Genomic DNA, 114825 nt, shown 5'->3' on the forward strand with positions numbered 1-114825 from the left:
CAGGGTAGTCCGGCAGGGCGTAGCCCTGGGCCTGCAGTTCCTTGATCGCGGCTTGCAACTGCGGGGTCGAGGCGCTGATGTTGGGAAGCTTGATGATGTTGGCTTCAGGCGTAACGGCCAGGTCGCCCAGTTCGGCGAGGTGGTCCGGGATGGCCTTGGTGCCCAGTTGCTCGGGGAAGCTTGCGAGGATGCGCCCGGCGAGGGAAATGTCGCGGGTTTCCACGGCAATATCAGCGGAAGCGGTGAAGGCCTCTACGATAGGCAGCAGTGAATAGGTGGCGAGGGCTGGGGCTTCGTCGGTGAAGGTGTAGATGATCTTCGAGCGGGTGGGCATATTCGGATTAACTCTCTTCTTTGCTGAAAGCGTGCGCAGAAACTCGAGATGCGCCGGGTAGAGCGCGTTCGTTCAAAGTCATCCATGAGCGAAATGTCGAGGTTTCTTCGCGGTGATGTTGGTTTGCATCAGTCGAGCGTCAAGCGGGTGGGCTATGGTAATAGTCCGGCTTTCTGGCGAAAGGCTACGTTCTAGAGCGGTCCGCCGTCGTGACTCTTTGGTCAGCGGCGGCATTATACATAGGTCGCTATGCTTACGCTGAGCCTTCATACAAAAGGGGGCTCGTCCATTGGTCTAAAGGTCGCAGGTGCGTGGGGTGGTGGGATGTGCTCAAGATTGGCGCTTTTCCCTTTGCTTTCAGGCTTGTAGGCCACCAAATGTGCTGTTTTCGGTGCAAATGAGCATGGCGTGAGGTTTCAGTCGCCATTTATCTGGAGTAGGCTCGAACGCAGCCAGATGTTCAATCCATAGATGGAGTTCAGCATGGGATACAAGAAGATTCAGGTTCCGGCAGTCGGCGACAAAATCACCGTCAATGCAGACCATTCTCTCAATGTTCCTGACCAACCGATCATCCCCTACATCGAAGGTGACGGTATTGGCGTCGACATCAGCCCGGTGATGATCAAGGTGGTCGATGCCGCTGTTGAAAAGGCTTACGGCGGCAAGCGCAAAATCTCCTGGATGGAGGTGTACGCTGGTGAAAAGGCCACTCAAGTCTACGACCAGGACACCTGGCTGCCCCAGGAAACCCTGGATGCGGTCAAGGATTACGTGGTGTCCATCAAGGGCCCGCTGACAACGCCAGTCGGTGGCGGTATCCGTTCGCTGAACGTGGCCCTGCGCCAGCAGCTCGACCTGTATGTGTGCCTGCGCCCGGTGCGCTGGTTCGAAGGCGTGCCCAGTCCGGTGAAAAAGCCTGGCGACGTGGACATGACTATTTTCCGTGAGAACTCCGAGGATATTTACGCGGGCATCGAGTGGAAGGCTGGTTCGCCGGAAGCGATCAAAGTGATCAAGTTCCTCAAGGAAGAAATGGGTGTTACCAAGATCCGTTTCGACCAGGATTGCGGGATTGGCGTCAAGCCGGTCTCCAAAGAGGGTACCAAGCGCCTGGCGCGCAAGGCCTTGCAGTATGTGGTGGATAACGACCGCGACTCGCTGACCATCGTGCACAAAGGCAACATCATGAAGTTCACCGAAGGGGCCTTCAAGGAGTGGGCCTACGAGGTGGCGGCTGAAGAGTTCGGCGCGACTCTGCTCGACGGCGGGCCGTGGATGCAGTTCAAGAATCCCAAGACCGGTAAGAATGTAGTGGTCAAGGATGCCATTGCCGACGCCATGCTCCAGCAGATCCTGCTGCGTCCGGCCGAATATGACGTGATCGCGACCCTCAACCTCAATGGTGATTACCTGTCCGACGCCCTGGCGGCGGAAGTGGGCGGCATTGGTATTGCGCCGGGGGCCAACCTGTCGGACACCGTGGCAATGTTTGAAGCCACCCACGGTACTGCGCCTAAATATGCGGGCAAGGATCAGGTCAACCCTGGTTCATTGATCCTGTCGGCGGAAATGATGCTGCGGCATATGGGCTGGGTCGAGGCGGCGGATCTGATCATCAAGGGCACCAACGGCGCGATTTCGGCCAAGACCGTGACTTATGACTTCGAGCGTCTGATGGATGGCGCTACGTTGGTGTCGTCGTCGGGGTTTGGTGATGCGTTGATCAAGCATATGTAAACAGGCAGAGAAAACCGGCCGCCCTGATGAGTCGGGGCGGCCGGTTTGCTTTGAGTGCTTGATTTCAGTGGCTGGTCAGGCCCGTTGCTTCTCTGATTTTTCTACCTTTGTTTCTTTCACGCCTGCAGTGGCAGGCGCATCAACAATATTTACGGCATGCATGCCTTTTGGCCCTTGAATGATTTCAAAGTTGACACGCTGACCCGCTTTCAGCGTTTTGTAACCTTCCATCTGGATCGCTGAGAAATGCGCAAAAAGGTCCTCGGTCTTGCCGTCTTCAATGACGAAGCCGTAACCCTTGACATTGTTGAACCACTTGACCTCACCACTAGCCATTCCCTTATCCCTCTGCACCAGACTCCATCACTGGAGTATCATCCTGTCTATCCGTCCTAACCCGAATAAATAAGGTTGACTGCGCGGACCTTTTTTACCCACTGTGGGCTCTATTCGTTGTAACACCGTTTCGCCGATAGTCAAGGTGACCAAAGGGTCAGAGTTGAAATTCTGACAGGCCGCCCCCACCACTGTAATTGAACCACTGACGAACCTTTCTTTCCCATGCATGCAAACAGCCAGATTCGACTAACATTCAATCAGGATCGCCCGGATCAGGAACATGACGACGACGGTTCTGCAGGCATTGCTGTTCAGGAGGCCAAGCCTGCTTTACAGGCGCCGCCGATGTACAAGGTGGTTTTGTTTAATGATGACTACACACCGATGGATTTCGTCGTCGAAGTGCTCGAGGTGTTTTTCAACCTGAACCGCGAGTTGGCGACCAAGGTAATGCTGGCCGTTCACACAGAAGGACGGGCAGTATGTGGAGTGTTTACCCGCGACATCGCCGAGACAAAGGCCATGCAGGTCAACCAGTACGCCAGGGAAAGCCAGCATCCGCTACTCTGTGAAATCGAGAAGGACGGTTAACGCCGACCACTTGGGTATGAGGTGAAGCTATGTTAAACCGCGAGCTCGAAGTCACCCTCAATCTTGCCTTCAAAGAGGCTCGTTCGAAGCGTCATGAATTCATGACCGTCGAACACCTTTTGCTGGCACTTTTGGATAACGAAGCTGCCGCCACCGTTCTACGTGCGTGCGGCGCCAACCTCGACAAGCTCAAGCATGACCTGCAGGAGTTTATCGACTCCACCACGCCACTGATCCCCGTGCATGACGAGGACCGCGAAACCCAGCCAACCCTGGGGTTCCAGCGGGTATTGCAGCGTGCTGTGTTCCACGTACAGAGCTCCGGTAAGCGTGAAGTCACGGGCGCGAATGTGCTGGTGGCAATTTTCAGCGAACAGGAAAGCCAGGCCGTGTTCCTGCTCAAGCAGCAGAGCGTTGCCCGTATTGATGTAGTCAATTACATCGCCCACGGTATCTCCAAGGTGCCTGGGCACGGCGATCATTCCGAGGGCGAGCAGGATATGCAGGACGAGGAGGGCGGTGAGTCTTCTTCTTCCAGCAACCCGCTGGATGCCTATGCCAGCAACCTCAATGAAATGGCGCGCCAGGGGCGGATCGATCCGCTGGTGGGGCGTGAGCACGAGGTAGAGCGTGTAGCGCAGATACTTGCGCGTCGTCGCAAGAACAACCCGTTGCTGGTGGGCGAGGCGGGCGTGGGTAAAACCGCGATTGCCGAAGGCCTGGCCAAGCGCATTGTCGATAACCAGGTGCCAGACCTGCTGGCCAGCAGTGTCGTCTATTCCCTTGACCTGGGCGCGTTGCTCGCCGGGACCAAGTACCGTGGCGATTTCGAGAAACGCTTCAAGGCGTTGCTCGGCGAGCTGAAAAAACGCCCGCAGGCCATCCTGTTCATCGACGAGATCCATACCATCATTGGCGCCGGTGCGGCTTCCGGTGGGGTGATGGACGCTTCCAACCTGCTCAAGCCGCTGCTGTCCTCCGGTGATATCCGCTGCATTGGTTCGACCACGTTCCAGGAATTTCGCGGCATCTTCGAAAAAGACCGTGCCCTGGCGCGTCGCTTCCAGAAAGTCGACGTGTCCGAGCCGTCGGTTGAAGATACCATCGGCATCCTGCGTGGGCTCAAGGGGCGTTTTGAAGCGCACCATGGCATCGAGTACACCGATGAGGCCTTGCGTGCGGCGGCTGAGCTGGCGTCGCGCTACATCAATGACCGGCATATGCCTGACAAGGCCATCGATGTGATCGACGAAGCGGGTGCCTACCAGCGCCTGCAGCCGGTCGAGAAGCGCGTGAAGCGCATCGACGTGCCTCAGGTCGAGGACATCGTGGCCAAGATCGCGCGGATTCCGCCAAAACACGTCACCAGTTCCGACAAGGAGCTGCTGCGTAACCTGGAGCGCGACCTCAAGCTCACCGTGTTTGGCCAGGATGCGGCCATCGACTCGCTGTCCACGGCGATCAAGTTGTCCCGTGCGGGCCTCAAGTCGCCGGACAAGCCAGTCGGTTCGTTCCTGTTCGCAGGCCCGACCGGTGTCGGCAAGACCGAGGCGGCTCGCCAGTTGGCCAAGGCCATGGGCATCGAGCTGGTCCGTTTCGACATGTCCGAGTACATGGAGCGCCACACTGTGTCGCGCTTGATCGGTGCGCCTCCGGGCTATGTCGGCTTCGACCAGGGCGGCCTGTTGACCGAGGCGATCACCAAGCAGCCACATTGCGTATTGCTGCTCGATGAAATCGAAAAGGCTCACCCGGAAGTCTTCAACCTGTTGTTGCAGGTCATGGACCACGGGACCCTGACCGATAACAACGGGCGCAAGGCGGACTTCCGCAATGTGATCGTGATCATGACCACCAACGCCGGTGCCGAAACCGCGGCGCGGGCTTCGATCGGCTTTACGCATCAGGATCACTCCTCCGATGCCATGGAAGTGATCAAGAAGAGCTTCACGCCGGAGTTCCGCAACCGCCTGGACACCATTATCCAGTTTGGTCGCCTCAGCCATGAGGTCATCAAAAGCGTGGTGGACAAGTTCCTCACCGAGCTTCAAGCGCAGTTGGAAGACAAGCGCGTGCAGCTGGATGTGACGGAAGCGGCCCGCAGTTGGATCGCAGAGGGCGGCTACGATGCGGCAATGGGCGCACGCCCGATGGCGCGTCTGATCCAGGACAAGATCAAGCGGCCACTGGCCGAAGAGATCCTGTTCGGCGAACTCTCCGACCATGGTGGCGTGGTGCACATCGACCTGAAGGACGGCGAGCTGACCTTCGAGTTCGAGACCACGGCGGAAATGGCCTGATCGTTAGCTGCAACATTGCAAAAGGCGCCGAAAGGCGCCTTTTTGCTGCCTGAAATACGATTTACGAGACTGTGACCATCAACTGTGGGAGCTGGGTTGCCTGCGATGGCGGTCCTTCGGTCGCACATCGTTAACTGGCCCACCGCTATCGCAGGCAAGCCAGCTCCCACAGGGTCGAGTGGCGACTGTTAAATCCTGCGCACACAAAAACGCCCGGCATAACCGGGCGTTTTGTATTGACTTGCTTAGCGAGCGCGGTAAGTGATGCGCCCTTTGCTCAAGTCATAGGGCGTCAGCTCGACGCGCACTTTGTCACCGGTAAGAATACGAATGTAGTTCTTGCGCATCTTGCCGGAGATATGCGCGGTTACGACGTGCCCATTTTCCAACTCCACACGAAACATGGTGTTGGGCAGGGTGTCGACGACAGTGCCTTCCATTTCGAAGCTGTCTTCTTTCGACATGCAGTAAAGCCCTCGGTATCCAGTGAATGGCCCGGTGCAACTGCGCCAGGCAAAAGCGGCGTGCATTGTGCCCGAAAAAGGGTGTTCAAGCCAAGGGGTTCTAGTTAAGCGTGACCCATCTTTGATTAATCAGCAGCTCAATGGGCCGATATTGGGTCTTGTAGTTCATCTTTTTGCAGTTCTTGATCCAGTATCCGAGGTACACCGCCTCCAGTTCCAGGCGCAGCGCTTCGCCTATCTGCCACAGGATGGCGAAGCGCCCGAGGCTGCGGCGTTCTTCGGTCGGTTCATAGAAGGTGTACACCGCCGAGAGGCCGTTGGGCAGTAGGTCGGTGACCGCCACGGCCAACAGGCGGCCGTCGAGGCGGAATTCGTAGAACCGCGAAAAGGGCAGGTCACGCACCAGGAATGTGGAAAACTGGTCGCGGCTGGGCGGATACATATCGCCGTCGGCATGACGCTGCTCGATATAGCGTTGGTAGAGATCGAAATATTCTTCGCTGTATTGGGGTTTGGTGGCGTGTACGGTCAGGTCGGCGTTGCGCTTGAGAATGCGTTTCTGGTTACGGTCGGGCGAAAACTGCGCAACCGGGATGCGTGCGGGCACGCAGGCATTACAGTTCTGGCAATGGGGGCGATACAGGTGATCGCCGCTGCGCCGGAAGCCCATCTCGGACAGGTCGGCATACACATGCACGTCCATGGGCTGGCTGGGATCGAGGAACAGCGTGGTGGCCTGCTCGTCGGGCAGATAGCTGCATGAGTGGGCTTGAGTGGCATAGAACTTCAAGCGCGCCAGCTCGGTCATGATCAACCCTCGGGATAAGCTTTGAAATAAGTGTAAGCCACGTGCGCGAAAGTCGCCTAGGAAACCCACGGCCCGGCGTTGGGTTGGTCCAGATGTTTGTCCAGGAAGTCAGCGAAGACGCTGCGCGGTATGCCGCGGGCACCCAGGCTGTGCAGGTGATCATTGGGCATCTGGCAATCGATCAGCACAAATCCCCAGGCTTGCAGTTGCCGGGTCAATGTGGCGAAACCGAATTTGGAGGCGTTGTCGGCGCGGCTGAACATGGACTCGCCAAAAAACAACTGGCCCATCGCCAGACCGTACAGGCCGCCCACCAGTTCGCCCTGGTCCCAGACCTCGACGGAATGCGCGTAGCCACGCTGGTGCAGCTCCAGATAGGCCTGCTGGATGCTTTCGGTGATCCAAGTGCCATCGGCATAGGCACGGGGCGCGGCGCAGGCGTGTATGACGGCGGCGAAATCCTGGTCGAAGGTCACGGTATAGCGCTGCTGGCGCAATAATTTGCCCAGGCTGCGGGAAACATGCAGCTCGTCGGGGAATATCACTGTGCGAGGGTCGGGTGACCACCAGAGGATAGGCTGGCCTTCGGAGAACCAGGGAAAACAGCCATGACGGTAGGCCTGGATCAGTCGTTCGGCCGACAGGTCGCCACCGGCGGCGAGCAGGCCGTTGGGTTCGCGCATGGCCTTGGCCAAAGGTGGGAACGTCAGGGTGTCGCGTTGTAACCAGGTCAGCATGGCATCCAGGCTTACGGAAGGGGAGGGGAGTGGCAGGTCATGCACCTGCACCGCAAGTGTTGATTATTGACGACCCGGCGCCACGGGGCCAGCCCGAATAGGCTATTAACGAGGATTAGCATGAGCGGGTGTTTCTGCAACTCTGCACACAGGGTGTGGTCGTAATCGGGTCTGGCGCATGCCGGCCATTTGCCAAGCTTGCCTGGATTGCTAAATACAGCTCATAAGCCTTTGTCAGCAAAGGCAATGCATGCTCAAATTGTCCGTGCAGTCAGGTGAAGGGCAAGTGCGTGGCATCGCGCACGCAAACCCGTACAATGCGGCCATTGTGGCGTTATCGCCATTTCACCTATCCGTCACCGGATGTTAAAAGTAGATTCAGCAACATTCGTTCATTTTTCAGCTGCTCCGGATAGAGCAGTCGTGTAGTCATTTAACAGATGGACGCGCTAAAGGCGCAGGAATAGACCCGTTTTGAAGAAATCCGCCGCAGCACCTAAAGCAGCAGTCGTACCGGCCTGGCGCCAGCACCTGCATTACCGACTCAAGGAAGGCGCACTGATTGCCATCGGTGCGCTGTGTCTGTTCCTGATGATGGCCTTGCTCACCTATGGCAAGGACGATCCGGGCTGGAGTCATAACAGCAAGATCGATGACGTGCAGAATTTCGGCGGCCCTGTAGGTTCTTACAGCGCCGATATCCTCTTCATGATCCTGGGTTACTTCGCCTACATTTTCCCGCTGTTGCTGGCGATCAAGACCTGGCAGATCTTCCGCCAGCGTCACGAACCGTGGCAGTGGAGCGGCTGGCTGTTCTCCTGGCGCCTGATCGGCCTGGTGTTCCTGGTGCTGTCGGGCGCTGCGCTGGCGCATATCCACTTCCATGCACCGACCGGCTTGCCGGCGGGCGCGGGCGGGGCTCTGGGCGAAAGCCTCGGCGACCTGGCACGCCGTACCCTGAATATCCAGGGCAGCACCCTGATGTTCATCGCGCTGTTCCTGTTCGGCCTCACGGTATTCACCGACCTGTCATGGTTCAAGGTGATGGACGTGACCGGCAAAATTACCCTCGACCTGTTCGAATTGTTCCAGGGCGCCGCCAACCGCTGGTGGGCCGCCCGTGTCGAGCGCAAGCAAATGGTGGCGCAGTTGCGTGAGGTTGACACCCGTGTCAACGAGGTGGTGGCTCCAAGCACGCCGGATCGACGCGAGCAAGCCAAGGTCAAGGAGCGCTTGATCGAGCGCGAGCAGGCCCTGAGCAAGCACATGTCGGACCGTGAAAAGCAGGTGCCGCCCGTGATCGCCCCGGCACCGCCCAAGGCGCCGGAGCCCAGCCATCGCGTGCAAAAAGAGAAGCAGGCACCGTTGTTTATCGACAGCGCTGTCGAAGGCACCTTGCCGCCGATCTCGATTCTGGACCCGGCCGAAAAGAAACAACTCAACTATTCCCCCGAATCCCTGGCGGCTGTCGGTCACCTGCTGGAAATCAAGCTCAAGGAGTTCGGCGTCGAAGTGTCGGTGGACTCGATCCATCCGGGCCCGGTGATCACCCGTTACGAAATCCAACCGGCCGCCGGGGTAAAAGTCAGCCGTATTTCCAACCTGGCCAAAGATTTGGCACGTTCCCTGGCCGTCACCAGCGTGCGCGTGGTGGAAGTGATCCCGGGCAAGACCACCGTGGGTATCGAGATCCCCAACGAAGACCGGCAGATCGTGCGCTTCTCCGAAGTGCTGTCGACCCCGGAATATGACAACTTCAAATCGCCGGTCACCCTGGCGCTCGGCCATGACATCGGCGGTAAGCCGGTGATTACCGACCTGGCGAAAATGCCGCACCTGCTGGTAGCCGGTACCACCGGTTCCGGTAAGTCGGTGGGTGTGAACGCCATGATCCTGTCGATCCTGTTCAAGTCCGGGCCGGATGACGCCAAGCTGATCATGATCGACCCGAAGATGCTGGAACTGTCGATCTACGAAGGCATCCCGCACCTGCTGTGCCCGGTGGTTACCGACATGAAGGACGCCGCCAACGCCCTGCGTTGGAGCGTTGCCGAGATGGAGCGCCGCTACAAGCTGATGGCGAAGATGGGCGTGCGTAACCTGTCGGGCTTCAATGCCAAGGTCAAGGAAGCCCAGGACGCCGGCACACCGCTGACCGACCCGCTGTACAAGCGCGAAAGCATTCACGATGAAGCACCACTGCTGACCAAGCTGCCGACCATCGTGGTGGTGGTCGATGAATTTGCCGACATGATGATGATCGTCGGCAAGAAGGTTGAAGAGCTGATCGCCCGTATCGCCCAGAAGGCGCGGGCGGCGGGCATCCACTTGATTCTCGCGACCCAGCGGCCGTCGGTGGACGTGATCACCGGCCTGATCAAGGCCAACATTCCGACGCGCATGGCGTTCCAGGTCTCCAGCAAGATCGACTCGCGTACCATCATCGACCAGGGTGGCGCCGAGCAACTGCTGGGCCACGGTGACATGCTGTACATGCCGCCCGGGACCAGCCTGCCGATTCGCGTTCACGGCGCCTTTGTTTCCGATGACGAAGTCCACCGTGTGGTCGAAGCCTGGAAACTGCGCGGCGCGCCGGAATATAACGACGACATTCTCGCTGGCGTGGAAGAGGCCGGCAGCGGCTTCGACGGTGGCAGCAGCGGTGGCGACGATGATGCTGAAACCGACGCGCTCTACGACGAGGCCGTGGCCTTCGTACTGGAAAGCCGCCGTGCCTCGATTTCGGCGGTGCAGCGCAAGCTTAAAATCGGCTACAACCGCGCCGCCCGCATGATCGAAGCCATGGAAATGGCCGGCGTCGTGACCGCAATGAACACCAATGGCTCGCGTGAAGTCATCGCCCCTGGGCAGATGCGCGACTGATTCCGCGCCGCGTGGCAACACGCGGCGTGCCCTGACTACTCAATGAGGACTCCCATGCGCTTTATCCGCATGCTGTTGTTGCCGGCCCTGGCCTTGACCGCTGTTTCGGCTCACGCTGACCCGGCTTCCGTCGCCAGCCTGAAGAACCTGTTGGACAAATCCCAGACCCTCACCGCGCGCTTCTCCCAGCTCACCCTGGATGCCGGCGGCACCCAGTTGCAGGAAACAGCCGGTGAAATGGCCGTGCAGCGCCCAGGGCTGTTCTACTGGCATACCGAAGGCAAGGCGGAGCAGACCATCGTTTCCGACGGCCAGAAAGTCACGCTGTGGGACCCGGACCTGGAACAAGCCACCATCAAGAAGCTCGATCCACGCCTGAACCAGACCCCGGCACTGCTGCTGTCGGGTGATGTGTCGAAAATCAACGACAGCTTCGACATCACCTCCAAGCAGACCAGCAACGTCATCGAATTCACCCTCAAGCCAAAATCCAAGGACACGCTGTTTGACACGCTGTCCTTGTCGTTCGGCAACGGCGTGATCAACAACATGCGCCTGGTCGACAGCGTCGGCCAGCGCACCGATATCCTGTTCTCCGGAGTCAAGGCCAACCAGCCGGTGCCCGCGTCCAAGTTCAAGTTCGACATCCCCAAGGGTGCCGACGTGATCCAGGAATAATCTAGAGGTTTCAAACGCTGCCCATGGATCTGTTTCGAAGTGACCCGATTGCCCAGCCACTGGCCGCGCGCTTGCGTTCGACCAACCTGGATGAGTACGTCGGTCAGGAACACCTGCTCGCTCGCGGCAAACCCTTGCGCGAAGCCTTGGAGCAGGGTGCGCTGCATTCGATGATTTTCTGGGGGCCGCCGGGCGTGGGCAAGACCACCCTGGCGCGGCTGCTGGCGAAAGTCTCGGACGCGCACTTTGAAACGGTCTCGGCGGTGCTCGCCGGGGTGAAGGAGATCCGCCAGGCGGTGGAAGTGGCCAAGCAGCAGGCCGGGCAATACGGCAAGCGCACTATCCTGTTCGTCGACGAAGTGCATCGCTTCAACAAGTCGCAGCAGGATGCGTTCCTGCCTTATGTCGAGGACGGTACGCTGATCTTTATCGGCGCCACCACCGAAAACCCTTCCTTTGAATTGAACAACGCCTTGTTGTCACGGGCGCGGGTCTATGTGCTCAAGAGCCTGGATGAAGCGGCGATGCAAAAGCTGCTGCACCGTGCCTTGAGCGAAGACAAGGGCCTGGGCAAGCGTCAGCTGAGCCTCAGCGATGAAGGCTTCAAGATTTTGCTGACCGCCGCCGATGGTGACGGGCGTCGCTTTCTCAACCTGCTGGAGAATGCTTCCGACCTGGCCGAAGACGGCGGCGAGATTGGCGTTGATCTGTTGCAAAGCCTGCTGGGTGACACGCGCCGACGTTTCGACAAGGGCGGCGAAGCCTTCTACGACCAGATTTCCGCGCTGCACAAATCCGTACGCGGCTCCAACCCTGATGGCGCGCTGTATTGGTTTGCGCGCATGATCGATGGCGGTTGCGACCCGCTGTACCTGGCGCGCCGCGTAGTGCGCATGGCCAGCGAAGACATCGGCAACGCCGACCCGCGGGCCCTGAGCCTGTGCCTGGCCGCCTGGGAGGTGCAGGAGCGCCTCGGCAGCCCGGAAGGCGAGCTGGCGGTGGCCCAGGCCATCACCTACCTGGCCTGCGCGCCGAAAAGCAACGCGGTGTATATGGGCTTCAAGTCGGCCCTGCGTGCGGCCGCCGAGCACGGCTCCCTCGAAGTGCCGCTGCACCTGCGCAACGCACCGACCAAGCTGATGAAGCAACTGGGGTATGGCGACGAATACCGTTATGCCCACGATGAGCCGGACGCCTATGCGGCCGGCGAAGACTACTTCCCCGATGAGCTGGAGCCGCAGCCGTTCTACCAGCCCGTGCCCCGTGGCCTGGAGCTGAAGATCGGTGAGAAGCTCAATCACCTGGCCACCCTCGACCGTCTGAGCCCCCGGCAGCGGAGAAAATCATGATTCCTTTGGTGGTCGCCGTCTCGGTGGGGGGGATTGCCGGGACGCTGTTGCGCTTCGCCACCGGCAATTGGATCAACGCCAATTGGCCGAAACACTTCTATACGGCGACGCTCGCCGTTAATATCGTGGGCTGCCTGTTGATCGGCGTGTTATACGGCCTGTTTTTGTTACGCCCGGAAGTGCCTGTCGAGGTACGTGCCGGCCTGATGGTTGGCTTTCTTGGCGGCCTGACGACTTTTTCATCCTTTTCACTGGATACCGTGCGCCTGCTGGAAAGCGGGCAAGTGCCGCTGGCGATTGGCTATGCGGCCATCAGCGTATTCGGCGGGCTGCTCGCCACCTGGGCTGGCCTGTCCTTGACCAAACTTTGATAACGAGAGACCGACATGCTCGATTCCAAACTGTTACGTAGCAACCTTCAGGACGTAGCGGACCGCCTGGCATCCCGTGGCTTTGCCTTGGATGTTGCGCGCATCGAAGCGCTGGAAGAACAGCGCAAGACCGTCCAGACCCGCACCGAAGCACTGCAGGCTGAACGTAATGCGCGCTCCAAGTCCATCGGCCAGGCCAAGCAGCGCGGCGAAGATATCGCGCCGTTGATGGCGGATGTCGAGCGCATGGGCACTGAGCTGTCCGACGGCAAAATCGAGCTGGAAGGCATTCAGACCCAGTTGGATTCGATCCTGCTGGGCATTCCGAACCTGCCCCACGAATCCGTACCGGTCGGCGAAGATGAAGACGGCAACGTCGAAGTGCGCCGCTGGGGCACGCCGAAAGCCTTCGATTTCGAGATCAAGGACCACGTCGCCCTGGGCGAATTGACCGGTGGCCTGGATTTTGAAACCGCGGCAAAAATGTCCGGCGCACGCTTTGCCTTGCTGCGCGGCCCGATTGCGCGCATGCACCGTGCACTGGCGCAGTTCATGATCAACCTGCACACCGGCGAACACGGTTACGAAGAGGCCTACACCCCGTACCTGGTTCAGGCGCCGGCGTTGATGGGCACCAGCCAACTGCCGAAATTCGAAGAAGACCTGTTCAAGATCAGCCGCGACGGCGAAGCCGACCTGTACCTGATCCCGACGGCCGAAGTGTCGCTGACCAATATCGTCGCCGGCGAAATCCTCGACGCCAAGCAACTGCCGTTGAAGCTGGTTGCCCACAGCCCGTGCTTCCGTAGCGAAGCCGGCGCATCGGGTCGCGATACCCGCGGCATGATCCGCCAGCATCAGTTCGACAAGGTTGAAATGGTCCAGGTAGTAGAACCGTCGACCTCCATGCAAGCCCTGGAAGGCCTGACTGCCAACGCCGAGCGCGTGTTGCAGCTGCTGGAGCTGCCGTACCGCGTACTGGCCCTGTGCACGGGCGACATGGGCTTCAGCGCCGTGAAAACCTACGACCTGGAAGTGTGGGTGCCGAGCCAGGACAAATACCGCGAGATTTCGTCGTGCTCCAACTGCGGTGACTTCCAGGCCCGTCGCATGCAGGCGCGTTTCCGCAACCCGGAAACCGGCAAGCCGGAACTGGTGCATACCCTCAACGGTTCGGGCCTGGCCGTAGGCCGTACCCTGGTGGCCGTGCTGGAAAACTACCAGCAGGCGGACGGTTCGATCCGTGTACCTGAGGTGCTCAAGCCTTACATGGCGGGCGTTGAGGTCATCCGCTAAATGGAATTTCTGCCGCTGTTTCATAACCTGCGCGGCAGTCGTGTGTTGGTCGTCGGTGGTGGGGAGATTGCCTTGCGCAAATCCCGGCTGCTGGCCGATGCCGGCGCGGTGTTGCGGGTGGTTGCTCCCCAGATCGAAAGCCAGCTGCGTGAGCTGGTGCTGGGCAGTGGCGGGGAACTGATGTTGCGCGGTTATCAGGAGGCCGACCTGGACGGTTGCACCCTGATTATCGCGGCTACCGACGATGAGCCACTGAATGCGCAAGTGTCCAGTGATGCCAAGCGTCGCTGCGTGCCGGTCAATGTGGTGGACGCGCCAGCGTTGTGCAGCGTGATCTTCCCGGCGATTGTCGACCGTTCACCCTTGGTGATTGCCGTCTCCAGCGGCGGTGACGCTCCGGTACTGGCACGGCTGATTCGCGCCAAGCTGGAAACCTGGATTCCCTCCACCTACGGGCAACTGGCTGGGCTGGCCGCGCGTTTTCGGGCTCAGGTCAAAGGTTTGTACCCGGATGTGCAGCAGCGCCGGGCGTTCTGGGAAGAAGTGTTCCAGGGCCCGATTGCCGACCGACAGTTGGCCGGGCAGGGCGAGGAGGCCGAGCGCCTGTTGATCGAAAAGGTCAATGGCGCGCCGCCTTACGCGCCCGGTGAGGTGTACCTGGTGGGTGCAGGCCCAGGTGACCCGGATTTGCTGACCTTCCGCGCATTGCGCCTGATGCAGCAAGCCGACGTGGTGCTGTACGACCGTTTGGTTGCGCCGGCGATTTTGGAACTGTGCCGTCGTGATGCCGAGCGCGTGTACGTCGGCAAGCGTCGTGCCGATCACGCGGTGCCTCAGGACCAGATCAACCAGCAACTGGTCGACCTGGCCAAGCAAGGCAAGCGCGTGCTGCGCCTTAAAGGGGGTGACCCGTTCATCTTTGGTCGTGGTGGCGAAGAGATCGAGGAATTGGCGGCCCATGGCATCCCCTTCCAGGTGGTGCCGGGTATCACGGCAGCCAGTGGTTGTGCGGCTTATGCCGGGATTCCGCTGACTCACCGCGATTATGCCCAGTCGGTACGGTTTATTACCGGGCACTTGAAGAACGGTACCTCGGACTTGCCTTGGCAAGACCTGGTCGGCCCCTCACAGACCCTGGTGTTCTACATGGGCTTGATTGGCTTGCCGATCATTTGCGAGCAGTTGATCAAGCACGGGCGCTCCGCAGATACCCCAGCGGCGCTGATCCAGCAGGGCACCACGTCCAACCAGCGCGTGTTCACCGGCACCCTGGCCGACCTGCCGCGCATGGTGGCGGAGCATGAAGTGCATGCGCCGACACTGGTGATCGTGGGTGAGGTGGTGGTACTGCGTGAAAAGCTCAAGTGGTTCGAGGGCGCCCAGTCCCAAGTCTGACCTCAAAAGCATCGGGGGCAAGCCCCCTCCCACATTGGAATGCATTCCAAGTGTGGGAGGGGGCTTGCCCCCGATGAGGCCATCTCATTACAACCGATGATCCGGATCAGCCAAAGACACCTTTACCCGGCAGCCGCACCCGATCATGCTCCGTATCAAACCCCTGCAACGGCCCCTTCGGCACAATCCCCGTCGGGTTGATCGTGCGATGGCTGGCATAGTAATGCCCCTTGATATGCTCGAAATCCACCGTCTCGGCCACCCCCGGCCACTGATACATCTCCCGCAGCCAGTTCGACAAATTCCCATAGTCGGCAATTCGCCGCAGGTTGCATTTGAAGTGGCTGTAGTACACCGCATCAAAACGAATCAGCGTAGTGAACAGCCGTACATCGGCTTCGGTCAGGTACTCGCCGGCCAGATAACGATGGCTGCCCAGGTGCTGTTCCAAATGATCCAGCTCGGCAAACACATCATCAAACGCACTTTCATACGCCTGTTGTGAGGTGGCGAAACCTGCGCGGTACACGCCGTTGTTCACGGCGGGGTAGATGCGTTCGTTGAGGCTGTCGATGGTCGAATGCAGGGCTTGGGGGTAGAAATCCCGGGTATTGCCGGTCAGCGCATTGAACGCACTGTTGAACATGCGGATGATCTCCGCCGATTCATTGCTGACGATGCGCTTGAGCTTTTTGTCCCACAGCACCGGCACGGTCACGCGCCCGGTATAGTCGGCGGTATCGGCGGTGTAGCGTTGGTGCATGAAGTTGAAACCGTCGAGGTTGTCGCCGCTGGAGCCGTGGGCCTTGTCGAAGGTCCAGCCGTTTTCCAGCATCAGCCAACTGACCACCGAGACGTCGATCAGGCTTTCCAGGCCCTTGAGCTTGCGCAGAATCAAGGTGCGGTGCGCCCATGGGCAGGCGAGGGATACATAGAGGTGATAGCGACCGGCCTCGGCCTTGAAGCCGCCTTCACCACTCGGGCCTGGCGCGCCATCGGCGGTCACCCAGTTGCGGCGTTGTGCCTGCTCCCGTTGGAAAGCGCCATCGGCGCTACTTTCGTACCACTGGTCTTTCCACTGTCCGTCGATCAATAAACCCATGACTGGCTCCTTGGCTGATAAGCGTTGGAGCCCAGTCTAAAGGGATGAGTTCGAACTAAAAGCGCAAAGAACCGGCGTGAATGATCGATTAAATCGATTTATCCCGTGCGTCCCAGTACTGCTGGGCCAACTCGAACGCCTGTTGCCGTGGGTGGCCAAGGCCGCGCAGGGCCAACGCCATGGTGGCGATCAACGCCAGTTGCGGGTAGCTGTCTTCAACATCGCCGCGCCACAGCGCTTTGAGGTGCTCGGGCTCAAGCGTTGCTGGCTTGACGTGGCGCTGGTCTGAGAGGGCGGGCCACTCTTCGTCCCAGCTCTGGCCGCCGGTGGTGCCGTACAGGTGGCTGAGGGTGTCGGGGTTGATCTCGATCTCGCCGCCGTCGCCCTTGACCACAATCACGTTGTCACCCAGCAAGCCACTGGCATCGCGATGCACGCCCTGGTAACCGGGGTGGAAAATGCTTTGCAGGCCACAACGCGCATTCAGCGGGTTGAGCAGGCGCGCCAGAGAGTGGATAGGCGAGCGCAGGCCCAGGGTGTTGCGCAGGTCGATCATGCGTTGCAGCTGTGGGGCCCAATCACCCAGCGGGATAAATGCCAGGTTGCCGTGGGCGAAGGTGCTCTGGACCTGTTGCCAGTCGCGGCACAGCGGGATCTGCAAGCCGTCCAGCAATTGCTCGGTGTACAAGCGCCCCGCAGTGTGGGCGCCGCCGCCGTGCATCAGGATGCGCACGCCGTTCTGCGCCAGGCATTTGGCTGCCAGCAGGAACCACGGCAGGTGGCGCTTTTTACCGGCGTAGGTCGGCCAGTCGATATCGACGTTCAGCGCTGGCGCGTGCAGGCGCTCACGTACGGCTTCGGTGAAACCGGCGAGTTCTTCCGGGCTTTCTTCCTTGTGGCGCAGCAGCATCAGGAAGGCGCCGAGCTGGGTGTCCTCGACCTTTTCGTCGAGCAGCATGCCCATGGCTTCCCGCGCTTCCTCGCGGGTGAGGTTGCGCGCGCCACGCTTGCCTTTGCCGAGGATGCGCACGAACTGCGCAAAGGGATGCTCTTGGGGCGTTACGAGAGTCAGGGGGGCAAAGTCGGTCATAAGCAATTCGTCGGCCTGGGCAGGCCCGCCAGCTTGGCGGCGAGTTTGGCGGGAGTGCCGTTGAACAGTTTGTTGAGGTGCAGGCTGTTGCCCTTTTCCGGGCCCAGCTTCAAGGCGGTGTACTTGATCAGCGGGCGCGTGGCGGGGGATAGCTGGAATTCGGTGTAGAACTGGCGCAGCAGGGTGAGGATTTCCCAGTGTGCCGGCGTCAGCTCCAAGGCTTCGGCAGCGGCCAGGGCATTCGCCACTTCATCGGACCAGTCGTTGAGGTCGAGGAGGTAGCCGTCCTTATCCAGTTCCAGGGTGCGTGCGCCGACGGTCAGGGTGTTCATAGCCAGGTGTTGACCTTGTCGTAGTCGATCGACAGTTGCACGAAGCCTGGGTAATCGACGCTGTCAGCCCAGTCGGGCAGCGGCAGGTTGCGCGCCTGCATGTCTTCGGCCAGCACAAACACCTTTACGCCTTTGGTATGCAGGGCGGGCGTGTGCAGGCCGTAGGCTCCGTCACCACATAGGAGGATAGCGTCCTCGGTGCCACAGATGCGCAGGCAGCTGTCGAGGCGGCTGTCGGTAAACGGGGAATGAGACACCACATGTAGAGTCGACATCAGAGGGTAATCACCTGGTCGTAACGGTCAATCAGCTGGAAAATGGCTTGGCTGTCGAGCGCCTGCGCGTGGGCAGGCGGCGCCAACCCGCGTGCGGTCAGGCTATGGCTGCACGCGAACACGTCATCAATGCCGAACAGGCCCAGGGCCTGCAGGTTGGCACTCAGGTCTTTCTGTTGCACGGCCTTGGCCGCTTGGTTCGGCGCCAGTTGGAACACACCGTCATCCAGGAACAGCAGGCCAATGGGCAGATCGAACGCGCCGCCGGCCAGCACGATATCCAGTGCTTCCCGCGCACTCGGCCCGGACCATGGGGCCTGGCGGCTGATCACCAATAAGGATCTGGACATGTCACGGCCCTCCAAAACAGATCAGGCGGTCGGCGTCCTGGATCGCGTCATGCAATTGCCCCAGGCCCGACAACGCCCAGGGTGCTTCCAGGTTGACCGCGCTGCGTTGGTAACGCGCAGCTTCCTCGGCATTAAGCACACCCCGGCGCAGGGCTGCGGCGATGCACACCACGCCGTCGAGTTGGTGCTGGCTGACAAACTCGCGCCATTGGCGCGCAATGTCTTGCTCATCCTGGGGCGCGACGATGTTATTGGACGCGCTGTACACGCCGTCCTGGTAGAAAAACAGCCGCACGATCTCATGCCCGCCGGCCAGCGCCGCCTGGGCGAACAACAGGGCGCGGCGCGAGGAGGGCGCGTGGGCGGCGCTATACAGTGCAATCGCGAACTTCATGGAAGACTCTGCCAACAAACGTCGGCCAATGATAAAGCCGCCGCCGCGAAAAAGCCCGCCGTGATCAAAACGGTCACTGTGGTTGATCGTTCTGACGATTGCCGGCAGCTGCCCGGCTGCCTAGTCTGTGAGTATTCGCAACCCAACTGGAGTCCCCATGTCAGGTCCCTTGGCGTCCCTTAAAGTGTTGGATTTTTCCACCTTGCTGCCCGGCCCGTTTGCCTCCCTGATGCTGGCGGACATGGGCGCCGAGGTGCTGCGTATCGAATCGCCCACACGGATGGACCTGTTGCGTGTATTGCCGCCCCATGATCGTGGTACCTCGGCCAGCCACGCCTACCTCAATCGCAACAAGCGCAGCCTGGCCCTGGACCTCAAGCAGGCCGAGGCGCTGGAGATTGTGCATGAGTTGGTCAAGGGCCATGACATCCTGCTCGAGCAGTTCCGCCCCGGTGTCATGGAGCGCCTGGGCCTGGGCTATGAGGCGCTGAAGGCGATCAACCCGCGGCTGATCTATGTGTCGATCACCGGTTACGGCCAGACCGGCCCCTATAAGGACCGCGCCGGGCACGATATCAACTACCTGGCGTTGGCCGGCGTGGCCAGCCATACCGGGCGCCAGGACACCGGCCCGTTGCCCCTGGGCGTACAGTTGGCGGATGTGGCGGGCGGCTCGCTGCATGCCGTGGTGGGCTTGCTGGCGGCGGTGATTGCCAGGCAGCAAAGCGGGGTGGGGCAATACCTGGATGTGAGCATGACCGATTGCTCGTTCAGTCTGAATGCCATGGCGGGGGCCGGCTACCTGGCTTGTGGGGTCGAGCCTGGGTGGGAGAACCATGTGCTCAATGGCGGGAGTTTCTATGACTACTACCGTACACGCGATGGGCGCTGGATGTCGGTGGGCAGTTTGGAACCGGGGTTTATGCAGCAGCTGTGCGCGGCCTTGGGGCGCCCGGAACTGGCGGCACACAGCGTGACGCCCGAACGCCAGGCCGTGCTCAAACAGGCGTTGCAGGTGGAGTTCGAGAAGCGCAGTTTTGACCAGTTGTGTGAGTTGTTTGCCGGGGTGGATGCCTGTGTTGAGCCAGTGTTGAGTTTGAGCGAAGCGGCGGAGCATCCCCAGTTGAAGGCGCGGGAGCTAGTCAGCCAGGTGCCCCGGGGTGACGGCTCGACACAAGCGCAATTGGCCTGCCCGCTGAAATTCTCCGAGGGGTTGCCGGCGCCTAGGCATATTGGGGTGGCGGTGGGGGCGCACAGTGATGAGGTGCTGGCGGAGTTGGGGTTCGGTATTGAGCGGATAGAGCAATTGCGGCAGGCCAAGGTTGTAGGTTGACTGAGCGGGCGCTTTCGCAGGCAAGCCAGCTCCCACATCTGGATCTGTGAACGCAATCAAAATGTGGGAGCTGGCTTGCCTGCGAAGAGGCCCTCATTCCACCCGAGTTTCTCCAGTGAACACCAGAGTCTGCCGACACCGCCGACACAAATACCGCCGCCCCTGGTTCACCAGCCCATGGCGCTGCGGTGAAAACGGAAAATCACTGTCCGCACACGGGCAGCGGTAAATATAGCGAGTCACTTGCCGACGCTTGACCTCGTAGGTGTGGCAACGGTCGGGCGGCAGCTCATAAACCCCGCGCATGATCAACTGCCATTCCTCGCCATGGGGCTGGATACGCTCGCCAAACAATTGGTGGGCAATCAGGTGCGCCACTTCATGGGCCACGGTTTGCTTGAGAAAGTGTTGGCTGTTTTCACGGTACAACTGAGGGTTGAAGCGCAGCAGGTTCTCGTGCAAATGCGCGACACCGGCCTTCTGGCCCCGCAGCTTGAGGCTGACCTGGGGGCGTTTGAAGCTTCGTTTGAAAAAGGATTCGGCTTGCAGGAAACAATCTTCGACGCGGGTATTGAGTTGCTCGGGCATGCTGTACATATCTCCAGAGACGCCCAGTATGCCGCAAAGCTGGGTGTTTCCGAATCTGTCAGGCGCCGAATGGTCATGCAGAACGCACAAAGCCACCTTGCGGTGGCCGTGCCTGCGAGTTTTTTCGTTCAACTGGTGTAGATCGGCCCGACGCCCAGGCCCCAGACGATCACGGTAAAGGCCATGATCGCCACCAGCACCACCAGGCCGACGGCCAATACCGAGCTGGAAAACAGGAAGCCTTCATCCGGGTCGATACTCATGAAGGTCGGCAGCCCCACATACAGCAGGTACACCGTGTAGCAGATCGCCGCCGTGCCCACGACCATTCCCAGCCACATATGCGGGTAGAGCGCCGCCAGCCCGCCGATAAACAAGGGTGTGGCGGTATAAGTGGCAAACGCCACGCAGCGGGCCATGCTTGGGCTGGCGTCGTAGGTGCGGGCCATCCAGTGAATGAATGCACCCATCACCGCCACGCCGCACAGCATGGCCGCGTAGGACATGAGGGTCATCCACAGCGCGCTTTCCTGGGTCAGCATCACCGGGGCGCGGTTGCCGATGACCCAGCCGACCTGAGTGGTGCCAATAAAGGCGGAAATGGCGGGGATCGCCGCGAGAATCAGGGTATGAGTGAGGTACATGTGGCTGATGCTTTCTTCTTTATCGCCACGGATTTCCCGCCATTCCTGGTCGGGATGGGTAAACAGCCCCACGACGTGATGGATCATGCCAGTCACTCCTGTCGTTATTACCATCGCCCCCCATCGGAGCGCCCACGGGCCAAATGGCCTGAAAGGTCTGGATAGATGTGCGACCTCAAGTCGCAGTATAGAAAGGGATGACTGGAATAACTGTAGGGCCTTTAGAGCAAATTGCGCTGTAAACACTCACGCTAATCGCGGTGCGGTCTGTCAGGATTCATGGGATCCAGTGTGGGAGCTGGCTTGCCTGCGATGGCGGCCTGTCCGGACCAGAGATGTTGACTGGCACACCGCTATCGCAGGCAAGCCAGCTCCCACATTGGAACTCGGCGAGTCTTACCGGTAAAATGCTGCGCTTTTCGTCACACACCTTTGCGGATCCAAGCGCCATGGGCACTCTTACAGTCAACCAGAACAAACTGCAAAAACGCCTGCGTCGCCTGGCCGGTGAAGCGGTCGCCGATTTCAACATGATCGAGGACGGCGACAAGGTCATGGTCTGCCTCTCCGGCGGCAAAGACAGCTACACCATGCTCGACGTGTTGCTGCACCTGCAAAAGGTCGCGCCGATCAAGTTCGAGATCGTGGCGGTCAACATGGACCAGAAACAACCCGGTTTCCCTGAGCATGTGCTGCCGGCCTATTTGAAAGAACTGGGCGTGGAGTACCACATTGTCGAGAAAGACACCTACTCGGTGGTCAAGGAATTGATCCCGGAAGGCAAGACCACCTGCTCGCTGTGCTCGCGCCTGCGCCGTGGCACGCTCTATACCTTTGCCGATGAGATCGGCGCGACCAAGATGGCCTTGGGTCATCACCGCGATGACATCGTCGAAACCTTCTTCCTCAATATGTTCTTCAACGGCTCGCTCAAGGCCATGCCGCCCAAGCTGCGTGCCGATGATGGGCGCAACGTGGTGATCCGCCCGCTGGCGTATTGCAACGAGAAGGACATCCAGGCTTATTCCGACTTCAAGCAATTCCCGATCATCCCGTGCAACCTGTGCGGCTCCCAGGAAAACCTGCAGCGCCAGGTGGTCAAGGAGATGCTGGTGGACTGGGAGCGCAAGACCCCGGGGCGTACCGAAAGTATCTTCCGCAGCCTGCAAAACGTGATCCCGTCGCAATTGGCCGACCGCAACCTGTTTGACTTCACCAGCTTGAAAATCGATGAGACCGCCGCATCGCGTTTCGTCAATGTAGTGAACCTCTGAGTCTTCCCGAGGCTCTAGTACACGGCGCTTGCGGGCGCCGTTTTCAATTCGACTGACAGGAGAGGGCATGCGCGATTACAAGTGGCTGCACGAATATTGTCTGAACCGCTTCGGTTCGGCGGCCAAGTTGGAAGCCCATCTGCCGGTGCCCAAGACCCCGGCGCAATTGCGCAAGATCACCGATGACCGTTACCTGTCGACCTTGGCGTTGCGGGTGTTCCGCGCCGGTTTGAAGCACAGCGTGGTTGATGCCAAATGGCCGGCGTTCGAGCAGGTGTTCTTCGGCTTCGACCCGGAAAAAGTCGTGTTGATGGGCGCCGAGCACCTGGAACGGTTGATGCAGGACGCCCGCATCATCCGCCACCTGGGCAAGCTCAAGAGTGTGCCGCGCAATGCGCAGATGATCCTGGATATCGAGCAGGAAAAAGGCAGCTTCGGTGCGTTTATCGCCGATTGGCCGGTGACTGACATCGTTGGGCTCTGGAAGTACCTGAGCAAGCATGGCCATCAACTGGGCGGGCTGTCGGCGCCGCGCTTTTTGCGCATGGTCGGCAAGGACACCTTTGTGCCAAGCGATGACGTGGTGGCGGCGCTGAATGCGCAGAAGATTGTCGACAAGGCCCCGACCAGCCTGCGCGACCTGGCGACGGTGCAGGGCGCCTTCAACCAGTGGCATGCCGAGAGTGGGCGGCCGATGTGTCAGTTGTCGATGATGTTGGCTTACACGGTGAATCATTGATCACCTGATCGTCCCCACGCTCCGCGTGGGAATGCATCCTGTGACGCTCCGCGTCACCCTTGCACTAGGCCCGGGACGCAGAGCGTCCTGGGCAGCATTCCCACGCGGAGCGTGGGAACGATCAGTCAATCGGCCAGTCGACGGTTCAGCTGATGCCGCCAACGCACATACAGCAACGCCGTGCAAAACACCGCCAGGCTCGCCAGCATTTCCAGCACACCGAACCACTGGCGGTTCGGGTCATACGCCGCCAGCGCGCCCTTGATGAAATACAGGTTCACCACAAAGCACATCCACGAATGCCCGCGTGCGCTGCCCATCAGCATGCCTGGCGCAAGTATCAGCAGCGGCACCAACTCGATCAGCAGGATGACCCACGGGCGCGCCCCATGCAGGTCGGCGACCAACAGGTAGTACGCGCACAACAAGCCCACCAGGCCTAAAAACGCCAGCAGGCTCAGCGCGCGTGCCACCTTGACCCGCGGCGCCAGCCATTCCCGCGTTGGCAGGACCTTAGGCTTCCTGGCCACGGCCGTTCTCCAACAGCGTGGCGGTCTTGGCCAGGCGCAGGCCCAAGGCCCGGCACAGGGTGATTTCATGTTGATCGAGCATGCGCTTACCGTCTGGCCCGGAATGGTGGCTGGCGCCATACGGCGTGCCGCCGCCCTGGGTGTCGAGCAGTGCCTGCTCGCTGTAGGGCAGGCCGGTGATCAACATGCCATGGTGCAGCAGCGGTAGCAGCATCGACATCAGCGTGGTCTCCTGGCCGCCATGCAGGCTGGCGGTGGAGGTGAACACGCCGGCCGGCTTGCCGACCAAAGCGCCGGTAAGCCACAGGTTGCTGGTGCCATCGAGGAAGTACTTGAGCGGCGCGGCCATGTTGCCGAACCGGGTCGGGCTGCCCAGGGCCAGGCCCGAGCAGTGCTTCAGGTCGTCCAGGCTGGCATACAGCGCGCCTTCGTCGGGAATGCTCGGCGCCACCGCTTCGCACTCGGTGGAAATCGCCGGCACGGTGCGCAACCGCGCTTCCATGCCGCCTTGCTCGATACCGCGGGCAATCTGCCGGGCCATCTCGCTCACCGAGCCGTTACGGCTGTAATACAACACCAGCACATAGGGCGTAGTCACGGCAGGATCTCCAGCACGTTCTCGGGTGGGCGGCCAATGATGGCTTTGTCGGCGGTTGCCAGGATCGGGCGTTCCATCAGCTTGGGATGGGCTGCGATGGCGGCGATCAGTTGGGTGTCGCTGAGGCTGGCGTCTGCCAGGTTCAGGGTTTTGTATTCGTCTTCGCCGGTGCGCAGCAGTTGGCGTGCGCTGATCCCCAGTTTTTTCAGCAGGGCCTCGATTTGCGCGGCATCCAGCGGGGTGTCCAGGTAGCGCACGACGGTCGGGGTGAGGCCGCGGGCTTCCAGCAGTTCCAGCGCACCGCGGGATTTCGAGCAGCGCGGGTTGTGATAAAGCGTCAGATCGGTCATGTGCGGGTCGCATCTTGCGTAAGGTGGCGGGTATTCTACCTGCGCTGGCGCCTGTCCTTAAACCGTAAGAGGCGATAGGCCGCAGCCAACGTTCATTTTTGCGAAGGAATACCCCATGACAAGGCGACTGATCGGTGCATTGGCGATCATCACAACCCTGCTGCTCAGCGGTTGCGGTAACGATTACGGCGTTGACCAATATGGCCAGAAAGTGGCGGCCGAACGCCTGGACAAACAGTGGCTGGTGGTCAACTACTGGGCCGAATGGTGTGGCCCGTGCCGCACGGAAATCCCCGAGCTCAATGCCCTGGCAGAACAGTTGAAAGGCCAGAATGTCGGGGTGTTCGGCGTCAACTTCGACAATGTGCAGGGTGAGGAACTGAAGGCCGCCAGCGACAAGCTGGGGATCAAGTTCACGGTACTGGCCCAGAACCCGGAGGGGATCTTCGAGATTCCGCGCAGCGAGGCATTGCCGGTGACCTACATCATCGACGACAAGGGCAAGGTGCGTGAGCAGTTGATGGGTGAGCAGACAGCGGAAGGGGTGTTGGCCAAGCTCAAGGCCCTGAAGGGTTAAAGCTGTGGGGGCTGGCTTGCCTGCGATGGCATCGCTGCGGTGTACCTGATACACCGCGTCGTCCGCATCGCAGGCAAGCCAGCTCCCACAGAACCAGAGGACACCGCGTTAATACAGGAGAGTGCGCCTAGATCAGCCTTCTTCGAGCCACAAGCGGATCGGCTTGCCTTCGGCCGGCCAGAACCGCGTCTGCTCGATCGGCGAGATGTCCCAACGCTGCACGCCTTGCAGGGCCTGGAAGAAGCGATGTTCTTGCTCCATCAGGGCCTCGGCGCACATTTTTCGGGTGCTGCCGACTGGGCCGAAGCTGAGCTTGTCGCCTTCGACCGTGTACGGCGCAAACCAGTGGTTACAGCCGCCATTGCCATAGGCGCGGCCATCGGCGCCCAGGGTGACGGTGAGGTGCGCGTAGTCCATCAACGGCCGCTCACCGATCCATTCCACTACGTAGCTGTGGTCGCGCTCGAGCTTGGCGCCATCGGCAGCGCAGCCTGCCAGGCCCATGCCGATGGCGGCGAGCAGCAGCGGGCCTTTCATTGCGCGGCCTGCTGGCATTTCGGGCAGCGGTGCTTATCGCCTTCGCTGGCCCAGCCCAGTTCTTTGATACGCGCGTTGGCGGCCGGTTGCAGCGGTGCCTTGGTCAGCTTGGTTTCTACCGCGAATTCAAACTCCAGCACGGCGTCGCAGCTGTCGCAATTGACCTTCCAGGTGTGAATCTCCAGTTCGCCGAACTTCGGCCCTTGGGCCATGGCGACCCACTGGCCCGCCGGGCGGATGGAGTAGCGTGCGTCACCTTCGACGGTCAGTCGCATCGACAGGGTTTTACTGCCGCGCAGGCTGACGATCAGGACGTCGCCATGTTTGATCGAACCACCGTTGCCGGTGACTTGGTAACGGCCCGGCACCAGGGCACGGCATTCGATCAGGGTATGTTGCGGGCTCAGCAAGCTGAAGCGGAAATCGTGTTCGGCCATGGATCCTCCAAATAGGCGCGGCATCCTATCACGGGTGCCGGCCTATCATGAGCCTGGTATGTGACCGCTGATCATCCCTTGACCAGGTTCTGCGCCCGGCCATCGGCCCACGCGGCAATGTTGGCCAATGTGGTACCGGCAATCGCCGCCAGGGCCTCACGGGTGAGGAAGGCCTGGTGCGCGGTGATGATGACGTTGGGGAAGGTCAGCAGGCGGGCAAGCACGTCATCCTGCAGGGGCAGGTCCGAGCGGTCCTCGAAAAACAATTGGGCTTCTTCTTCGTAGACGTCCAGCCCCAGGTAGCCCAACCGGCCAAGCTTGAGCGCTTCGATCAGTGCTGGCGTGTCGACCAGGCCACCGCGCCCGGTGTTGATCAGCATCGCACCGGTTTGCATCTGCGCGAGTGAACGGGCATTGATCAGGTGTTTGCTGTCGGCGGTCAGCGGGCAGTGCAGGCTGATGATTTGCGCCTTCGCCAACAGTTCAGGCAGGCTCACGTAGCGGGCCCCGAGGTCCTGCACCTGTGGGTTGGGGAAGGGATCGTAGGCCAGCAACTGGCAGCCGAAGCCGGCCATGATCTTGGCGAAGGTCGCGCCGATCTGACCGGTGCCGACCACGCCGACCGTTTTGCCGACCAGATCAAAACCGGTCAGCCCGTGCAGGCTGAAATCACCGTCGCGGGTACGGTTGTAGGCACGGTGCAGGCGACGGTTGAGGGCCAGGATCAGGGCGACGGCATGCTCGGCCACTGCGTGGGGCGAATAGGCGGGCACGCGCACGATGGTCAAGCCCAGGCGCTGGGCGGCGGGTAGGTCGACGTGGTTGTAGCCCGCCGAGCGCAGGGCAATCAGGCGTGTGCCGCCCTTGGCCAAGTGCTCCAGCACCGGGGCGCTGAGGTCGTCGTTGATAAAGGCACAGACCACCTCGTGGTGTTCGGCCAGGGCCACGGTATCGAGGTTGAGCCGGGCGGGTTGGAATTGCAGTTCCAGGCCAGCCGGCAGCGGTTCGCCGAGGAAACTCTCGCGGTCGTAGGTTTGGCTGCTGAAGAGAATGACGCGCATTGAGAAGGCTCCCTGCAATTTACACATTGTTGATTCGTTGCCCATGAAAACAGGGTCAGGCGCTGACTCTGGCTTCACTGGCCAGCCGCGCAATCGCCATGTCCAGTTCGTCCAGCGCGGCCATGGCCTTGGCGTCATCCTGCTTGAGCAGGGTTTCGGCGCGTTGGCAGGCTGCTCGTAATTGCGGCACGCCACAGTAGCGGGTGGCGCCGTGCAAACGGTGCACGCGCTCGATCAAGGCATGGTTGTCATTGGCTTCGCGGGCGTGGGTAATTGCCAGGCGATCAGCCTCCAGGGAGGCCAGCAGCATGGCGAGCATATCGGCGGCCAGGTCGGCCTTGTTGGCGGCCAGGCGCAGGCCTTCTTCGTGGTCGAGTACCAAGAGCTGCACGCCCTGGGCCGCACCTTCATGGGTGCGCTCCGGGCCTTGGTTACGCAGCGCCAGGCCGGTCCATTTCAATACCACCTGGGCCAATTGCCGCTCGCTGATGGGTTTGGTCAGGTAGTCGTCCATACCGCTTTGCAGCAGGGCGCGTTTTTCGTTGGCCATGGCGTGGGCCGTGAGGGCCACCACCGGCAGCGGCGTGCCGTGGCGCTCGCTTTCCCACTGGCGGATCGCCTCGGTGCTCTGGCGGCCATCCATGCCGGGCATTTGCACGTCCATCAGCACCAAATCGAACGTTTCCTGCTTCACGGCGTCGACCGCCGCGTAACCGCTTTCCACCGCCTGCACCTTGGCGCCCATGTCTTCCAACAGGGTTTGCACCAGCAACAGGTTGGCCGGGTTGTCGTCCACGCACAGCACCCGTGGCGCACGGCTGGACAACGGCTCACCGGGTTCGCTGCGCGAAGGGCGCGGGCTGATCAGGTCGGCCAGGGAACGGCGCAACTTGCGCGTACAGGCGGGCTTGGCCTGCAATTGGCTGTTGGGGTTGGGCACCGATTGGTTGAACAGCATCTGCTCGGTGGTCGGGCACAGCACCAGCACCTTGCAGCCCAGGTGTTCAAGGTCCCACAGGTGTTGGTTGAGGCGCTCGGGCGGAATGTCGTTGGCCGTGACGCCGAGCACCGCCAGGCTGATGGCCTGTTCGGTCTGGTGCGCACTGGTGATGCCGTTGGTCAGGCTTTCCAGGGTATTGAACGGCGTGACTTCCAGGCCGCAGTCTTCCAACTGATGTTGCAGGGCCTGGCGCGCCAGTTCGTGGTTTTCCAGCACGGCCACACGACGCCCTAATAGCGGCGCGGCGGGCAGGTCTTCGACGTCGTCACGGGTCTTGGGCAGGTTCAGGCTGATCCAGAATTCCGAACCTTCACCCGGCGTGCTGTCGACGCCGATTTCGCCGCCCATCTGCTCGATCAACCGCTTGGAAATCACCAGGCCCAAACCGGTGCCGCCGGGCTGGCGCGACAGCGAGTTGTCGGCCTGGCTGAATGCCTGGAACAGGGCGCGCACATCCTGGTTCGACAGGCCAATGCCGGTGTCTTGCACACTGATGCGCAATTGCACGCTGTCTTCCTGCTCGTCCTCGATCATGGCCCGGGCCACAATGGTGCCTTCGCGGGTGAACTTGATCGCATTACTGATCAGGTTGGTCAGGATCTGCTTGAGCCGCAGCGGGTCGCCCACCAACGCCAGGGGCGTGTCGCGGTAAACCAGGCTCACCAATTCGAGCTGCTTGGCATGGGCGGCGGGAGCGAGGATGGTCAAGGTGTCTTGCAGCAAGTCGCGCAGGTTGAAAGGCACGCTGTCGAGCACCAGCTTGCCGGCTTCAATCTTCGAGAAATCGAGGATCTCGTTAATGATGCCCAGCAAGTTATCCGCAGACTTTTCGATAGTGCCCAGGTAGTCCAACTGGCGCGGCGACAGCTCGCTTTTTTGCAACAGGTGAGTAAAGCCGAGGATGCCGTTGAGCGGCGTGCGGATTTCATGGCTCATGTTGGCCAGGAACTCCGACTTGATACGGCTGGCCTCCAGGGCTTCCTTGCGCGCCAGGTCCAGCTCGATGTTCTGGATCTCGATGGTTTCCAGGTTCTGGCGCACGTCTTCGGTGGCCTGGTCGATGCTGTGTTGCAGCTCTTCCTGGGCATTTTGCAGGGTTTCGGCCATGCGGTTGATGCCCGACGCGAGTTGGTCCAGTTCCTGGCTGCCCAAGGGTGGCAGGCGTGTCTCCAGGTTGCCGTCCTTGAGCTGGGTCACGGCTTGCTTGATCTGGCCAATCGGCGAATTGATGGTGCGGCTGATACGCAGGGCGAGGGCGGCGGTGCACATCAGGCCGATGGCGATCAGCAGCAGGCTGGCGAACAGGCTGCGATAGCCGCGCAGCAACATGCCATTGTGGGACAGCTCCACTTCGACCCAACCCAGTAGACGGTCGGCCTCATCGGGAATCAACTCGCCCGCCAGGTTGCGATGGCGGCCAAACACCGGCAGTAGATAGCGAGTGGCGTCATTGCCGGTGCGCTGCAACAGGTGCGAACTGTTGCCGGTGGGCGGCTGGTTGAGCATGGTCGGACCGGCATGGGCCAGGGACGAACGGTCGGGCGCCAGGAACGACACGGCGCGCACATCCGGCTGCTCCAGGGACTGGGTCGCGATGCGCTCCAGCAGGTCGGTGTTCTTATGGCCCAGCGCGGGTGCCACCAAGGGTGCCAATTGCTCGGCGATCATTTCGCCGCGTTGCAGCAGTTGGGTCTGCAACTCCGAGAGTTGCATCCAGGTGAAATAGCCGCCCAACAACAGCGCCATCAGGCTGGTCGGTAATAAGGTCAGCAACAGTACGCGGCCTTTTATCCCCATTCTTCTAAGCACGCCACTCTCCTGCTACCACGTTGTTATCAATGATCCACGCCGGCATCCGGCCCGCGCCACCTGCGCAGTGTAGCCATTTGCACGGTCTGGAATCTTGCAAATTAATGACATGCGGCAATCTTCGGGCCATTCGGCGCCGGGTGGCGATTGCCTGTGAACGTTTAATCTTGAATAATCAGTGATTGAGAATGACTTGCAGACGCTAATGACTCCCGCAGCAGTTGGCCTACCCAGTATCCTGACCATCGAAGACGACCCGGTGTTGGGCGCCTACGTGCACGAGCAGCTTGGCCGCAGCGGCTTCCAGGTGACCTGGTGCCAGAACGGCCAGCAGGGCCTGCAACTGGCCCGCGCCCAGGCCTTCGACCTGGTGCTGATGGACATTCTGCTGCCGGGGCTGGACGGTTTGTCGATCCTCACCCATTTGCGCCAGAGCCACGCCATGCCCGTGATCCTGATGTCGGCCCTGGGCGCTGAAGCCGACCGTATCAGCGGTTTTCGCCTGGGCGCGGACGACTATTTGCCCAAGCCGTTCAGCATGGTTGAACTGTGCGTGCGAATTGAAGCGATCCTGCGCCGCGTTGCCCTGGATCGCCGGCCCGAGCCGCCGCGCGCCTCGGTACCTGAACATGCCCGGGTGCTGCACTTTGATGATGAACGCTGCGATGTGTCCTGCCAGGACCAGTGGGCCGGGCTCACGCGCAGCGAATACCGCCTGCTGGAAACCCTGCACCGCAATGCCGAAGAAGTCCTCAGCAAAGCCTTCCTGTATCAGCAGGTGTTGCAGCGCGGTTATGCGCCCCATGACCGCAGTCTCGACATGCACGTCAGCCAGATCCGCCGCAAGCTCAAGGCCATCGGTTACATCGAGCGTGAAGTGCGCACCGTGTGGGGCAAGGGCTACGTGCTGAGCGGTCACGATGAAGGGCTTTGAGCGACTGCCCGGCAAACACTCGTTGTTCTGGAAGCTGGCCTGCCTGTTGATCGCCTTCTGTTTGCTGATGATTTGGCTCAGTTGGTCGTGGGGCCGCTACATGGAGCAGCAGAGCGCGTACCTGTCCGAGAAGTCGCGGGAGATTCTCACTGGCTATGCCGCCGGTGCCGAACTGGCGTGGAGCACACAGGGCAGTGCTGGCGTGGATGCCTGGCTGCAGCGAATGGCCGAGCGTGAAAGCACCTGGGTTGGCGTGATCGGTAACGACTTGCAGTCCCTTAGCAGCACGCCCTTGAGTGACAAGGAAAGCCAGCGCCTGACGTTCTTGCGTGGATTGGATTGGCCGGTCAGCCGGCATGTCATCGGTTTGCCCTGGATGAAGGTGCCGTTTCCGGTCGACCCTGGCGCGGGGTCGCTGGTGATCGAGCTGCCGCAGCGCTTTATGCCAGGGCGCTATCAACTGTTTTGGCGAGTGGTCACCAATGGTGTGATTCCCGGTCTATTTACCCTGTTGCTGTGCATCGGCCTCTATCGGCTGCTGATCATGCCCCTCAATCAATTGCGCGAGCAGGCCAATGCCTGGCGTGCCGACCAACTCAATACGCGAATGTCCCGTGATGCCACCAGCCGCCAGGATGAACTGGGCGAGCTGGGCCGCGCCTTTGACCATATGTCCGAACGCTTGCAGGGCACCGTGCGTTTGCAGCAGCAGTTGCTGCGCGATATGTCCCATGAACTGCGCACACCCTTGAGCCGCCTGCGGGTAGCCTGCGACAGCGAGCAAGACCCGGCCAAGCTGCGCGAGCGCCTGGGCCGGGAAATCGACGCCATGCAGCGCCTGGTGGAAGACAGCCTGCAACTGGCGTGGCTCGACAGCGAAACAACGCCGCTGCCACAGGAAGACATTCAGCTCCAGGCGTTATGGGACATATTGCGCGAGAACGCGTGTTTTGAAAGCGGTTGGCCCGCATCGCGCTTGCCGTGCCTGTTACCCGCGGACAGTTGGGTGCGTGGCAACCTCAATGCACTGGCCCAGGCCTTGGAAAATATCCTGCGCAACGCCGTACGCCACTCGCCCCAGGGCGGCTGGGTGCAACTCGACGGCTGTCGGGAGGGGGACTATTGGCATATCTGGCTGCAGGATCAGGGCGCTGGGATTGCTGAGGATGATCTGGAGCGCATCTTCGCGCCCTTTACCCGCCTGGACGGCTCGCGGCCCGGCGATGGTGGTTTCGGCCTGGGCCTGAGCATTGCCCGCAACGCCGTGCAGCGCCAGGGCGGTCGCTTATGGGCGGAAAATACCGGGCAGGGCCTGCGGGTGCATTTGCACTTGCTGGCCCGTTAGCGCTCAGCGCCTACGCAGTTTGCGTTTTTTCCACTGGTGCGCCACCCACCAGCGCCAGTACGCCATGGTCAGGCAATAGGCCAGGGCGCCCAATACTACCCCCAATACCACCGAACCCAGCAGGAACGGCTGCCAGAGTGTGCTCAACTGGCCGCTGATCCATTCCCACGTCAGGTTGTCGGGCAAGCTGCGTGGCGGCACATTCATCAGCCAGGCGCCGGTCATATAGGTGCAGATGAACACCACCGGCATGGTGATGGGGTTGGTCAACCACACCAGGCTGATGGCGATGGGCATATTGCCGCGCACCGAGATCGCGAGCACTGCGGCGAGCAACATCTGCAACGGAATCGGGATAAACGCCGCAAATAAACCCACCGCCATGGCGCGCGCCACGGAGTGCCGGTTCAGGTGCCATAGGTTGGGGTCATGCAGCAGCGTGCCAAGAAACTGTAATGACTTGTGTTCCCTGATACTGCTGGGGTCTGGCATGTACCGTTTGAATAAGCGCCGGGGCATAAGGGGTCCAGGTCAATTCGAGGGGCAAGTATGCCCGGATTCTATAAACAGAAAATTCAGACTTTGTGACAAAACATCATAGGCGCTGTCGTTCAGCCGACTAAGACTGAGTGGATCACTGGAAAAGGATGATCCATGAAGACAGGGATGTTGGCGTTGGCGCTGGGGTTGCTGATGTTGCGTTGGTTGCCGGCCCTGCCGCCCGGCGGCGCGTTATTGGGCATGCTGGTGTTGGCCTTGATGCTGTTGCCTTTTCGGTCCTATCCCTTGGCCTTTTTTCTGGTGGGGTTGAGCTGGGCTTGCTTTAGCGCGCAGCGGGCGTTGGATGATCGACTGCAGCCGGCCCTGGATGGGCAGACTCGTTGGGTGGAGGGGCGTGTGGTCGGCTTGCCCCAGCAGACGGTTACGGGCGTGCGCTTTGAACTGGCCGACGGCCGGTTGCGCAAGGGGCGGCTGCCCAAACGTATCCGCGTGTCCTGGCACGGCGGGCCAGTGGTGAACAGCGGCGAACGCTGGCGCCTGGCGCTGACACTCAAGCGGCCTGCGGGCCTGCTCAATTTTCATGGAGTTGACCACGAAGCCTGGCTGCTGGCCCAGCGTATCGGTGCCACTGCAACGGTAAAAGATGGTGAACGCCTCGCACCGGCCCGCAATGCCTGGCGCGATGCTGTTCGCCAGCGCGTGATGGCGGTGGATGCCCAAGGCCGCGAGGCGGGCTTGGCGGCGTTGGTATTGGGCGACGGTTCCGGCTTGGCGCCTGAGGATTGGCAGGTGTTGCAGGACACGGGCACGGTGCATCTGCTGGTGATTTCCGGGCAGCATATCGGCTTGTTGGCGGGCTTGATCTACGGCTTTGTCGCGGTATTGGCGCGCTATGGTTGCTGGCCACAAACCTGGCCGTGGCTGCCGTGGGCGTGCGGCCTGGCTTTTGGCGCAGCGTTGGGTTATGGCCTGCTGGCGGGGTTTGGCGTGCCGGTGCAGCGGGCTTGTATGATGGTCGGCCTGGTGTTGCTGTGGCGTCTGCGTTTCCGCCATTTGGGGCTGTGGTGGCCGTTGCTGCTGGCGCTGAACGGCGTGCTGGTGCTGGAGCCCTTGGCCAGCCTGCAGGTAGGGTTCTGGTTATCGTTTGCGGCGGTCGCGGTATTGTTGCTGGCGTTCGGCGGGCGCTTGGGGCCGTGGAGCGTCTGGCAGGCGTGGACCCGGCCTCAGTGGTTGATTGCCATTGGCTTGTTTCCGGTGTTGCTGGTGTTGGGTTTGCCCATCAGCCTCAGCGCACCGGTGGCCAATCTGTTTGCCGTGCCGTGGATCAGCCTGGTGGTGCTGCCCCTGGCGCTGCTGGGCACGGCGTTGTTGTGGGTGCCGCTGGCGGGGGAAGCTGTGCTGTGGCTGGCCGGCGGCGCGCTGGACGGATTGTTCAAGGGCCTGGCGCTGCTTGCCGGGCAATTGCCGGCCTGGGTGCCGCCCGAGGTGCCGCTGGCGTATTGGCTGGTCAGCCTGATGGGCGCAGTGGTGTTACTGCTGCCCAAAGGGGTGCCGTTCCGGGTGTTGGGCTGGCCCATGTTGTTGATGGCCGTTTTCCCGCCCCGGCAGTGGGTGCCCCACGGACAGGTCGATGTGTTGCAACTGGATGTCGGCCAGGGGCAGGCACTGATCCTGCGCACCCGCCATCACACCTTGCTCTACGATGCCGGGCCGCGCTCGGGGCCTGTCGACCTCGGCGCGCGCGTCGTGTTGCCGTCGTTGAAAAAACTCGGGGTAGGGCAGTTGGACATGATGCTGCTCAGCCATGCCGACGCCGATCACGCCGGTGGTGCGGCAGCAGTGGCTCGGGGGCTGCCCGTCAAACGCGTGGTGGGCGGCGAAATCGAGGGCTTGCCAGCCTTTCTCGCCACCCAGCCCTGTACCAGCGGCGAACGATGGGAATGGGATGGTGTGTCGTTTGAACTGTGGCAGTGGGCGGGTGGGCTTGAGGGCAATCCGAGGTCGTGCGTGCTGCACGTCCAGGCCAATGGCGAACGCCTGCTGCTCACCGGCGACATTGATCGCGCTGCCGAACAGGCGTTTCTGGCATCCCCGCTGGCGGTTCCGACCGACTGGCTGCAGGCCCCGCACCATGGCAGCCGAAGTTCTTCGTCCTGGCCTTTCGTACAACGGTTGGCGCCCACCTCTGTGCTGATTTCCCGCGGTCGCAGCAATACGTTTGGCCATCCTCATCCGCAGGTCCTCGACCGCTACCAAGCACTGGGCAGCCGGGTGTATGACAGCGCCGAACAGGGCGCTGTGCGCCTGCGCCTGGGGGCGTTTGTGCCTGCGACGGTTGCGCGCAGCGAACGTCGTTTCTGGCGCGAACCGTTACCGTAATCAGGCGTTGCCAAGGTCTCGAACCGCGACAGACGGACCTGTAGCCGGTGAACCCTTCTGTTGACCCTATATGGTAAAGTGGCGCACTTTTTCGAGGGGACATTCACTGTGTGGGAATTGGTCAAATCCGGCGGCTGGATGATGTTGCCGATCATTCTGAGCTCCATCGTCGCACTCGGCATCGTCGCCGAACGCCTGTGGACCCTGCGCGCCAGTCGCGTCACCCCCGAGCACTTGCTGGGGCAGGTCTGGGGCTGGATCAAGAACAAGCAGCTCGACAAGCAAAAGCTCAAAGAGCTGCGTGCCAATTCGCCACTGGGTGAAATCCTCGCCGCCGGCCTGGCCAATTCCAAGCATGGTCGCGAGATCATGAAGGAGTGCATCGAAGAGGCGGCCGCCCGGGTTATTCATGAACTGGAGCGCTACATCAACGCCCTCGGCACTATCGCCGCCATGGCGCCGTTGCTCGGTTTGCTCGGCACGGTCCTGGGCATGATCGATATCTTCAGCGCGTTCACGGGCTCGGGCATGACCACCAACGCGTCGGTATTGGCCGGGGGCATTTCCAAGGCCCTGATCACCACTGCTGCGGGCTTGATGGTGGGTATCCCTTCGGTGTTTTTCCACCGTTTCCTGCAGCGGCGCATTGATGAGCTGGTGGTCGGTATGGAACAGGAAGCCATCAAGCTGGTAGAAGTGGTGCAGGGCGACCGTGATGTAGACCTGGTCGAGGGCAAAGCGTGAAATTTCGCCGTAAGCAACGGGAAAATGTTGATATCAATCTCGCGTCGTTGATCGACGTGGTGTTTATCCTGCTGCTGTTCTTTGTCGTGACCACCACCTTCACCCGGGAAACCCAGTTGCGTGTCGACCTGCCTGAAGCGGTGAGTGGCTCGCCTGCCGAAGACCAGCAAGTCAAGCAGCTGGACATCGCTATCAGCGCCGAAGGGGTGTTTTCGGTGAATAACCAGTTGCTGGAGAAAAATGACCTTGCCAGCCTGATGGAGGCGTTGCAGAAGGAGTCTGGTGGCGACACCCAGTTGCCGCTGTCCATCAGCGCCGATGGCAAAACCCCACACCAGGCCGTGATCACCGCCATGGACGCTGCCGGCAAGCTCGGTTTCAGCCATTTGCGCATGACCACTGTCGAGGCGGCGAGCCCGCCCTGATGGCCATCTCCGACCGTTTACTCAAGGCATGGTACGAAGGTCATCCAGCACTAATGTTGCTGCGACCGCTGGAATCGTTGTATCGCCGTGTGGTTCAACGTAAGCGTGCGCGCTTCGTGGCGGGCGAGGGCGAGATTTATCAGTCGTCTGTGCCAGTGATCGTGGTGGGCAATATTACGGTGGGGGGCACCGGCAAGACGCCGTTGATCTTGTGGTTGATCGAGCACTGCCGCCGCAGCGGTTTGCGCGTAGGAGTGGTCAGTCGAGGCTACGGTGCCAAGCCGCCGCAGCTGCCGTGGCGTGTGGAGGCCGGCCACAGTGCCGAGGTGGCCGGTGATGAACCCTTGCTGATCGTGCAGCGCAGCGGTGTACCGCTGATGATCGATCCTGATCGCAGTCGTGCGGTAAAGGCACTGCTGGCCAGTGAGCCCCTGGACCTGATCCTCTCCGATGACGGCCTGCAGCATTACCGCCTGGCTCGCGATCTTGAACTGGTGCTGATCGATGCCGCTCGCGGCCTCGGCAACCGCCGGTGCCTACCAGCCGGGCCGTTGCGTGAACCGGTGGATCGCCTGAAGAGTGTGGACGGGGTACTTTATAACGGTGCCGTTTCGGACCGTGAAGATGGCTTTGCCTTTCGCCTGCTGCCCACAGCGCTGGTCAACCTGCACAGCGGCGAGCGCCAGCCGGTCACCTACTTTGCGCAGGGCCAGCAGGTGCATGCGGTGGCCGGCATAGGTAACCCGCAACGTTTCTTCAATACCCTTGAAACGCTACACTGGCAGCCGCTACCCCATGCTTTTGCCGACCACGCGCCCTACAGCGCCGAGGTCTTGAATTTTACCCCGTCATTGCCGCTGGTCATGACCGAAAAGGACGCGGTGAAGTGCCGCGCCTTTGCCCAGCCCGACTGGTGGTACCTTGCGGTGGATGCGGTACCGTCGCCGGCGTTCGTCGCCTGGTTCGACATGCAGTTGATGCGTCTGCTGCCCAACCGTCTCTTGCCTTAAAACGCTTCTTTCCAGGAAACACTCATGGACACCAAACTGCTCGATATCCTCGCTTGCCCGATCTGCAAAGGCCCGCTCAAGCTCAGCGCCGACAAAACCGAGCTGATCAGCAAAGGTGCCGGCCTGGCTTACCCTATCCGTGACGGCATCCCGGTCATGCTCGAAAGCGAAGCCCGTACTCTGACTACCGATGAGCGCCTGGATAAATGACCACCGCCTTTACCGTTGTCATTCCCTCGCGCTATGCCTCGACGCGCCTGCCGGGCAAGCCGCTGCAAATGATCGGCACCAAGCCGATGATCCAGCTGGTGTGGGAACAAGCGTGCAAGAGCAGCGCCGAACGGGTGGTGGTGGCCACCGACGACCCGCGCATCATCGAGGCGTGCAAAGGTTTTGGTGCCGAAGCGGTCCTGACCCGCGAAGACCATAACTCCGGTACTGATCGCCTGGCCGAAGTCGCCACTCAGCTGGGTCTGGCACCCGATGCGATCGTAGTGAATGTGCAGGGTGACGAGCCATTGATACCGCCGAGTGTCATCGATCAGGTCGCTGCCAACCTCGCGGCCCATGGCGAGGCGCGTATGGCGACCCTGGCCGAACCGATCGAAGACATCGAGACGCTGTTCAACCCGAATGTGGTGAAAGTGGTCAGCGACATCAACGGCCTGGCACTGACGTTCAGTCGCGCCACCTTGCCGTGGGCGCGGGATGCCTTTGCCAAGAATCGCGACGTGTTGCCGGAGGGCGTGCCATATCGCCGCCATATCGGCATCTATGCCTACCGCGCCGGTTTTTTGCACGACTTCGTCAGCTGGGGCCCGTGCTGGCTGGAAAATACCGAGTCCCTGGAGCAACTGCGTGCCCTCTGGCACGGCGTGCGTATCCACGTGGGCGATGCGTTGGAAGCACCGCCAGCCGGTGTCGACACCCAGGAAGACCTCGAACGCGTCCGTCGCCTGCTGGGCGCCTGATGGAAGTTCTGTTTGTATGCCTGGGCAATATCTGCCGCTCGCCAACCGCTGAGGGCATCTTGCGCCATAAGTTGCGTGAAGCAGGCTTGGCTGGCCAGATTGAGGTGGCGTCTGCTGGCACCGGGGAATGGCATGTCGGCAACCCGCCGGACCAGCGCAGCCAACGGGCGGCGCTGGCGCGCGGCTATGACCTGTCGAGCCAGCGTGCCCAGCAGGTTTCCCGCGCTGACTTTGCCCGCTATGACCTGATCCTGGCCATGGACAGCAGCAACCTGCGCAACCTCAAGGCCATGCAGCCGGGGCAGGGCAAGGCGGAGCTGGATTTGTTCCTGCGTCGCTTTGATGGCGAAGTGGACGAGGTGCCAGACCCTTACTATGAAGGTGAGCAAGGTTTCGAACGGGTCCTGGACCTGATCGAACGCGCCTGTGACTTATTGGTGATCGAATTGAAGGGGCGGTTATGACCTTGCAAGTGCGTGCGCAGGTATCGCTCAAGCCATTCAACAGCTTTGGCATCGATGTGAGCGCGCAATTATTTGCCGAGGCCCACAGTGATGCTGACGTGCGCGCGGCCATCGCCTATGCCGCCGCACAGGCTGTGCCGTTGCTGGTGATTGGAGGCGGCAGCAATTTGCTGTTGACCCAGGATGTTCCGGCGCTGGTGTTGCGTATGGCGACACAAGGCATTCGCGTGCTGAGCGACGATGGCACGCACGTGGTGGTCGAAGCCGAAGCGGGCGAAGCCTGGCATCCGTTTGTGCTGTGGACGCTTGAGCACGGCTTCTGCGGCCTGGAAAACCTCAGCCTGATCCCGGGCACTGTCGGCGCCGCGCCGATGCAGAACATCGGTGCCTATGGCGTAGAGATCAAGGATGTGTTTGCCGGCCTCACCGCCCTGGATCGCCAGACGGGCGAACTGCGGGACTTCAGCCTGGACGAATGCAACTTTGCCTACCGTGACAGCCTGTTCAAGCACGAAGTCGGGCGCTGGCTGATCCTGCGGGTACGCTTTGCCCTTAGCCGCGCCAGTCACCTGACACTCGACTACGGCCCGGTGCAACAGCGCCTGACCGCGCAGGGCATCATCCACGCCACGCCAAGCGATGTGAGCCGCGCGATCTGCAGCATTCGCCGCGAGAAACTGCCAGACCCGGCAGAGCTGGGCAATGCGGGCAGCTTCTTCAAGAATCCGCTGGTACCCCAAGCCTTGGCTGTTGAGCTGCAACGCCAGTATCCGGACCTGGTGGCCTACCCTCAGGCCGACGGCCAAATGAAACTCGCCGCCGGCTGGCTGATCGACAAGGCCGGTTGGAAGGGGTTCCGGGAGGGCGATGCGGGCGTGCACAAGCTGCAAGCGTTGGTACTGGTCAACTACGGCACCGCCACCGGGCAGGAGATTGCCCAGCTGGCGCTACGCATCCAGCAAGATATCTTCAAGCGCTTCAAGGTCGAGCTGGAAATGGAACCCAATCAGTACTGAGCTATCGGGCCTGAAAATGAAAATGCCCCGTATCTCGCGATACGGGGCATTTTTTATTGCGTTGGCTGATCAGTCGTCGCGGCTCATGATGCCGAAGATCTGCAACAGGCTGATGAACAGGTTGTAGATCGACACATACAGGCTGATGGTCGCCATGATGTAGTTACGCTCACCGCCGTGGATGATGGCGCTGGTCTGGAACAGGATGCACACCGAGGAAAACAGCACAAAACCTGCGCTGATCGCCAATTGCAGGCCGCTGATCTGGAAGAACATGCTGGCCACCACCGCCGCCAGCAGCACGAAGAAACCTGCGGTGATGAAACCACCCAGGAAGCTCATGTCCTTACGGCTGATCAGCACGTAGGCCGACAGACCACCAAACACCAGGGCCGTCATGGCAAACGCCGAACTGACCACTTCCGCACCGCCGGCCATGCCCAGGTAGCGGTTGAGGATCGGGCCGAGGATAAAGCCCATGAAACCGGTCAAGGCAAACGCCGACACCAGGCCCCAGGCCGAGTCACGCAGCTTGTTGGTCAGGAAGAAGAGACCGTAGAAGCCGATCAACACGACAAAGATATTCGGGTAGCCGACGCGCATCTGCTGGGCCACGTAAGCCATCACGCCGCTGAATGCGAGGGTAAGGGCGAGCAAGCCGTAGGTGTTGCGCAACACGCGGCTGACTTCAAGCTGCTCAGCCTGCGCGTTGCCATTCACTGCGTAATTCTGTTCGCGCATGGCGACACTCCTTCAGTTTTGAAACGTTCAGTCGCAAAGATCATAACAGACGCCTTGTAACAAGCGATGCAGAGAGTTTGACAGTGTGTTTCATTCGGGTATTATGGCGCCCGCTGACACAGGATGGGCTACTATAATCCTGTGATGCACAAGGGAAATTGGCAGAGTGGTTGAATGCACCGGTCTTGAAAACCGGCGGACGTTAATAGCGTCTCCAGGGTTCGAATCCCTGGTTTCCCGCCAAGATTTACACGAAAGCCTCGCGAAAGCGGGGCTTTTGCGTTTCTGGGGTTTGGTTATACCGGGCTATTTAGGCAGTTGGTCTAACTCGAAAGGCCAGGAACACCGGCCCGAATGGGAAGGTACTGACTTCCAGCTCATCCAGTGGATTGAGCGTGTGCGTGCGGCTTCCAGCGTTGCTGTAGATCACGTGGCTGCTGGATACGGCAATGTTGATCTTGCCGGCGGCCGCCTGGATTAGATTCACCTTGAACCCTTCAATCACATCATCACCGATTGTCAGCGTGACATCTGTATCGCTGATGACCAGTATCGACTTGCCTGAATCCGACATGGTCAAGGGCCTGCTGCCGGTGATAGAAACATTGGTGTGCACATGTCCGCCAGCGTGGTAACTGACCATTCTCGGATCCGCGAAGACCCGGGCGAAGGAGCCGACATAATTCACACTGGCGCGCATGTCGTCGAATTGCTCAACCACGTATGTACCAATGCTGCCGGAAACTTCCCCATTGGGGTCCAGAACCCATTTGCGTCCTACCATCAACCCGATCTGGGTATTGGCACGTACACCGGCACGCATTTCTTCCAGAAAGAGCTGGCTGATCTGGCCACCGCCTTTGCCCTGGACATAGGTAAATCGTGCAATGGAATGGCTGTCGCCAGTGGGGCTGCCCTGGGCAGTATCGACCTTGTAGTCGACAAAGTCTGCCGAGACGATGGTGGTCGTGGTGTTGGCGTTTGGCGCCCAGGTAAAATCCAGGACCCTGCCGGTTTTGACCTGCTCTAGAGAGATGGTGGCTTGTGATGTAGTCGTAGAGCCTGACTGCTTCAAATCGTCATTCATGATACTCATCCGTAAGTGAAGTCGAGGGTCGAAAGTACACGAAGCAAATGACCGCCGTCATCACAGCACGTTTTCTACAAGACTATGCTGTCTTACTGGATCCGTATGGAGCTGTCATCGTGCACGTGCCCTCGCACTGCGTATTCATTACTAAGCACAGTACGGAGCTTTTAGCTTGACTGATTTACTTCTCTCCACGGCAGCCATGGCCTGCCTCATGATTTCAAGCTTGTTTGTTAGGTGAACGTCGAAACTTCTAAAACAGTGCCCTGTCCCAGCTTTCATACCGATGTTTAAGTGCAACCTGCGAAAGCGGCTGAAAAGTCAGCGAGATGGAGTCATTCGAATGAAAATACTGAGCCTTTCGATGCTGGCGGGTGCCTCCATGATGCTAGTCTCTGAAGGCGTTTGGGCTGAGCAATATCTGCCCGAGATTGCCAGCAAAGCGCCTTACAAAAAAGCCTACGCAGAGATGCTCAGTTATCCGGACTGGGTCAGTAAAGCTCAGGGCACAGCGTCGCCAGTCGAGACGGTTTCGGCGGATGGTAAGCGCTTTACGGTAGGCCACATGTGCAAGCCACATGATTGTGCAGACAATCAGCTAATCGTGGTCTTTAACGCAGATGGAACAAAGTCCTGGGGGCTACTCGCGACGCGTCCAGCCGAGGGAGAGGCATTCAGTAAGCAATTGCTGGGTGATCCCGACAGTGTCGTTCAGGGCCTACTGAATAAGTCGTTTGCTGACAACAATCCCGAAGATTGATGACCGGTGTCGCTCTGCTGCGGCAAACGGTGGGTGGGGAGAACGACCATCAGATAAGACATAGCGAACAGACCGCTTGTTATGGTTATCGTGGATGTTAAAGTCGCACAAATTTTTTGAGGGAACGATATGCGAGGCTTAATCGGAGCATTACTGCTTGCTGCTCTTGGTGGGTGCTCCACATCGCCTATATCTGCCGACATCGCAGACCCTGTGCCATCCACAAGAATGTATGCCTTTACGGAAAAGAACGCGGCTCAGTTGGTGGTGACTAGAGACTCGGGCATCTACGGAGCTGAAGTCCGTTTTATTTTGCATATTGATGGAAAACCGGCTGCCGAGTTTCACCCTGGGGAGGTTGCCAGGTTTGGGCTGGCCTCTGGCAAGCATATTCTTGGTGTCTCGAAATACATGCTTTTCGGCACCTCAAGAATCATCGAATCAGAAATTGATATGAAGCCGGGAGACCTTGTTCGCCGCAGAATTTCTCAGCACGGCAGCAGTTTTTCTTTCACCCCGACTGCCTACTAAACGCCATTCGTCTAACGCCCGGCACTCTCAATCCCGATGCAGCCTCTCAATCCTAAGCGCGGATATCCCGAGCCTATAAACGGAGTGCCAGCATGGAAATCAACGAGAAAGCCCCAGGCAACATTTCCCAGCAAGCGGTTACCCGGGGCACCGATAACGAGACCGGCCATGACCCGCGGCGTGACGAGGACAATATCCCGCTGCCGCCGGATGACGAGGCGCCTCTTGAAGAAGATATGTCGGATGTAGATGCGGCCGATTCAGTAGCTACTGAGCATCCCAAGACCTGAAGGCGTTCAGGCCAAAGAGCCCGGCCCTGTGCCGGGCATTGTCTGCTGGCCCCCTTGGTCTCGTTCACCTCCTTGTGGCTGTAAGCCGATGCTGATCCGACCCGCACCGCTGCACTTTTTTCCATTTTGCTGATCTACCTCTGTCCCGGCCACCCGACTCCCGCGTGCGGCCCACAGAATCAGACCCGGTGCCGATGGATCGAACGTTTACGATTTTTACCACCCGATGGCCGCTGTTGCTGGCTGCGATGTTCGCGCTGTGTGCAGTGGGTTGCAGCCAACAACAGGGCCGCGATATCGCCAGGCAGTTCAGCGACGGCAAGCCCGATGAGTTCTTCCAGACCAGCGTCGACCGCATGGCCACCCTGGGCATGCGTGACAACCTGCAAAGCCTCTACCTGCTGATGAGCAAGCTCTACCTGCGCAACCCCAACCAGTGGCGTCAATCGGGGTATCCGGATGCGGTGACCGCCGCCCGGAAAATCCGCCAGGCCATCGAAAATCGCCAACCCTTGCCCGCACTGGGTGACCGGCGTGACCTGGCTGCCCTGAGCTATTCCTTGAGCCCCGACTTTCGCGGCGACCGCGTCGGCGCGTTCATCTATGCGATTGGCAGCATGCTCGTGACCGCTCACGGTGGGCGCACGCAGTTTTATGTGACCGACTCGATCAACCCGCAGTTTGTCAGCAATGCCGCGCGCAATATCGAAAAGGCCACCTGGCTGCTCAGCCAGCGTCAGGATGCCAATGGCGTGTTGCTGTTGTTTTCCAATGAAATATCGGAGGAGGGCAGTAACCTCAGTTTTGCCGTTGAGTTCGGCAAGATCGTCGCGCGTTTGGACCTGCTTACCCAAATCCTCGATGAGCGTTACCGACGCATTGGCCTCAATTACGCACAAAGCTTGTTGCTGATGAATTTCCTGCCGGTGCAGTGAGGCCCGTCGCATCGACCAATCGGTGCGGTGTTTCCCTTTCCGCTGTAGGAAGCGGCCTATCTTGCCTCCCGCGGGTTGAAACGCTTGTCTGCGGGCAATAGCCTCGGATTTTTCTTAAACACGAGGCCCTCCCTTGGGTAAACGAAAAACGGTTTGGCCCACGGATCGCGAAATACGCTTGCGGTTTATCCTCTATGCGGTAATTGACGCCGCGACTGCCCAGGGCGTGTCTGCCGAGTTATTGCTGCCGGCGCATAAGTTATTGCGTGACTCGCCCACGGAAGACCAGTTGCGCGACACCTTGGGGGCGATTCTCGCCACTGACGAAATGTATGGCTTTCGCTTTCCGCCGGGGTCGGATGCAGATGATCTGATGCGGACATTGGCAACTGCCGATGGTTAAACTGATTCACCCCTGTTTTTGATACGCCCCTGTCCGTCATTAAGGAGTGACTCGAGGGGCGTACCTGCCTTCCCATCACTGTTCGCGTGGTGGGCTCGGCCCGGCACGTTCCCGGATTCCAAGGACCTGCTCCCAATGCTGCTGCGCCACCCCCCGTTTATTTTTGCCGCCTTGACCCTCAGTTCGCTGGTACAGGCCGAAGGCCTGCAATTGGAGCCGGTTGAAGTCACCACGGCTGAGGCCAGCGCCGCAGAAATCGCTCAGGCACAACTCAAAAGCGTACCCGGCGGCACCAATTACATCGATATGGACAGCGTGCAACAGGGACGGGTCAGCACCAACGAGGATGTCTTCAAGTACCAGGCTGGTGTTTACGCCAAGGCGGCCAATAACGAAGGGGTGAAGGTGTCCATTCGTGGCTCGGGCCTGAACCGCGCCCCCGGTGCCCATGCCTCCGGCCTGTATGAAATGTTCGACGGCCTGCCGCTTACCGGCCCAGGCGGCACGCCTTATGAGCTCAAGGACCCGCTGTGGCAAAGCCGGGTAGAGGTGCTGCGTGGCGCCAACGGGTTCGATCAGGGTGCATTGGCCTTGGGCGGTGCGGTCAACTACGTTACCCGCACCGGCTTGGACGCGCCCAAGCTGCAAGTGCGCTATGAGGTCGGCAGTCGCGGCTATGCCCAACGCGAAGTCAGTTCCGGGCAGGTGCTGGGGGACGCCGACTATTACATCAGCCTCACCGATTCGGAGTCCGACGGTTATCAGCACCAGAGCGCTGGTACCGGCAAGGGCATCGCCGCCAACTTTGGCTATCGCTTTAACCCGGACCTGGAAACGCGCTTCTACTTGCGTTATCGCGAAACCACCAACGATTCCCCTGGCAGACTCACGCGTGACCAGATCAGCCATGATCCGCGTGCCGCCAACAGCCTCAATGCCGCCCGCGATTCGAAGCGCTTGCAACCGGGCTCCACCTGGATCGCCAACAAGACCACCTTGCGGTTGGACGATAACGCGCGGGTCGAGGTCGGGCTGGCCTATCACGATTACCCCATGGACCTGCGCGAAGGCACTAACCGCCTCAAAGTTGCCTACACCGATATCAGCGGCACCCTGAATTACATCCGCCAGGACAGCCTGTTCGGCCACGCCAGCACTACCACTCTCGGCCTGCGTACCACCCAGGCGATGCCGAACAATGGCGCGTCGGAATACGTCCGCATCCCTACGGGCAATACCGCCATTTATGCCCCCGGCACCAAGACCCGCGACTACAGCTACCTGGGCTCCGACACCGTGCTGCATGTCGGCAACGAGCTGGAACTGGTGGAGGATCTGTGGCTGACCACCGGCCTTGCCGCGATCTACACGCGCCGTGAAACCCAGGTGACTTACCCCGACGGCCAGGCGCCGATCAGTCAGCATGATTGGGATTATGCGCCGCGCATTGGCCTGCGTTACGACTTCACCCCGCAGTTGCAGGTCTACGGCAACCTGAGCCGCTCGGTAGAGCCCCCGCATGCGTGGTCGATGATCTGGGGCTCGAACAAATACTTTGGCCCGGGCAGTGGGGCGGCCACGGGGTTGCAGCGCGAAGGCGTGAAGCTGCGTAATCAGACCGCCACCACCCTGGAAATCGGCGGGCGCGGTGAAGCCTGGCTCGGCCAATGGGACCTGGCGCTCTATCGCTCGGAAGTTCGCCACGAGCTGCTTTCTGTAGAGACCCAGGCCCAGACTGCCACCAGCAACGCGATCATCGCCGAATCCAACGCCAGCCCCACCGTGCACCAGGGTGTGGAGTTGAGCCTGCTCAGCCCGCTGTGGGACGGCGGCCGCAGCGGTAAGCTCGACCTGCGCCAGGCCTACACCTTCAGCGATTTCCACTACCGCGACGACGAGCGTTTCGGCGACAACACCTTGCCCGGCATACCCAAACACTATTACCAGGCGCAACTGCGCTACAGCCACCCGACGGGTTTCTACACCAGCCTCAACACCGAGCACGCCTCACGGGTAGCGGTGGACTACGCCAACTCCTACTACGCGGCGGCCTACACCACCCTCGGCGCCACCTTCGGCTACGACGCGCCCAAGCAGGATTGGCAAGCCTGGGTCGACCTGCGCAACCTCACCAACCGCCGCTACGCCAACACCGTCACGCCGGGCTACGACGACAAAGGCATGGACGCGGCGCGCTCCACCCCTGCGGATGGGCGGGGTATCTACACCGGCGTTTCCTGGAGTTGGCGTTAACTCAGCCGTCGTGCTGGCGCAGGCGCTTGTACAGTGTGTTGCGGCTCACTCCTAACTCCCGCGCCAGGTGGGAGATGTTCCCGCCCACGGCTTCCAGGCGCTGGTTCAGGTCAAGGCGTTCATCCAGGTGTTCGGATTTGGACTGCGGCAGCGTCGCCTGCAAATCCACGAAAAAATCATCGGGCAGGTGCTCTGCGCGGATCGGCTGCTCTTCGGCCATTGCCAACGCCACCTGCAACACGCTGCTCACCTGGCGTAAATTCCCCGGCCACGGGTGTTGCTCAAATAGCCTCAGCACCTCGGCACTCAGCCCGGCCCATTGCGTCGGCTCGCGGTGTTGCTGCCACAGTTGCTGGAACAGCGCCTGTTTGTCGGTACGTTCGCGCAGTGGCGGCAGTTCCAGGGTCAGGCCGCCGATGCGGTAGTACAAGTCTTCGCGAAAGCGTCCGGCCTGCACCAGCTCGCGCAGTGCGTGGTTGGTCGCCGAGATGATGCGCAAATCCACCGGGAACACCTCGCTGCTGCCCACCGGCTGCACGCAGCGTTCTTGCAGCACCCGTAACAGGCGGGCCTGGGTCGGCAGCGGCATATCGCCGATCTCGTCGAGAAACAGCGTGCCCTTGTCCGCCTTGCGGATCAGGCCGATGCTGCCTTTCTGGTTGGCGCCGGTGAAGGCGCCTTTTTCGTAGCCGAACAGTTCCGATTCCACCAGCTCTGCGGGGATCGCTGCACAGTTCACCGCGATCAACGCCTGTCGGCTGCGGGAACTGGCCTGGTGCAGGGCTTTGACGAACACCTCTTTGCCTACGCCGGTCTCGCCATGGATCAACAGCGGAATGTCCTTCTCCAACAGGCGCTCGGCCTGGCGCACGGCTTTTTCCACGCGCACATCGCCAAAATGTAGGGTCTGAAGGTTGATCGACGTCGGTGCTGGCGGCGGTTGGCTGAACAGCCGGGCCTGCACCGGCATCTGTTTGGGCCGCTTCAACAGGCACTGGAACCGATTGCGTCCCGCCGCTTGCAAGGCAAAGGGCAGCCCTTCCGGTTGGTTGAGCAACTCCAGCAGCGAGACCTTGAACAGGCTGTCGATCATCACCCGCGAGAGGCTGATGCCCAGCAGGTTATCCGCACGCCGGTTGGCCGACAGCACCTGGCCGCTTTCATCAAAGATCAGCAGGCCGGCCCATTGGCTGTCGAGGTTGCTCAGGCCGGTGTTAAAGGTCAGCTGGAAGTGTTCTCCGCGAAACAGGTTGAGGATCAGCCGGTTTTCCACGGTCTGGCTCATCATCTTGACCATGCCCAGGGTGTGGGAGGGTGGCAGGTAGCTGTCGCTGGACACGTCCAGCACGGCGATGATTTCGCGCTGGGCGTCAAAAATCGGCGCCGCGGAACCGGTCATGAAGCGGTTGGCCTTGAGGAAGTGTTCATCGTGCTCAATATGCACGGCCTGGGCACAGGCCAGCGCGGTGCCGATGGCGTTGGTGCCGCTGGCGCGTTCCATCCAACTGGCGCCGGGGCTGAAGCCACGGGCCAGCGTGGGTTCGATAAACCGCTGGGTCCCCCACGAGGTCAGCACCTGGCCCTGATTGTCGGCCAGCATGATCAGGCAATTGGAATTGCTGAGGATGTTCTCGTAGTAGGGCAACACTTCCTGGTGGGTGGTCTGTACCAGGGAATGCTGGCTTTCCAGCAGTTGGCGAATGCCCTCGGCGGGCAGTTGGTCAAAGCTGGGGGCGCTCTGGTGATCCAGGCCATAGGCGCGGCAACGGCGCCAGGATTCCTGGATAAGGGTGTCGTGGGTCAAGGGTTCGGCCATCGTGCGACCTTCTTTATTATTGTTGTCGGGTCTTACGCCATCTAACGTCAGACATCGAACAATGTGGGAGCGGGCTTGCCCGCGATGGCAATGGGTCAGGCACAGCATCTACAAACTGATGCACCGCCATCGCGGGCAAGCCCGCTCCCACATTTGATCTTCGTCGCGCATAAAGTGTTGTTCACAACTGTTCATTGTCAACCCCGGCAGTGTTCAGTTGTTCAGCCGGATTGTTCACTCCTGAACATCAGGGTTCACCCATTTGCTTACACATCAAGCGCTTGCAGTTTTGGCACGAAACTCGCTCTGACAACGGACCAGATTCATTCCAATAATAAAAAAGGTCGTGTCATGTCATTGACCCTGGAACATGTCTCCCGCGTTGTCGACGGCCAAACCTGGATCGACGACGCCAACCTGCGGTTCGAAGCCGGTTCTTTCAACGTCCTGCTCGGTCGCACCCTGTCCGGCAAGACCAGCCTGATGCGCCTGATGGCCGGCCTGGACAAGCCCGACAGCGGCCGCATCCTGATGAACGGCGTGGATGTCACGCAAAAGCCGGTGCGCCTGCGCAATGTGTCGATGGTCTACCAGCAGTTCATCAACTACCCGACCATGACCGTGTTCGAGAACATCGCCTCGCCGTTGCGCCAGGCCGGTGTGTCCCAGGAGGTGATCCAGAGCAAGGTGCTGGAAACCGCCAAGATGCTGCGCATCGAGAAATTCCTGCAGCGTCACCCCCTGGAATTGTCCGGTGGCCAGCAGCAACGTACCGCCATGGCCCGCGCCCTGGTGAAAGACGCTGAACTGATTCTGTTCGATGAGCCGCTGGTCAACCTGGACTACAAACTGCGCGAAGAGCTGCGTCAGGAAATGCGCGAACTGTTCAAGGCGCGCCACACCATCGCGATATATGCCACCACCGAGCCCAACGAGGCCCTGGCCTTGGGTGGCACCACCACCATTCTTCATGAGGGGCGGGTGATCCAAAGCGGCAAGGCCGCCGAGGTCTACCACCAGCCGCAAACTGTCCTCGCCGCTGAGCTGTTCTCCGAGCCGCCGATCAACCTGATGCCAGGGCGCATCAGCGGCAACGAAGTGAGTTTCGCCAACTTCGTGCATTTCCCACTCAATGTTGACCTGCGTCCTATCGGCGAAGGCGAATTCCGCTTTGGCGTGCGCCCCAGCCATATCAGCCTGGTACCCAGTAATGATGATGACCTGGAGCTGGCGGTGACCGTGGAAGTCGCCGAGATCAGCGGCTCGGAAACCTTCCTGCATGTGCGCAGTGAGCACTTCCTGCTGGTGCTGCACCTGCCGGGGGTGCATGAATACGATGTCGACGCGCCGATCCGTGTGTATATCCCCACCCATAAACTGTTTGTGTTCGATGGTCAGGGCCGCTTGGTCCAGGCCCCCGGACGCCGTGTCGCGAGGGTTGCCTGATGGCCGAAATCCATTTGCGTAACCTGGCCCATAGCTACAGCCCCACGCCAAAAGTGCCTGAGGACTACGCCATACGGGAAATGAACCATGTGTGGGAGCAGGGCGGTGCCTACGCCTTGCTCGGGCCGTCAGGCTGCGGCAAGTCCACGCTGCTCAATATCATTTCCGGCCTGCTCAGCCCGTCCGAAGGCCAGGTGCTGTTCGATACCCAAGTGGTCAACGATCTCACCCCAGAGAAACGCAATATCGCCCAGGTGTTCCAGTTCCCGGTGGTGTACGACACCATGACGGTGTTCGACAACCTGGCGTTCCCGCTGCGCAACCAGGGCATGGCCGAAGCGAAAATTCACAGCAAGGTGCAGGAAATCGCCGAAGTCCTCGACCTGCAAAACCTGCTGAGCAAAAAAGCCCGCAACCTCACCGCCGACGAAAAACAGAAAGTCTCCATGGGCCGTGGCCTGGTGCGCGATGACGTGTCGGCGATCCTGTTCGACGAGCCGCTGACGGTGATCGACCCGCACCTGAAGTGGAAACTGCGGCGCAAGCTCAAGCAGATTCACGAGCAGTTCAATATCACCATGGTCTACGTCACCCACGATCAACTGGAAGCCTCCACCTTCGCCGACAAGATCGCGGTGATGTATGGCGGGCAGATCGTACAGTTCGGTACGCCGCGTGAATTGTTCGAGCGGCCCAGCCACACCTTTGTCGGTTATTTCATCGGTAGCCCTGGGATGAATCTGATCGAGGTGCAGGCCAAGGCTGGCGGTGTAGGGTTCGCCACTACCCTGTTGCCACTGTCCGAAGCGTTGCAGCAACGTCTCAACGCCACCGACTACAAAAAGCTCCAGGTTGGTATCCGCCCGGAATTTATCCACGTGTGGGACGAGTACAACCCTGACGCCCTGCAAGCCGACGTCGTCCATGTGGAAGACCTCGGCACCTACAAGATCATGACCCTCAACCTCGACGGCGCCACCCTCAAGGTGCGGCTGGCCGAGGACAAGCCGGTGCCGGAAGGCAAGGCTTCCATCAGCTTCCCCGCGCAATGGCTGATGCTCTACGCCGACGATTACCTGCTGGAGGTGGCGCCATGAACAAGGTGCAGAACAACAAGGCCTGGTGGCTGGTGTTGCCGGTGTTCCTGCTGGTGGCGTTCAGTGCGGTGATCCCGATGATGACCGTGGTCAACTATTCGGTGCAGGACATTTTCGACCAGTCCAGCCGCTATTTTGTCGGGGCCGACTGGTACAAGCAGGTGCTGCTCGACCCGCGCCTGCACGACTCGCTGCTGCGCCAGTTCATCTACTCGGCCTGCGTGCTATTGATTGAGATCCCATTGGGCATCGCCATCGCCCTGACCATGCCCACCAAGGGCCGCTGGTCCTCGCTGGTGCTGATCATTCTCGCCATTCCGTTGCTGATTCCGTGGAACGTGGTCGGCACCATCTGGCAGATTTTTGGCCGTGCCGACATCGGCCTGCTGGGCTCGACCCTCAACGCCATGGGCATCAGCTACAACTACGCTGCCAACACCATGGACGCCTGGGTCACCGTGTTGGTGATGGATGTGTGGCACTGGACCTCATTGGTGGCGCTGCTGTGCTACTCCGGCTTGCGCGCGATTCCGGACGTGTACTACCAAGCTGCGCGAATTGATCGTGCATCGGCCTGGGCGGTGTTCCGACATATCCAGTTGCCGAAGATGAAAAGCGTGCTGCTGATCGCGGTGATGCTGCGCTTCATGGACAGCTTCATGATCTACACCGAACCCTTCGTGCTCACCGGCGGCGGGCCGGGTAACGCCACCACCTTCCTGAGTCAGACGCTTACCCAGATGGCCGTCGGCCAATTCGACCTGGGCCCGGCGGCGGCGTTTTCCCTGGTGTACTTCCTGATCATCCTGTTGGTGTCCTGGCTGTTCTACACCGCCATGACCCATTCCGACGCCAACCGCTGAGGCCGCCAACATGAGCAAGCGCAAGCTGATTCCACTACTCGTTTACATCCTGTTTCTGCTGGTGCCGATCTACTGGCTGCTGAACATGTCCTTCAAGAGCAACACCGAAATCCTCGGCGGCCTGACCCTGTTTCCGCAGGATTTCACCCTGGCCAACTACAAGGTGATCTTCACCGACCCGAGCTGGTACACCGGCTACCTCAACTCGCTGTACTACGTGAGCCTGAACACCGTGATCTCCCTGAGCGTGGCGTTACCAGCGGCGTATGCGTTCTCGCGCTATCGCTTCCTGGGTGACAAGCACCTGTTCTTCTGGCTGCTGACCAACCGCATGGCGCCGCCGGCAGTGTTCCTGCTGCCGTTCTTCCAGCTGTATTCATCCATTGGCCTGTTCGACACGCACATCGCCGTGGCCCTGGCCCATTGCCTGTTCAACGTGCCGTTGGCGGTATGGATCCTGGAAGGCTTCATGTCCGGCGTACCCAAGGAAATCGACGAAACCGCCTACATCGATGGCTATAGTTTTCCCAAGTTCTTCGTGAAGATTTTTATCCCGCTGATTGGCTCCGGTATCGGCGTCACGGCGTTTTTCTGTTTCATGTTTTCCTGGGTCGAACTGCTGCTGGCGCGCACGCTCACCTCGGTCAACGCCAAGCCCATCGCAGCGGTGATGACCCGCACGGTGTCGGCGTCCGGCATTGATTGGGGCGTGCTGGCAGCGGCGGGGGTGTTGACCATCCTGCCGGGCATGCTGGTGATCTGGTTTGTACGCAACCACGTGGCCAAGGGCTTTGCCCTGGGCCGGGTCTAGAGGAGTCGATGATGGAATGGATGGCCTGGACCACCCCCACTGCGCTGTTCTTTGGCGGCATTGCCCTGATTCTGGCGGGCATGACCACTTGGGAATTACGTTCGCCGAGTATCCCGCGGCGCGGTTTGCTGCCGATCAGCACCACCCGTGGGGATCGCTTGTTTATCGGTCTTCTCGGTAGCGCCTACCTGCATTTGCTGGTCATTGGCGTTACCGACTGGAGTATCTGGGTGGCGTCCGCGCTCTCCCTTGTTTGGCTGTTGAGTGTGATGCGTTGGGGCTAGCAAGCTCGCTCCTGCAAGCCCCGTTTGAAACTAACCTGGAGGTCTCTATGTTGAATAAAAACAATAAGCTGCGACATAGCATTTCATTGGCCGCCGTACTGGCCCTCAGTGGTTTGAGCGCTTCGGCCTGGGCTGATGCGTATGAAGATGCCGCGAAAAAATGGATCGGCAGCGAGTTCAAACCCTCGACCCTTACCGAAGCCCAGCAGTTGGAGGAGTTGAAGTGGTTTATCAAGGCGTCGGAGCCGTTCCGTGGGATGAAGATCAACGTGGTGTCGGAAACCCTCACCACCCACGAGTACGAATCCAAGGTGCTGGCCAAGGCCTTCAGTGAAATCACCGGCATCAAGCTGACCCACGACCTGCTGCAGGAAGGCGACGTGGTGGAGAAGCTGCAAACCCAGATGCAATCCGACAAGAATATCTATGACGGCTGGGTCAACGATTCCGACTTGATCGGTACGCACTTTCGCTACGGCAAGACCGAGTCCATCACCGACCTGATGGCCAACGAAGGTAAGGATTTCACCTCGCCCACCCTGGACCTCAAGGACTTTATCGGCCTGTCTTTCACCACCGCGCCGGACGGCAAGATCTACCAGTTGCCCGACCAGCAGTTCGCCAACCTCTACTGGTTCCGCGCCGACTGGTTCGAGCGGCCGGAGCTGAAGGCCAAGTTCAAGGAGAAATACGGCTACGACCTGGGCGTGCCGGTGAACTGGTCGGCTTATGAAGACATCGCCAAGTTCTTCAGCGAAGACGTCAAGGAAATCGACGGCAAGCGCATTTATGGGCACATGGACTACGGCAAGAAAGACCCGTCCCTGGGATGGCGTTTCACCGATGCCTGGTTCTCCATGGCCGGCGGCGGCGACAAAGGCTTGCCCAACGGCTTGCCGGTGGACGAGTGGGGCATCCGTGTAGAGGATTGCCACCCGGTGGGCTCCAGCGTCACCCGCGGCGGCGACACCAACGGCCCGGCGGCGGTATTCGCCACGCAGAAATACGTGGACTGGATGAAAGCCTACGCGCCACCGGAAGCGGCGGGCATGACCTTCTCCGAATCCGGCCCGGTGCCGTCCCAGGGCAACATCGCCCAGCAGATCTTCTGGTACACCGCGTTTACCGCCGACATGGTCAAGCCGGGCCTGCCGGTGGTGAATGCCGATGGTACGCCGAAATGGCGCATGGCACCGTCCCCAGTCGGGCCGTATTGGGAAAAGGGCATGAAGAAGGGCTATCAGGACGTAGGTTCCTGGACCTTCCTCAAGTCCACGCCCGAAAAGCAGAAACTCGCGGCCTGGCTCTACGCGCAATTCGTGACCTCAAAAACCGTGTCGCTGAAGAAAACCATCGTTGGCCTGACGCCGATTCGTGAGTCCGATATCAACTCCCAGGCCATGACCGACATGGCGCCCAAACTCGGTGGCCTGGTGGAGTTCTACCGCAGCCCGGCCCGTACCGAGTGGTCCCCGACGGGCACCAACGTGCCGGACTACCCGCGCCTGGCGCAACTGTGGTGGAGCAACATCGCCGCAGCGGCCAGCGGCGAGAAAACCCCGCAACAGGCGCTGGACAACCTGGCCAAGGAGCAGGATGCGATCATGACGCGCCTGGAACGCTCCAAGGTGCAACCGGTGTGCGGCCCGAAAATGAACCCCGAGCGTGACGCGCAATACTGGTTTGACCAGCCGGGCGCGCCGAAGCCGAAACTGGCCAACGAGAAGCCCAAGGGCGAAACCGTGAACTACAACGACCTGCTCAAGCAGTGGGAGGCGGCACGTAAGTAATTTCGCTGAATGAGCTGAACACAACGGCACGCTTGCGTGCCGTTGTTTTTTTTTGTGGGTGAGCCACCTGCATTTCATCTGGTGCTCCGAGACAGCTTGCTAGCTTGGGACTAAACTGCTGAGCATTCATACAGGAGGTCACCTTATGGGTGTTCCACTTTCCCCAATTGTTTCCGAATTTGAAACCGAGGAGCAGGCGAATAGTCATGATCTTTGGTTTCGCGCCAAAGTCGAAAAAAGCTTGGCCAACCCCGGACCCGGTGTACCCCATGACGAAGTCATGGCGAGGGTCGAGGCGATTATCCTTGAAGCAGAACGCAAGCAGTGGGCCAAAGCCTGATGTTAAGCGTTGTTTGGCTTGATGAGGCTATCAGCGACCGCGACCGCTTGTCCCCACGTTAACAATCCAATCTGAATTTTCCGCACATCTCAAGGTTCTGCATCGTAGAAGCGCATGTTTTCAAGCGCTATTGCAGGGCCACCTTGTGGGAGGCCCGTTGTAACGGACTTTGCGGAAACTGCCATCATGACACTCCTCACAGCGCTGTCAGGCCAGCCGGCCTCTCTCACCGACTCGGCCCAGGGCCGCCATCAACGGGTCTACCAACAGCTGCATGGCGAAACCCGAGACGCCACCGAACTGGCGCGTGAATACCTGCACGATCAATTGGCCCTGGTAGAGGCCACCGACTGCGACTTGCCAGAGGCGCCCGAACAGCTGATGGCCTGGGTCGAGCAACGCTGCGCCGAGGTGGCCCAGGCCTATGCCGACTATCTTGAGCAGCGCCGGCAAGGTGGGCCACGGCGGTATTTCCAGAACAAGGCCCATGCGTTGTACTTTCTGCAGCGCGTGGCACCCACTAAACAGGTCGACGGCGCCTGGCTCTATGGCTTGCTGCGCTATTGGCAAGACCAGCGCTTTGACGGCCTGCTCACCACTTACCTGGAAGAGTTGGGCGACGGTGAAGCTGCGCAGAACCATGTGGTGATCTACCGCAAGTTGCTCAGCGAGCACGATGCCGACAGCGACGCCGGCCTTGAGGATGACCATTACCTGCAAGGCGCGCTGCAACTGGCGCTTGGCGTGTGCGCCGACGAGTTCCTGCCGGAGGTCATTGGCTTCAACCTGGGTTACGAGCAACTGCCGCTGCACCTGTTGATCACCGCCTATGAACTCAGTGAGCTGGGCATCGACCCTTATTACTTCACGCTGCATGTCACCATCGACAACGCCAGCAGTGGCCACGCGTGCAAAGCTGCACAATCGGTGCTGAACCTGTTGCCGCTGGGCGAGGGCAGGGCAGACTTCTATCGCCGTGTGGCGGCAGGCTACCGTCTGAATGATTTGGGCCTGGGAACCACGTCTATCATCAAACACTTCAACTTGCAGGACGAGGTGGTGGCGATGCTTGAGCGCAAGCGCGCCTTCGGCCAGCACATGCATTCGGACTATTGCCGCTTTGAAGGGCAGACCGTCAACCAATGGCTGGCCCGGCCTGGGCAGATCGGCGCTTTCCTCAAGGCCCTCGAAGACAAAGGCTGGATCAAGCACAACCAGGACCCCACCAACAGTCGCTTCTGGCAATTGATCGAGGGCGCTGGCGCCGCGATGTTCGGAGTGTTCAGCGGTTATGAAAAACAACTGATCCATGACTGGATTGCGGGTGAATGGGTTGCCAGCGAACGCGTGCCGCCCGTGCGGCCGGGACGCGGCAGCCGGTTTTCCCGCGAGCAGCATCGTCCAGCGGACCCGGATACCCAGGCCCTGGCGGAGTCATTGTGCAACTTGCCCGATGAGCAACAGCTCAATGCGCTGATCCCGTGGCTGTCGGCCCGCCGTCACTGCACGCCTGCCGGGCTGTATGCCACTCGCCGCTTTATCCAACTGCGTGCGCGCCTGCGCTAAGGAATGTGCCTATGTCTGCGCAACAACTGGCTGATCGTGCCTTGTTGAATCTGGGCCGGGGGTTGAAGGAGGGTGGTTATCGCTTTATCACGCCAACGCCCTTGACCCATGAGCGTGTCTATCGGCGGCTGGCGACGCCCCTGGCAATGACGCTGCGCGATGTGTTCGGTTGGTCGATGCCGTTCGATCAAGGCCTGCTGCCCGAGGCCCTGCGTGAAGAATTGCAGCAAGCGGATGTGATCGAGAAGCACGGCGCGCTATGGCGCAGCACAGTGCGATGGTCGAGCCTCGACGAGCTGCTGTTCGCCCATTCGCCTTATCCCACCGACCAGGCGGACGCGGTGTTTTTCGGCCCCGACAGCTATCGCTTTGCCCAGGCAATCGAAGCTTACCTGCAACAACGTTTCGAGCCGCTCAAGCGCGCTGTGGACATCGGCTGTGGCGCCGGTGTCGGCGCGCTGGTGATTGCCCAAGCCCGGCATGACGCCCAGGTGCTGGCAGTGGACATCAACCCCCGCGCCCTGCGCATGACCGCGGTGAATGCCGAGCTGGCCGCGCTGAATAACGTCAGCGTGTACCACAGTGACGTGCTGGCCAGTGTGGAGGGCGAATTCGACCTGATCGTCGCCAACCCGCCGTACATGAAAGATGACCGCCAGCGCGCCTATCGCCATGGCGGCGGCGCCTTGGGGGAGCAGTTGTCGCTGCGCATCGTCAGTGAGTCCATCGGGCGCCTGGCCCTGGGCGGTAGCCTGCTGCTGTATACCGGGGTGGCGATGGTGGCCGGCAGCGACCCTTTCCTGGAGGCGGTCAAGCCACTGCTAGGCAGCGACGCCTACGGCTGGACCTACCGCGAACTGGACCCGGACGTTTTCGGTGAAGAACTGGAAAAGCCCGGCTATGAGCAGGTGGAGCGCATCGCCGTGGTCGCACTGACTGTCACCCGATTGCGCTGAATACCCGATGCTCACCTTTGGCATTGAAGAGGAATACTTCATCACCGACCTGCACAGCCGCCAGATGGTCGGCGAGCCCTCGGCGGCGGTGCTGGCAGCCTGCCGCGAAGCGATTGGCGCAGGCTTCTCGTTTGAGATGTTCCAGGGCCAGATCGAGGCGGCCTCTCCGGTGTTCACCTCCAGCGCCGAAGCGGCGGACTACTTCCGAGCAGTACGCCGCAACCTGGCGCAATCCCTGGCTGAGTTCGGCCTCGGTGTGGTGTGCGCCGGCAGCCACCCCCTGGCCGATTGGCGTGGTCAACAGCCGACCGATCAGGCGCATTTCCGGCAACTGTTCGACGATATTCAATATGTAGCGCGGCGCAGTGTGTTGTGCGGGCTGCATGTGCATGTGCAGGTGCCTCAAACGCTGGACCGTATCGCGGTGATGAACCAGGTGTCGCCTTGGCTGCCGTTGTTGTTGCTGCTCAGTTGCTCATCGCCTTTCTGGGACGGCGCGCCCAGCGGCTTTATGAGCTACCGCCAGGCCGCGTGCGACGAGTGGCCCCGCATGGGCGTGCCGGAGCACTTTAGCGACTGGGCCGAGTACCTGCGCTACCTGGCCCTTTTGCAGCGCATCGGCGCGATCAAGGCCGATGGCAATGGCTGGTGGGGCATTCGCCCGGCGGCGCGTTACCCCACCCTGGAACTGCGCATGACCGACGCGTGCCCACGGCTGGCGGACGCCTTGGCCCTCGCCACGCTGTTTCGGGTGATGGTCACCCACGCCTGCGCGATGCAGCATCCTGGCGCTGGTTTCAGTGCCGAGGCGCGCTGGCTGCTCAAGGAGAATCGCTGGCAGGCCAAGCGTTATGGGGCCGCTGGTACCTTTGCGTTGGACGACACCGGCACCCTGGGCAGCGCTGAGCAATGGCTGCAATACGCCCGACAGACCTTTGCCGCCACCGCAGAGGCCATGGGCGAGCCGCTGTTGTTCAATACCTTGGATGCCTTGCTGCAACGCGGCAACAGCGCGACTGAGCAGTTGCGCTGGCACGCCCAGGCCCAGGCCAGCGGCGCCGATGCAATTGCCAGCGTGCGCCAGGTAGTCGACCTGCTGTTGGCCCAGACGCGCGGCGACCATTGATCGGGTGTCGCTCTACGTCGAAGGAACACTGAGGGGCTGCTCTGTCCTTAATTAGTAACCCCTCAACGGCAGGAGCGCAGAGCATGCGAGCGATGACTTACCAGGGCGCACACAAGGTGCAGGTGGATACCGTGCCCGATCCGATCATTGAACAACCCGACGACATTATTTTGCGGGTCACCGCCACCGCAATCTGTGGCTCGGACCTGCACCTGTACCGGGGCAAGATCCCGACCGTGGACCACGGCGATATCTTCGGCCATGAGTTCATGGGCATCGTCGAAGAAACCGGCCCGGCCGTTACTGCCGTGCAACCCGGCGACCGTGTGGTGATTCCGTTTGTGATTGCCTGTGGCGATTGTTTCTTCTGCCAGCTCCAGCAATTCGCCGCTTGCGAAACCACCAACGATGGGCGCGGTGCGATCCTGAATAAAAAAGCCATCCCGCCGGGTGCCGCGCTGTTCGGCTACAGCCGTTTGTATGGCGGCATTCCCGGCGGCCAGGCGGAGTGGGTGCGGGTGCCCAAGGCCAACACCGGGCCGTTCAAGGTGCCCGGCACCCTGGCGGATGAGAAGGTGCTGTTCCTCTCCGATATCCTGCCCACCGCCTGGCAGGCAGTGACCAATGCCGGCATTGGCAAAGGCTCTAGTGTGGCGATTTATGGCGCCGGGCCGGTGGGCCTGCTCAGTGCGGCTTGCGCACAAATGTTGGGCGCCGAGCAGATCTTCATGGTCGACGACCATCCGTATCGTTTGGCCTACGCGCAGAAAATGTACGGCGTGATCCCGATCAACTTCGAAGAAGACGAAGACCCGGCGGACACCATTATCCGCCAGACCGCCGGTATGCGCGGCGTCGATGGTGTGGTGGACGCGGTGGGTTTCGAGGCCAAGGGCAGCACCACGGAAACCCTGCTCACCGCGCTCAAGATCGAGGGCAGCAGCGGCAAGGCGCTGCGCCAGTGCATCGCCGCCGTGCGTCGCGGTGGCGTGGTCAGTGTCGCCGGGGTGTATGCCGGGTTTATCCATGGCTTCATGTTCGGCGATGCCTTCGACAAGGGGCTGACCTTCAAGATGGGCCAGACCCATGTGCAGCGGTTCTTACCGGAGTTGTTGGAGCACATCGAGCTGGGGCATCTGCACCCGGAGGCGATCATCACTCACCGGCTGCCCCTGGAGCAGGCGGCGCGGGGGTATGAGCTGTTTGATAAAGCCGAAGAGGAATGCCGCAAGGTGATCCTGCTACCGGGTGGGAGCGACCGGCCGCTGACCGAACCAGTGGACGAACTGACCCCTGAGTTGCGCGTACAAGGTGTTCCCGGGTTCTAGGCCAATAACCGGAAAAATGTGGGAGCTGGTTTGCCTGCTATAGCGGTGGTTCAGTTGAATATTCAGTGACTGACGCGCCGCCTTCGCGGGCAAGCCCGCTCCCGCCGGGGATCTGTGCCGGACGCTGATTTTGTGGGCGATGCATGACCAATGTGGGAGCTGGCTTGCCTGCGAAGGCGGTGTGACAGTCACTGCATCTGTGACTGCACTACCGCTTTCGCAGGCAAGCCAGCTCTCACATGGATTTTCTTTGCTTTGACAGTGGTGTTTCCCACATTAACCGGTGTCAGGCTGCGGCTTGCGGCTGGATGCGCAATTGGCCTTCGACATCCTTGACCAACCCACTGGCGACAAACAGCGGCGCCAGGCGTTTGTGCAACTGTGGCTCGACAAACTCCTTGACCGTATCCAGCGCCAACGTACCACTGAGCGGCAGCTCGGCCTTGGTGTACGACAACCATGCCTTCTTCAACGCCATCAACACATCACTGCCTGCCGTCGAAGCGAAGCGGCGGTGCACGGGCTTACCTTCGAAGGCGAAGGTATGTTGGAACTCATAACTACTTTCATCACCACCGCTGGCAGCGCAGCGCACGCAGGTGCAAGGGCCGTCGCCGAAGGCGCTGCGCAGGTAGGCGTTGAAGTCCACCACGGGCTTGAGTGACAGGCGCTTATCAACCTCGAACAGGTCCCCGGTCATTTTTTCGTCAGTGTTCAACGTCCATTTCCTCGCAGTCGGTTGCTGTGTTTCAAAGCGCGGCACAATACCAGCCGAGCGTCGGTTTGGGGATTATTTGCGTCGTGAGGGAGGGTCAGCGGAAGAATTCACCGGGGGTGGAATCGAACTGCTGACGAAATGCATTGATAAAGGCTGAGGTCGATTCATAGCCACACCCCAATGCCACATCCGTCACCCGCTCGCCTTGTTCCAGGGCGGGCAGAGCGCTCAACAGGCGCAGGCGCTGGCGCCATGCGCGAAACGTCAGCCCGGTGTCACTCAGGAACACCCGACTCAGGGTCTTTTCACTCACCTCCAGCTTGCGGCTCCACTCGCCCAACGTCGTCTGCTGCTCGGGATGCAGGTTGAGGCTGCGGTAGATCTGTCGCAGCCGTGGGTCGTGAGGCAGTGGCAACATCAAATCCACCTGGGGTGCGGCGGCGAGTTGATCGAGCAGTACCTGAGCCAGGCGCCCGTCCGGCCCGTCCTCGGTATATTCCACCGGCAATTGGCTGAAGTTGCGGATCAGCTCGCGTAGCAAACTGCTCACCTCCAGCACCTGGCAACGCTCGGCGGCCCAGGCGGTGACGCTGCAATCGAGGTATAAGCTGCGCATTTCCGTATGGGGTGAACTGAACACCCGATGGGGCATGCCGGCCGGAATCCACACCGCGCGCTGCGGTGGTGCGACGAAACGGCCAACGCTGGTCTGGATCTCCAGCACTCCGGAAATCGCGTAGGACAGCTGCACCCACGGGTGGCTGTGGCGTCGCGTCAGCGCACGGTTGGGCAAGGATTCAGTACGCCCGTACACCGGCCTCGGCAGGCTGGAAAGCCCTGGGACACTGCGGCGAACGGCTTTTTCATGTCCTTTAGGCGGCATTTACTGGCTCATTGGCGTTAGTCGGTAACAGGTGGTTACGTTAGAGTCGTCGCGACGCTCTTGGCAACCCCTGGAAGAATTGCTTATGACCCGGCCCCGGTTTCTCCCCGACAACTTCACCCTCACTCTGATCGCCACGGTGATCCTCGCTTCACTGCTGCCCGCCAGCGGCCAGACCGCCGTGGCGTTCGGCTGGGTCACCAACCTGGCCATCGCGCTGCTGTTTTTCCTCCACGGCGCCAAGCTGTCGCGCAAGGCTATCGTCGCCGGTGCCGGCCACTGGCGTTTGCATTTGCTGGTGTTCAGCCTGACCTTCGTACTATTTCCGTTGTTGGGCCTGGCGCTCAAGCCAGTGCTGTCGCCGTTGATCGGCAACGAGCTGTACATGGGCATGCTCTACCTCTGCGCCTTGCCGGCCACTGTGCAATCGGCGATTGCCTTTACCTCCCTGGCCCGCGGCAACATCCCGGCGGCCATCTGCAGCGCGGCGGCGTCCAGCCTGTTCGGCATCTTCCTGACGCCGCTGCTGGTAGCGCTGCTGCTCAACGTGCATGGGGATGGCGGCTCCACAGTCGATGCGATTGTCAAAATCAGCGTGCAGTTGTTGCTGCCGTTCATTGCCGGGCAAGTCGCCAGCCGCTGGATTGGGGGCTGGGTCGGGCGTAACAAAGCCTGGCTCAAGTTCGTCGACCAGGGCTCGATTCTGTTGGTGGTCTACGGGGCTTTCAGCGAGGCGGTCAACGAAGGCATCTGGCACCAGATCCCGCTGTGGGAATTGGGCGGGTTAGTGGTGGCCTGCTGCGTGTTGCTGGCCCTGGTGTTGGCGGCGTCTACGCTGCTGGGCAAGGCGTTTGGTTTTAACCAGGAAGACCGCATCACCATCCTGTTCTGCGGCTCGAAGAAAAGCCTGGCGACCGGCGTGCCGATGGCGCAGGTGCTGTTTGCCGGGGCGAGCATGGGCGTGTTGATTTTGCCGTTGATGCTGTTTCACCAGATCCAGTTGATGGTCTGCGCGGCGTTGGCCCAACGCTATGCCCAGCGGCCGGAGAGCATCCCCGAGTTAATGGGGCAGGTGGATCCGTGATGCACCTCTCATTCGCGGGTAAATAAGCTCAAGTTAACCGGCGTGACGACGACTTACTTCTTAACTAACCCAAGAAGGAGTGTCGGCATGAACGTTCGTCGTGTAGCGGTAATGACTGGCCTTCTGGGGCTGTGGGCAAGTACCTGCGGCGCCGCACAAACCGTGGGGCAGGGCACCATCAGGTTCAGCGGCGCCATTGTCGAGTCAGGGTGTGCGACAAATGCGCGCAGCGGTTCGGTGATGGAACTGCGCGGCTGTGCCCAATCCAGTCGTGGCAGCCGAATCGAGGTGCGCAGTGTGGCGCCGGTTGTCAGTGTCGATGCACCCCATGTGCGGCTGGTGGCGGACAGCGGCAAGGGGCGCTATTACGATCAGCGTTATGTGTTGGTAGACAGCGCCGGCAAGCTCATCCAGTCAGGCAACTACATCATTACCATGACTTCGCCGTAGGCCGCCGGGCGACGATCCGCAGCAACAGCGGTGCGAGAAACCTATAGAATGCTCGGCGGCGGCGCTTGTCCTGGGTGGCCGCTTGATCACCGTCAGAGTACCGCGCCCGTCAATGAGCCTTTCAGCCGCAACCCCACAAGCCAATTGGCAACCGGTCATCGCCCTTGCGCTGGCCGCGTTTGTGTTCAATACCACCGAATTCGTCCCCGTCGGGCTGCTCAGCGCCATCGGCGCCAGCTTTGACATGCCCGTGGCCAGCGTCGGCCTGATGCTCACCATTTATGCGTGGATCGTGTCGCTGACCTCGCTGCCGGTGATGCTACTGACCCGCAACGTCGAACGGCGCAAATTGTTGATTGTGCTGTTCGGTCTGTTTATCGCCAGCCATATCCTCTCCAGCGTCGCCACCAGCTTCGGCTTGCTGATGGTCAGTCGGGTCGGCATCGCCCTGGCCCATGCGTTGTTCTGGTCGATCACGGCTTCGCTGGCTGTACGCCTGGCGCCAGAGGGCAAGCAGGTGCAGGCCCTTGGCTTGCTGGCCACCGGCACATCCCTGGCGATGGTGTTGGGCATTCCCTTGGGCCGCCTGTTGGGCGAGGCCATGGGCTGGCGCACTACCTTCCTGGTGATCGCCGCGTTCGCCGCCGCCCTGGTGTTCTGGCTGGGGCGCACCTTGCCGCTGCTGCCCAGCCAGAACTCCGGCTCCCTGCGCAGTCTGCCGCTGCTGTTCAAGCGTCCTGCGCTGGTGGCGCTCTATGTGCTGACCGCAATGACCGTTACCGCGCAATTCACCGCCTACAGCTACATCGAACCCTTCGTCGAAGGCGTCGCCGGCCTGGGCGGCAGTGCCGTGACCCTGATCCTGCTGGTGTTCGGTGGTGCTGGCATCATCGGCTCGTTGTTGTTCAGCCTGGTGCATCGCTTCAACCCCCACCTGTTCGTGATCGGCGCAGTGTCTATCCTCGCCGCGTGCCTGGCGCTGATGCTGCCGTTGAGCGGCGCCGAGTCTTACCTGGTGGGGCTGAGTATTTTCTGGGGCATGGCGATCATGGGCTTTGGCCTGGCCATGCAGTCCAAGGTGCTGGTGCTGGCACCGGACGCCACGGATGTGGCCATGGCGATGTTTTCCGGGATCTACAACATCGGCATCGGCGGTGGTGCGTTGATGGGCAGTTGGGTCGGCAGCCACTTCGGCTTCGCCTGGATCGGCGCGGCGGGCGGTTTGCTGGCGGGGATGGCGTTGGTGGGGTATTGCCTGGCGATTCGGCGGTTTGGGCAGGGTGGTGCCCCGATGCCAAGCTGATCGCCCCGTATCCACCGGATAACTGCAGACTTAATGTGGGAGCTGGCTTGCCTGCGATGGCGGTGTGTCAGCCACTGCATCTGTTGCTGCGCGACCGCTTTCGCAGGCAAGCCAGCTCCCACATTTGATCTTCACTGCCTTGAGCAATGCGTTCGCTTAACTGACTGTCCTACGCCACCGGAATCAACGGATCCGCCGCCGCCAGTGCCACTGCTCTATCCGCCGCCGGTGGGTAGATCCACACGCTATTGATCTGCTGTTTGAGTTCCTTGGCTTCCTGGCCCACCAGCTTGAGCTGACGGTCCCAGCCTTCGGTGTACACCGCGCCCCAAGCGCCGAGGTCGAGGCAGGTCACGTATTTGGGTTGGCTGTAGGCCATGGGGGCCACGCCGATCAGATCGGCGGCGACGTTGTTGCCGGCGTAGCGGCCCAGGGCGATGGCGTGCTGGCAGGACATGGCAGCGAAGTTGCCCAGCGCGTCTGTGGCGGCGTAGGCCACGTCGCCAGCGGCGAAGATGGCAGCCTGGCCCTTGACCTTGAGGTGGGCGTCCACGTGCAGGCGGCCCTGTGGATCGCGGGTGCCCTCAACCTGTTCGGTCAGCGGGTTGGCGCGAAAGCCGATGGTCCAGATCACGGTGCTTGATTCAATCCGCTGCCCATCCGCCAGGGTCACGCCACCGGCATCCACCAAGGCGACCGAGGTGTTCAGTACCCATTCAATCCCCAGCTCGCGGCTGGCTTCGATGATCGAGGGGCGTATGCCGTCGCCCATCGACGCGGCAATCTGCGGCCCGCGGTCGACCACGATCACACGGATGTTGGCCGTCTCACCCAGTGCCGCACGCAGGCGCGCCGGCATTTCGGTGGCGGTCTCGATACCGGTAAAGCCGCCGCCGGCCACCACTACGGTATTGCGGGCCGGACTGTCGGGCAGATTTTTGAGGGCCTTGATATGGGCCTCAAGGCGCGCGGCGTCTTCGATCTGATCCACATCGAACACATGCGCAATGCCGTCCATGTCTGGGCGGTTCAAGCGGCTGCCGGCAGCCACTACCAGGCGGTCGTAGCTGAGGGTGGCCGGGATGCCGGCCGCGTTGCGGTAGGTCACTTGCTTATTAGTGGCGTCGATGCTGTCGGCGGCGCCTGGCACAAAGGTCACGCCCACAGCGTCGAACAGCGCATCAAGCGGGGCCAGCATGGTATGCACATCGGGCTCGTAGAACCGCGGGCGGATACGCAGTTCTGCTTGGGGGGCGAGCAGGCTGATACGCACATCGTTGCGGTCGTGTTTATCCAATAGCCGAGCGGCGCTCAAGGCGCTCCACACGCCACCAAACCCAGCGCCGATGATCAGAATATGTTGTTTCATGGGGTTGCTCCAGAGACCAGATAAGCCGCAAGGCATTGCCGGATCACTGTATAAGCAGCAGGGTATGGCCGAAAGGACAGATAACCCTGGATGACTGCCAGGTCACTCGGCCTAGCGGGAAAAACGCTCGCGGTAGTCGCGCGGTGAGATGGCCAGCTGGCGGTGGAAGGTGCAGCGCATGCGTTCTTCGTCGCCAAACCCGCACAGCCCGGCGATCTGCTCGATGCTGCGCTGTGAGTCTTCAAGCATGCGGCGCGCCGCTTCCATGCGAAACAGTTCAATGGCCTTGGCCGGGGTGCGACCGGTTTTTTGCTTATACACCCGGGCAAAATTGCGTGGGCTCATATGGCTCTGCGCGGCCAAGCGTTCGACGCTGAGGTCACTGTCGCGCAGGTTGTCGCTGATCCAGGCATGCAGCGCATCAAAGCCGGCGCTGTCGGCGGTTTGCGCTTGCAGCACCTGGCTGAACTGCGCCTGGCCACCGGGGCGCTTGAGGAACACCACCAGTTCGCGTGCCACTTGCAGCGCCACTTCGCGCCCGCAGTCGGCCTCCACCAGCGCGAGCGCCAGGTCGATCCCGGCACTGACGCCCGCCGAGGTCCACACCTGGCCCTGCTGCACGAAGATCGCGTCCACGTCCACCTCGATGCTCGGGAAGCGTTGCTTGAGCAGCTCGCACATGGCCCAATGCGTCGCCGCGCGGCGACCCTCCAGCAAGCCCGCCAACGCCAGCAAAAACGTGCCGCTGCACACCGAAGCGGTACGTCGCGCCTGACCGGAGGCGTTGCGCAGCCAGTCCACCAGCGCAGTATTGTCCAGCATGGCTTGCTCAATGGCGGGCGCGCCGGGTACCACCAGGGTGTCGATGGTGGCTGGGTCCAACTGCGCTAAAGCCACAGTGTCGACGCTCAAGCCTTCGGCGGTTGGCATCAGCCCGCCCGCCAGGCTGGCATTGTGCAGCACATAACCTTGCAAACCGCGTTCGGCCATGGCCTTGGTGGCGGCCCAGAACACCGTTTGCGCGCCGGTCAGGTCGAGCAAACCCATCTGCGGATACGTCAGGAACACCAAGGTGCGCGGTTGGGCCAATGGGGAGAGTAGGGTCATACGCTGGCCAGTTGCTCGATCTGGCTCAAGGTGCGCAAGTGTGCACCCATGCCCCTGGTAAATGGCTTGAGTTGTTCAACTTTGGACGTCATGACAGTGGTCTCCGGTAAAGGGGCAGGGCGCTGTTTTACCATGCCCCCCAGACAGTTTAAGCAGTCGCGCAGCGTTTGGTCTTGGTTGAATACTGTTTTGGCCAGGCCCTTCTGCAAACGTCGGTCAGGATTCACCGTTCTGATCGCCTCTGTTTGTTACTATCGCCATCCCGTCAACCGGAGTCGCCGCCCTATGCAACAACAGTGGGATGAAATGCACCGCACCCGCAAGCCCACGTTCGTCCTGTGTGGCGAGCCCCAGGGGGATGTGCTCAATCTCTATGTTCACGGTTACTCGGCGTTCTTCAACCGCCAGCAACTGGGCAACTTCAAGCAGCAGTTGGCGGGTATCGAAGGTTCGACCAACTTGATGCTGTTCTGGCCGGCGGGGCATTTTCTGGAAAACCTGTTTGCACCGTTCAAGGACGTGCTCGCCTCGCTGCTCGGCGGTGGCGGCCTGGGCGCGGCGACGGTGGGCGTGGGCAAGGCTATTGCCTATTTTCTCGACCATTACAAAAGTGTCGAGGCACGGGTGGATGAAGTGGCCAAGACCTTGTTGCCCGAACTGGCCGGCTACCTGCACAACCAGGCGCTGCCGGTGCGGCGCATCAACCTGATCGGCCATTCCCTGGGCGCACGCATTCTGGTCAAGAGCCTGCTGGCCAGCCCCGAGATCGCTCGCGAACTGCCGTTGAATAACCTGTTGTTGATGGGTGGGGCGATCTGTACCTCGAGCCCCTGGGACGAGGTGTCGGCGCCGCTGAAGGGGCGGTTGATCAACTGCCATTCCAGCAAGGACTGGGCGCTGGCCATGAAGCCCGATACCGAGCGTTGCATCGGCCGCTATGCGATTGACGTGACGCCCGCGCTCAAGGCCAAGGTCACCAATGTGCACCTGGCCAGCTTCGATCATGCCGCCTATTGGCCGCAGTTGAAGACGGTGGTGCAGTACACCGATTTGCTGCAGGAACGGCGCGGCATGATCCGTGTGGACTCGCGCAGCAGTGACGTGCGGTTTGCCGAAGCAGACGTGGACCTGTACCCGGCGTTGGTGCAAGCGCGGCCGGAGGAGCTGAAGTTTCTTGCCGAACTGATGGCGCAAAAGCGCAGTGCCGCGATTGATGCCAGTGTGCGTGAGCCGTTGAAACTGGCCATTGAATTGCAGCGCATGGGCGGTGATAGCTTTATGAACCTGGCCCGTGGCCATGGCGTGGGCTATCGCCAGATTGCCGAAGATGTGGCGCAACGCCTGGGCATCAAGTTCGACCAACCACTTGAGCATGTGGCGCTTGCCGAGATCGAAGGGCAGGTCGCAGAAACACTGATCGAGCAGTACAAGGACAAACTCAGCCGCGCTGATCGTCAGGCGTTCGAGGCCGAGCTCAAGGCGGCGGCACAAAAAGAGCAGGGGTTGTTCAACCGCTTGGATGTGGGCCGTTCGGCTACCGCAGCCTTGAGCGGCACGGCGTTGGCCGGGCTGACCGGGTTTATCCTGCGGCGCGGTGCGGCCACGGCGATTCCGGTAGTGGGCCAGGCGCTGGCTGCGGCGATGTTGCTGGTCAGCGGCGTTCGGGCGTTTTCCGGCCCGGCGTATTCGATCACCACCTTGGCGGTACTGGTGATCGGCGTGATTCGTCAACGCATGGAGCGCGAGGCGCTCAACCAGGAACTGGAGCTGGTGGTGCAAGTGGTGGAAGCGTTTGACCTGCCGCGAGACACGGTGATGCGCACGGTCGCGTCCGACTGATAAGCTGCTGCCCAAGTCTTGTGTATTTGCCTGGAATACCGCGTGAAATTCAGCCTGCCGAAAATCGCCACCGCCCCGTTCTGCCCGCCGGAAGTGGCCGGCTCTGTCGCTGTTGATCCCAAGGCCTCGTTTTTTAAACGGGTGCTGATGTTCGCTGGCCCCGGCCTGTTGATCTCCATCGGCTACATGGACCCCGGCAACTGGGCAACGGCCATTGAGGCCGGTTCACGCTACGGCTATAGCCTGTTGTTTGTGGTGCTGCTGGCCAGCCTGGCGGGGATGGCGGTGCAATGCCTGTGTTCGCGGCTGGGCATCGCCACTGGCAAGGACCTGGCGCAACTGTGCCGTGAGCGCTACAGCCAGCGCTCTGCTCGTACCCAGTGGGTGTTGGCGGAAATCTCCATCATCGCCACAGACCTTGCCGAAGTGCTCGGCTGCGCCCTGGCGTTTCACCTGTTGCTGGGGGTGTCGCTGACCACCGGCATTGTCATCACTGCATTCGACACGCTGTTGATCCTGGCCCTGCAAAATCGCGGTTTTCGGCGCCTGGAAGCGATCATGCTAGCGCTGGTCGCCACCATCGGCGTGTGCTTTTTCATCGAACTGGTGCTGATCAAACCCTACTGGCCCGACGTGCTCAGCGGGTTCACTCCGTCACTGTCGGCCATCAGCGATGCGGCGCCGTTGTACCTGGCCATCGGCATCCTCGGTGCCACGGTCATGCCCCATAACCTCTACCTGCACACCTCTATCGTGCAGACCCGCCTGATCGGCAAGGACCTGGCGAGCAAGCAGGATGCAGTCAAGCTGGCGCGTATCGATACCATCGGCTCCCTGGCCTTGGCGCTGTTGGTCAACGCCGCGATCCTGGTGCTAGCCGCAGCGGCCTTCTACAAGACCGGCCATACCGATGTGGTGGAAATCCAGGACGCCTATCACCTGCTCGACCCCTTGGTCGGCGGTGCTTTCGCCAGCATCCTGTTCGGTATCGCCTTGCTGGCTTCGGGCCAGAGTTCGACCTTTACCGGCACCATCGCCGGGCAAGTGATTATGGAGGGTTACCTCAACCTGCGCATACCCTGCTGGCAGCGCCGCCTGATTACCCGTGGGCTGGCGCTGATCCCGGCGTTTCTCGGGGTATGGCTGATGGGTGACGATGCTATCGGCAAGCTGCTGATTCTCAGCCAGGTGGTACTGAGCCTGCAATTGCCCTTTGCGTTGTACCCGTTGATCCGCATGACCGGCGACAAGCAATTGATGGGGCCGTTCGTCAACCGGTTGCCCACGCGGCTGCTGGCGTGGTTTCTGTTCGCGGTGATCAGTGGGGCGAATGCGTGGTTGATCGGGCAGTGGTTGTTCTGAGCCAGGGTTGAGTCATGTGCTCTTTTTCTCAACCCGGCCTTCGAACAGTTTGCGCTCCGTCAGGGGGCGGTCACACTCACCGATCCCAATACGGCACCGTCCCAAAACACTCCACGAAATAGTCGATCACCGTGCGCACCTTCAGCGACAGCCTGCGGCTGCCCGGCCACAACGCAGCGATCTGTTGGGGCTCCAGGGTTGTCGCGACCTCGTACTCACTCAGCACCGCCTGCAAGGTACCGGCGCGCAGGCTTTCGCCAATCAGCCAGGACGGAAACACCACCAGGCCCAGGCCTTGTTCGGCGGCGTGGGTGAGGGTGTCGGCGTGGTTGCCGGTGATGGGGCCGCTGACGCTGTAGGCAGTCCAGTCGCCTTGGCCGCGGCGGAAGAACCAGCGCTGCTGACCGGTGATGCCTTTGTAGGCCAGGCAATGGTGGTGGGCCAGTTCGTCAGGGTGGCGCGGCGTGCCATGTTGGGCCAGGTAAGCAGGGCTGGCCGCGATGCGAAAGCGTTGCGGCGCGAAGATGCGCGCCTGCATGCCCGAGTCATTGAGCACGCCAATACGAAACAGCAGGTCGGTGCCATCTTGCAGTGGGTCGACGAAGGTGTCGGTTTGCTGGATATCCAACTGCAACTTCGGGTAGCGCCGGCACAGCGCTCCCAGCCAGGGTGCAAGGTGGCGCTGGCCGAACACCATGGGCGCGTTGATGCGCACCAGGCCGCTGGGCTCGCTGTCTTGCTCCTGCAGGGCCTGGTTCGCCGTCTCCAATTGCTCCAGTAGCAAGCGTGCGTGGCGGCCCAGCAGGCGGCCGGCTTCGGTGGGGCTGACGGCACGCGTATGGCGGTAGAGCAATTGCTGGCCGACGGCCTGTTCCATCAGTTGAATCTGCCGCGAAATGGAGGAGGGCGCCAGGCTTTCGCGGCGGGCCACTTCGGAAAAGCTGCCTTGGTCCAGCACGGCCACAAACAGGCGTAGCGCCTTGAAACTCAGTTCATTCAAGCCCTGCATCATCTCTCCAGGCTGTGCGTTTTACGCAAAGGTGTTGTCCACATACTCCCATTTATCGCACAGCACGGCCACCGGATAATGCGCGCCATGTTTTTCCTTTTTTGATACACGGGTGATGTATGCAGGCACGTTCCACCGAAGGCTTGGCGCAGGCCAGGCCGAGCAATAACCTTCTACGGCTGCTGCTGTTGCCGTTGGTAATTCTGGCGGGCATGGGCCTGTCGGTGGAGGCCGGATTGCTCGGGCCATTGGGCGCGCAGGTCGGGCATTTGTGGGCGACGTTGAGCATCTTTGGCGTTGGCACGGCGATTCTGTTTTTACTGCTGCTGTTCAGCGGCCCGCAAAAGGGCCCGGCATTCACGCAGCTGCCGCGCTGGCAGTTGATCGGCGGGTTTCTGGGGCCGATGTATGTAGTGGTGTTGACCCTGGCTACACCGCACATCGGCATCGCGATGACCATGATCGCGATTCTCTCGGGCCAGGTGGGCAAGAGTGTGTTGATCGACCACTTCGGCTGGTTCGGCACCGCGCGCAAACGGGTCAATGGCGAGCGCTGGATCGCGTTGGCGTTGATTGTGGCGGCACTGGTTCTGATTGCACGAGGCTAAGGCGATGAATCTGTTTATGTTGTTGGTGATGGTGATTGCGGCGGGGGCGGTGCTGAGTGTGCAGGCCGCTATCAATGGGCGTCTGGGCCAGACTGTGGGGGTATTGCGCAGCAGTCTGTTGACCTTTGCGGTGGGCGCGCTGACCACGGCGTTGTTGATATTTTTCTTCGAGCCGGCCCAGGCCGTCAGCCTGCTGGAGGTGCCAAAGTGGCAATTGACCGGTGCCCTGTTTGGCGTGGTGTACATGATGGTGATGGTCGGCGCGGTGCCGGTGGTCGGTACGGCCGTCGCCACGGTGGCCGTGATTGTCGGGCAACTGGGCATGGGCATGTTGATCGACAACTTTGGCTGGCTGGGCAACCCGGCGATCGAGCTGTCGGGCAGTCGTATCCTCGCGATGCTGTTGCTCGCCCTGGCGTTGGTGTTCATGTACCGCAGTAATAGCCGCCGGGCCGACTGACGGCGCTGAACCATGCTTGCTTGCCCAGGGTCACTGCTTAAGGTGCGGCGCTCGCCGCATCGGACGACCATGAACAAGGAGTCTGACCATGCCAGATCAAACCTGTGCTTGCCCTCACTGCAAATGTGTACTGGGCGCTGACGCAATAATGAAAGACGGCAAGGGCTATTGCTGCCAGGGCTGTGCCGAGCACCATGCTCACGGTGAACCCTGCGCGGCGGCGACGGGATGCGAATGCGCCAAGTCGGCCCACGGTTGACAGGATTGACCTGCAGGCCCGGGCACCCGGTGCCTGCAGGATGAGTAAAAACAGTTCGCTTGCCGGCGACCAGTCTTTACCATGGTCGCCCGTCCTTGTTTGATGTGTACCGCCATGGCCCTGGCCGCGCCCCCCGACCTTAGTGATCACGCCGTTCCCGTGCAGCCGTTGGCGCGTACCTACCCGCGTGGGTTGTACGTAGAACCGCACAGCCACGATTGGGGCCAGTTGCTCTACGCCATGAGCGGTGTGATGTGGGTCGAGACGCCCCGCGAAGCCCTGGTAGTGCCGCCCCAGCGTGCAGTGTGGTTGCCGCCGGGGGTGGAGCACGGGATCCGTGTGGTCTCCGATTTGCAGATGCGCAATATCTACCTGCGCCCGGCGTTGGCGGCGACGCTGGACAGCCAGGTGCAGGTCATCGAAGTGGGCCGCTTGTTGCGGGAGTTGATCGTGACCTTGGTCGAGCAGGGTGATCACGGTGATGCGGTTTACTATGACGCTGTGGTGGGCCTGGCTCTGTTGGAGTTGCAACGCGCACGGCGCTCGCCTATTCGCATCGCCATGCCGGTGGCGGCGGATCGTCGGCTGATCAATGCGTGCCAGGCGGTCATGGCTGCGCCTTCCCTGGACATCCCGTTCGAACAGCACGCCGAGGCAGCGGGCGCCAGCGTGCGCACCCTGGCGCGGCTGTTCCAGCAGCACCTGGGCATGGGGTTTGCCCAGTGGCGCCGTCAGGTGCAGTTGGCCACGGCGGCTGCGGAGTTGATCCAAGGCCAGTCGGTGAGCGGCATAGCGCGCACCCTGGGTTACTCGCCCAGCAGCTTCAGCGACATGTTCCGACGCGAATTGGGCGTGTCGCCGTCGCAGTACCGGAGTTGGCCGAAATCCTGAAGCACTTGGCCGATACCCACGGTAGGTGCGCCCTAGACTGAGCCCATCAATCCACCGGGCGCAGCCTTCATGAGCTATTTGATTTCCTTGGCCATCGGCCTGTTTGTCGGCGTGATCTACGGCGCGCTGGACTTCCGCTCGCCTGCACCGCCCGCTATCGCACTGGTCGGCCTGATGGGCATGCTGCTCGGCGAAAAGCTCTGGCCCATGGCGCGGCAGTTGGTCAGTGGTTGGTTGTCCTGATCCCTTTTCCCTTCCACGGATGCCCTCTATGAACGCACTGCAATTTACCGACACCGTCGACCTCGCCCACCTGCGCCTGGTGGAGGTGCCCATGCCGGTACCGTCTGCCGACGAAGTGTTGGTCAAGGTCAACGCGGCGGGCCTGAACCCCAGCGACGTCAAAAACGTGCTTGGCCGTTTCCCCTACACCACGCTGCCACGCATCCCTGGGCGTGACTTCGCAGGCGTGGTGGTGGAAGGCCCGCAGGCATTGCTCGGCCAGGAGGTTTGGGGCACCGGTCGTGACCTGGGGTTTTTCGCTGACGGTTCCCATGCCCAATACCTGCGCGTGTCAGCCAAGGGCGTAGCGCACAAACCCACGCACTTGAGCTTTGCCCAGGCGGCCAGCCTCGGTGTGCCCTTTACCACCGCCTGGGATGCCCTGGAGCGCAGCGGCGTTGGCAAGGGCACGCGCTTGCTGGTGATCGGCGCCAACGGCGCGGTCGGCAGTGCGGCGTTGGCGCTGGCGAAGATACGCGGTGCGCAGGTATTGGCGGCCGTGCGCAAGGCCGATCAGCTCGAGTTGTTGCAGGCCCAAGGGCTGGAGGCGATTGCCTTGGGCAAGCCGGAGGAACTGGGCGCGCAAGTGCAGGCCGTGTTCAATGGCGGCGCCGACGTGATCTTTGACACTACCGGTTTCTGGCTGCCTGCCGCGGTGGCGGGGCTGGCACCGTTCGGCCGCATCGCCATCATCGCCGCCCCGGTTGACGGCCACGTGCAGTTACCGGCCCTGGCGCTGTACCGTAAGGGCGGGTCGGTGGTGGGGATCAACTCTTTGCTCTATAGCTGCGAACAATGCGCGGTGATGCTGGAGGCGTTTGGGCGCTTCTTTGATGAAGGCCTGTTGCCGCTGCCTACGGGGTTGCGTGAAGTGGCGTTGGTGGAGGGTGTTCAGTGCTATGCAGAAGTGAACAACGGCAGCCCAGACAAAATCATTTTCCTGCCCTGATGGGATAGAAATGTGGGAGCGGGCTTGCTGTGGCGAGGGAGCTTGCTCCCGCTCGACAGCGCAGCTGGAGCCGGCTTTTTTGGGGGCGCTACGCACCCCAGCGCAAGCAAGCTTGCTCGCCACAGCAAGCCCGCTCCCACAATGTTGACCTTTATTCGGTTTCGGGAACGCCTTTTTCCCACGCCGACCAGTTCTTCACAATCGCTTGGACCAACGGGTTGCCCGTGCGGTACAGGTTTTCCAGCGCCGGTACAAACCCACCCTGATCGGCATACTTGAGCAGGTTGTCCACTTCGCTGTAGCCAGGGTAAGGCCGGTCAAAGTCAGAGCCTGCGCGCACCACGGCCAGACGCTGGATATCCACCAAGCCTTCGCGGCTGGCGCGCAGCAGCGCTTCGTAGGTGGAGTTGTCCTCCTGTTGGGTGGTGCAGTATTCGCCTTTGTTGTCGGTGAGCAACTGGGTCCAGACTTCGGCACGTTCGCTCAACCGCGTGCCGGAAAACCAAGTGTTGCCCGCCAGGGTGTCGCAGCGGGTGACTTGCGGCGGCTGGTTGGCCGGGGCGGCGGGGTAGTGTTTGCGCCAGGCGGCGGACTCTGTGCTTTCTGTCAGCTCCACCTTGTGCGACAAGGCAAACGCCTTGGCTTGCAGCTTTTGGTTGAGCTCAAACACTTCGGTCTTGTAGTCCAGCGGAGGTTTTTCGTTGGGCCCCTTGGTGTTGATCCCGATATAGCCCGTCGGCCAGTCCTTGGGCGCATCCCGTGAATCCAGCTCCCACTGCGTGCCGAACTCCACCAGGTAATGGGCCCAGGCGGCGGTACCGATGGTGCCGTGCTTGGGGTTGATGCCGGCGATCCCGGCGATCAGGAAGTAGCTCTGGCGCAGGTCGAACTTGCGCGACAAGGCCAGGGCCAGGGTAGATGCGGCAGCGTTGGTCTGGCCCATGCCGGTCACCAGCAGGCACACGTCCTGGTTGTTGCAGCGAATCACTGGATATTCGGCGGACAAGCCTGGAACGCGTACTTCTTGTTTAAGTTCGAGGCGGTCGATCCAGGTTTGCGCCTCGGGGGCAAACATGGTGATCAGCATCACCTTGGGTTTGATCGGTGCTGGGCTATCCGCCAGCACCATGTGGGGCAATAGGGCCAGGCCGACGGCCAGCGAGACACGGGTCAATGCGTTCATCTACAGCTCCTTGATCAGAATTGATAGCCCACGCCGGCGTAGTAACCCCAGCCGTCTGAGCGTGCGCGGAAGTTGCCTTCGCCGAAATTCAACTCGCTGCCGTCCTCCCAGTTGCCGCCGTTGTGAAAGTAACGGCCGACCAGGGTAAAGCGCAGATGGGTAAACGAGTACAGCAACACGTTGGTGGCCACCAGGGAATTGGCGGTGCGCGCCGGGTTGTCCTTGTGCAGGTCCGAGCCGAAATCGTAGTTGGTGAAACCGATGTAGGTCAGCGAGGCGCCGTTGTCGAACTTGCCGATGGGCACGATGTACTTCATCTGCGCTCGGTAGCCGTCCCAGGAATACTCATTGCTGGCGCCGTAGTTTTCCCACTGGTAGCGCCCGTAGAAATTGGCCGACAGGTTGACCCTCGAATGGGTGTCGATATCGGTACCCAGGCCGCTGTACAGGGTGTTGGCGCGGTTTTCCTTGCGGCTGCCGTGGTCGTAGATCCAGTCAAAGGCCACATACCATTCCTTGAATGGGCCAATTGCCAGGCTGCGTCCTGCGAGGTAGTCGATGGAGATCCGCGGTTCATGCTCCATGAACACCGGCGAGCCATGGTCCCACACACCTTTGTCATTACTGTTACCGATGGTGAGGATCTTCGGTACATCGATATAGCCGTACAACTCAAAGGGGCCCTTGCGCCCGAAGTACTCGTATTCCAGGTAGACGTCATCTTGAGGCTTGGGGCCGAAACTGATGTCTTTGCTGCCGATCAGCGTGAGGTCCTGGTTGAACCACTCGGACAGATACACGCCTTTTTTCGCCGGGGGGTTGGCTTCAGGGCTGAGGGTTTCGCCCTGTGCTGAGTCATCCACGGGCTTTTCCTGCGCCAAAATGGGTGCACTGAGTACTCCCGTAACGGCGGCCAGTAGCAACGAAACGCCAAGACCAGCACGAGGCTTTGAGGTGGGGTGCATTGAAAGTCCTTATTCTTACGCGGTTTAAACCCGATTCGACGGGGAGGAGTGAACTTGGCGGTCAAGTTCGTTCCGCAAACGTTTGCACAGGTTGTACCAACTTGGGTCAATGGCTTGAACTGTTTAGAAAAAAGAACAATTAGCCGACGCTTTGGTCAGGAAAACACTGGGATTTCTGTCATCCTGATGCGTCACCCTGTGGAGGAACCTTGATGTTCGAACACTACCTGCGTGCCTGGGAGCTGTGTGCTGATGGACAGCCTATCGTCACACCCGGCAGCGACCTGTTGCCGGTCCGCTGGAAAGGCGTGCCGGCGATGTTGAAAATTGCTCATACCCCTGAGGAAAAACTCGGCGGCCGCCTGCTGAGCTGGTGGGCAGGTGACGGCGCGGCACGGGTGTTCGCCCATGACCACACTGCAGTGTTAATGGAACGCGCAACGGGCTCAGGTTCCTTGATGCGCATGGCCCTCAATGGTCAGGACGACGAAGCCAGCCAGATCGCCTGCGCAACTCTGGCCCGGCTGCATGCGCCTCGTGTGTCGCCGCCCGAAGGGTTGGTCGGGCTGGATGAGTGGTTCCGATCCTTGTGGCACGCCGCCGAACAGGAGGGCGGTGTCTTACGCGACTGCGCGGCGACGGCCCGGACATTGCTGGCTGCGCAACAGGAGGTTGTGGTACTGCACGGTGATTGCCATCACGACAATATCCTCGACTTTGGCCCTCGTGGCTGGCTGGCGATTGATCCAAAGCGGGTGATGGGCGAGCGCGGTTACGATTACGCCAATTTGATCTGCAATCCGGACTTGCCGACCAGTAGCGATCCACTGCGTTTCAGCCGCCAGGTTGGGGTTATCGCCCTGGCGGCCGGCCTCTCACGTCCGCGTTTGTTGCAATGGGTGGTGGCTCATGCCGGGTTGTCTGCCGCCTGGTTTCTGGAAGACCAGGAGCGCGAGCGTGCCATGATTGAGTTGCAGGTTGCCCGTCTGGCACAGCAGGCACTGGCTCAAGGGGCGGACGAGTAGGGCGGCGGGTGATGGGCAACCGGGGTGAATAATTGAAGTGCGGCCTGTCGCCGGTACTCACTCGGCGTCTGGTGCATTTCGATACGAAAGTGGCGATTGAAATTCGACAGGTTGGCGTAACCCACCTCAAAACAGATGTCCGCCACTGACATCTGGCTGTGCAACAGCAAGCGGCAGGCACGCTGCACGCGGAACTTGCGCATCAGGTCGATAAAGCCGTGGCCGGTGTTGCGTTTGAAAAACCGCGAAAAGCCAGGTTCGCTCATGTCCAACTGCCGGGCGATGTCCGACAGGCGTACATCGCCGGTCAGTTCCCGCATCAGGTAGTCAAGCGCCTTGTTGATACGTTCGGCACTGCGCGCATCCAGGGTCGGTGCGTAGCACGGGCTGGCCAGGGTCTTGGCCTGTGAGGGCGGGGCGTTCTTCAGCGTATCGAGCAGTTGCAGAAATAGGGTCAGGCGTTGCAGACCATGAGCATTGCCGATGGCCTCCATCAGCCTGGCGGCGTGTGTGGCGGTTGCTCCGGTGAATTCGAGGCCGCGTCGCGCCTGTTCAAACAACGCCTGTAACTCGCCCAGTTCCGGCAGGGTGGTGCGCAGAGCGAGCAGGGCGGCGCCGTCGAATTGGAGCACCACATCACGCCCGTGCAGGTATTCGCCGGGGGCCAGGTCGCCGATCCAGTCGTGAGGCAGGTCAGGGCCGATCAGTGCGACATGCCCGGCGCTGAACGCACCGATATAGTCGCCCGCCACCAGCTTGCCGCTGCCTTGGCGGATCAGGTGGATTTCGAATTCAGGGTGGTGGTTCCAGCGTGCCAGTTCATAGGGATAGTCATGTTCGAACCAGCGAAAACCATGTTCCGGTTCGGTCAGGATCACCTCAAGCTCCGCAGGGCGATGCTCGAACAGGGTGGCGGGGCTGACGGGCATGATGCTGCCTCTTGTGGTGGTGCAATTTTCCCAAAATACCCGCACTGGCAATCGGTGCGCTAGCCCCGGTTTCGCCTGAGGCTGATACTTTTTTGATCCTGTGCCTCAGGTTAAAAAAGTATCAGCCGCGCATTCGCCAGCCGTTTGTGAGGCGGCAGGCCAAGCTGCTGTAATCGAGGCTCAACAACAAAGGTCGGCAAGCTGTTCTCGGCGGTGTTCACCGGCTACCGGCAATAACCTTCACAGGAGCCCCCATGAAACGACTCGAAAGTAAAAGCGCGCTGATCACCGGATCGGCGCGAGGCATTGGCCGTGCGTTCGCCCAAGCCTACGTCGCTGAAGGCGCCACCGTGGCCATCGCCGACATCAACCTGCAACAGGCCCAGGCCACCGCCGCCGAACTGGGGCCCCAGGCTTACGCCGTGGCGATGGACGTCACCGACCAGGCCTCCATCGACGCGGCGATCGCCACAGTGGTGAGCCACGCTGGCAAGCTCGATATCCTGATCAACAACGCCGCCCTGTTCGACCTGGCCCCCATCGTCGACATCACCCGCGACAGCTTTGAACGGCTGTTCTCGATCAACGTCGCCGGCACCCTGTTCACCCTGCAGGCCGCAGCCCGACAGATGATCAGCCAAGGGCATGGCGGCAAGATCATCAACATGGCCAGCCAGGCCGGGCGGCGAGGCGAGCCGTTGGTGGCGGTTTATTGTGCTAGCAAGGCGGCGGTGATCAGCCTGACGCAATCGGCGGGGTTGAACCTGATCAAGCAGGGCATCAATGTCAATGCCATCGCCCCCGGTGTGGTGGACGGCGAGCATTGGGACGCAGTGGATGCGTTGTTCGCCAGGCATGAAGGGCTGGCGCCTGGCGAGAAGAAAAAGCGCGTAGGGGATGAGGTGCCGTTTGGGCGGATGGGCACGGCTGAAGACCTGACCGGCATGGCGATCTTCCTGGCGTCGACGGACGCCGATTATGTGGTGGCCCAGACCTATAACGTCGATGGCGGCAATTGGATGAACTAGCGGTTGACGCTGATCCAACTGTGGGAGCTGGCTTGCCTGCGATAGCATTGGTGGATTCACTCGCCTCATCGCAGGCAAGCCAGCTCCCACCTTTGAACTTCAGCGTTCTGGAGAATAGGGTAAGTCAGCAACGCATCGATCCCCGCAGTAAACTGTTCCATACTTCAAGATTTCTACGCTCGCCCGGAGGCGGTCGTACGTGCAGACCACCCGAGAACGACCATGAGCCTTTCGAAAGCTGCCATCGCTTCATTCGACGTCGACGCCCAGAAGAGCTTCACGCCTTTGTGTCCCAACGAGTTGCCAGTGGCCGGTGGCGACGGCATTGGTGCCGAACTCAATTACATGGCCAGTCTCGCCGGCCACCGCATCGGCAGCAAGGACGCCCACACCCCCCACGCACCCTGGGTGGTCGGGCAGCACAGCGAGATGCTGCAACCCACCGGCCTGGCCCATGCCGATGTGACCTGGGTCAGCCACTGCGTGCCCGGCACCGAAGGGTTCACCCTGCTCGATGAGTTGCCCACCCCCTATGACTACGACTACTTCATCTGGAAAGGGGTCGAGCCCGACCTGCACCCCTACGGCGCCTGTTACCACGACCTGCACGACAAACTGTCCACCGGCGTCATCGAGTACCTCAAGGCCCACGGCGTGGCCCGCGTGATCGTCGGCGGCCTGGCGCTGGACTATTGCGTCAAGACTACCGCGTTGCAATTGCTCAAGGCCGGCTTGCAAGTGATCCTGCATTTGCCGGCGTGCCGAGGCATCAGCGAGGAGGGCGGTGTACAGGCTGTCGACGAATTGCTCAAGGCCGGTGCATACATCAGTCGCACCCGCGAAGAACTGGCCCTGATTGCGCAGGGCTGAGCCTCAACGCTCAATCGACCGACTCCACCGCGCATTCCACTGCGGCCGTGCCTGGTTGACCTGGTCCCAATCAATCGAAATGGCGGTCTGCAGATATCCCTGCATGGCCTCCACCCGCGCGCGGGTTTTGTCGGTGGTGGGGGTGGTCGGGTTCGACGGGATCTGGTCACCTTCTTCCAACGCCGGCGCCTGGGCCTCGGCAGTCAGCAAGAACGCTGCGAGCTTCTGCGCCAGTTCCGGCTGGTCATTGCGGGCGATCACGCATTCGGCCACGTTGAGCACCACCGCACCTTCTTTGGGCTGCGCGTACTCCATCGGTATGCCGAGCAGTTTTTGCGTGGCGACCTGGGTCGGGGTCAGGGGGAAGATCGCGGCTTCGTCGGTCTGCACCATCTCGGAGATCTTTGCGGAGCTGGCGATGTATTCCAGCACGTTGGGGCCCACGGTCGTAGACCAGGCCTTGAAACCCGGTTCCACATTGCTTTCATCGCCACCCTGGATGCGGTTGAACATCAGGAAACCATGCAGGCCGAAGGTGGAGGAGGCCAGGGATTGGAACACCACTTTGTCCTTGAAGCGCGGGTCGGCCAGGTCCATCCATGAGGTGGGCGCGGCCCAGCCTTTGTCTTTGAACATCTTGGCGTTGTAGCCAAGGCCGGTGACGCCCAGGGTCACGGCCACGGCTTCGTCCTTGATTCGGGCCTTGGCCGGGATCTGTTCCAGTGGCGGGCTCGGCGCGAGCTTGTCGCACAGGCCCATGGAGATGGCGCGGTACATGATGCCGTCGTCGAGGAACATCACATGCATCTGCGGGTTGGCCTGGTTGGCCTGGACCTTGGCAAGAATGTCCGATGAGGTGCCGGGTACGATCACGACCTTGGCGTTATTGGCCTTTTCGAAGGCGGGCAGCACCTTGTCGGCGTACACCCGTTCCATGGTGCCGCCGTTCATGCCCAGGTACAGCGTGGGGGCGGCATGGGCCGTGCTGGTGAGCAAGGCGAGGGACAAGCAGGACAACGCGAGACGTGATTGCATGGGGTTTTTCCTCTCAGGCTTGGAAACGACGGATGGAAAACGCTTCGATGGGTTGGCGGCTGGCGCCGTCGCAGACGATCTCTGCCAGGGCTTCACCGACCGCGGGGCCGAGCTGGAACCCGGCGCCGGCAAAGCCGAAGCCGTGGAGCAGGCCGGGTTGGGTACTGCTGGGGCCGATCACCGGTTCGTTGTCCGGCAGGTAACCTTCGGTGCCGCTCCAGGTGCGAATGGCCTGGGCTCCCTGGAGAAACGGGTAGAGTTCGCCGGCATTGCGCAGGATCTCCAGCACCGCCGCCTGGCCCGGCCGGGCTTGCTGTGGGCCGAGGGCAAAGCCGCGCCCGCCGCCGAGGATGCAATTGCCACGGGCGACTTGCCGGGCATAGATGCCGCCGCCCTCGACGCCGGTGCTGACGGTCATCACTCCCCGCAGCGGCTCGGTGACCAGCATTGCCGGGTGCGCCGAGATAATCGGCACCGGCTCGCCCAATTGCGCGGCGACCTTGCCAGCCCAGGCGCCGGCGCAGTTGAGCAGCCAGGGCGCTTGCAAGTGCAGGCCGTTGGCGCAGTGCACCTGGAACAGTCGGCTGTCGTGCGCGATGCGGATCACCTCGGCTTGCTCGTACACCGCAGCGCCATGGCGTTGGGCGGCACGGGCAAAGGCTGGAGACACCAGCCGCGGGTTGGCATGCCCATCATCCGGGCACAACGAGGCGCCCACTGCCACGTCGCCCACCCAGGGAAAACGCTTGCGCAACTCGCTGCGGTCCAACAGCTGCAAGCCCAGGCCAAAGCCACGGGTCTGATCGGCGTAGGCTTGCAGTGCGGCAAAATCCCCGGGGCTGCGTGCCAGCTTCAAATGCCCGCAGCGCACGTATTCACCCTCAATACCAATCAACCCAGGCAGGTCGGCCCACAGTTGGTGAGCGCGCTGGGACAGCGGTAACTGATGCAAGGGCCGCCCCTGGCGCCGCACGCCGCCGTAATTGACGCCGCTTGAGTGCGAGCCACAAAAATCCCGTTCTACCAGTGCCACCCGCTGGCCTTTTCGCGCGAGCACCAAGGCCGCCGAAGCCCCGACGATGCCACCCCCCAAGACGATGACGTCGATCATGGCTGCACCTGCACGCCAAACGGCAGCGGCTTGATCGGCGCCTGGCCACGCAGACGCCCGATCTGTGGGAGGTCGCGGCCGCTGCGCTCTGCTACGATTTCCGCCGCCGCCAACCCGCACATCCGCCCTTGGCAGCGGCCCATGCCGACGCGGCAATGGGCTTTGACCCGGTTGATTTCCCAGTGGCCTTCATCCACCACGGCGCGCACCTCGCCGACGCTGACCTCTTCGCAGCGGCACAGGACCAGTTCGTCCGGCGCCTGCGCGGCCCAGTGCTCGGGGAAGGGGAACGCGGTTTCCAGGCCCTGGCGAAAGCGCTGGATACGCGCCAACTGCCGCTCCAGTGTGGCCCGGCGGTGCGGGTCGACCGCGACGCCGGTATCTTCCAGCAACGCCAGCGCGGCACATTCGCCGGCCATTTGCGCGGCATCGGCGCCCATGATCCCGGCGCCGTCGCCCGCCAGATACACCCCTTCGACACTGCTGCGCCCGGCGCTGTCACGTTGCGGCAGCCAGGCGCGATTGAGCGGGTTCCAGGCAAACTCACAGCCGAGCAGATCGGCCAATTGCGTTTCGCTGCGCAGGGCGTGGGCGAAGGCCACGGCATCGCATGGCAGGGTCTGTTCGCCGAAGCGAATGCCACGCACCCGTTGGTCACCGTCGATCTGCTTGAGCATTGCGCCCTGATGCACGGCAATCCCGTGGGCGGTCAGCCAGGCGCGGTAATACATGCCTTTGGCCAGGGTCGCCGGTTGCCTGAGCAGCGCTGGCAAGGCCCGGCATTGGGCACTCAGCGGCGCACTGTCGAGTACAGCGAGCACCTTGGCGCCGGCCTTTGCGTATTGGTAAGCGACCAAATAGAGCAACGGCCCGGAACCACAAAACACCACGCGTTCGCCAATCGCGCAGCCTTGGTACTTCAAGGCAATTTGCGCCGCGCCCAGGCTGTAGACACCGGGCAATGTCCAGCCCGGCACCGGCAGGATACGGTCGGTGGCGCCGGTGGCGACTATCACCTGCGCGTATTCGAGGCTGTCGGCGCGCCCGTTATTGAGCATGTCCAGGCGACCGTCCTCGGCATTCCACACCAAGGTGTCCGGCCGGTAGTCGATCAGCGCTGCCAGTTCATCCATGGTTTGGTGCACGGCTTGGGCCTTGCGCGCTTCAAACCCGTAGATCTGCCGGGCAGAGCGTTGGAACCCTAGGGGTTGGCGCCGATAAATCTGCCCGCCACCGCGCGGGCTCTCATCCACCAGGCACGGTGTGATGCCATGGTCGAGCAACGTGCGCGCCGCGCTGATCCCCGCCGGGCCTGCACCCACAATCACCACCGGCTTCATGGCTGGCGCCCCGGGTCACGGCTGATCGCCTGGCCGTCTTCAAGCAGGGTCGAACAGGCGCGCACCCGCCGCCCATCGGCCAGCCGCACCCAACAATCCTGGCACGCACCCATCAGGCAAAACCCGGCGCGGCGCTCGGCACTGAAATCGCTGCCGCGCAGGTGCTCGGCACAGGTCAGCATGGCGGTCAGCAGGGTGTCGCCGAGCAACCCCGTGGCGGGTTGGCCGTCGAGGGTAAAGGCCAGGGCAGGGCGTTGGGTTTCGCTCAGTCGCTTGAACAAGGCCATCAGTGTTTCCCCACCAGTACGCGGTCCAGGCCGTAGACCCGGTCGAGCACAATCATGGTCGCTGCCGTCAGTGCGATGACCAGCGCCGAAACGGCGGCCATCATCGGGTCGATAGACTCGGTGGCGTACACATACATGCGCACCGGCAGGGTTTGCGTGGCCGGCGAGCTGACGAAAATCGACAGGGTCACTTCATCGAAACTGTTGATGAACGCCAGCAACCACCCACCGGCCACGCCAGGCAAAATCATTGGCAAGGTGATCTGCCGGAACAGCGTAAAGCGCCCGGCGCCGAGGGATTCGGCGGCCTGCTCGGCACTGCGATCAATGCCGATGGCCGCCGCCAATACCAGGCGCAGCACGTAGGGGGTGATGATCACCACGTGCGCGAGCATCAGCCAGGTAAAGCTGCCGTTTACGCCCATCAGCGCAAACAGGCGCAGCATGGCCACCCCCAGCACCAGGTGCGGAATGATGATGGGCGACAGGAACAGCGCGCTGAAAAAATTGCGCCCCGGGAACGCATAGCGACTGATCGCCAGGGCCGCCGGCACCGCAATCAGGGTCGCCAGCGTGGCGGCGGTGAAGGCCAGGATAAGGCTGTTGTAGAACGCCTGGATAAAGTCAGCGCGTTCGAACACTGCGCGAAACCAGCGCAGGGAGAAGCCCGACGTGGGCAGGCTCAAGGTGTTCTCTGGCGTGAATGCCACCAGGCACACCACCACCAGCGGCGCCATCATGAACAGCACCACCACCGCATGAAAGCCGAGGGCCAAAGGACCGTTTCTGGACATGCGCTTAAACCCCCAGGGACTTTTTGTAGCGGCCTTCGACCATGCGATTCCAGCTCAGCATGATCAGCAGATTGACCAACAGCAGCGCCACCGCGAGGGTCGCGCCCATGGGCCAGTTGAGTTCCGAGAGGTACTGGTCGTACACCACGGTGGCGACCATCTTCAGGCGTCGCCCGCCCAGCAGACCGGGGATCGCAAAGGAGCTGGCGGCCAGGCCGAACACGATCAATGTGCCGGACAGCACACCGGGCATCACTTGGGGCAATACGATCTTGCGCATCACCGTGGCCTGGCTGGCGCCCAGGGACAACGCCGCCTGTTCGGCTGACGGATCGAGCTTTTGCAGGGAGGTCCACACCGGGATGATCATGAACGGCAGCATCACGTGCACCAACGCGATGATCACGGCGAAGGGCGTATACAGCAGCTTCATCGGACTGCCGCCGAGAGCCTGGATCATTTGGTTAATCAGCCCGTCGGCACCCAGCAGCAGGCTCCAGCCAAACGCGCGTACCACCACCGAAATCAGCAGCGGTGTGAGGATCACTATCAGGAAAATCGAGCGCCACGGCGTGCCCATGCGGCTGAGGATGTAAGCCTCCGGCACGCCGATCACCACGCACAGCAGCGTTACCAGGGCACTGATCCAGAACGTGCGCCAGAAAATCTCGTAGAAGTAGGCGTCGCTCAACAGCGCCCAGTAATGGGCCAAGGTCCACTCATCGACCTTCACGCCCACTTGGTAGTCAAACACATTGAACGACAGCACCAGGGTCAAGCCCAGCGGCACGATCAGCAGCCCGGCAAACAGCACCAGCGCTGGCAGCGAGAGCAGGTAACCGCGACTCATGGGTGCACCTCATCGGCGGCCAGTACCCGCAGCAAATCGGCCTGCCATTGCAGGCCCACCACCGCGCCGTTAGCCAAGGGCACGCTGCCGTCGTTACTGCGCACCACAGTGATTTCGCCCAGGGCGGTGTGGACGCGGTACAGCCATTGGCTGCCGAAAAAGTAGCGGTCTAGCACTTTGCCTTGCATGCGCCCGGTGCCCGGCTCCACCAGTTGGATTTTTTCCGGGCGCAGGCTCAGGGTCAGTTCGCCTGCGCCTCCGTCGTGACGCACTTGGGGTGCGCCGAGCGCATCGTAGTCGCCGGCCAGCAGGTTGGCCTTGCCGACGAAGTCCGAGATAAACCGCGTGCGCGGGTGCTCATAGAGCTTGTACGGCGCGTCGATCTGGGTCACACGCCCGGCCTGCATCACCACCACACGGTCGCTGATGGACAGGGCTTCGGCCTGGTCATGGGTGACCATCAGGGTGGTGATGCCCACCGCGCACTGGATACGACGGATTTCAAATTGCATCTCTTCGCGCAGGTTGGCGTCGAGGTTGGACAGCGGCTCATCGAGCAACAACACCGGCGGTTCGATCACTAGCGCACGGGCCAGGGCCACGCGCTGGCGCTGGCCGCCGGACAGCTCACGAGGGTAGCGCTGCGCATGCTGGGCCAGGCGCACCAGCTCCAGCACGGTATTGACGCGGGTGGCGATGTCGGCCGCAGGCACCTTGCGCATCTTCAGGCCGAAGGCGACGTTGTCGCGCACGCTCATATGCGGGAACAGCGCGTAGCTCTGGAACACCACGCCCAGGCCACGGCTTGCGGGCTTGGCGTGGGTAATGTCGCGACCGTCGAGCAGGATCTGGCCGCCGCTGACGTCGACGAAACCGGCGATCATTTGCAGGGTGGTGGTCTTGCCACAGCCTGAAGGGCCGAGCAGGGAAACGAACTCGCCTTGTTCCACCGCCAGGTCAGTGGCGACCACCGCATCGACGGCGCCATAGCGTTTGCTCAAGGCCTTGAGTTGGAGAAATGCCATGTTTGCGTTCCACCTTTATTCAGTCGCGTCTAAACGCGCTTTCTTGTTTTGGGCAGATGCGAAAAGTGCGGTGCCGGTGCGTTGGCGCTCGATCTCAAGTCGGCTGCCGGTTGTTGTTCAATTCGCCCCTGTGGACGCAGATTAGGACGAAGACTAGGATGGGTGGAAGGTAGAATTTCACTCAACGGACTACTATTTTGCGATTTATTCATTGAGCAGAATTACTAACGAGATTAGGTGTTATGGATTCCACTGAGCGAATTGATGGCGGCAAAGAAGTCGGTGCGGGCAGCGTCTCCCGGTTGTTTGCTGTGCTGCGAGCCCTGGGGGAGGTACCCGAGGGCGGCGAGCGGGTCACCCAGCTCGCCCAACAGGTGGGCTTGTCCCAACCCACCACCCATCGTCTGCTGCGCAGCCTGATGGACGAAGGCATGGTTGAGCAGGATGCACGCAGCAAACGCTATCGCTTGAGTCTGGAGTTCTTCGCGTTGGCGGCCAACGCGGGCAAGACCGGCAACCTGCGCGACCTTGTGCGCCCCAGCCTGTTGCGCCTGAGCGCGTCGCTGGGGGACTCGCTGTTCCTGCTGGCGCGCAGCGGCTTCGACGCCATTTGCCTGGACCGCAGCGAGGGTCCGTACCCGATTCGTACCTTCACCGGCGATATCGGTGGGCGCGTGGCCTTGGGTGTGGGGCAGGGCAGCCTGGCGATCCTGGCGTTTCTGCCGGAAGAAGAGCGCGAGACGGTGATCCGCTACAACCTGCCACGGCTCAAGGACTTCCACCTGTACGACGAAGTGCTGCTGCGCTCCGAAGTGGAGAACGTGCGCAAGCTGGGTTATGCAGCACGCAACACCGGTGTGCTGGAAGGTATGGCAGGGCTGGCGGTGCCCATCCTCAACCGCGACGGGTACGCGGTCGCGGCGTTGAGCGTGGCGACCATCAGCGACCGCCTGGGGCCGAGCCGCTTGCCGATGGTGGTGGAGTTGTTGAAGCGCGAGGCGGCGGCCATCGGGCCGCGGCTCAATCCGTTTGACCCGACGTTGCGCAGGCCGTCGCAGACCTTTGGGGGTTAACCCGGGCCTTCACAACAGCATATTGGATCCAGTTACGGTATAACTCTGAGACGCTTTCGTGATTCGAGGCCCCATTTTTCATGCAAAACCCTTTGCAACGTCCGCTGTGGCAAATCTATCTGTTGTTCCTGGCACCGATGGTGCTGTCCAATTTCCTGCAGAGCTTTTCCGGCACCCTCAACGGCATTTACGTCGGCCAGATGCTGGGCACCCAGGCCTTGGCCGCGGTGTCGGGGATGTTTCCCATCGTGTTTTTCTTTATCGCCCTGGTGATCGGCCTGGGGGCGGGCGCCTCGGTGTTGATCGGCCAGGCATGGGGCGCCCAGGAGACCGGAATGGTCAAGGTGATTACCGGTGCCACCCTGACCCTGGGCGCGTTGGTGGGCCTGGTGGCCGCCGTGCTGGGCAGCCTGTTTGCGCGCCCGGCATTGCAGGCGTTGGGCACGCCGGTGGATGTGCTCGACGATGCGGTGGGCTACGCCCAGATGATGATGTTGATCATGCCGTTGCTGCTGGTGTTTATCCTCTATACCCAACTGCTGCGTGGCGTCAGCGACACGATTTCGCCGTTGCTGGCATTGATGGTCTCCACCCTGGTGGGCTTGCTGCTCACGCCTGCGCTGATTCGCGGCTGGATCGGCCTGCCACCCATGGGCATCCAGAGTGCGGTGTATGCCGGGCTGGTGGGTAACGCCTTGGCGATGCTGTTTCTGATCCTGCGCCTGCGCCACAAAAAACACGTGATGGCGCCAGACCGCGAGCTGCTTGCCGCCTTGCGCCTGGACCGCGTTATCCTCGGCAAAGTCCTGCGCATCGGCCTGCCGACGGGCTTGCAGATGGTGGTGCTATCGCTGTCAGAGCTGGTCATCCTGGCTTTGGTCAACGGCCACGGTTCCCAGGCCACGGCGGCCTATGGCGCGGTGACGCAGATCGTCAACTATGTGCAGTTCCCGGCGCTGTCGATCGCCATTACCGCCTCGATCCTCGGCGCCCAGGCGATTGGCGCCGGGCGCCTGGAGCGCATCGGGCCGATCCTGCGCACGGGGCTTGTAATCAACCTGTGCCTCACCGGTGGCTTGATCGTGCTCGGCTATGGGCTATCCCACTGGTTGCTGGGCCTGTTCATCACCGACGACAGCGCACGGGTACGGGCCGAACACCTGCTGCACATCATGCTCTGGAGCATTCTGGTATTTGGCTTCCAGGCGGTGATTGGCGGCATCATGCGCGCCAGCGGGGTGGTGCTGATGCCGGTGGCGATCTCGATCTTCTGCGTGCTCTGCGTGGAACTGCCAATGGCCTATCTGTTCAACGCCCACTTCGGATTGGAAGGAGTGTGGATGGCATTTCCGGTGACCTACCTGGCGATGCTGGTGTTGCAGATCGCCTATTACCGCTTGGTGTGGCGGCATAAGCAGATCAAGCGGTTGGTGTGAGGCTCAGCCCGCGCAAAAGCAGCTCCAGGCCTTGCAAGCCTTCCTCCAGCCGTGTACTCGGGTGCTCATCGCGGGCAATCCACAATGCGGTATTGACCAGGCTGCCGTTGATCAACTGCGCCAGTGCGTGGCTGGGGGCCGTAGGCATCAGGCCCGCTTGCATCAGGGTCTCCAGCAATTGGCGCAAGGACTCCACGCAGTGTTGCTGGGAGCCGGTGTCGCCCAGTACCGCCGGGGCATCCTGCAATACAATGCGCTGGATTTCCGGGTCCTGGGCCATGCGCAGATAGGCGCGACAGCGCTCGCAAAAACCACTCCAAGGCTCTACGGCCTGCTCCGAGATGCGTTGCAAGCGCGCGTCCATCTCGCTGTCGAGTTGAGCGACCACCGCCGCCAGCAGCCCTTTCTTGTCACCAAAGTGGTGATACAGCGCACCGCGCGTCAGGCCGGCACGGGCAGTAAAGTCATCCATCGAGGTATTGGCATAGCCTTGGGTGGCGAAGGCCCGGCGCGCGCTCGCTATGAGGCGGGCGCGGGTGTCTTCGATCATTTCAGCTCGGGCTCGGCTCATGGGCGTCTCTTGGCTAAGTGATTGACATACGCTGCGTATGCGAAGCATGATCTGCCACATACGCGTCGTATGTATTTTGCCCTGATGGATTCAGATAGCAAGCCCAGGGCGTCGAGCAAGAGGTCAAGCAGGATGGCAAACCCCTACGCTGAATTATTCCAGGTCCCCGGTGCCCGGGCCTTTGTGCTCGCGGGCATGCTGGCGCGCATGCCGATATCCATGACCGGCATCGGCCTGATCACCATGCTGTCCCAGGTACATGGCGGCTATGGCCTGGCCGGTTCGGTGGCGGCGGTGTTTGCCCTGGCCACGGCGATTTGCGCGCCGCAAGTGTCACGTTGGGTGGACCGCTACGGCCAGGGCAGGGTGCTGCCGATTGCCGCGCTGATCGGCGGCGGGGCGCTATTGATGTTGCTGCTGTGTACGCGGTTGCAGGCGCCGAATTGGACGCTGTTTCTGTTCGCCGCGCTGGCGGGCTGCATGCCCAATATGTCGGCCATGGTGCGGGCGCGCTGGACCGAGTTGTACCGTGGCCAGCCCAGGCTGCAAACCGCGTTTGCCCTGGAGTCGGTACTCGATGAGGTGTGCTTCATCATCGGCCCGCCCATTTCGGTGGGGTTGAGCGTGGCGGTGTTCCCAGAAGCCGGGCCCCTGGTGGCGGCGCTGTTGCTGGGGGTGGGCGTCACCACCTTTGTGCTGCAACGGCAAACCGAGCCACCGGTACACGCGCATCAGGGCGCGCCCGGTCGTTGGCTGATTGCTTCGCCGTCGGTATTGATCCTGATGATTTTGCTGTTGGCCATGGGCGTGATCGTCGGCGTGGTGGATGTGGTCAGCGTGGCCTTCGCCCAGCATCAGGGCCAACCGGCGGCGGCGAGTATCGTGCTGTCGGTGTATGCCATTGGTTCGTGCCTGGCCGGGTTGGCCTTCGGTGCCCTCAAACTCAAGGCGCCGTTGCCACGCCAGTTCCTGTACTGCGGCGTAGCCACGGCGTTGACCACCTTGCCCTTGCTGCTGGTGAGCAATATTCCCGGCTTGGCCGCTGCCATCTTTATCTCCGGGCTGTTCTTTGCGCCCACCTTGATTGTGTCGATGGCCATGGTGGAGCAGATCGTCCCGGCCAGCCGCCTGACCGAAGGCATGACCTGGCTGATCACCGGCCTGAGCATCGGCGTGGCCATTGGCGCCGCGAGTTCGGGGTGGATGATCGACCACTTTGGCGCCACCAGCGGATTCTGGGTGGCGCTGGCGGCGGGGGCGGTGGTTGCGGGTTCGGCGGTAGTGGGTTACCGGCGGTTGGGATAGTCAGCCAATCGTCGGGCATGGCTCTGGGTAGTGATGCTGCAGAAATTCGTTCAGCGCCTGACGCGTGAGATCATTCAATGTCACTTTCTTACGGTTTGCCGCCAGGGCAGCGGCCAAATGCAAGTCATGCCCGACACGTACGTTGAATGAACCTTTGCACGGTTTCTCCGGCGTGTGCCCCAGGCTTTGGCAGGTAGCGAGATAATCATCCACCGCGCCACGGAAGGCTGCGTCCAGTTCAGCCACAGTTTTGCCTTCATAGCTCACCAATGCCTTGATGAACAGGATTTTACCAAACAGGCAGTTGTCCTCGAGGCTGGCTTCGATGGAGCCGATGTAGCCTTTGTGTTTCAGTTGGTTGTTCACTGAATCAGTTCTCCTGATTTCAATTGTTCGATGATCTGGCGCCGAATGTAGTGTTTCAGTTCGTTGCCGGGGTGAGGCTTGTGCAGGGTGATCATTGCACTGGGGTCGCCCATGTCGAACTTGACCCGGCTTCCGGCCCCTTCAATCTGTGTGTATCCCAATCGGCGTAATAACGTGACGAGCTCAGACCAGGTAAATGCCATGTGCTCATTGAGCAGTTTGGCGAGCAGCTTTTCATTCTTGGACACGGCGTTCCCTGCGTGTAACTAAATGTAGTTGCAAAAAGTGGTGTTCGTCAATGCTAGCTCAGCTTCGTGCGGCTTCGCGGGGATTGATGTAACCCCCGATGACAGCCTGTGCGGCGCCCCCCATTCCCCCGCTAATTTTTCCCCGCCCGGTTCGTTTTATAGGGACGACGTGCCTTTGTGCTTCCCGCCTATTGCCCCGGATTCCAAGAAATGAATGCTGAAGACTCCTTGAAACTTGCTCGCCGGTTTATCGGGCTGCCTCTGGAAAAACGCCAACTGTTCCTGCAAGCCTTGCAGAAAGAAGGCGTGGATTTTTCAAGGTTTCCGATTCCGGCAGGGGTGGAGGTGGAGGACCGCCAGGCGCTGTCCTACGCGCAGCAGCGCATGTGGTTTCTATGGCAGTTGGACCCGGCCAGCGGCGCCTACAATTTGCCTGGCGCAGTGCGCTTGAGGGGGGCGCTGAGCCTGCCAGCGCTGGAGCAAGCGTTCGCCAGCCTGGTGGCGCGTCACGAAACCCTGCGCACGGTGTTCCAGCGTCAGGCTGATGAGCGGCTGGCGCAGGTGGCGGTGGAGCCGTCGGTGACCGTCGAGCACCTGGACTTCACCGCCTTGGCCTTTGATGCGCGTGAGCAGGCCGTCAACGCCGCCGCCACCCGTCAATCGCTGTTGCCGTTCGACCTGGAACACGGCCCATTGCTGCGCGTGCAACTGCTCAAGCTTGCCGAGCAGGAACACGTGCTGCTGCTGACCCTGCACCACATCGTCTCCGACGGTTGGTCGATGAACGTGCTGATCGACGAATTCATCCGTTGCTATGACGCCCATGAGCGCAACGAAGCGCCCCAACTGCCAGCGCTGCCCATCCAGTACAGTGATTACGCCCTGTGGCAGCGCCGCTGGCTGGAAGCGGGCGAGCAGGCGCGCCAATTGGAATATTGGCAGGCTCGCCTGGGCGATGAACATCCGGTCCTGGAGCTGCCCACCGACCACCCGCGCCCGGCCATGCCCAGCTACCAGGGCACACGGCATAACTTCGCGATTGCGCCGGCACTGGCCGCGCAACTGCGCAGTTGCGCGCAAAAACACAACGTTACCCTGTTCATGCTGCTGCTCGGTGCCTTCAATGTGCTGTTGCACCGCTATACCGGCCAGGGCGACATCCGTGTCGGTGTGCCGATTGCCAATCGCAATCGCACCGAAGTCGAGGGGCTGATCGGGTTCTTCGTCAACACCCAGGTGTTGCGCACCGAACTGACCGGGCAAACCCGGGTTGCCGAGTTGCTGCAAGGTATCAAGGAGCATGCTCTGGGCGCCCAGGCCCATCAGGAGTTGCCCTTCGAACGGCTGGTGGAAGCGCTGAAAATCGAGCGCAGCCTGAGCCACACGCCGCTGTTCCAGGTGATGTATAACCATCAGCCGGTCGTCGCCGACATCGCCTCGGTCAGCACCGCATCGGGGCTGGAATTGGCCCTGGTGGAATGGCAAGGCCGCACCACCCAGTTCGACCTGACCCTGGACACCTATGAAAAGTCCGGCACCCTGCATGCCGCGCTGACCTACGCCAATGACTTGTTCGATACGCCCACCATCGAGCGCATGGCCCGGCATTGGATCAGCCTGTTGCAAGCCATGGTGCTCGATGGCGAACAGCGCATTGGCGAATTGCCCATGCTTGACGCGGCTGAACAGCAACGGCTGGTCCACAGCTGGAACCAGACCACCGAGGCGTACCCGACCGAGCGCGGGATTCATCACCTGATCGAAGACCAGGCGCGGCGCAGCCCCGATGCACCGGCACTGGTGTTCGGTACCACCACCTTGACCTACGCCCAACTGGATGCGCGCGCCAACCAGTTGGCCCATGCCCTGGGCGAGCAGGGCGTGGGGCCCGACGTGCTGGTGGGTATCTGCATCGAGCGCTCCATCGAAATGGTGGTTGGCCTGCTGGCGATTCTCAAGGCCGGTGGCGCCTACGTGCCTCTCGACCCTGAGTATCCCCAGGAACGCCTGGCCTACATGATCGAAGACAGCGGCATACAACTGCTGCTCAGCCAGCAGAGCCTGCTGGCGTCGCTGCCCGTCGCCGGTATCCAGTTGATTGCCCTGGACCAGCCGGCGCTATGGCTCGACGGCTACAGCAGCGAATCGCCGAACGTGGCCTTGCATGCCCTTAACCTGGCCTACGTGATCTACACCTCGGGCTCCACCGGCAAGCCCAAAGGCGCCGGCAATAGCCATCGCGCCTTGGTCAACCGCTTGAGCTGGATGCAACAGGCGTATGGCCTGGGTGCCAACGACGCGGTGTTGCAGAAAACCCCGTTCAGCTTCGACGTGTCGGTGTGGGAGTTCTTCTGGCCACTGATGACCGGCGCCCGCATGGTGGTCGCGGCGCCTGGGGAGCACCGTGAACCGGCGCGCCTGATCGACACCATTGGTCGGCACGCCATCACCACCTTGCACTTCGTGCCGTCGATGCTGCAGGCGTTCATCCATGAGCCGGGCGTACAGGCGTGCGCGAGCCTCGCGCGCATTGTGTGCAGCGGCGAAGCCTTGCCCCTGGATGCGCAACAGCAAGTGTTCGCCAAGTTGCCCGCTGCGGCGCTGTACAACCTCTATGGCCCGACCGAGGCGGCCATCGACGTCACGCACTGGACCTGCATCGACGAAGGCGCCGACAGCGTGCCCATCGGCCGCCCGATCGCCAACCTCGGCACCTACGTGCTGGACGCACAACTCAACCCGGTGCCGGCCGGTGTCAGTGGCGAACTCTACCTGGGCGGCGTTGGCCTGGCGCGCAGTTACCATCGGCGCCCGGCGCTGACCGCCGAACGTTTCGTGCCCAGCCCGTTCGTGACGGGCGAGCGCCTGTATCGCACCGGTGACCGCGTGCGCCAACGCGCCGATGGGGTGATCGAATACCTCGGCCGCCTCGATCATCAGGTCAAATTGCGCGGCTTGCGTATCGAGCTGGGCGAAATCGAAGCACGCCTGATGCAGCATCCACACGTGCGCGAAGCCGTGGTACTGGTACAGGGCGGCAAGCAGTTGATCGCCTATCTGGTGCACGCAGGCGAGGCGCCAACGGACCTCAAGGCCTGGTTGCTCGGCAGCTTGCCGGAATACATGGTGCCGACGCATTTCATTGCGCTGCCCAAGCTGCCGGTGACCGCCAACGGCAAGCTCGACCGCAAGGCGTTGCCAGCGCCGGATGCGGCTCAGCCGCAGGCATTTGTCGCCCCCCAAGGCGACCTGCAAACAGCCCTGGCTGCCATCTGGAGCGACGTGCTGGGCGTTGAGCAGGTCGGCCAGGACGATAACTTTTTCGAGCTGGGCGGCGATTCGATCATCTCCATCCAGGTGGTCAGCCGCGCCCGTCAGGCCGGCATTCGCCTGAGCCCGCGTGACCTGTTCCAGTACCAGAGCATCCGCAGCCTGGCCCTGGTGGCGCGCTTCGAGCAGGTCAGCCTGATCGACCAGGGCCCGGTCAGTGGCGAGGTGATGCTGACGCCCGTGCAACACAGTTTTTTCGCCCAACCGATCCCGGCGCGGCATCACTGGAATCAATCTTTGTTGCTGGTGCCCGGTGAGGTGCTTGAGCCTGCACGGTTGGAGGCCGCGCTGGCGCGGTTGATCCAGCATCACGACGCTCTGCGCCTGCGCTTTGTGCAGCAGGCTGACGGCTGGCAGCAGAGCCATGCCGCCGATGTCAGCGAATCGCTGTTGTGGCAATGCCAGGCCAGCACCGACGCTGAACTGGCGGTGTTGTGTGATGAAGCCCAGCGCAGCCTTGACCTTGCCCAAGGCCCGCTGCTGCGCGCCGCGTTGGTGAATTGGGCCGATGGCAGCCAACGTCTGCTGCTGGTGATCCATCACTTGGTGGTGGATGGCGTGTCTTGGCGCATCCTGCTTGAAGACTTGCAACAGGCTTACCGAGAACAGGTGCTGCCGGCAAAAACCAGTGCCTACCAGCGCTGGGCGCAACAGCTGCACCGCCACGCGCAGACCGTCGAGGAGCAACTGTCGTACTGGCAAGCCCAATCCATCGACGCCGAACTGCCGTGTGATCACCCCGAAGGCGGCCTGCAAAACCGCCTGGGTGCCAAGCTGGAAACACGCCTCGACGTCGAGCACACCCGCCGACTGCTGCAAGACGCGCCAGCGGCCTATCGCACCCAGGTCAACGACCTGCTGTTGACCGCCCTGGCGCGGGTGATCAGCCGTTGGAGCGAGCAACCTGCTGCGCTCATTCAATTGGAAGGCCATGGTCGCGAAGACCTCTTCGACGACATCGACCTGAGTCGCACCGTCGGCTGGTTCACCAGCCTGTACCCGGTGCGCCTGCATGCCAAAGGCGAGTTGCCCGAGGCGATCAAAGCGGTCAAGGAACAACTGCGCGCCGTGCCCGACAAAGGCCTGGGTTACGGCCTGTTGCGCTACCTGGGCGCGCCACACGCGCAGGAAAGCCTGGCGAACCTTACCGCGCCGCGCATCACCTTCAACTACCTGGGCCAGTTCGACCGTCAGTTCAACGAGTCGGCACTGTTCGTGCCGGCCAGTCAGGGCAGTGGCCAGGCCCAGGATCCAGAGGCGCCGCTGGCCAACTGGTTGACGCTGGAGGGTCAGGTGTATGGCGGCGAGTTGTCGTTGCAATGGGGGTTCAGTCGGGAGATGTTCGAGGCGGCGACTGTGCAGCGGTTGGCGGATGAGTACGCAGCCGAACTCAAGGCGTTGATCGAGCATTGCTGTGCCACGCCGGCAGGCCAGGTGAGCCCGTCGGATTTCCCGCTGGCACGCGTCACCCAGCAGCAGCTGGATGCCTTGCCCGTAGCCGGGCCGGCGATTGCCGACCTTTGTCCGCTGTCGCCGATGCAGCAAGGCATGCTGTTCCACACCCTGTTGGAACCCGAGGCCCAGGCCTACATCAACCAGTTACGCCTCGACATCGAGGGCCTTGATTTGCTCGCCTTCGGGCGTGCCTGGCAGGCTGCGCTGGATCGTCACGACATCCTGCGCAGCAGCTTCCATTGGCTGGGCCTGGACAGTGCTCATCAGCTGATCCAGCGCCAGGTCGACCTGCAACTGCAAGTGATCGAAGACCCCGACGCCGATTTCGACACCCTGGCCCAGGCCGAACGCGAACGCGGTTTTGCCCTGAATGCCGCGCCGCTGTTTCGCCTGACGCTGGTGCGCGGTGCCGGTGCGGCCTGGCACTTTATCTTCACCAGCCACCACATCCTCATGGACGGCTGGAGTAACGCGCAGTTGCTCGGTGAAGTCATCGCTCACTATGCGGGGCAGGCAGTGCCGGCGCCGCTCGGGCAGTTCCGCGATTACCTCGCCTGGCTGCAACAACAGTCCTCGGGCGAAGCGTTCTGGAAAACAGCCCTGGCGGCATTGCCGGCGCCGACTCTGCTGGCGCAAGCGCTGCGCACGCCGGTAGTCGGGGTGGGCATGGCTGACCATCACGTAGCACTGGAGAGCGACTTTACCCGCCGCCTCGGCGAGTTCGCACGCCAGCACAAAGTCACCCTCAATACCCTGCTGCAAGGGGCTTGGAGCCTGTTGCTGCAACGCTACACCGGCCAGGACTGCGTCGCCTTCGGTGCCACCGTGGCCGGGCGTTCCGCACCGCTGCCGGGGATCGAGCAGCAACTAGGCCTGTTCATCAACACCTTGCCGATCATCAGCGCAGCCTCGCCAGCCCAGTCGGCCGCGACGTGGCTCAGCGAACTGCAAGCGCTCAACCTCAGCCTGCGCGACCATGAACATGTGCCGCTCTACGACATCCAGGGCTGGGCCGGCCAGCAAGGCGCGCTGTTCGACACCTTGCTGGTGTTCGAGAACTTCCCGGTCGCCGAGGCGCTCAAGCAAGGCGCGCCGGCCGGCCTGACTTTCGGTCGCCTGCACAACCATGAGCGCACGCACTACCCATTAACCCTGGGCATCGAACTGGGCGCCAGCCTGCGCCTGGAATTCAGTTATGACCGTGCCCAGTTCAGCGAGGCGCACGTGGCGCAGTTGAGCGCCAACCTGCAACACCTGCTGGCGCAATTGCTCGCAGACGCTCACATGCCGCTGGGCAACCTGCGTCTTCTCGACGCCCCTGCGCAACGGCAGATGCTCGCTCTGAGCCGCTCAGCCGCAGCGCCCCAGACCAACGAACGCGTGCACCAGCGTATTGCAGCCCAGGCCGAGGCGACGCCAGACGCCCTGGCTGTACAGGCCGGTGATGCCAGCTTGAGCTACGCCCAGTTGAACCAGCGTGCCAACCGCCTGGCCCATCGCTTGTTGGCGCTTGGCGTCGGCCCCGGCCAACGGGTGGGCCTGGCTTCGCGGCGTGGCCCGCAGTTGATCGTCAGCCTGCTGGCAGTGCTCAAAAGCGGGGCGGCCTACGTACCGCTGGACCCTGAATACCCAGCGGAACGTTTGGCCTATATGCTCGCCGACAGCCGCCTGGACGTGTTGCTCAGCGAAACCGGCTTGCTCGCCGACTTGCCTTTGCCCCGCGGCCTGACCCGCGTGGATTTCAGCACCAGTGGCGACGAACTGACCGGCTACCCGACGACCAATCCGCCCAATCACGCGGCGGCGGCTGACCTGGCCTATGTGATCTACACCTCTGGCTCCACCGGCCAGCCCAAGGGCGTGGCCATCGACCATGCCGCCCTCGGCCAGTTTTGTGACAGCGCCACGCTGTACAGCCGACTGAGCGCCGAAGACCGCGTGTTGCAGTTTGCGACCTTCAGTTTCGATGGTTTTGTCGAACAGTGCTTCCCGCCCCTGTGTGCGGGCGCGGCGTTGATCATGCGTGGCGATGAACTCTGGGATGCCGGGCAACTGGCGCAAGAGATTGTCGAGCAGGGCGTGACCCTGGCCGATTTGCCCGCCGCCTACTGGTACCTGTTGGCGCAAGAGTGCGCCGAGCACCGTCGCTCCCTGGGCAAGCTGCGCCAGGTGCATGTGGGCGGTGAAGCCATGTCAGTGGAGGGCGTGCGTGCGTGGTACGCCGCGGGCTTGGGCAATGTGCGCCTGGTCAACACCTACGGGCCGACCGAAGCCACGGTGGTCTCCAGCGTGCATGAGTGCCAATTGGCCGATGCCAACGACGCCTACGGCGTGCCAATCGGGCAGGCGATTGCCGGGCGCGGCCTGTATGTACTCGACAGCGGTTTCGAACTGTTGGCCACCGATGGCGTGGGCGAGCTGTGCATTGGTGCCGAGGTTGGCTTGGCGCAACGCTATTTCGACCGCCCGGCGCTGACCGCCGAGCGCTTCTTGCCGGACCCGTTTTGCGCCACGCCCGGTGCGCGGCTTTATCGAAGTGGCGACCTGGCCCGGTATAACCCGGCGGGTGCGCTGGAGTACGTCGGGCGTATCGACCATCAAGTGAAAATTCGTGGCCTGCGTATCGAAATGGGCGAAATCGAAGCCAGCCTGCAAGCCTTGCCCAACGTGCGGGAAGCCGCCGTGCTTGCGCAGCCGAGCGCGACCGGCGTGCAGTTGGTGGCGTACGTGGTGCCCGCCGAAGGCCAAGCGCTGGAGGCACAGGCACTGGCGGCGCGCTTGCGCCAGACGTTGCCGGACTACATGGTGCCGGGCCATTGGGTGTTCCTCGATGCCTTGCCGTTGAACCACAACGGCAAGCTCGACCGCCGTGCGCTGCCCACACCCGACCTGAACCAGGCCAGCGCCGCCTACGTGGCGCCGCAAAGTCCATTGCAAATCCAGTTGGCGGCGATCTGGCAAGCAGTGTTGCAGGTCGAGCAGGTTGGCCTGGAAGATCACTTCTTCGAACGCGGCGGCCATTCCTTGCTGGCCACCCAAGTGATCTCCCGGGTGCGCCACGATCTCAAGCTGGAAGTGCCGTTGCGGGCCCTGTTCGAGCAGCCGACGCTGGCCGCTTTCGCAGCGGCGTGCGCAGGCGTGCAGGCCGATACCGCGCCTGTGATGCAGGCGGTTGGCCGTGAGCAGCCGCTGGCGTTGTCCTTTGCCCAGGAGCGGCAGTGGTTTCTCTGGCAATTGGATCCCACCAGCGCGGCCTATCATGTGCCCACCGCCTTGCACCTGCGCGGTGAACTCGACATCGCGGCGCTGGAGCGCGCCGTCGAGGCCCTGGTGCAGCGCCATGAACCGCTGCGCACCACCTTTGTGGAGGCGGGCGAGCACACCGTGCAAGTCATCCACCCAGGCCTGGCAGTGCCGGTTGAACAACAAGAGGTCGACGCCGGCGCTATCGAGCAGGCTGTCACCGAAGAGATCCAGCGCCCGTTCGACCTGCGCAACGGCCCGCTGATGCGCGTCAAGTTGCTGATCGTCGCGCCTGATCACCATGTGCTGGTCATCACCCAGCACCACATCATCTCTGACGGCTGGTCGATGCAAGTGATGATCGACGAGTGGGTGGCGCTGTACCAAGGCGACGCAGGGTTGCCGGCCTTGCCGATCCAGTACGCCGACTACGCCCAGTGGCAGCGCGACTGGATGGCGGCTGGGGAACAACAACGCCAGCTCGATTACTGGTGCGCTCGTCTGGGGCGCGAGCATTCGTTGCTGGACCTGCCCCTGGACCATCCACGCCCCGCAGTGCAGAGCCATCGTGGCGCGCGCCGCCAGATTCATCTGGAGCGTGCGCTGCTGACTGAACTCAAGACCCTGGCCCAGCGTCAGGACGTGACGCTGTTCATGCTGTTGCTGGCCTCGTTCCAGACCTTGCTGCACCGCTACAGCGGCCAGGCACAGGTGCGTGTCGGCGTACCGGTCGCCAACCGTAATCGCTTCGAAACCGAGCGACTGCTGGGCTTTTTCGTCAACACCCAGGTGCTGCAAGCTGACGTGCACGGGCAGATGCCGTTCGACCAGTTGCTGGCCCAGGTCAAGCAGCGTGCCCTGGAGGCGCAGGCCCATCAGGACCTGCCGTTCGAGCAGCTCGTGCAAGTGTTGCAGCCCGAGCGCAGCCTGAGCCATAACCCGCTGTTCCAGGTGATGTTCAACCATCAGGACAGCCTGCGTTCAGCCCCGGTGCAATTGTCCGGCCTGGCTTTGCAGCCGGTGGATTGGGCCGGCCACAGCACGCAGTTCGACCTGAACCTGGAAACCGAGGAATCGGTGGACGGTCTCTGGGCCTCGCTGACTTACGCCACGGATCTGTTTGACGCGGCGACCGTGGAGCGCTTGGCCGAGCATTGGCAAAACCTGCTGCGCGCGGTCCTGCAGGATGCCTCGGTGGCCTTGGACGACCTGGCGATGCTCAGCCCGTCGCAATGGCAGCACATGGTGCACGACTGGAATCGGAGCGACACCGACTACCCACGCGAACGCTGCGTACACCAGTTGTTTGAGGCCCAGGCCGCGGCGCAACCCGAAGCCATCGCGCTGCACTTCAATGACGAGCACCTGAGCTACGGCGAACTCAACCATCGCGCCAATCGGCTGGCCCATCGTCTGATCGACATGGGCGTCGGCCCGGACGTGCTGGTGGCGGTGCACGTGGAGCGTTCCCTGGACATGGTGGTTGGCTTGCTCGCGACCCTCAAGGCCGGTGGCGCCTATGTGCCGCTCGACCCACAATTCCCGGCAGAGCGCCTGGCCTACATGCTTGAAGACAGCCGCGCCCGGGTATTGCTGACGCAACCGCACCTGCTGGGGCACCTGGCTCAGCCGCACGGCGTGCAGGTGCTGATGGTGGAGGAGGCCGGCACAGCGCAGCACAATCCCCAGGTTGCCGTGACACCGGAGCATCTGGCCTACGTGATCTACACCTCTGGCTCCACTGGCAAGCCCAAAGGGGTGATGGTTCGTCACAAGGCGCTGTGCAGCTTCACCAGCGGCATGGCCGGCACGTTGAGTATCGGCCAGGATGCGCGGCTGTTGTCGCTGACCACCTTCTCGTTCGACATCTTCGCCCTGGAGCTGTATGTGCCGCTGAGTGTCGGCGGTACCGTGTTGCTGAGCGCCCAGGCAACGGCCCTCGACCCCGAGGCGATCCTCGATCTGGCCCAGCGTCAGGCGGCGAATGTGCTGCAAGCCACGCCTTCGACCTGGCGCATGTTGCTCGACAGCCCACGGGCTCATTCACTGCGTGGCATCGCCTGCCTGTGCGGTGGCGAAGCGCTGCCCGTCGATTTGGCCCAGCGCATGCTCGACCTGCAAGGCCCGCTGTGGAACCTCTATGGCCCGACGGAAACCACCATCTGGTCGGCGGCTCATCGTTTGCATCAGGCATTGCCGTTCGTTGGACGGCCCATCGCCAATACCGGCTTGTTCATCCTCAATGCCGGTCTCACGCCATGCCCCCAAGGTGTGTCCGGTGAGCTGCTGATCGGCGGTGTCGGCCTGGCGCGGGGTTACCACGGGCAGCCGGCGCTGACCGCCGAACGCTTCGTGCCCAACCCGTTTGGGGCTCCGGGCGAACGCCTGTACCGTACCGGCGACCTGGCACGCTATCGGGCCGACGGCGTGGTGGAATACATCGGCCGCGTCGACCATCAGGTCAAGGTCCGGGGTTTCCGTATCGAGCTGGGTGAAATCGAAGCCTGCTTGCGTGAGTTCGACGGCGTACGCGAAGCCGTGGTGCTGGCCGATAACGACCGGCTGATCGCTTACCTGGTCAGCGCCGCGCCGCAGGCGTCGCAGGTCTATAAAACCGCGCTGCGCGAGCGCTTGCCGGACTACATGGTGCCCGCGCAGTGGCTGTTCCTCGACAGCCTGCCGCTGACCCCCAACGGCAAGCTCGACCGCAAGGCATTGCCCAAACCGGATGCCAGCCTGTCGCTCAAGGGCCATGTAGCGCCCGTCACCCCGCGTGAGCAGCAGGTAGCGGCGATCTGGGCCGAGGTACTGGAATTGCCCCGGGTGGGCCTCGACGATCATTTCTTCGAGTTGGGCGGGCATTCATTGCTGGCCACGCGGGTGGTGTCACGGGTGCGTCAGGCCCTGGCGCTGGAAGTCCCACTCAAGGCCTTGTTCGAACAGCCGCTACTGGGTGATTTCGTGCGGGCCTTGGGCGAGGAGGGCGTCACCGCGCCGGCGTTGATCAAGGCCGACCGCACGCAGCCTCTGCCGCTGTCTTATGCCCAGGAGCGCCAGTGGTTCCTCTGGCAACTGGACCCGGCCGGCGCCGCGTATCACATCCCCAGCGCCTTGCGTTTGCAGGGGCCGTTGGACCTGACCGCGCTGCAAGAGAGCTTTGATAGCTTGCTGGCTCGCCATGAAAGCCTGCGCACGTATTTCCGTCAGGACGCCACCGGCGCAGTTCAAGTCGTTGACGCCCAGGGCCGGGTCGATATCGAGCAGGTCGACAGCGACTATGCCGGCCTCAAGGCGCGGGTCGCGCAGGTGGTCGCCCAGCCTTTCGACCTGCTGCGTGGGCCGCTGCTGCGGGTTACCTTGCTGCGCCTGGCCGAGGACGACCACGTGCTCGTGCTGGTGCAGCATCACATCGTCTCTGACGGCTGGTCGATGCAGTTGATGGTCGAAGAGTTGGTGCAGGCGTATGCCGCTAACAGCCAAGGCCAGGACGTGCAATTGCCGGCGCTGCCGATCCAGTACGCCGATTATGCCGTGTGGCAGCGCGGTTGGATGGAGGCGGGGGAGCAGGCGCGTCAACTGGCCTACTGGCGCGAGCAGTTGAGCGGCGAGCAACCGGTGCTGGAGTTGCCGTTCGACCAGCCGCGCCCGGCACAGCCAAGCCATCGTGGCGCACGCTTGGGTATCGAGTTGCATCCGGAGTTGTTGGGCAGTTTGCGCGCACTGGCGCAGCACGCTGGTGTCACGCTGCCGATGCTGCTGCTGGCGTCTTACCAGGCGTTGCTGCATCGCTACAGCGGCCAGGAAGATGTGCGCGTGGGCGTGCCGATTGCCAACCGCAATCGCCTGGAAACCGAGGGGTTGATCGGCTTCTTCGTCAACACCCAAGTGCTCAAGGCCGATATCCACGGGCAAATGAGCACCGAGCAACTGCTGCACCAGGTGCGTCAGCGCTCCCTGGAGGCCCAGGCTCACCAGGACCTGCCGTTCGAACAGCTTGTGCAGGCATTGCAACCGGAGCGCAGCCTTAGCCTGAGCCCGTTGTTCCAAGTGTTGTTCAACCACCGTGTGAGCGTTGCCGACAGCCATCTGCATCGCCTGGCCGACCTGCACGTCGAAGTCCTGGATCTGGACGAAGGCGTGGCCCAGTTCGACCTGGCGCTGGATGTGGAAGAAAGCCAGACGGCCCTGCGTGCCTCTCTGAGTTATGCCACCGATCTGTTCGCCGTGGCGACCATCGAGCGCATGGCCGGGCATTGGCAGAACCTCTTGCGGGCAATGGTGGTCGACCCACAGCAACCCATCAGCCAATTGAGCTTGCTGGGCGAGGATGAGCAACAGCAGATTCTTGAGCTGTGGAATCAGGCCGACGCCGGTTTTTCAGCCGAGCGCCTAGTGCATGAATTGGTCGGCGATCGCGCCCGGAAAAGCCCGGACGCAGTGGCGGTTAAATTCGATACTCAAACCCTGACTTACGGTGAACTGGATCGCCAGGCCAATCGCCTGGCCCGTGCCCTGATCGCCCGTGGCGTCGGCGCGGAAGTGCGGGTGGCCATCGCCATGCCGCGCAGTGCCGAGATCATGGTGGCGTTCCTGGCGGTGATGAAAGCTGGTGGCGTGTATGTGCCGCTGGATATCGAATACCCCCGTGATCGCCTGCTGTACATGATGCAAGACAGCCGTGCGCAACTGCTGCTGACTCACAGCCGGGCGCTGCAGCAACTGCCAGTTCCCGAGGGCCTGGCTACCCTGGCGATTGATCGCACCGAAGAATGGGCCGGTTACAGCGATACGGCCCCGGATGTGGCGCTGGACGGCGACAACCTCGCCTACGTGATCTACACCTCCGGTTCAACCGGTTTGCCCAAAGGCGTGGCGGTGTCCCACGGGCCGTTGGTGGCGCATATCATCGCTACCGGCGAGCGCTATGAAACCTCGCCGGCCGATTGCGAGCTGCACTTCATGTCGTTCGCTTTCGACGGCTCCCACGAAGGCTGGATGCACCCGCTGATCAACGGCGCCAGCGTGTTGATCCGTGATGACAGCCTGTGGCTGCCGGAATACACCTACGAGCAAATGCATCGCCACAACGTGACCATGGCGGTGTTCCCACCGGTGTACCTGCAACAGTTGGCCGAACATGCCGAGCGCGACGGCAACCCGCCGGCAGTGCGGGTGTACTGCTTCGGTGGTGATGCCGTGGCTCAAGCCAGCTATGACCTGGCGTGGCGCGCGCTGAAACCCAAGTACCTGTTCAACGGCTATGGCCCGACGGAAACCGTGGTCACGCCGCTGCTGTGGAAGGCACGCAAGGGCGACCCCTGCGGAGCTGTCTACGCGCCCATCGGCACCTTGTTGGGCAACCGAAGTGGCTACGTGTTGGATGCGCAACTGAACCTGCAGCCCATCGGCGTAGCCGGCGAGTTGTACCTGGGCGGCGAGGGCGTGGCCCGGGGTTATCTGGAGCGCCCGGCACTGACTGCCGAGCGTTTCGTGCCGGACCCGTTCGGCAAGCCTGGCAGTCGCGTGTATCGCAGCGGCGACCTGACCCGTGGGCGTCCGGATGGCGTGGTGGATTACCTGGGGCGTGTGGACCATCAGGTGAAGATCCGCGGTTTCCGTATCGAACTGGGGGAAATCGAAGCGCGCTTGCGTGAGCAAACCAGTGTCGGTGAAACCGTGGTGGTGGCCCAGGAGGGGCCGACCGGCAAACAACTGGTGGCCTATGTGGTACCGGCCGACGCCAGCCTGGCCGACCAGGTTGAGTTCCGTGACACCCTGCGTCGTGCCCTGAAAGCCGACCTACCGGACTATATGGTGCCCAGCCACTTCGTATTCCTGGCGCAGATGCCGCTGACCCCCAACGGCAAGCTCGACCGCAAGGGCTTGCCGCTGCCGGATGCGAGCCAGATGCAGCAGCAGTACCTGGCCCCGCAAACCGAGCTTGAGCAGCAGATCGCCACGATCTGGGCCGACATCCTGCACCTGCCGCAAGTGGGCCTGAACGACAACTTCTTTGATGTCGGTGGCCACTCCTTGCTGGCGATCCAGATTACCTCGCGGGTGCAGGCCGAACTCGGCCTGGACGTACCGTTGATGGAACTGTTCCAGACTGAATCGCTGCGCGCCTACGTGCAGGCCGCAGCCACTTTCCGCGCCGGCAGCGTGGAAGATTTTGATGACCTTCGTGACTTTTTGAGCGAACTAGAGGCGATTTGAACCATGCTTTCCAACCCTAATATCGACCTGGTGTCGCGCTTTCTTCGCTTGCCTCTGGAGCAGCGCCAGCAGTTTTACCAGCGCCTGCAAAGCCGGGGCATGAGTTTCGCTCAACTGCCGATTGCTCCGACCCGCCACGACAGCGACACACCGACGTTGTCTTACGCCCAGGAACGCCAGTGGTTCCTTTGGCAACTGGACAAGGACAGCACCGCCTATCACATCCCAGGCGCCCTGCGTTTGCACGGGCACTTGGACCTGGCAGCGTTGCAACGCAGTTTCGACAGCCTGCTGGCCCGGCATGAAAGCTTGCGTACGCAATTGGTCGAGGACGATGAACGTCTGTGGCAGGCAGTGCTACCGCAGGCGCGGGTGCAGATCCAGCAGGCGCACGTCGACCAAGCGCAGTTGATGGCGCGGGTGGAAGAGGAAGTGGCGCGGCCGTTCGATTTGCACCAGGCGCCGTTGTTGCGTGTGACGTTGTTGCAACTGGCCGAGGATGAGCATGTGCTGGTGATGGTGCAGCACCACATCGTCTCCGATGGCTGGTCGATGCAGGTGATGGTGGAGGAACTGGTGCAGCTCTACGCCGCCCATAGCCAGGGCCATGACCTGCAACTCCCGGAACTGCCGATCCAGTACGCCGACTACGCGCTGTGGCAACGCGGCTGGATGGAAGCCGGGGAACAGGCGCGCCAACTCGCATATTGGCAGGCCCTGCTGGGCGGCGAGCAACCGGTGCTGGAATTGCCGCTGGACCGCCCGCGCCCGGCGCAGCAAAGCCATCGCGGTGCAAGCCTGCAGGTGCATCTGCAACCGACGTTGGTGGCGGGCCTCAAGCGCCTGGCGCAGCAAGAGGGCGTGACCGCGTTCATGCTACTGCTGGCGTCGTTCCAAGCCCTGTTGTATCGCTACAGCGGGCAGTCGGATATCCGCATTGGCGTGCCGAACGCCAACCGTAACCGCGTCGAAACCGAGCGGCTGATCGGCTTCTTCGTCAACACCCAAGTACTCAAGGCTGACCTTGACGGGCAGATGAGCTTTGCCGAGCTGCTGCAACAAACCAAACGCCGCGCCCTGGAGGCCCAGGCCCATCAGGACCTGCCGTTCGAACAACTGGTGGTGGCGTTGCAGCCCGAGCGCAGCTTGAGCCACAACCCATTGTTCCAGGTGATGTTCAACCACCAGACCGATGCCCAAGGCGGCCGCGAAGGCCAGCAGTTACCGGGCCTGCGTGTGGTGGAACTGGACTGGGACAGCCAGACCACCCATTTTGACCTGAGCCTGGACACCCATGAATCCGCCGACGGGCTTTGGGCCGCGCTGACCTACGCCACCGACCTGTTCGATGCCGCCACCATCGAGCGCTTGGCGCAACATTGGCAGCACCTGCTGCAGGCGGTGGTGAGTGCACCCCGCAGCCGCCTCTGCGAACTGCCGATGGCGAGCGCCGCTGAGCAACACAGGATGCTCCAGGACTGGAACACCCCGGCCGGTGTCACCCCCTTTGAGGCTGTACACCGGCTGTTTGAAGCCCAGGCTGATCAGCAGCCGGAACGTCAAGCCCTGGCCCTGGATGAGCAGACCCTCAGCTATGGGGAACTGAACCGTCAGGCCAACCGCCTGGCGCATTATCTGCTGGCTCAGGGCGTCGGCCCTCAAGGGCTGGTGGGGATCGCCGTGGAGCGCTCCTTTGCCATGGTGGTCAGCTTGCTCGCGGTGCTCAAGACAGGAGCGGCCTATGTGCCGCTGGACCCTGAGTACCCCCGCGAACGCCTGGCGCATATGCTTGAGGACAGTGGTGTGGGCCTGGTGTTGACCCAATCCCACCTGCATGGGCGCCTGCCGTTGCCGGCCCAGGTGCTGGCGGTGGACATCGACCGGGTCCAGGCGCAGTTGGCGTTGCGTGCCGACGATAATTTGCCGGTTGAGGTCGAGCCCCAGGGCCTGGCGTATGTGATCTATACCTCCGGCTCCACAGGCAAGCCCAAGGGGGTTGCCATCAGCCATGCAGCACTGAGTGAGTTCGCTGGCATCGCGGCGGATTACTCGCAGTTGGTTGCCCAGGACCGAGTGTTGCAGTTTGCCACCTTGAACTTCGACGGTTTCGTCGAGCAGCTGTACCCGGCGCTGACCCTTGGTGCCACCGTGGTACTGCGTGGCCCGCAGTTGTGGGACGGTGCCGAGCTGTATCGGCAGATCATTGCCCAGGGCATTACCCTGGCCGACTTGCCCACGGCCTACTGGAAGCTGTTCCTGCAAGATTGCCTGGCAGCAGGCCCAAGGACCTATGGTGCCTTGCGCCAGATCCATATCGGCGGCGAAGCCATGCCGTTGGACGGCCCGCTGTTGTGGCAGCGCGCCGGGCTCGGCCATGTGCGCTTGCTCAATACCTACGGGCCTACCGAGGCCACCGTGGTTTCCAGCGTGCTGGACTGCACTGACCCGAGCGCCGTCAGCGCCGGCGGTGCCAGCCCCATTGGCCGGGCGCTACCAGGGCGTGGCCTGTATGTGCTGGACCGTGACCTGAACCTGCTACCGCTGGGCGCCGTGGGTGAACTCTATATCGCCAGCGCCAATGGCTTGGCCCGTGCGTATTTGCAGCGGCCGGGCCTGACCGCCGAGCGCTTTGTCGCTGACCCGTTCAGCCCATCCGGCGAGCGCCTGTACCGCACCGGCGACCTGGCGCGCTATCGCGCCGATGGTGTGGTGGAGTATGTCGGGCGGGTCGATCACCAGGTCAAGGTCCGTGGTTTTCGCATAGAACTGGGTGAGATCGAAACTGTGCTGCTGGCCCAGGACAGCGTGCGTGAAGCGCTGTTGCTGGCTGCCGACAACCAACTGCTGGCCTACCTGGTACCTGCGCAGACGCTGTCTGAAACCGAGCGCGCCGAGGTGGGCGAACAGCTGATGGCCACCTTGCGCGACCACCTGCCGGACTACATGGTGCCGGCGCACCTGATCTTCCTCGAGCGCATGCCGCTCAACCCCAACGGCAAGCTGGATCGCCAGGCCCTGCCCAAGCCAGATGCCAGCGTGGAACAACAGGATTGGCGGGTGCCGGTCACCCCGTTGCAACAACAGGTGGCGGCGATCTGGGCGGCTATTCTGGGGGCCGAACGGGTGGGCTTGAACCAGCACTTCTTCGAACTGGGCGGGCATTCCTTGCTGGCGATGCAGGTGGTGTCACGCATCCGCCAGACGCTGAGCCTGGAAGTGCCGCTCAAAGCCGTGTTCGAACACCCGCGGCTGGAGGCGTTTGTCGCGGCCATGCAAGCCCAGGAGAGCCCATCGCCAACGGCGCCGGCCCTGCTGTCGGCCGGGCGCGTGCAGCCGTTGCCGCTGTCTTACGCCCAGGAGCGACAATGGTTTCTCTGGCAACTGGAACCCCACAGTGCGGCGTATCACATTCCCAGCGCGCTGCGCCTGAAAGGGCAATTGGACCTGGCTGCGTTGCAACGCAGTTTCGATAGCTTGCTGGCGCGTCATGAAAGCCTGCGCACCCATATCCGCCAGGATCACGACGGCGCGGTGCAAGTGATTGAGCCGCCAATGTCCTTGCCGATCACCCAGGCCGATGCCGATGAAGCCCAGCTCAACGCCAGGGTGCAAGCGCTGATCGCCCAGCCGTTCGACCTGCAAGAAGGCCCGTTGCTGCGTGTCACGCTGTTGCGCCTGGCCGCCGACGAGCATGTGTTGGTGTTGGTGCAACATCACATCGTCTCCGATGGTTGGTCGATGCAGTTGGTGGTCGAGGAACTGGTGCAGTTGTATGCCGGTTACAGCCAGGGCCAGGACGTGCAGTTGCCGGCGCTGCCGATCCAGTATGCCGACTATGCCGTATGGCAGCGCAGCTGGATGGACGCCGGTGAGAAGCAACGTCAACTGGCCTACTGGCGTGAGCTGTTGGGCGGTGAGCAGAGCGTGCTGGAGTTACCGTTCGATCACCAGCGCCCGGCTGTGCAGAGCCACCGCGGCGCACGCCTGGCATTCGAGCTGACGCCGGAACTCACTCAGGGGCTCAAGGCTTTGGCCCAACAGCAGGGCGTGACCCTGTTCATGTTGTTGCTGGCATCGTTCCAGACCTTGTTGCACCGCTACAGCGGCCAGGAAGAAATACGTGTCGGCGTGCCGATTGCCAACCGCAATCGCAGCGAGACCGAGCGCTTGATTGGTTTCTTCGTCAACACCCAGGTGCTCAAGGCCGATGTGCATGGGCAGATGAGTGTCGAGCAGTTGCTGCAGCACGTTCGGCAACGCGCCCTGCAAGCCCAGGCCCACCAGGATTTACCGTTCGAACAACTGGTCGAAGCCCTGCAACCTGAGCGTAGCCTGAGCCACAACCCGCTGTTCCAGGTCATGTTCAATCATCAGACTGACGTCGGCCAGGCTCAGGTTCAGCACCAACTGCCAGGGCTGCGGGTAGAAGGGCTGGACTGGGACAGCAAGACCGCACATTTCGACCTGGACCTGGACATTCAGGAGTCCACCGAAGGTATATGGGCCACCTTGGGTTATGCCCAGGACCTGTTCGAAGCCAGCACCGTGCAACGCATGGCGCGTCACTGGCAGAACCTGCTGCAAGGTATGGTCGCCAACCCACGACAGCAGCTCAGCCAGTTAAGCCTGCTGGACGCGACCGAACAACAACAGATCCTGCAACTGTGGAACCGCACGGAGTCTGGCTTTTCGGCCGAGCGCCTGGTGCACGAATTGGTCGGCGATCGCGCCCGGCAAACCCCGGACGCAGTGGCGGTGAAATTCGATGCTCAAACCCTGACTTACGGCGAACTGGATCGCCAGGCCAACCGCCTGGCCCATGCCTTGATCGCCCGTGGCGTCGGCCCGGAAGTGCGGGTGGCTATCGCCATGCCGCGCAGTGCCGAGATCATGGTGGCGTTCCTGGCGGTGATGAAAGCCGGCGGTGTGTATGTGCCGCTGGATATCGAATACCCACGTGATCGCCTGCTGTACATGATGCAAGACAGCCGCTCGAAATTGCTGTTGACCCATTCGGCCGTGCAACACCGGTTGCCGATCCCGGACGGCCTCGAAGCCTTGGCGGTGGATCAGGTGCAAGCCTGGTCGGATTACAGCGATGCGGCCCCGGATGTGGCGCTGGACGGCGACAACCTTGCCTACGTGATCTACACCTCCGGTTCCACCGGTTTGCCCAAGGGCGTGGCGGTGGCTCATGGGCCGTTGGTGGCGCATATCATCGCCACCGGCGAGCGTTATGAAACCTCACCGGCCGATTGCGAATTGCACTTCATGTCGTTTGCTTTCGACGGCTCCCACGAAGGCTGGATGCACCCGCTGATCAACGGCGCCAGCGTGTTGATCCGTGACGACAGCCTGTGGCTGCCGGAATACACCTACGAGCAGATGCATCGCCATAACGTGACCATGGCGGTGTTCCCACCGGTGTACCTGCAACAGTTGGCCGAACATGCCGAGCGCGACGGCAACCCGCCGGCGGTGCGGGTGTACTGCTTTGGCGGTGATGCCGTGGCTCAAGCCAGCTACGACCTGGCGTGGCGCGCGCTGAAACCCAAATACCTGTTCAACGGCTACGGCCCGACCGAAACCGTGGTCACGCCGCTGCTGTGGAAGGCACGCAAGGGCGACCCCTGTGGCGCCGTCTATGCGCCGATCGGCACCTTGTTGGGTAACCGCAGTGGCTACGTGTTGGATGCGCAACTGAACCTGCAACCCATCGGCGTGGCCGGCGAGTTGTACCTGGGCGGCGAGGGCGTGGCCCGCGGTTATCTGGAGCGTCCGGCGTTAACCGCCGAACGCTTCGTGCCGGACCCGTTCGGCAAGCCTGGCAGTCGCGTGTATCGCAGCGGCGACCTGACCCGCGGGCGTCCGGATGGCGTGGTGGATTACCTGGGGCGTGTCGATCATCAGGTGAAGATCCGCGGTTTCCGTATCGAACTGGGGGAAATCGAAGCGCGCTTGCGTGAGCAAGCCAGTGTCGGTGAAACCGTGGTTGTCGCCCAAGAGGGGCCGACCGGTAAGCAACTGGTGGCCTATGTCGTACCACTGGACCCGACGCTCCTGGATGATGCTGTCGCTCAATCCACCGGTCGCGAAACCTTGCGGCGCGCCTTGAAAACCCGCTTGCCGGACTACATGGTGCCGACGCATTTGATGTTCCTTGAGCGTATGCCGCTGACCCCCAACGGCAAGCTCGACCGCAAGGGCTTGCCGCTGCCGGATGTGAGTCAGATGCAGCAGGTGTATGTGGCGCCCGAGAGCGAGTTGGAGCAACAGGTGGCGGCCATCTGGGCCCAGATCCTGGGCGTGGAGCGTGTCGGTCTGGCCGATCACTTTTTTGAATCGGGGGGGCATTCATTATTGGCGATGCAGGTAATTTCGCGCCTGCGTCAACTGTTGGGTCGGGAAGTACCCCTCAGAACAATGTTTGAGCAACCGCGACTGCAGGGGTTTGTCGAGACCCTGTGCAACTCCCATGAATCACAGGCAAGTGTGCTTCAGATCCTGCCGGTCAGCCGTCAACAGCCGTTGGCGCTGTCTTATGCCCAGGAGCGCCAGTGGTTTCTCTGGCAATTGGATCCGCACAGTGCGGCCTACCATGTACCCAGCACCTTGCGCTTGCGTGGCTGGCTGGATCATGCGGCTTTGCAACGCAGTTTCGACAGTCTGGTAGCCCGTCATGAAAGCCTGCGAACGCAGGTACATCAGGACGAAGGGCAGGCCTTCCAGATAATCCGTGAAAACGGCACTGTGGCCATCCTTCATGAGCAGGTCAATGAGGCGGACCTGCAGCGTCGGGTAGAGACCGAGATCGCGCAACCTTTCGATCTGCAGCAAGGGCCGTTGCTGCGCGTAACCTTGTTGCGCCTGGCCGAAGACGACCATGTGTTGGTGCTCGTGCAGCACCATATCGTTTCCGATGGCTGGTCAATGCAGGTGATGGTGGATGAGTTGGTGCAACTTTATGCCGCCTACAGCCAGGGCCAGGACCTGCAACTGCCGGCATTGCCGATTCAATATGCTGACTATGCCCAGTGGCAGCGTGACTGGATGACGGGTGGTGAACGCGATCGGCAAATGGGTTACTGGCAGGCTCTGCTTGGCGGTGAGCCGTCAGTGTTGGAGCTACCCCTTGATCGGCCGCGACCTTCGGTGCAGAGCTTTCGTGGTGCAAGCCTGGAGATCAAGCTTGCACCGGCATTAGTGGAGGGGCTCAAGGCCCTGGCGCAGCGTGAGGATGTCACGCTGTTCATTGTTTTGTTGGCGTCGTTCCAGGCTCTACTGCACCGCTACAGCGGGCAGCAGGATATTCGCGTGGGTGTGCCTATTGCCAATCGTAACCGGGTCGAAACCGAGCGCCTGGTAGGTTTTTTCGTCAACACCCAAGTGCTAAAGGGCGATTTCGATGCGCAGCTGACGGTCACCCAGCTGTTGCAGCAGGCCAAGCACCGGGCGTTGGACGCCCAAAGCCATCAGGACTTGCCGTTCGAGCAATTGGTCGAAGCCCTGCAACCTGAACGCAGCTTGAGCCGCAATCCGTTGTTTCAGGTGCTTTTCAATCATCAGAGTCAAGCGCGTCTAGCCAGTACGAGCCAGCAACTACCCGACCTGAGGATTGAAGGCTTGGAGTGGGGCACGCAAACCGCTCAGTTCGATTTGAGCCTGGACACACAGGAAACCGTCGATGGGCTATGGGCAACCCTGACTTATGCGACCGACCTGTTCGATGCCGCCACGCCCAATCGCATGGCGCGCCATTGGCAGAACCTGTTGCAGGCCATGTTGGATGACCCTCACCAACGTGTCGCTCAGCTACCGCTGTTGGAACCGCTTGAGCATCAGGTGATAGTCGAGCAGTGGAACGACACGGCGCAGGATTATCGGTTGGAAGACAGCGTGCAGAGGCAGATCGAAGCGCAAGTGCGGCGCACACCGAATGCCCAGGCTTTGGTGTTTGGCGCTCAGACACTGAGTTATACGCAGTTGAATGCACGAGCCAATCGATTGGCGCACCGCTTGATCCAGGCCGGTGTCGCGCCTGATGTGT

Annotated in this window: 101 protein-coding genes and 1 tRNA gene (2 of these 102 only partly in view); 60 read left to right on the top strand and 42 right to left on the bottom strand. The window is 61.6% G+C overall.

Annotated elements, in window-relative coordinates; all coding sequences use genetic code 11:
• Window positions 1-334 carry the start of an NADP-dependent isocitrate dehydrogenase gene (locus MHH62_RS00740; RefSeq protein WP_339232228.1) on the bottom strand. It extends 1892 nt beyond the left edge of the window, so only the first 334 of its 2226 coding nucleotides appear in the window; the start codon lies at window positions 332-334; its stop codon lies off the left edge, out of view.
• 483 nt (window positions 335-817) lie between these two features.
• Between MHH62_RS00740 and icd the strand changes: the two genes are divergently transcribed.
• Window positions 818-2074, top strand: coding sequence for an NADP-dependent isocitrate dehydrogenase (icd, locus tag MHH62_RS00745; protein ID WP_005789095.1), 1257 nt, complete (start codon window positions 818-820; stop codon window positions 2072-2074).
• 75 nt (window positions 2075-2149) lie between these two features.
• Here the strand turns inward: icd and cspD are convergent, their stop codons facing one another.
• Window positions 2150-2410 carry a cold shock domain-containing protein CspD gene (gene cspD / locus MHH62_RS00750; protein WP_032902846.1) on the bottom strand — a complete coding sequence of 87 codons (261 nt, stop codon included), beginning with the start codon at window positions 2408-2410 and terminating at the stop codon, window positions 2150-2152.
• Between the two features lie 225 nt (window positions 2411-2635).
• Between cspD and clpS the strand changes: the two genes are divergently transcribed.
• Entirely contained in the window at window positions 2636-3004 is a 369-nt protein-coding gene (gene clpS / locus MHH62_RS00755) for an ATP-dependent Clp protease adapter ClpS (protein WP_005789091.1), read from the top strand.
• Between the two features lie 29 nt (window positions 3005-3033).
• A complete protein-coding gene (gene clpA / locus MHH62_RS00760; RefSeq protein WP_003192090.1) occupies window positions 3034-5304 on the top strand; it encodes an ATP-dependent Clp protease ATP-binding subunit ClpA in 2271 nt (756 codons plus the stop codon).
• A gap of 245 nt (window positions 5305-5549) precedes the next feature.
• On the opposite strand, the gene infA is transcribed toward clpA, so the two are convergent.
• From infA to aat, 3 genes are all read right to left on the bottom strand, one after another.
• Entirely contained in the window at window positions 5550-5768 is a 219-nt protein-coding gene (gene infA, locus MHH62_RS00765) for a translation initiation factor IF-1 (RefSeq protein WP_002553999.1), read from the bottom strand.
• A gap of 100 nt (window positions 5769-5868) precedes the next feature.
• On the bottom strand, window positions 5869-6576 hold the full coding sequence (locus MHH62_RS00770) for an arginyltransferase (protein ID WP_003192088.1): 708 nt from the start codon (window positions 6574-6576) through the stop codon (window positions 5869-5871).
• Between the two features lie 56 nt (window positions 6577-6632).
• Window positions 6633-7313, bottom strand: coding sequence for a leucyl/phenylalanyl-tRNA--protein transferase (gene aat, locus MHH62_RS00775; protein ID WP_014718900.1), 681 nt, complete (start codon window positions 7311-7313; stop codon window positions 6633-6635).
• Window positions 7314-7787: 474 nt separating this feature from the next.
• On the opposite strand from aat, the gene ftsK reads away from it, so the two are divergent.
• The 6 genes from ftsK to cysG are packed head-to-tail and all read left to right on the top strand — an operon-like array spanning window position 7788 to window position 15285.
• Window positions 7788-10196, top strand: coding sequence for a DNA translocase FtsK (gene ftsK, locus MHH62_RS00780; protein ID WP_003192084.1), 2409 nt, complete (start codon window positions 7788-7790; stop codon window positions 10194-10196).
• A 54-nt stretch (window positions 10197-10250) separates the two neighbouring features.
• On the top strand, window positions 10251-10874 hold the full coding sequence (lolA, locus tag MHH62_RS00785) for an outer membrane lipoprotein chaperone LolA (protein WP_003174700.1): 624 nt from the start codon (window positions 10251-10253) through the stop codon (window positions 10872-10874).
• A gap of 23 nt (window positions 10875-10897) precedes the next feature.
• Complete coding sequence (locus MHH62_RS00790; RefSeq protein WP_014718899.1) at window positions 10898-12223, top strand: replication-associated recombination protein A; 1326 nt, start codon at window positions 10898-10900, stop codon at window positions 12221-12223.
• Entirely contained in the window at window positions 12220-12594 is a 375-nt protein-coding gene (gene crcB, locus MHH62_RS00795) for a fluoride efflux transporter CrcB (protein WP_014718898.1), read from the top strand. The genes MHH62_RS00790 and crcB overlap by 4 nt, the downstream gene beginning before the upstream one ends.
• Window positions 12595-12609: 15 nt before the next feature.
• Window positions 12610-13890, top strand: coding sequence for a serine--tRNA ligase (gene serS / locus MHH62_RS00800; RefSeq protein WP_019816715.1), 1281 nt, complete (start codon window positions 12610-12612; stop codon window positions 13888-13890).
• Window positions 13891-15285 carry a siroheme synthase CysG gene (gene cysG / locus MHH62_RS00805; protein ID WP_014718896.1) on the top strand — a complete coding sequence of 465 codons (1395 nt, stop codon included), beginning with the start codon at window positions 13891-13893 and terminating at the stop codon, window positions 15283-15285.
• Window positions 15286-15391: 106 nt separating this feature from the next.
• Here the strand turns inward: cysG and MHH62_RS00810 are convergent, their stop codons facing one another.
• The 6 genes from MHH62_RS00810 to tusD form a co-directional block, all read right to left on the bottom strand.
• Complete coding sequence (locus MHH62_RS00810; protein ID WP_339232233.1) at window positions 15392-16387, bottom strand: glutathione S-transferase family protein; 996 nt, start codon at window positions 16385-16387, stop codon at window positions 15392-15394.
• An 88-nt stretch (window positions 16388-16475) separates the two neighbouring features.
• Complete coding sequence (locus tag MHH62_RS00815; protein ID WP_014718894.1) at window positions 16476-17477, bottom strand: glycosyl transferase family protein; 1002 nt, start codon at window positions 17475-17477, stop codon at window positions 16476-16478.
• On the bottom strand, window positions 17474-17809 hold the full coding sequence (locus MHH62_RS00820; RefSeq protein WP_191949341.1) for a TusE/DsrC/DsvC family sulfur relay protein: 336 nt from the start codon (window positions 17807-17809) through the stop codon (window positions 17474-17476). Before MHH62_RS00820 ends, MHH62_RS00815 begins: the two co-directional genes overlap by 4 nt.
• Complete coding sequence (gene tusB, locus MHH62_RS00825) at window positions 17806-18084, bottom strand: sulfurtransferase complex subunit TusB (protein WP_020302956.1); 279 nt, start codon at window positions 18082-18084, stop codon at window positions 17806-17808. Before tusB ends, MHH62_RS00820 begins: the two co-directional genes overlap by 4 nt.
• Entirely contained in the window at window positions 18084-18434 is a 351-nt protein-coding gene (tusC, locus tag MHH62_RS00830; protein WP_339232234.1) for a sulfurtransferase complex subunit TusC, read from the bottom strand. The genes tusB and tusC overlap by 1 nt, the downstream gene beginning before the upstream one ends.
• A 1-nt stretch (window position 18435) precedes the next feature.
• Window positions 18436-18828, bottom strand: coding sequence for a sulfurtransferase complex subunit TusD (gene tusD, locus MHH62_RS00835; protein WP_003192069.1), 393 nt, complete (start codon window positions 18826-18828; stop codon window positions 18436-18438).
• Window positions 18829-18985: 157 nt separating this feature from the next.
• Between tusD and MHH62_RS00840 the strand changes: the two genes are divergently transcribed.
• Window positions 18986-20161, top strand: coding sequence for a CaiB/BaiF CoA-transferase family protein (locus tag MHH62_RS00840; RefSeq protein ID WP_339232236.1), 1176 nt, complete (start codon window positions 18986-18988; stop codon window positions 20159-20161).
• Window positions 20162-20254: 93 nt separating this feature from the next.
• Here MHH62_RS00840 and MHH62_RS00845 read toward each other — a convergent pair whose 3' ends face one another.
• Window positions 20255-20749, bottom strand: coding sequence for a SprT family zinc-dependent metalloprotease (locus tag MHH62_RS00845; protein ID WP_003192067.1), 495 nt, complete (start codon window positions 20747-20749; stop codon window positions 20255-20257).
• A gap of 128 nt (window positions 20750-20877) precedes the next feature.
• Window positions 20878-21480: a Yip1 family protein gene (locus MHH62_RS00850; protein WP_014718889.1), complete on the bottom strand. Its 603-nt coding sequence runs from the start codon at window positions 21478-21480 to the stop codon at window positions 20878-20880.
• 362 nt (window positions 21481-21842) lie between these two features.
• On the opposite strand from MHH62_RS00850, the gene ttcA reads away from it, so the two are divergent.
• Together ttcA and MHH62_RS00860 are read left to right on the top strand one after the other, a co-directional pair.
• On the top strand, window positions 21843-22667 hold the full coding sequence (gene ttcA, locus MHH62_RS00855; protein WP_014718888.1) for a tRNA 2-thiocytidine(32) synthetase TtcA: 825 nt from the start codon (window positions 21843-21845) through the stop codon (window positions 22665-22667).
• Window positions 22668-22734: 67 nt separating this feature from the next.
• Window positions 22735-23406, top strand: a complete 672-nt coding sequence (locus tag MHH62_RS00860; RefSeq protein ID WP_014718887.1) for a DNA-3-methyladenine glycosylase I — start codon at window positions 22735-22737, stop codon at window positions 23404-23406.
• A gap of 125 nt (window positions 23407-23531) precedes the next feature.
• Here the strand turns inward: MHH62_RS00860 and MHH62_RS00865 are convergent, their stop codons facing one another.
• Genes MHH62_RS00865 through arsC form a run of 3 tightly spaced genes read right to left on the bottom strand, consistent with a single transcriptional unit; the run spans window position 23532 to window position 24884 of the window.
• Window positions 23532-23936: a DUF2069 domain-containing protein gene (locus MHH62_RS00865; RefSeq protein WP_032902853.1), complete on the bottom strand. Its 405-nt coding sequence runs from the start codon at window positions 23934-23936 to the stop codon at window positions 23532-23534.
• A complete protein-coding gene (wrbA, locus tag MHH62_RS00870; RefSeq protein ID WP_014718885.1) occupies window positions 23920-24534 on the bottom strand; it encodes an NAD(P)H:quinone oxidoreductase in 615 nt (204 codons plus the stop codon). Before wrbA ends, MHH62_RS00865 begins: the two co-directional genes overlap by 17 nt.
• Window positions 24531-24884 (bottom strand): arsenate reductase (glutaredoxin), encoded by a 354-nt coding sequence (gene arsC, locus MHH62_RS00875; RefSeq protein ID WP_014718884.1) that lies wholly within the window; start codon window positions 24882-24884, stop codon window positions 24531-24533. The genes wrbA and arsC overlap by 4 nt, the downstream gene beginning before the upstream one ends.
• 115 nt (window positions 24885-24999) lie before the next feature.
• Here arsC and MHH62_RS00880 point away from each other — a divergent pair, with 115 nt between their 5' ends.
• Complete coding sequence (locus MHH62_RS00880; RefSeq protein WP_288854990.1) at window positions 25000-25461, top strand: TlpA disulfide reductase family protein; 462 nt, start codon at window positions 25000-25002, stop codon at window positions 25459-25461.
• Between the two features lie 132 nt (window positions 25462-25593).
• Here the strand turns inward: MHH62_RS00880 and MHH62_RS00885 are convergent, their stop codons facing one another.
• The 4 genes from MHH62_RS00885 to MHH62_RS00900 form a co-directional block, all read right to left on the bottom strand.
• Entirely contained in the window at window positions 25594-25998 is a 405-nt protein-coding gene (locus MHH62_RS00885) for an META domain-containing protein (protein ID WP_014718883.1), read from the bottom strand.
• Complete coding sequence (locus tag MHH62_RS00890) at window positions 25995-26435, bottom strand: hypothetical protein (RefSeq protein ID WP_003192054.1); 441 nt, start codon at window positions 26433-26435, stop codon at window positions 25995-25997. Before MHH62_RS00890 ends, MHH62_RS00885 begins: the two co-directional genes overlap by 4 nt.
• Before the next feature lie 71 nt (window positions 26436-26506).
• Complete coding sequence (locus MHH62_RS00895; RefSeq protein WP_020302959.1) at window positions 26507-27496, bottom strand: 2-hydroxyacid dehydrogenase; 990 nt, start codon at window positions 27494-27496, stop codon at window positions 26507-26509.
• A gap of 55 nt (window positions 27497-27551) precedes the next feature.
• Window positions 27552-30305: a response regulator gene (locus tag MHH62_RS00900; protein ID WP_019816717.1), complete on the bottom strand. Its 2754-nt coding sequence runs from the start codon at window positions 30303-30305 to the stop codon at window positions 27552-27554.
• A gap of 205 nt (window positions 30306-30510) precedes the next feature.
• On the opposite strand from MHH62_RS00900, the gene MHH62_RS00905 reads away from it, so the two are divergent.
• On the top strand, window positions 30511-31239 hold the full coding sequence (locus MHH62_RS00905) for a response regulator transcription factor (protein ID WP_014718880.1): 729 nt from the start codon (window positions 30511-30513) through the stop codon (window positions 31237-31239).
• Window positions 31226-32584: a sensor histidine kinase gene (locus MHH62_RS00910; RefSeq protein ID WP_103451700.1), complete on the top strand. Its 1359-nt coding sequence runs from the start codon at window positions 31226-31228 to the stop codon at window positions 32582-32584. Before MHH62_RS00905 ends, MHH62_RS00910 begins: the two co-directional genes overlap by 14 nt.
• A 3-nt stretch (window positions 32585-32587) precedes the next feature.
• On the opposite strand, the gene MHH62_RS00915 is transcribed toward MHH62_RS00910, so the two are convergent.
• Window positions 32588-33103: a DUF2062 domain-containing protein gene (locus MHH62_RS00915; protein ID WP_003192045.1), complete on the bottom strand. Its 516-nt coding sequence runs from the start codon at window positions 33101-33103 to the stop codon at window positions 32588-32590.
• Window positions 33104-33238: 135 nt separating this feature from the next.
• Here MHH62_RS00915 and MHH62_RS00920 point away from each other — a divergent pair, with 135 nt between their 5' ends.
• The 8 genes from MHH62_RS00920 (at window position 33239) to murB (ending at window position 40094) form a co-directional block, all read left to right on the top strand.
• Window positions 33239-35464, top strand: a complete 2226-nt coding sequence (locus MHH62_RS00920) for a DNA internalization-related competence protein ComEC/Rec2 (protein ID WP_339232237.1) — start codon at window positions 33239-33241, stop codon at window positions 35462-35464.
• A gap of 108 nt (window positions 35465-35572) precedes the next feature.
• The gene (locus tag MHH62_RS00925) at window positions 35573-36208 is read left to right on the top strand and encodes a MotA/TolQ/ExbB proton channel family protein (protein ID WP_003192043.1); all 636 of its coding nucleotides are present in this window, start codon (window positions 35573-35575) and stop codon (window positions 36206-36208) included.
• On the top strand, window positions 36205-36633 hold the full coding sequence (locus tag MHH62_RS00930; protein ID WP_014718877.1) for a biopolymer transporter ExbD: 429 nt from the start codon (window positions 36205-36207) through the stop codon (window positions 36631-36633). The genes MHH62_RS00925 and MHH62_RS00930 overlap by 4 nt, the downstream gene beginning before the upstream one ends.
• On the top strand, window positions 36633-37643 hold the full coding sequence (lpxK, locus tag MHH62_RS00935) for a tetraacyldisaccharide 4'-kinase (RefSeq protein ID WP_032902859.1): 1011 nt from the start codon (window positions 36633-36635) through the stop codon (window positions 37641-37643). Before MHH62_RS00930 ends, lpxK begins: the two co-directional genes overlap by 1 nt.
• 24 nt (window positions 37644-37667) lie before the next feature.
• The gene (locus tag MHH62_RS00940; protein WP_003174668.1) at window positions 37668-37853 is read left to right on the top strand and encodes a Trm112 family protein; all 186 of its coding nucleotides are present in this window, start codon (window positions 37668-37670) and stop codon (window positions 37851-37853) included.
• Window positions 37850-38614: a 3-deoxy-manno-octulosonate cytidylyltransferase gene (gene kdsB / locus MHH62_RS00945; protein WP_103452076.1), complete on the top strand. Its 765-nt coding sequence runs from the start codon at window positions 37850-37852 to the stop codon at window positions 38612-38614. Before MHH62_RS00940 ends, kdsB begins: the two co-directional genes overlap by 4 nt.
• Window positions 38614-39078: a low molecular weight protein-tyrosine-phosphatase gene (locus MHH62_RS00950; protein ID WP_014718874.1), complete on the top strand. Its 465-nt coding sequence runs from the start codon at window positions 38614-38616 to the stop codon at window positions 39076-39078. Before kdsB ends, MHH62_RS00950 begins: the two co-directional genes overlap by 1 nt.
• Window positions 39075-40094, top strand: a complete 1020-nt coding sequence (murB, locus tag MHH62_RS00955; protein WP_198833278.1) for a UDP-N-acetylmuramate dehydrogenase — start codon at window positions 39075-39077, stop codon at window positions 40092-40094. The genes MHH62_RS00950 and murB overlap by 4 nt, the downstream gene beginning before the upstream one ends.
• A gap of 69 nt (window positions 40095-40163) precedes the next feature.
• Here murB and MHH62_RS00960 read toward each other — a convergent pair whose 3' ends face one another.
• A complete protein-coding gene (locus tag MHH62_RS00960) occupies window positions 40164-40835 on the bottom strand; it encodes a Bax inhibitor-1/YccA family protein (RefSeq protein ID WP_003192030.1) in 672 nt (223 codons plus the stop codon).
• Between the two features lie 152 nt (window positions 40836-40987).
• Here MHH62_RS00960 and MHH62_RS00965 point away from each other — a divergent pair.
• A tRNA-Ser gene (locus tag MHH62_RS00965) sits at window positions 40988-41078 on the top strand.
• Between the two features lie 67 nt (window positions 41079-41145).
• On the opposite strand, the gene MHH62_RS00970 is transcribed toward MHH62_RS00965, so the two are convergent.
• Window positions 41146-41922, bottom strand: a complete 777-nt coding sequence (locus tag MHH62_RS00970) for a hypothetical protein (protein ID WP_198833277.1) — start codon at window positions 41920-41922, stop codon at window positions 41146-41148.
• A gap of 346 nt (window positions 41923-42268) precedes the next feature.
• Between MHH62_RS00970 and MHH62_RS00975 the strand changes: the two genes are divergently transcribed.
• The 6 genes from MHH62_RS00975 (at window position 42269) to MHH62_RS01000 (ending at window position 47097) form a co-directional block, all read left to right on the top strand.
• Window positions 42269-42685 (top strand): Ivy family c-type lysozyme inhibitor, encoded by a 417-nt coding sequence (locus tag MHH62_RS00975; protein ID WP_032902864.1) that lies wholly within the window; start codon window positions 42269-42271, stop codon window positions 42683-42685.
• Between the two features lie 129 nt (window positions 42686-42814).
• Entirely contained in the window at window positions 42815-43216 is a 402-nt protein-coding gene (locus tag MHH62_RS00980) for a hypothetical protein (RefSeq protein WP_103452079.1), read from the top strand.
• 92 nt (window positions 43217-43308) lie between these two features.
• Complete coding sequence (locus MHH62_RS00985; RefSeq protein WP_014718870.1) at window positions 43309-43506, top strand: hypothetical protein; 198 nt, start codon at window positions 43309-43311, stop codon at window positions 43504-43506.
• Window positions 43507-43700: 194 nt separating this feature from the next.
• Window positions 43701-44441, top strand: coding sequence for a hypothetical protein (locus tag MHH62_RS00990; protein ID WP_032902865.1), 741 nt, complete (start codon window positions 43701-43703; stop codon window positions 44439-44441).
• Between the two features lie 133 nt (window positions 44442-44574).
• A complete protein-coding gene (locus MHH62_RS00995; RefSeq protein WP_019816804.1) occupies window positions 44575-44844 on the top strand; it encodes a hypothetical protein in 270 nt (89 codons plus the stop codon).
• Between the two features lie 135 nt (window positions 44845-44979).
• Window positions 44980-47097, top strand: coding sequence for a TonB-dependent receptor (locus MHH62_RS01000; protein ID WP_339232243.1), 2118 nt, complete (start codon window positions 44980-44982; stop codon window positions 47095-47097).
• 1 nt (window position 47098) lies between these two features.
• Here MHH62_RS01000 and MHH62_RS01005 read toward each other — a convergent pair whose 3' ends face one another.
• Window positions 47099-48913, bottom strand: coding sequence for a sigma-54-dependent Fis family transcriptional regulator (locus MHH62_RS01005; RefSeq protein ID WP_339232244.1), 1815 nt, complete (start codon window positions 48911-48913; stop codon window positions 47099-47101).
• 351 nt (window positions 48914-49264) lie between these two features.
• Here MHH62_RS01005 and MHH62_RS01010 point away from each other — a divergent pair, with 351 nt between their 5' ends.
• From MHH62_RS01010 to MHH62_RS01060, 11 genes are all read left to right on the top strand, one after another.
• Window positions 49265-50359 carry an ABC transporter ATP-binding protein gene (locus MHH62_RS01010; RefSeq protein WP_014718865.1) on the top strand — a complete coding sequence of 365 codons (1095 nt, stop codon included), beginning with the start codon at window positions 49265-49267 and terminating at the stop codon, window positions 50357-50359.
• A complete protein-coding gene (locus MHH62_RS01015; protein WP_339232245.1) occupies window positions 50359-51456 on the top strand; it encodes an ABC transporter ATP-binding protein in 1098 nt (365 codons plus the stop codon). The genes MHH62_RS01010 and MHH62_RS01015 overlap by 1 nt, the downstream gene beginning before the upstream one ends.
• Window positions 51453-52319: a sugar ABC transporter permease gene (locus MHH62_RS01020; protein WP_005789024.1), complete on the top strand. Its 867-nt coding sequence runs from the start codon at window positions 51453-51455 to the stop codon at window positions 52317-52319. Before MHH62_RS01015 ends, MHH62_RS01020 begins: the two co-directional genes overlap by 4 nt.
• A 10-nt stretch (window positions 52320-52329) precedes the next feature.
• Complete coding sequence (locus MHH62_RS01025) at window positions 52330-53130, top strand: carbohydrate ABC transporter permease (protein ID WP_003192012.1); 801 nt, start codon at window positions 52330-52332, stop codon at window positions 53128-53130.
• 11 nt (window positions 53131-53141) lie between these two features.
• On the top strand, window positions 53142-53414 hold the full coding sequence (locus MHH62_RS01030) for a DUF2160 domain-containing protein (RefSeq protein ID WP_014718862.1): 273 nt from the start codon (window positions 53142-53144) through the stop codon (window positions 53412-53414).
• Window positions 53415-53461: 47 nt separating this feature from the next.
• On the top strand, window positions 53462-55204 hold the full coding sequence (locus MHH62_RS01035; RefSeq protein WP_003192009.1) for an ABC transporter substrate-binding protein: 1743 nt from the start codon (window positions 53462-53464) through the stop codon (window positions 55202-55204).
• A gap of 145 nt (window positions 55205-55349) precedes the next feature.
• Window positions 55350-55544, top strand: coding sequence for a hypothetical protein (locus MHH62_RS01040; protein WP_014718861.1), 195 nt, complete (start codon window positions 55350-55352; stop codon window positions 55542-55544).
• Between the two features lie 186 nt (window positions 55545-55730).
• The gene (locus tag MHH62_RS01045) at window positions 55731-57110 is read left to right on the top strand and encodes an iron-containing redox enzyme family protein (RefSeq protein WP_339232246.1); all 1380 of its coding nucleotides are present in this window, start codon (window positions 55731-55733) and stop codon (window positions 57108-57110) included.
• 11 nt (window positions 57111-57121) lie between these two features.
• The gene (locus MHH62_RS01050; RefSeq protein WP_339232247.1) at window positions 57122-58066 is read left to right on the top strand and encodes a class I SAM-dependent methyltransferase; all 945 of its coding nucleotides are present in this window, start codon (window positions 57122-57124) and stop codon (window positions 58064-58066) included.
• A gap of 7 nt (window positions 58067-58073) precedes the next feature.
• A complete protein-coding gene (locus tag MHH62_RS01055; protein WP_339232249.1) occupies window positions 58074-59192 on the top strand; it encodes a carboxylate-amine ligase in 1119 nt (372 codons plus the stop codon).
• Between the two features lie 83 nt (window positions 59193-59275).
• Window positions 59276-60520, top strand: a complete 1245-nt coding sequence (locus MHH62_RS01060) for a zinc-dependent alcohol dehydrogenase (RefSeq protein WP_339232250.1) — start codon at window positions 59276-59278, stop codon at window positions 60518-60520.
• A 286-nt stretch (window positions 60521-60806) separates the two neighbouring features.
• On the opposite strand, the gene MHH62_RS01065 is transcribed toward MHH62_RS01060, so the two are convergent.
• The gene (locus MHH62_RS01065; RefSeq protein WP_103452532.1) at window positions 60807-61238 is read right to left on the bottom strand and encodes a hypothetical protein; all 432 of its coding nucleotides are present in this window, start codon (window positions 61236-61238) and stop codon (window positions 60807-60809) included.
• Between the two features lie 94 nt (window positions 61239-61332).
• A complete protein-coding gene (locus tag MHH62_RS01070; protein ID WP_014718855.1) occupies window positions 61333-62121 on the bottom strand; it encodes a helix-turn-helix transcriptional regulator in 789 nt (262 codons plus the stop codon).
• 85 nt (window positions 62122-62206) lie between these two features.
• Here MHH62_RS01070 and MHH62_RS01075 point away from each other — a divergent pair, with 85 nt between their 5' ends.
• From MHH62_RS01075 to MHH62_RS01085, 3 genes are all read left to right on the top strand, one after another.
• Entirely contained in the window at window positions 62207-63205 is a 999-nt protein-coding gene (locus MHH62_RS01075) for a bile acid:sodium symporter family protein (protein ID WP_020303073.1), read from the top strand.
• Window positions 63206-63292: 87 nt separating this feature from the next.
• The gene (locus MHH62_RS01080; protein WP_014718853.1) at window positions 63293-63655 is read left to right on the top strand and encodes a type 1 fimbrial protein; all 363 of its coding nucleotides are present in this window, start codon (window positions 63293-63295) and stop codon (window positions 63653-63655) included.
• Window positions 63656-63767: 112 nt separating this feature from the next.
• Complete coding sequence (locus MHH62_RS01085; RefSeq protein ID WP_058410388.1) at window positions 63768-64958, top strand: sugar transporter; 1191 nt, start codon at window positions 63768-63770, stop codon at window positions 64956-64958.
• A gap of 169 nt (window positions 64959-65127) precedes the next feature.
• Here MHH62_RS01085 and MHH62_RS01090 read toward each other — a convergent pair whose 3' ends face one another.
• Window positions 65128-66327, bottom strand: coding sequence for an NAD(P)/FAD-dependent oxidoreductase (locus MHH62_RS01090; RefSeq protein ID WP_339232251.1), 1200 nt, complete (start codon window positions 66325-66327; stop codon window positions 65128-65130).
• Between the two features lie 111 nt (window positions 66328-66438).
• Window positions 66439-67434, bottom strand: coding sequence for a helix-turn-helix domain-containing protein (locus MHH62_RS01095; RefSeq protein WP_032902879.1), 996 nt, complete (start codon window positions 67432-67434; stop codon window positions 66439-66441).
• Between the two features lie 285 nt (window positions 67435-67719).
• On the opposite strand from MHH62_RS01095, the gene MHH62_RS01100 reads away from it, so the two are divergent.
• Both MHH62_RS01100 and MHH62_RS01105 read left to right on the top strand, forming a co-directional pair.
• Window positions 67720-69273, top strand: a complete 1554-nt coding sequence (locus MHH62_RS01100; protein ID WP_339232252.1) for a DUF726 domain-containing protein — start codon at window positions 67720-67722, stop codon at window positions 69271-69273.
• 42 nt (window positions 69274-69315) lie between these two features.
• Window positions 69316-70635 carry an Nramp family divalent metal transporter gene (locus MHH62_RS01105; protein ID WP_003191984.1) on the top strand — a complete coding sequence of 440 codons (1320 nt, stop codon included), beginning with the start codon at window positions 69316-69318 and terminating at the stop codon, window positions 70633-70635.
• A 76-nt stretch (window positions 70636-70711) separates the two neighbouring features.
• Here the strand turns inward: MHH62_RS01105 and MHH62_RS01110 are convergent, their stop codons facing one another.
• Entirely contained in the window at window positions 70712-71644 is a 933-nt protein-coding gene (locus MHH62_RS01110) for a LysR family transcriptional regulator (protein WP_014718847.1), read from the bottom strand.
• A gap of 119 nt (window positions 71645-71763) precedes the next feature.
• Between MHH62_RS01110 and MHH62_RS01115 the strand changes: the two genes are divergently transcribed.
• The 6 genes from MHH62_RS01115 (at window position 71764) to MHH62_RS01140 (ending at window position 75093) form a co-directional block, all read left to right on the top strand.
• Window positions 71764-72252 (top strand): DMT family transporter, encoded by a 489-nt coding sequence (locus tag MHH62_RS01115; RefSeq protein ID WP_014718846.1) that lies wholly within the window; start codon window positions 71764-71766, stop codon window positions 72250-72252.
• A gap of 4 nt (window positions 72253-72256) precedes the next feature.
• A complete protein-coding gene (locus MHH62_RS01120) occupies window positions 72257-72712 on the top strand; it encodes a DMT family transporter (RefSeq protein WP_014718845.1) in 456 nt (151 codons plus the stop codon).
• An 88-nt stretch (window positions 72713-72800) separates the two neighbouring features.
• Window positions 72801-72971, top strand: a complete 171-nt coding sequence (locus MHH62_RS01125; protein ID WP_019816816.1) for a putative metallothionein — start codon at window positions 72801-72803, stop codon at window positions 72969-72971.
• A 114-nt stretch (window positions 72972-73085) separates the two neighbouring features.
• The gene (locus tag MHH62_RS01130) at window positions 73086-73862 is read left to right on the top strand and encodes a helix-turn-helix transcriptional regulator (RefSeq protein ID WP_019816817.1); all 777 of its coding nucleotides are present in this window, start codon (window positions 73086-73088) and stop codon (window positions 73860-73862) included.
• A 69-nt stretch (window positions 73863-73931) separates the two neighbouring features.
• Window positions 73932-74105, top strand: coding sequence for a DUF1427 family protein (locus MHH62_RS01135; RefSeq protein ID WP_014718843.1), 174 nt, complete (start codon window positions 73932-73934; stop codon window positions 74103-74105).
• 28 nt (window positions 74106-74133) lie between these two features.
• Window positions 74134-75093, top strand: coding sequence for a zinc-binding alcohol dehydrogenase family protein (locus MHH62_RS01140; RefSeq protein ID WP_339232254.1), 960 nt, complete (start codon window positions 74134-74136; stop codon window positions 75091-75093).
• A gap of 151 nt (window positions 75094-75244) precedes the next feature.
• On the opposite strand, the gene MHH62_RS01145 is transcribed toward MHH62_RS01140, so the two are convergent.
• Entirely contained in the window at window positions 75245-76276 is a 1032-nt protein-coding gene (locus tag MHH62_RS01145) for a purine nucleoside permease (protein ID WP_339232256.1), read from the bottom strand.
• Window positions 76277-76290: 14 nt separating this feature from the next.
• On the bottom strand, window positions 76291-77241 hold the full coding sequence (locus MHH62_RS01150; protein ID WP_032872109.1) for a nucleoside-specific channel-forming protein Tsx: 951 nt from the start codon (window positions 77239-77241) through the stop codon (window positions 76291-76293).
• Between the two features lie 212 nt (window positions 77242-77453).
• Here MHH62_RS01150 and MHH62_RS01155 point away from each other — a divergent pair, with 212 nt between their 5' ends.
• Entirely contained in the window at window positions 77454-78266 is an 813-nt protein-coding gene (locus MHH62_RS01155; protein WP_339232258.1) for an aminoglycoside phosphotransferase family protein, read from the top strand.
• Here MHH62_RS01155 and MHH62_RS01160 read toward each other — a convergent pair.
• A complete protein-coding gene (locus MHH62_RS01160) occupies window positions 78248-79195 on the bottom strand; it encodes an AraC family transcriptional regulator (protein ID WP_014718838.1) in 948 nt (315 codons plus the stop codon). The two genes, MHH62_RS01155 and MHH62_RS01160, sit on opposite strands and share 19 nt — an antisense overlap.
• Before the next feature lie 254 nt (window positions 79196-79449).
• Here MHH62_RS01160 and MHH62_RS01165 point away from each other — a divergent pair, with 254 nt between their 5' ends.
• Both MHH62_RS01165 and MHH62_RS01170 read left to right on the top strand, forming a co-directional pair.
• Window positions 79450-80223, top strand: coding sequence for an L-iditol 2-dehydrogenase (locus tag MHH62_RS01165; RefSeq protein ID WP_339232260.1), 774 nt, complete (start codon window positions 79450-79452; stop codon window positions 80221-80223).
• A 222-nt stretch (window positions 80224-80445) separates the two neighbouring features.
• On the top strand, window positions 80446-81093 hold the full coding sequence (locus MHH62_RS01170) for a nicotinamidase (RefSeq protein WP_014718836.1): 648 nt from the start codon (window positions 80446-80448) through the stop codon (window positions 81091-81093).
• Between the two features lie 3 nt (window positions 81094-81096).
• Here MHH62_RS01170 and MHH62_RS01175 read toward each other — a convergent pair whose 3' ends face one another.
• The 7 genes from MHH62_RS01175 to MHH62_RS01205 are packed head-to-tail and all read right to left on the bottom strand — an operon-like array spanning window position 81097 to window position 87535.
• Window positions 81097-82128 (bottom strand): ABC transporter substrate-binding protein, encoded by a 1032-nt coding sequence (locus tag MHH62_RS01175; protein ID WP_339232262.1) that lies wholly within the window; start codon window positions 82126-82128, stop codon window positions 81097-81099.
• A gap of 13 nt (window positions 82129-82141) precedes the next feature.
• A complete protein-coding gene (locus MHH62_RS01180) occupies window positions 82142-83239 on the bottom strand; it encodes an FAD-dependent oxidoreductase (protein WP_103452278.1) in 1098 nt (365 codons plus the stop codon).
• On the bottom strand, window positions 83236-84579 hold the full coding sequence (locus MHH62_RS01185) for an FAD-dependent oxidoreductase (RefSeq protein WP_339232263.1): 1344 nt from the start codon (window positions 84577-84579) through the stop codon (window positions 83236-83238). Before MHH62_RS01185 ends, MHH62_RS01180 begins: the two co-directional genes overlap by 4 nt.
• Window positions 84576-84866, bottom strand: coding sequence for a (2Fe-2S)-binding protein (locus tag MHH62_RS01190; protein ID WP_014718832.1), 291 nt, complete (start codon window positions 84864-84866; stop codon window positions 84576-84578). Before MHH62_RS01190 ends, MHH62_RS01185 begins: the two co-directional genes overlap by 4 nt.
• Window positions 84866-85660, bottom strand: a complete 795-nt coding sequence (locus MHH62_RS01195; protein ID WP_014718831.1) for an ABC transporter permease — start codon at window positions 85658-85660, stop codon at window positions 84866-84868. Before MHH62_RS01195 ends, MHH62_RS01190 begins: the two co-directional genes overlap by 1 nt.
• A gap of 4 nt (window positions 85661-85664) precedes the next feature.
• Complete coding sequence (locus MHH62_RS01200; RefSeq protein ID WP_014718830.1) at window positions 85665-86510, bottom strand: ABC transporter permease; 846 nt, start codon at window positions 86508-86510, stop codon at window positions 85665-85667.
• Entirely contained in the window at window positions 86507-87535 is a 1029-nt protein-coding gene (locus tag MHH62_RS01205; protein WP_201914815.1) for an ABC transporter ATP-binding protein, read from the bottom strand. Before MHH62_RS01205 ends, MHH62_RS01200 begins: the two co-directional genes overlap by 4 nt.
• Before the next feature lie 242 nt (window positions 87536-87777).
• Here MHH62_RS01205 and MHH62_RS01210 point away from each other — a divergent pair, with 242 nt between their 5' ends.
• Both MHH62_RS01210 and MHH62_RS01215 read left to right on the top strand, forming a co-directional pair.
• The gene (locus MHH62_RS01210) at window positions 87778-88608 is read left to right on the top strand and encodes an IclR family transcriptional regulator (RefSeq protein WP_019816829.1); all 831 of its coding nucleotides are present in this window, start codon (window positions 87778-87780) and stop codon (window positions 88606-88608) included.
• 80 nt (window positions 88609-88688) lie between these two features.
• Complete coding sequence (locus MHH62_RS01215) at window positions 88689-90044, top strand: MATE family efflux transporter (RefSeq protein WP_106111287.1); 1356 nt, start codon at window positions 88689-88691, stop codon at window positions 90042-90044.
• Here the strand turns inward: MHH62_RS01215 and MHH62_RS01220 are convergent.
• Window positions 90028-90615 carry a TetR/AcrR family transcriptional regulator gene (locus MHH62_RS01220; RefSeq protein ID WP_032905010.1) on the bottom strand — a complete coding sequence of 196 codons (588 nt, stop codon included), beginning with the start codon at window positions 90613-90615 and terminating at the stop codon, window positions 90028-90030. The genes MHH62_RS01215 and MHH62_RS01220 overlap by 17 nt on opposite strands.
• Window positions 90616-90747: 132 nt before the next feature.
• Between MHH62_RS01220 and MHH62_RS01225 the strand changes: the two genes are divergently transcribed.
• On the top strand, window positions 90748-91920 hold the full coding sequence (locus tag MHH62_RS01225; protein WP_339232265.1) for an MFS transporter: 1173 nt from the start codon (window positions 90748-90750) through the stop codon (window positions 91918-91920).
• Here MHH62_RS01225 and MHH62_RS01230 read toward each other — a convergent pair whose 3' ends face one another.
• Window positions 91921-92286 (bottom strand): type II toxin-antitoxin system HicB family antitoxin, encoded by a 366-nt coding sequence (locus MHH62_RS01230; protein WP_014718824.1) that lies wholly within the window; start codon window positions 92284-92286, stop codon window positions 91921-91923. It abuts the gene before it with no gap.
• Window positions 92283-92534 carry a type II toxin-antitoxin system HicA family toxin gene (locus MHH62_RS01235; RefSeq protein WP_014718823.1) on the bottom strand — a complete coding sequence of 84 codons (252 nt, stop codon included), beginning with the start codon at window positions 92532-92534 and terminating at the stop codon, window positions 92283-92285. The genes MHH62_RS01230 and MHH62_RS01235 overlap by 4 nt, the downstream gene beginning before the upstream one ends.
• Before the next feature lie 210 nt (window positions 92535-92744).
• On the opposite strand from MHH62_RS01235, the gene MHH62_RS01240 reads away from it, so the two are divergent.
• Together MHH62_RS01240 and MHH62_RS01245 are read left to right on the top strand one after the other, a co-directional pair.
• On the top strand, window positions 92745-106778 hold the full coding sequence (locus tag MHH62_RS01240; RefSeq protein WP_339232266.1) for a non-ribosomal peptide synthase/polyketide synthase: 14034 nt from the start codon (window positions 92745-92747) through the stop codon (window positions 106776-106778).
• 3 nt (window positions 106779-106781) lie between these two features.
• A protein-coding gene (locus MHH62_RS01245; protein ID WP_339232267.1) for an amino acid adenylation domain-containing protein crosses the window boundary here: on the top strand, window positions 106782-114825 show its 5' portion. Its footprint extends 2444 nt past the window's final position; the window shows 8044 of its 10488 coding nt (coding positions 1-8044); it begins with the start codon at window positions 106782-106784; its stop codon lies beyond the right edge, outside the window.

Origin of the sequence: Pseudomonas sp. FSL L8-0168 (assembly GCF_037976155.1) — a bacterium.
Classification (GTDB): Bacteria; Pseudomonadota; Gammaproteobacteria; order Pseudomonadales; family Pseudomonadaceae; genus Aquipseudomonas; species Aquipseudomonas paracarnis.

Excerpts from the sequence above, each read along its gene's own strand:
- MHH62_RS00915 (WP_003192045.1), bottom strand. The coding sequence starts at position 33,103 with ATGCCCCGGCGCTTATTCAAACGGTACATGCCAGACCCCAGCAGTATC.
- MHH62_RS01005 (WP_339232244.1), bottom strand. The coding sequence starts at position 48,913 with ATGGCCGAACCCTTGACCCACGACACCCTTATCCAGGAATCCTGGCGC.
- MHH62_RS00880 (WP_288854990.1), top strand. The coding sequence starts at position 25,000 with ATGACAAGGCGACTGATCGGTGCATTGGCGATCATCACAACCCTGCTG.
- murB (WP_198833278.1), top strand. The coding sequence starts at position 39,075 with ATGACCTTGCAAGTGCGTGCGCAGGTATCGCTCAAGCCATTCAACAGC.
- MHH62_RS01170 (WP_014718836.1), top strand. The coding sequence starts at position 80,446 with ATGAGCCTTTCGAAAGCTGCCATCGCTTCATTCGACGTCGACGCCCAG.
- MHH62_RS00895 (WP_020302959.1), bottom strand. The coding sequence starts at position 27,496 with ATGCGCGTCATTCTCTTCAGCAGCCAAACCTACGACCGCGAGAGTTTC.
- lolA (WP_003174700.1), top strand. The coding sequence starts at position 10,251 with ATGCGCTTTATCCGCATGCTGTTGTTGCCGGCCCTGGCCTTGACCGCT.
- MHH62_RS01010 (WP_014718865.1), top strand. The coding sequence starts at position 49,265 with ATGTCATTGACCCTGGAACATGTCTCCCGCGTTGTCGACGGCCAAACC.
- MHH62_RS01055 (WP_339232249.1), top strand. The coding sequence starts at position 58,074 with ATGCTCACCTTTGGCATTGAAGAGGAATACTTCATCACCGACCTGCAC.
- MHH62_RS00985 (WP_014718870.1), top strand. The coding sequence starts at position 43,309 with ATGGAAATCAACGAGAAAGCCCCAGGCAACATTTCCCAGCAAGCGGTT.
- MHH62_RS01080 (WP_014718853.1), top strand. The coding sequence starts at position 63,293 with ATGAACGTTCGTCGTGTAGCGGTAATGACTGGCCTTCTGGGGCTGTGG.
- MHH62_RS01020 (WP_005789024.1), top strand. The coding sequence starts at position 51,453 with ATGAACAAGGTGCAGAACAACAAGGCCTGGTGGCTGGTGTTGCCGGTG.
- lpxK (WP_032902859.1), top strand. The coding sequence starts at position 36,633 with ATGGCCATCTCCGACCGTTTACTCAAGGCATGGTACGAAGGTCATCCA.
- MHH62_RS00845 (WP_003192067.1), bottom strand. The coding sequence starts at position 20,749 with ATGCCCGAGCAACTCAATACCCGCGTCGAAGATTGTTTCCTGCAAGCC.
- arsC (WP_014718884.1), bottom strand. The coding sequence starts at position 24,884 with ATGACCGATCTGACGCTTTATCACAACCCGCGCTGCTCGAAATCCCGC.
- MHH62_RS00970 (WP_198833277.1), bottom strand. The coding sequence starts at position 41,922 with ATGAATGACGATTTGAAGCAGTCAGGCTCTACGACTACATCACAAGCC.
- MHH62_RS00990 (WP_032902865.1), top strand. The coding sequence starts at position 43,701 with ATGGATCGAACGTTTACGATTTTTACCACCCGATGGCCGCTGTTGCTG.
- MHH62_RS00960 (WP_003192030.1), bottom strand. The coding sequence starts at position 40,835 with ATGCGCGAACAGAATTACGCAGTGAATGGCAACGCGCAGGCTGAGCAG.
- MHH62_RS01135 (WP_014718843.1), top strand. The coding sequence starts at position 73,932 with ATGAGCTATTTGATTTCCTTGGCCATCGGCCTGTTTGTCGGCGTGATC.
- MHH62_RS01205 (WP_201914815.1), bottom strand. The coding sequence starts at position 87,535 with ATGGCATTTCTCCAACTCAAGGCCTTGAGCAAACGCTATGGCGCCGTC.
- tusD (WP_003192069.1), bottom strand. The coding sequence starts at position 18,828 with ATGAAGTTCGCGATTGCACTGTATAGCGCCGCCCACGCGCCCTCCTCG.
- MHH62_RS00890 (WP_003192054.1), bottom strand. The coding sequence starts at position 26,435 with ATGGCCGAACACGATTTCCGCTTCAGCTTGCTGAGCCCGCAACATACC.
- MHH62_RS01220 (WP_032905010.1), bottom strand. The coding sequence starts at position 90,615 with ATGAGCCGAGCCCGAGCTGAAATGATCGAAGACACCCGCGCCCGCCTC.
- infA (WP_002553999.1), bottom strand. The coding sequence starts at position 5,768 with ATGTCGAAAGAAGACAGCTTCGAAATGGAAGGCACTGTCGTCGACACC.
- MHH62_RS00920 (WP_339232237.1), top strand. The coding sequence starts at position 33,239 with ATGAAGACAGGGATGTTGGCGTTGGCGCTGGGGTTGCTGATGTTGCGT.
- MHH62_RS00840 (WP_339232236.1), top strand. The coding sequence starts at position 18,986 with ATGTCAGGTCCCTTGGCGTCCCTTAAAGTGTTGGATTTTTCCACCTTG.
- MHH62_RS01070 (WP_014718855.1), bottom strand. The coding sequence starts at position 62,121 with ATGCCGCCTAAAGGACATGAAAAAGCCGTTCGCCGCAGTGTCCCAGGG.
- clpS (WP_005789091.1), top strand. The coding sequence starts at position 2,636 with ATGCATGCAAACAGCCAGATTCGACTAACATTCAATCAGGATCGCCCG.
- MHH62_RS01025 (WP_003192012.1), top strand. The coding sequence starts at position 52,330 with ATGAGCAAGCGCAAGCTGATTCCACTACTCGTTTACATCCTGTTTCTG.
- MHH62_RS01215 (WP_106111287.1), top strand. The coding sequence starts at position 88,689 with ATGCAAAACCCTTTGCAACGTCCGCTGTGGCAAATCTATCTGTTGTTC.
- kdsB (WP_103452076.1), top strand. The coding sequence starts at position 37,850 with ATGACCACCGCCTTTACCGTTGTCATTCCCTCGCGCTATGCCTCGACG.
- MHH62_RS01200 (WP_014718830.1), bottom strand. The coding sequence starts at position 86,510 with ATGAGTCGCGGTTACCTGCTCTCGCTGCCAGCGCTGGTGCTGTTTGCC.
- MHH62_RS01150 (WP_032872109.1), bottom strand. The coding sequence starts at position 77,241 with ATGCACCCCACCTCAAAGCCTCGTGCTGGTCTTGGCGTTTCGTTGCTA.
- MHH62_RS01140 (WP_339232254.1), top strand. The coding sequence starts at position 74,134 with ATGAACGCACTGCAATTTACCGACACCGTCGACCTCGCCCACCTGCGC.
- cspD (WP_032902846.1), bottom strand. The coding sequence starts at position 2,410 with ATGGCTAGTGGTGAGGTCAAGTGGTTCAACAATGTCAAGGGTTACGGC.
- MHH62_RS00980 (WP_103452079.1), top strand. The coding sequence starts at position 42,815 with ATGCGAGGCTTAATCGGAGCATTACTGCTTGCTGCTCTTGGTGGGTGC.
- serS (WP_019816715.1), top strand. The coding sequence starts at position 12,610 with ATGCTCGATTCCAAACTGTTACGTAGCAACCTTCAGGACGTAGCGGAC.
- MHH62_RS01015 (WP_339232245.1), top strand. The coding sequence starts at position 50,359 with ATGGCCGAAATCCATTTGCGTAACCTGGCCCATAGCTACAGCCCCACG.
- MHH62_RS01110 (WP_014718847.1), bottom strand. The coding sequence starts at position 71,644 with ATGCAGGGCTTGAATGAACTGAGTTTCAAGGCGCTACGCCTGTTTGTG.
- crcB (WP_014718898.1), top strand. The coding sequence starts at position 12,220 with ATGATTCCTTTGGTGGTCGCCGTCTCGGTGGGGGGGATTGCCGGGACG.
- MHH62_RS01185 (WP_339232263.1), bottom strand. The coding sequence starts at position 84,579 with ATGAAGCCGGTGGTGATTGTGGGTGCAGGCCCGGCGGGGATCAGCGCG.
- MHH62_RS00885 (WP_014718883.1), bottom strand. The coding sequence starts at position 25,998 with ATGAAAGGCCCGCTGCTGCTCGCCGCCATCGGCATGGGCCTGGCAGGC.
- MHH62_RS00820 (WP_191949341.1), bottom strand. The coding sequence starts at position 17,809 with ATGAACACCCTGACCGTCGGCGCACGCACCCTGGAACTGGATAAGGAC.
- MHH62_RS01195 (WP_014718831.1), bottom strand. The coding sequence starts at position 85,660 with ATGTCCAGAAACGGTCCTTTGGCCCTCGGCTTTCATGCGGTGGTGGTG.
- MHH62_RS01125 (WP_019816816.1), top strand. The coding sequence starts at position 72,801 with ATGCCAGATCAAACCTGTGCTTGCCCTCACTGCAAATGTGTACTGGGC.
- MHH62_RS01045 (WP_339232246.1), top strand. The coding sequence starts at position 55,731 with ATGACACTCCTCACAGCGCTGTCAGGCCAGCCGGCCTCTCTCACCGAC.
- MHH62_RS00850 (WP_014718889.1), bottom strand. The coding sequence starts at position 21,480 with ATGATCCATCACGTCGTGGGGCTGTTTACCCATCCCGACCAGGAATGG.
- cysG (WP_014718896.1), top strand. The coding sequence starts at position 13,891 with ATGGAATTTCTGCCGCTGTTTCATAACCTGCGCGGCAGTCGTGTGTTG.
- MHH62_RS00950 (WP_014718874.1), top strand. The coding sequence starts at position 38,614 with ATGGAAGTTCTGTTTGTATGCCTGGGCAATATCTGCCGCTCGCCAACC.
- MHH62_RS01225 (WP_339232265.1), top strand. The coding sequence starts at position 90,748 with ATGGCAAACCCCTACGCTGAATTATTCCAGGTCCCCGGTGCCCGGGCC.
- MHH62_RS01155 (WP_339232258.1), top strand. The coding sequence starts at position 77,454 with ATGTTCGAACACTACCTGCGTGCCTGGGAGCTGTGTGCTGATGGACAG.
- MHH62_RS01085 (WP_058410388.1), top strand. The coding sequence starts at position 63,768 with ATGAGCCTTTCAGCCGCAACCCCACAAGCCAATTGGCAACCGGTCATC.
- tusC (WP_339232234.1), bottom strand. The coding sequence starts at position 18,434 with ATGTCCAGATCCTTATTGGTGATCAGCCGCCAGGCCCCATGGTCCGGG.
- MHH62_RS01210 (WP_019816829.1), top strand. The coding sequence starts at position 87,778 with ATGGATTCCACTGAGCGAATTGATGGCGGCAAAGAAGTCGGTGCGGGC.
- MHH62_RS00860 (WP_014718887.1), top strand. The coding sequence starts at position 22,735 with ATGCGCGATTACAAGTGGCTGCACGAATATTGTCTGAACCGCTTCGGT.
- MHH62_RS01000 (WP_339232243.1), top strand. The coding sequence starts at position 44,980 with ATGCTGCTGCGCCACCCCCCGTTTATTTTTGCCGCCTTGACCCTCAGT.
- ttcA (WP_014718888.1), top strand. The coding sequence starts at position 21,843 with ATGGGCACTCTTACAGTCAACCAGAACAAACTGCAAAAACGCCTGCGT.
- aat (WP_014718900.1), bottom strand. The coding sequence starts at position 7,313 with ATGCTGACCTGGTTACAACGCGACACCCTGACGTTCCCACCTTTGGCC.
- MHH62_RS00790 (WP_014718899.1), top strand. The coding sequence starts at position 10,898 with ATGGATCTGTTTCGAAGTGACCCGATTGCCCAGCCACTGGCCGCGCGC.
- MHH62_RS00810 (WP_339232233.1), bottom strand. The coding sequence starts at position 16,387 with ATGGGTTTATTGATCGACGGACAGTGGAAAGACCAGTGGTACGAAAGT.
- clpA (WP_003192090.1), top strand. The coding sequence starts at position 3,034 with ATGTTAAACCGCGAGCTCGAAGTCACCCTCAATCTTGCCTTCAAAGAG.
- MHH62_RS01145 (WP_339232256.1), bottom strand. The coding sequence starts at position 76,276 with ATGAACGCATTGACCCGTGTCTCGCTGGCCGTCGGCCTGGCCCTATTG.
- MHH62_RS01095 (WP_032902879.1), bottom strand. The coding sequence starts at position 67,434 with ATGACCCTACTCTCCCCATTGGCCCAACCGCGCACCTTGGTGTTCCTG.
- MHH62_RS01090 (WP_339232251.1), bottom strand. The coding sequence starts at position 66,327 with ATGAAACAACATATTCTGATCATCGGCGCTGGGTTTGGTGGCGTGTGG.
- tusB (WP_020302956.1), bottom strand. The coding sequence starts at position 18,084 with ATGTCGACTCTACATGTGGTGTCTCATTCCCCGTTTACCGACAGCCGC.
- MHH62_RS01190 (WP_014718832.1), bottom strand. The coding sequence starts at position 84,866 with ATGGCCTTGTTCAAGCGACTGAGCGAAACCCAACGCCCTGCCCTGGCC.
- MHH62_RS01030 (WP_014718862.1), top strand. The coding sequence starts at position 53,142 with ATGGAATGGATGGCCTGGACCACCCCCACTGCGCTGTTCTTTGGCGGC.
- MHH62_RS01050 (WP_339232247.1), top strand. The coding sequence starts at position 57,122 with ATGTCTGCGCAACAACTGGCTGATCGTGCCTTGTTGAATCTGGGCCGG.
- MHH62_RS01100 (WP_339232252.1), top strand. The coding sequence starts at position 67,720 with ATGCAACAACAGTGGGATGAAATGCACCGCACCCGCAAGCCCACGTTC.
- MHH62_RS01175 (WP_339232262.1), bottom strand. The coding sequence starts at position 82,128 with ATGCAATCACGTCTCGCGTTGTCCTGCTTGTCCCTCGCCTTGCTCACC.
- MHH62_RS01240 (WP_339232266.1), top strand. The coding sequence starts at position 92,745 with ATGAATGCTGAAGACTCCTTGAAACTTGCTCGCCGGTTTATCGGGCTG.
- MHH62_RS01160 (WP_014718838.1), bottom strand. The coding sequence starts at position 79,195 with ATGCCCGTCAGCCCCGCCACCCTGTTCGAGCATCGCCCTGCGGAGCTT.
- MHH62_RS01035 (WP_003192009.1), top strand. The coding sequence starts at position 53,462 with ATGTTGAATAAAAACAATAAGCTGCGACATAGCATTTCATTGGCCGCC.
- icd (WP_005789095.1), top strand. The coding sequence starts at position 818 with ATGGGATACAAGAAGATTCAGGTTCCGGCAGTCGGCGACAAAATCACC.
- MHH62_RS00910 (WP_103451700.1), top strand. The coding sequence starts at position 31,226 with ATGAAGGGCTTTGAGCGACTGCCCGGCAAACACTCGTTGTTCTGGAAG.
- MHH62_RS01130 (WP_019816817.1), top strand. The coding sequence starts at position 73,086 with ATGGCCCTGGCCGCGCCCCCCGACCTTAGTGATCACGCCGTTCCCGTG.
- MHH62_RS01075 (WP_020303073.1), top strand. The coding sequence starts at position 62,207 with ATGACCCGGCCCCGGTTTCTCCCCGACAACTTCACCCTCACTCTGATC.
- MHH62_RS01120 (WP_014718845.1), top strand. The coding sequence starts at position 72,257 with ATGAATCTGTTTATGTTGTTGGTGATGGTGATTGCGGCGGGGGCGGTG.
- MHH62_RS01115 (WP_014718846.1), top strand. The coding sequence starts at position 71,764 with ATGCAGGCACGTTCCACCGAAGGCTTGGCGCAGGCCAGGCCGAGCAAT.
- MHH62_RS01060 (WP_339232250.1), top strand. The coding sequence starts at position 59,276 with ATGCGAGCGATGACTTACCAGGGCGCACACAAGGTGCAGGTGGATACC.
- MHH62_RS00905 (WP_014718880.1), top strand. The coding sequence starts at position 30,511 with ATGACTCCCGCAGCAGTTGGCCTACCCAGTATCCTGACCATCGAAGAC.
- MHH62_RS00940 (WP_003174668.1), top strand. The coding sequence starts at position 37,668 with ATGGACACCAAACTGCTCGATATCCTCGCTTGCCCGATCTGCAAAGGC.
- MHH62_RS01165 (WP_339232260.1), top strand. The coding sequence starts at position 79,450 with ATGAAACGACTCGAAAGTAAAAGCGCGCTGATCACCGGATCGGCGCGA.
- MHH62_RS01040 (WP_014718861.1), top strand. The coding sequence starts at position 55,350 with ATGGGTGTTCCACTTTCCCCAATTGTTTCCGAATTTGAAACCGAGGAG.
- MHH62_RS01180 (WP_103452278.1), bottom strand. The coding sequence starts at position 83,239 with ATGATCGACGTCATCGTCTTGGGGGGTGGCATCGTCGGGGCTTCGGCG.
- MHH62_RS00975 (WP_032902864.1), top strand. The coding sequence starts at position 42,269 with ATGAAAATACTGAGCCTTTCGATGCTGGCGGGTGCCTCCATGATGCTA.
- MHH62_RS00815 (WP_014718894.1), bottom strand. The coding sequence starts at position 17,477 with ATGACCGACTTTGCCCCCCTGACTCTCGTAACGCCCCAAGAGCATCCC.
- MHH62_RS00770 (WP_003192088.1), bottom strand. The coding sequence starts at position 6,576 with ATGACCGAGCTGGCGCGCTTGAAGTTCTATGCCACTCAAGCCCACTCA.